Origin of the sequence: Agrobacterium sp. CMT1 (assembly GCF_037203725.1) — a bacterium.
GTDB lineage: Bacteria > Pseudomonadota > Alphaproteobacteria > Rhizobiales > Rhizobiaceae > Agrobacterium > Agrobacterium pusense.
The window spans coordinates 386,988-502,330 of the sequence record NZ_JBBCAR010000001.1 but is presented as its reverse complement, the minus strand read 5'-3'; the positions used below and the strand labels follow the sequence as shown (position 1 = coordinate 502,330).

Annotated in this window: 101 protein-coding genes and 1 tRNA gene (2 of these 102 cut by a window edge); 69 read left to right on the top strand and 33 right to left on the bottom strand. The window is 59.5% G+C overall.

Going from position 1 to position 115,343, the window contains the following annotated elements; translation table 11 throughout:
- The 3 genes in view from fliI to WA845_RS02580 are tightly spaced (at most 11 nt apart) and all read right to left on the bottom strand, a layout consistent with a single transcriptional unit that may run on beyond the window.
- Positions 1 to 815, bottom strand: partial view of a flagellar protein export ATPase FliI gene (fliI, locus tag WA845_RS02590; RefSeq protein ID WP_006698198.1) — the 5' portion only. 592 nt of this gene lie to the left of the window's left edge; only the first 815 of its 1,407 coding nucleotides appear in the window; the start codon lies at positions 813 to 815; the stop codon falls past the left edge of the window.
- An 11-nt stretch (positions 816 to 826) separates the two neighbouring features.
- The gene (gene flgF / locus WA845_RS02585) at positions 827 to 1,561 is read right to left on the bottom strand and encodes a flagellar basal-body rod protein FlgF (RefSeq protein WP_004439975.1); all 735 of its coding nucleotides are present in this window, start codon (positions 1,559 to 1,561) and stop codon (positions 827 to 829) included.
- A 1-nt stretch (position 1,562) separates the two neighbouring features.
- Positions 1,563 to 2,342 carry a DUF1217 domain-containing protein gene (locus WA845_RS02580; protein WP_006698197.1) on the bottom strand — a complete coding sequence of 260 codons (780 nt, stop codon included), beginning with the start codon at positions 2,340 to 2,342 and terminating at the stop codon, positions 1,563 to 1,565.
- 185 nt (positions 2,343 to 2,527) lie between these two features.
- Here WA845_RS02580 and motA point away from each other — a divergent pair, with 185 nt between their 5' ends.
- From motA to WA845_RS02435, 29 genes are all read left to right on the top strand, one after another.
- Positions 2,528 to 3,400: a flagellar motor stator protein MotA gene (motA, locus tag WA845_RS02575; RefSeq protein WP_004439982.1), complete on the top strand. Its 873-nt coding sequence runs from the start codon at positions 2,528 to 2,530 to the stop codon at positions 3,398 to 3,400.
- The gene (locus WA845_RS02570) at positions 3,397 to 4,356 is read left to right on the top strand and encodes a FliM/FliN family flagellar motor switch protein (protein WP_022555618.1); all 960 of its coding nucleotides are present in this window, start codon (positions 3,397 to 3,399) and stop codon (positions 4,354 to 4,356) included. Before motA ends, WA845_RS02570 begins: the two co-directional genes overlap by 4 nt.
- Positions 4,357 to 4,420: 64 nt before the next feature.
- Positions 4,421 to 4,954: a flagellar motor switch protein FliN gene (gene fliN / locus WA845_RS02565; RefSeq protein WP_112555838.1), complete on the top strand. Its 534-nt coding sequence runs from the start codon at positions 4,421 to 4,423 to the stop codon at positions 4,952 to 4,954.
- 27 nt (positions 4,955 to 4,981) lie between these two features.
- The gene (gene fliG / locus WA845_RS02560) at positions 4,982 to 6,025 is read left to right on the top strand and encodes a flagellar motor switch protein FliG (protein ID WP_004439994.1); all 1,044 of its coding nucleotides are present in this window, start codon (positions 4,982 to 4,984) and stop codon (positions 6,023 to 6,025) included.
- Positions 6,026 to 6,151: 126 nt separating this feature from the next.
- A complete protein-coding gene (gene flhB, locus WA845_RS02555) occupies positions 6,152 to 7,234 on the top strand; it encodes a flagellar biosynthesis protein FlhB (protein WP_112555836.1) in 1,083 nt (360 codons plus the stop codon).
- Between the two features lie 5 nt (positions 7,235 to 7,239).
- On the top strand, positions 7,240 to 7,677 hold the full coding sequence (locus WA845_RS02550) for a hypothetical protein (protein WP_004439999.1): 438 nt from the start codon (positions 7,240 to 7,242) through the stop codon (positions 7,675 to 7,677).
- Between the two features lie 305 nt (positions 7,678 to 7,982).
- Complete coding sequence (locus tag WA845_RS02545; RefSeq protein WP_112555834.1) at positions 7,983 to 9,299, top strand: flagellin N-terminal helical domain-containing protein; 1,317 nt, start codon at positions 7,983 to 7,985, stop codon at positions 9,297 to 9,299.
- 302 nt (positions 9,300 to 9,601) lie between these two features.
- Complete coding sequence (locus tag WA845_RS02540; protein ID WP_035209056.1) at positions 9,602 to 10,252, top strand: hypothetical protein; 651 nt, start codon at positions 9,602 to 9,604, stop codon at positions 10,250 to 10,252.
- Positions 10,249 to 11,547 carry a MotB family protein gene (locus tag WA845_RS02535; protein ID WP_112555829.1) on the top strand — a complete coding sequence of 433 codons (1,299 nt, stop codon included), beginning with the start codon at positions 10,249 to 10,251 and terminating at the stop codon, positions 11,545 to 11,547. The genes WA845_RS02540 and WA845_RS02535 overlap by 4 nt, the downstream gene beginning before the upstream one ends.
- Positions 11,544 to 12,815 (top strand): chemotaxis protein MotC, encoded by a 1,272-nt coding sequence (gene motC / locus WA845_RS02530; RefSeq protein ID WP_112555828.1) that lies wholly within the window; start codon positions 11,544 to 11,546, stop codon positions 12,813 to 12,815. The genes WA845_RS02535 and motC overlap by 4 nt, the downstream gene beginning before the upstream one ends.
- Entirely contained in the window at positions 12,812 to 14,170 is a 1,359-nt protein-coding gene (gene fliK / locus WA845_RS02525; RefSeq protein ID WP_112555826.1) for a flagellar hook-length control protein FliK, read from the top strand. Before motC ends, fliK begins: the two co-directional genes overlap by 4 nt.
- On the top strand, positions 14,154 to 14,684 hold the full coding sequence (locus tag WA845_RS02520) for a lytic transglycosylase domain-containing protein (protein WP_374709461.1): 531 nt from the start codon (positions 14,154 to 14,156) through the stop codon (positions 14,682 to 14,684). Before fliK ends, WA845_RS02520 begins: the two co-directional genes overlap by 17 nt.
- Positions 14,685 to 14,966: 282 nt before the next feature.
- Positions 14,967 to 15,638 carry a response regulator transcription factor gene (locus WA845_RS02515; protein ID WP_006698188.1) on the top strand — a complete coding sequence of 224 codons (672 nt, stop codon included), beginning with the start codon at positions 14,967 to 14,969 and terminating at the stop codon, positions 15,636 to 15,638.
- Positions 15,639 to 15,743: 105 nt separating this feature from the next.
- Positions 15,744 to 17,024, top strand: a complete 1,281-nt coding sequence (locus WA845_RS02510) for a flagellar hook protein FlgE (RefSeq protein WP_004440014.1) — start codon at positions 15,744 to 15,746, stop codon at positions 17,022 to 17,024.
- Between the two features lie 22 nt (positions 17,025 to 17,046).
- Positions 17,047 to 18,540, top strand: a complete 1,494-nt coding sequence (flgK, locus tag WA845_RS02505; protein ID WP_004440016.1) for a flagellar hook-associated protein FlgK — start codon at positions 17,047 to 17,049, stop codon at positions 18,538 to 18,540.
- Between the two features lie 3 nt (positions 18,541 to 18,543).
- Positions 18,544 to 19,647 carry a flagellar hook-associated family protein gene (locus WA845_RS02500; protein ID WP_006698186.1) on the top strand — a complete coding sequence of 368 codons (1,104 nt, stop codon included), beginning with the start codon at positions 18,544 to 18,546 and terminating at the stop codon, positions 19,645 to 19,647.
- A gap of 34 nt (positions 19,648 to 19,681) precedes the next feature.
- A complete protein-coding gene (gene flaF / locus WA845_RS02495) occupies positions 19,682 to 20,026 on the top strand; it encodes a flagellar biosynthesis regulator FlaF (protein WP_004440020.1) in 345 nt (114 codons plus the stop codon).
- Positions 20,023 to 20,472, top strand: a complete 450-nt coding sequence (gene flbT, locus WA845_RS02490; protein ID WP_004432543.1) for a flagellar biosynthesis repressor FlbT — start codon at positions 20,023 to 20,025, stop codon at positions 20,470 to 20,472. The genes flaF and flbT overlap by 4 nt, the downstream gene beginning before the upstream one ends.
- Positions 20,463 to 20,933, top strand: a complete 471-nt coding sequence (gene flgD, locus WA845_RS02485) for a flagellar hook assembly protein FlgD (RefSeq protein ID WP_004440022.1) — start codon at positions 20,463 to 20,465, stop codon at positions 20,931 to 20,933. The genes flbT and flgD overlap by 10 nt, the downstream gene beginning before the upstream one ends.
- A gap of 49 nt (positions 20,934 to 20,982) precedes the next feature.
- Entirely contained in the window at positions 20,983 to 21,249 is a 267-nt protein-coding gene (locus tag WA845_RS02480) for a flagellar biosynthetic protein FliQ (RefSeq protein ID WP_003515115.1), read from the top strand.
- Positions 21,250 to 21,408: 159 nt separating this feature from the next.
- Entirely contained in the window at positions 21,409 to 23,496 is a 2,088-nt protein-coding gene (flhA, locus tag WA845_RS02475; protein ID WP_004440025.1) for a flagellar biosynthesis protein FlhA, read from the top strand.
- On the top strand, positions 23,493 to 24,248 hold the full coding sequence (gene fliR / locus WA845_RS02470) for a flagellar biosynthetic protein FliR (RefSeq protein WP_004440028.1): 756 nt from the start codon (positions 23,493 to 23,495) through the stop codon (positions 24,246 to 24,248). The genes flhA and fliR overlap by 4 nt, the downstream gene beginning before the upstream one ends.
- A 14-nt stretch (positions 24,249 to 24,262) precedes the next feature.
- A complete protein-coding gene (locus WA845_RS02465) occupies positions 24,263 to 24,682 on the top strand; it encodes a hypothetical protein (protein ID WP_004440029.1) in 420 nt (139 codons plus the stop codon).
- A 114-nt stretch (positions 24,683 to 24,796) separates the two neighbouring features.
- Positions 24,797 to 25,354 (top strand): rod-binding protein, encoded by a 558-nt coding sequence (locus tag WA845_RS02460; RefSeq protein WP_006698183.1) that lies wholly within the window; start codon positions 24,797 to 24,799, stop codon positions 25,352 to 25,354.
- Between the two features lie 29 nt (positions 25,355 to 25,383).
- Positions 25,384 to 25,752, top strand: a complete 369-nt coding sequence (locus WA845_RS02455) for a hypothetical protein (RefSeq protein WP_112556126.1) — start codon at positions 25,384 to 25,386, stop codon at positions 25,750 to 25,752.
- The gene (locus WA845_RS02450) at positions 25,752 to 26,291 is read left to right on the top strand and encodes a flagellar basal body-associated FliL family protein (protein WP_004440034.1); all 540 of its coding nucleotides are present in this window, start codon (positions 25,752 to 25,754) and stop codon (positions 26,289 to 26,291) included. Before WA845_RS02455 ends, WA845_RS02450 begins: the two co-directional genes overlap by 1 nt.
- Before the next feature lie 208 nt (positions 26,292 to 26,499).
- A complete protein-coding gene (locus WA845_RS02445; protein ID WP_112555824.1) occupies positions 26,500 to 27,174 on the top strand; it encodes a WecB/TagA/CpsF family glycosyltransferase in 675 nt (224 codons plus the stop codon).
- Between the two features lie 114 nt (positions 27,175 to 27,288).
- Positions 27,289 to 29,061 carry a hypothetical protein gene (locus WA845_RS02440; protein WP_112555822.1) on the top strand — a complete coding sequence of 591 codons (1,773 nt, stop codon included), beginning with the start codon at positions 27,289 to 27,291 and terminating at the stop codon, positions 29,059 to 29,061.
- A 77-nt stretch (positions 29,062 to 29,138) separates the two neighbouring features.
- Positions 29,139 to 30,038, top strand: coding sequence for a bifunctional methylenetetrahydrofolate dehydrogenase/methenyltetrahydrofolate cyclohydrolase (locus tag WA845_RS02435; RefSeq protein ID WP_107340481.1), 900 nt, complete (start codon positions 29,139 to 29,141; stop codon positions 30,036 to 30,038).
- Positions 30,039 to 30,056: 18 nt separating this feature from the next.
- Here the strand turns inward: WA845_RS02435 and WA845_RS02430 are convergent, their stop codons facing one another.
- Entirely contained in the window at positions 30,057 to 31,082 is a 1,026-nt protein-coding gene (locus tag WA845_RS02430; protein WP_112555820.1) for a LacI family DNA-binding transcriptional regulator, read from the bottom strand.
- A 274-nt stretch (positions 31,083 to 31,356) separates the two neighbouring features.
- On the opposite strand from WA845_RS02430, the gene WA845_RS02425 reads away from it, so the two are divergent.
- The 6 genes from WA845_RS02425 (at position 31,357) to WA845_RS02400 (ending at position 38,394) form a co-directional block, all read left to right on the top strand.
- Entirely contained in the window at positions 31,357 to 32,718 is a 1,362-nt protein-coding gene (locus WA845_RS02425) for an extracellular solute-binding protein (protein ID WP_112555818.1), read from the top strand.
- Positions 32,719 to 32,823: 105 nt separating this feature from the next.
- A complete protein-coding gene (locus WA845_RS02420; RefSeq protein WP_112555816.1) occupies positions 32,824 to 33,837 on the top strand; it encodes an ABC transporter permease subunit in 1,014 nt (337 codons plus the stop codon).
- Between the two features lies 1 nt (position 33,838).
- On the top strand, positions 33,839 to 34,999 hold the full coding sequence (locus WA845_RS02415; RefSeq protein ID WP_112555814.1) for a carbohydrate ABC transporter permease: 1,161 nt from the start codon (positions 33,839 to 33,841) through the stop codon (positions 34,997 to 34,999).
- Between the two features lie 37 nt (positions 35,000 to 35,036).
- The gene (bglA, locus tag WA845_RS02410; protein WP_045532802.1) at positions 35,037 to 36,692 is read left to right on the top strand and encodes a beta-galactosidase BglA; all 1,656 of its coding nucleotides are present in this window, start codon (positions 35,037 to 35,039) and stop codon (positions 36,690 to 36,692) included.
- A 20-nt stretch (positions 36,693 to 36,712) separates the two neighbouring features.
- Positions 36,713 to 37,801 carry an ABC transporter ATP-binding protein gene (locus tag WA845_RS02405; protein ID WP_112555812.1) on the top strand — a complete coding sequence of 363 codons (1,089 nt, stop codon included), beginning with the start codon at positions 36,713 to 36,715 and terminating at the stop codon, positions 37,799 to 37,801.
- A 236-nt stretch (positions 37,802 to 38,037) separates the two neighbouring features.
- A complete protein-coding gene (locus WA845_RS02400) occupies positions 38,038 to 38,394 on the top strand; it encodes a hypothetical protein (RefSeq protein WP_034496014.1) in 357 nt (118 codons plus the stop codon).
- Between the two features lie 20 nt (positions 38,395 to 38,414).
- Here WA845_RS02400 and WA845_RS02395 read toward each other — a convergent pair whose 3' ends face one another.
- From WA845_RS02395 to WA845_RS02370, 6 genes are all read right to left on the bottom strand, one after another.
- Positions 38,415 to 39,779: a metallophosphoesterase gene (locus WA845_RS02395; protein WP_337322164.1), complete on the bottom strand. Its 1,365-nt coding sequence runs from the start codon at positions 39,777 to 39,779 to the stop codon at positions 38,415 to 38,417.
- Between the two features lie 218 nt (positions 39,780 to 39,997).
- Positions 39,998 to 41,818 (bottom strand): phosphogluconate dehydratase, encoded by a 1,821-nt coding sequence (gene edd / locus WA845_RS02390; protein WP_337322163.1) that lies wholly within the window; start codon positions 41,816 to 41,818, stop codon positions 39,998 to 40,000.
- A gap of 124 nt (positions 41,819 to 41,942) precedes the next feature.
- Complete coding sequence (gene pgl / locus WA845_RS02385) at positions 41,943 to 42,641, bottom strand: 6-phosphogluconolactonase (protein ID WP_006698174.1); 699 nt, start codon at positions 42,639 to 42,641, stop codon at positions 41,943 to 41,945.
- Positions 42,642 to 42,651: 10 nt separating this feature from the next.
- On the bottom strand, positions 42,652 to 44,127 hold the full coding sequence (zwf, locus tag WA845_RS02380) for a glucose-6-phosphate dehydrogenase (protein WP_004440062.1): 1,476 nt from the start codon (positions 44,125 to 44,127) through the stop codon (positions 42,652 to 42,654).
- Between the two features lie 136 nt (positions 44,128 to 44,263).
- Positions 44,264 to 45,550: an FAD-dependent oxidoreductase gene (locus tag WA845_RS02375; RefSeq protein ID WP_112555810.1), complete on the bottom strand. Its 1,287-nt coding sequence runs from the start codon at positions 45,548 to 45,550 to the stop codon at positions 44,264 to 44,266.
- 12 nt (positions 45,551 to 45,562) lie between these two features.
- On the bottom strand, positions 45,563 to 47,002 hold the full coding sequence (locus tag WA845_RS02370) for a glutamine synthetase family protein (RefSeq protein WP_022555640.1): 1,440 nt from the start codon (positions 47,000 to 47,002) through the stop codon (positions 45,563 to 45,565).
- Positions 47,003 to 47,125: 123 nt separating this feature from the next.
- Between WA845_RS02370 and WA845_RS02365 the strand changes: the two genes are divergently transcribed.
- A complete protein-coding gene (locus WA845_RS02365) occupies positions 47,126 to 48,310 on the top strand; it encodes an NAD(P)/FAD-dependent oxidoreductase (RefSeq protein WP_045532721.1) in 1,185 nt (394 codons plus the stop codon).
- Between the two features lie 312 nt (positions 48,311 to 48,622).
- Here WA845_RS02365 and WA845_RS02360 read toward each other — a convergent pair whose 3' ends face one another.
- On the bottom strand, positions 48,623 to 48,970 hold the full coding sequence (locus WA845_RS02360; protein ID WP_004440069.1) for a hypothetical protein: 348 nt from the start codon (positions 48,968 to 48,970) through the stop codon (positions 48,623 to 48,625).
- Between the two features lie 87 nt (positions 48,971 to 49,057).
- Here WA845_RS02360 and WA845_RS02355 point away from each other — a divergent pair, with 87 nt between their 5' ends.
- Positions 49,058 to 49,930 (top strand): LysR family transcriptional regulator, encoded by an 873-nt coding sequence (locus WA845_RS02355; protein ID WP_045532720.1) that lies wholly within the window; start codon positions 49,058 to 49,060, stop codon positions 49,928 to 49,930.
- 142 nt (positions 49,931 to 50,072) lie between these two features.
- Positions 50,073 to 50,396, top strand: coding sequence for a hypothetical protein (locus WA845_RS02350; RefSeq protein WP_006698168.1), 324 nt, complete (start codon positions 50,073 to 50,075; stop codon positions 50,394 to 50,396).
- 65 nt (positions 50,397 to 50,461) lie between these two features.
- On the opposite strand, the gene WA845_RS02345 is transcribed toward WA845_RS02350, so the two are convergent.
- Positions 50,462 to 50,719, bottom strand: a complete 258-nt coding sequence (locus WA845_RS02345) for an SMc00767 family acetate metabolism repressor (RefSeq protein ID WP_004432604.1) — start codon at positions 50,717 to 50,719, stop codon at positions 50,462 to 50,464.
- An 84-nt stretch (positions 50,720 to 50,803) separates the two neighbouring features.
- Positions 50,804 to 52,093 (bottom strand): isocitrate lyase, encoded by a 1,290-nt coding sequence (gene aceA / locus WA845_RS02340; RefSeq protein WP_337322162.1) that lies wholly within the window; start codon positions 52,091 to 52,093, stop codon positions 50,804 to 50,806.
- A gap of 254 nt (positions 52,094 to 52,347) precedes the next feature.
- Here aceA and WA845_RS02335 point away from each other — a divergent pair, with 254 nt between their 5' ends.
- The 5 genes from WA845_RS02335 to WA845_RS02315 all read left to right on the top strand — a co-directional run bounded on the left by WA845_RS02335 (position 52,348) and on the right by WA845_RS02315 (position 58,042).
- Positions 52,348 to 53,763 (top strand): helix-turn-helix domain-containing protein, encoded by a 1,416-nt coding sequence (locus tag WA845_RS02335; RefSeq protein WP_112555808.1) that lies wholly within the window; start codon positions 52,348 to 52,350, stop codon positions 53,761 to 53,763.
- A 152-nt stretch (positions 53,764 to 53,915) separates the two neighbouring features.
- The gene (locus tag WA845_RS02330; RefSeq protein WP_037090882.1) at positions 53,916 to 55,013 is read left to right on the top strand and encodes a polyamine ABC transporter substrate-binding protein; all 1,098 of its coding nucleotides are present in this window, start codon (positions 53,916 to 53,918) and stop codon (positions 55,011 to 55,013) included.
- 134 nt (positions 55,014 to 55,147) lie between these two features.
- The gene (locus WA845_RS02325; RefSeq protein ID WP_022555646.1) at positions 55,148 to 56,305 is read left to right on the top strand and encodes an ABC transporter ATP-binding protein; all 1,158 of its coding nucleotides are present in this window, start codon (positions 55,148 to 55,150) and stop codon (positions 56,303 to 56,305) included.
- A gap of 11 nt (positions 56,306 to 56,316) precedes the next feature.
- Complete coding sequence (locus WA845_RS02320) at positions 56,317 to 57,225, top strand: ABC transporter permease subunit (protein WP_004440081.1); 909 nt, start codon at positions 56,317 to 56,319, stop codon at positions 57,223 to 57,225.
- 4 nt (positions 57,226 to 57,229) lie between these two features.
- Complete coding sequence (locus tag WA845_RS02315; protein WP_004440083.1) at positions 57,230 to 58,042, top strand: ABC transporter permease; 813 nt, start codon at positions 57,230 to 57,232, stop codon at positions 58,040 to 58,042.
- 309 nt (positions 58,043 to 58,351) lie between these two features.
- Here the strand turns inward: WA845_RS02315 and WA845_RS02310 are convergent, their stop codons facing one another.
- Both WA845_RS02310 and WA845_RS02305 read right to left on the bottom strand, forming a co-directional pair.
- A complete protein-coding gene (locus WA845_RS02310; RefSeq protein WP_162719249.1) occupies positions 58,352 to 60,016 on the bottom strand; it encodes an ABC transporter permease subunit in 1,665 nt (554 codons plus the stop codon).
- Positions 60,017 to 60,095: 79 nt separating this feature from the next.
- Positions 60,096 to 63,839, bottom strand: coding sequence for an ATP-binding protein (locus tag WA845_RS02305; protein WP_112555806.1), 3,744 nt, complete (start codon positions 63,837 to 63,839; stop codon positions 60,096 to 60,098).
- Between the two features lie 314 nt (positions 63,840 to 64,153).
- On the opposite strand from WA845_RS02305, the gene WA845_RS02300 reads away from it, so the two are divergent.
- From WA845_RS02300 to WA845_RS02290, 3 genes are all read left to right on the top strand, one after another.
- Positions 64,154 to 64,230, top strand: a tRNA-His gene (locus WA845_RS02300).
- Between the two features lie 210 nt (positions 64,231 to 64,440).
- Positions 64,441 to 66,072, top strand: coding sequence for a Ppx/GppA phosphatase family protein (locus tag WA845_RS02295; RefSeq protein WP_162719248.1), 1,632 nt, complete (start codon positions 64,441 to 64,443; stop codon positions 66,070 to 66,072).
- Positions 66,069 to 66,809 carry an RlmE family RNA methyltransferase gene (locus WA845_RS02290; protein WP_112555802.1) on the top strand — a complete coding sequence of 247 codons (741 nt, stop codon included), beginning with the start codon at positions 66,069 to 66,071 and terminating at the stop codon, positions 66,807 to 66,809. Before WA845_RS02295 ends, WA845_RS02290 begins: the two co-directional genes overlap by 4 nt.
- Here WA845_RS02290 and WA845_RS02285 read toward each other — a convergent pair whose 3' ends face one another.
- Positions 66,810 to 68,207 (bottom strand): MDR family MFS transporter, encoded by a 1,398-nt coding sequence (locus WA845_RS02285; RefSeq protein ID WP_022555651.1) that lies wholly within the window; start codon positions 68,205 to 68,207, stop codon positions 66,810 to 66,812.
- Between the two features lie 209 nt (positions 68,208 to 68,416).
- Here WA845_RS02285 and WA845_RS02280 point away from each other — a divergent pair, with 209 nt between their 5' ends.
- The 5 genes from WA845_RS02280 (at position 68,417) to WA845_RS02260 (ending at position 73,790) form a co-directional block, all read left to right on the top strand.
- Entirely contained in the window at positions 68,417 to 69,418 is a 1,002-nt protein-coding gene (locus tag WA845_RS02280; protein WP_162719247.1) for an MBL fold metallo-hydrolase, read from the top strand.
- A gap of 179 nt (positions 69,419 to 69,597) precedes the next feature.
- Positions 69,598 to 71,103, top strand: a complete 1,506-nt coding sequence (gene guaB / locus WA845_RS02275; RefSeq protein ID WP_112555798.1) for an IMP dehydrogenase — start codon at positions 69,598 to 69,600, stop codon at positions 71,101 to 71,103.
- A gap of 112 nt (positions 71,104 to 71,215) precedes the next feature.
- Positions 71,216 to 71,617 carry an MAPEG family protein gene (locus WA845_RS02270; protein ID WP_034496309.1) on the top strand — a complete coding sequence of 134 codons (402 nt, stop codon included), beginning with the start codon at positions 71,216 to 71,218 and terminating at the stop codon, positions 71,615 to 71,617.
- Positions 71,618 to 71,767: 150 nt separating this feature from the next.
- Positions 71,768 to 72,796 (top strand): alcohol dehydrogenase AdhP, encoded by a 1,029-nt coding sequence (adhP, locus tag WA845_RS02265; protein WP_004440101.1) that lies wholly within the window; start codon positions 71,768 to 71,770, stop codon positions 72,794 to 72,796.
- Positions 72,797 to 72,914: 118 nt separating this feature from the next.
- Positions 72,915 to 73,790, top strand: coding sequence for a dienelactone hydrolase family protein (locus tag WA845_RS02260; protein ID WP_112555796.1), 876 nt, complete (start codon positions 72,915 to 72,917; stop codon positions 73,788 to 73,790).
- Between the two features lie 285 nt (positions 73,791 to 74,075).
- On the opposite strand, the gene moaB is transcribed toward WA845_RS02260, so the two are convergent.
- From moaB to WA845_RS02240, 4 genes are all read right to left on the bottom strand, one after another.
- A complete protein-coding gene (moaB, locus tag WA845_RS02255) occupies positions 74,076 to 74,621 on the bottom strand; it encodes a molybdenum cofactor biosynthesis protein B (protein WP_035209067.1) in 546 nt (181 codons plus the stop codon).
- 26 nt (positions 74,622 to 74,647) lie between these two features.
- A complete protein-coding gene (locus WA845_RS02250; RefSeq protein ID WP_337322161.1) occupies positions 74,648 to 75,547 on the bottom strand; it encodes a 4-(cytidine 5'-diphospho)-2-C-methyl-D-erythritol kinase in 900 nt (299 codons plus the stop codon).
- Between the two features lie 6 nt (positions 75,548 to 75,553).
- A complete protein-coding gene (locus WA845_RS02245; RefSeq protein WP_037090857.1) occupies positions 75,554 to 77,446 on the bottom strand; it encodes a tetratricopeptide repeat protein in 1,893 nt (630 codons plus the stop codon).
- A 142-nt stretch (positions 77,447 to 77,588) separates the two neighbouring features.
- On the bottom strand, positions 77,589 to 78,605 hold the full coding sequence (locus WA845_RS02240; RefSeq protein WP_004440110.1) for a polyprenyl synthetase family protein: 1,017 nt from the start codon (positions 78,603 to 78,605) through the stop codon (positions 77,589 to 77,591).
- Positions 78,606 to 78,716: 111 nt separating this feature from the next.
- Here WA845_RS02240 and WA845_RS02235 point away from each other — a divergent pair, with 111 nt between their 5' ends.
- The 11 genes from WA845_RS02235 to WA845_RS02185 all read left to right on the top strand — a co-directional run bounded on the left by WA845_RS02235 (position 78,717) and on the right by WA845_RS02185 (position 90,255).
- Positions 78,717 to 78,947: a putative signal transducing protein gene (locus WA845_RS02235; RefSeq protein ID WP_035208944.1), complete on the top strand. Its 231-nt coding sequence runs from the start codon at positions 78,717 to 78,719 to the stop codon at positions 78,945 to 78,947.
- 6 nt (positions 78,948 to 78,953) lie between these two features.
- Positions 78,954 to 79,754, top strand: coding sequence for a methyltransferase (locus WA845_RS02230; protein ID WP_112555791.1), 801 nt, complete (start codon positions 78,954 to 78,956; stop codon positions 79,752 to 79,754).
- A gap of 90 nt (positions 79,755 to 79,844) precedes the next feature.
- Positions 79,845 to 80,711, top strand: a complete 867-nt coding sequence (locus tag WA845_RS02225) for a S49 family peptidase (RefSeq protein ID WP_006699473.1) — start codon at positions 79,845 to 79,847, stop codon at positions 80,709 to 80,711.
- A gap of 20 nt (positions 80,712 to 80,731) precedes the next feature.
- Positions 80,732 to 80,926, top strand: coding sequence for an NfeD family protein (locus tag WA845_RS02220; protein ID WP_004440115.1), 195 nt, complete (start codon positions 80,732 to 80,734; stop codon positions 80,924 to 80,926).
- Between the two features lie 205 nt (positions 80,927 to 81,131).
- A complete protein-coding gene (locus tag WA845_RS02215) occupies positions 81,132 to 82,112 on the top strand; it encodes an acyltransferase family protein (protein WP_112555790.1) in 981 nt (326 codons plus the stop codon).
- A 96-nt stretch (positions 82,113 to 82,208) separates the two neighbouring features.
- Positions 82,209 to 83,171: a glycine--tRNA ligase subunit alpha gene (locus WA845_RS02210; protein WP_020813609.1), complete on the top strand. Its 963-nt coding sequence runs from the start codon at positions 82,209 to 82,211 to the stop codon at positions 83,169 to 83,171.
- A gap of 78 nt (positions 83,172 to 83,249) precedes the next feature.
- Positions 83,250 to 83,801: a LemA family protein gene (locus WA845_RS02205; RefSeq protein WP_006699477.1), complete on the top strand. Its 552-nt coding sequence runs from the start codon at positions 83,250 to 83,252 to the stop codon at positions 83,799 to 83,801.
- A gap of 74 nt (positions 83,802 to 83,875) precedes the next feature.
- Complete coding sequence (gene aroA, locus WA845_RS02200; RefSeq protein ID WP_112555788.1) at positions 83,876 to 85,153, top strand: 3-phosphoshikimate 1-carboxyvinyltransferase; 1,278 nt, start codon at positions 83,876 to 83,878, stop codon at positions 85,151 to 85,153.
- A gap of 188 nt (positions 85,154 to 85,341) precedes the next feature.
- Positions 85,342 to 87,279, top strand: a complete 1,938-nt coding sequence (locus WA845_RS02195) for a DUF2207 domain-containing protein (protein ID WP_337322160.1) — start codon at positions 85,342 to 85,344, stop codon at positions 87,277 to 87,279.
- A 97-nt stretch (positions 87,280 to 87,376) separates the two neighbouring features.
- Positions 87,377 to 89,530, top strand: coding sequence for a glycine--tRNA ligase subunit beta (gene glyS / locus WA845_RS02190; RefSeq protein ID WP_112553292.1), 2,154 nt, complete (start codon positions 87,377 to 87,379; stop codon positions 89,528 to 89,530).
- 230 nt (positions 89,531 to 89,760) lie between these two features.
- The gene (locus WA845_RS02185) at positions 89,761 to 90,255 is read left to right on the top strand and encodes a DUF523 domain-containing protein (protein ID WP_004440127.1); all 495 of its coding nucleotides are present in this window, start codon (positions 89,761 to 89,763) and stop codon (positions 90,253 to 90,255) included.
- A 55-nt stretch (positions 90,256 to 90,310) separates the two neighbouring features.
- Here WA845_RS02185 and WA845_RS02180 read toward each other — a convergent pair whose 3' ends face one another.
- The 3 genes from WA845_RS02180 to purD form a co-directional block, all read right to left on the bottom strand.
- On the bottom strand, positions 90,311 to 92,134 hold the full coding sequence (locus WA845_RS02180) for a methyl-accepting chemotaxis protein (protein WP_004440129.1): 1,824 nt from the start codon (positions 92,132 to 92,134) through the stop codon (positions 90,311 to 90,313).
- Positions 92,135 to 92,450: 316 nt separating this feature from the next.
- The gene (locus WA845_RS02175) at positions 92,451 to 92,966 is read right to left on the bottom strand and encodes a plant virulence effector HPE1-like domain-containing protein (protein WP_004440131.1); all 516 of its coding nucleotides are present in this window, start codon (positions 92,964 to 92,966) and stop codon (positions 92,451 to 92,453) included.
- Positions 92,967 to 93,122: 156 nt separating this feature from the next.
- The gene (gene purD / locus WA845_RS02170; RefSeq protein ID WP_112553294.1) at positions 93,123 to 94,394 is read right to left on the bottom strand and encodes a phosphoribosylamine--glycine ligase; all 1,272 of its coding nucleotides are present in this window, start codon (positions 94,392 to 94,394) and stop codon (positions 93,123 to 93,125) included.
- Positions 94,395 to 94,817: 423 nt separating this feature from the next.
- Here purD and WA845_RS02165 point away from each other — a divergent pair, with 423 nt between their 5' ends.
- The 4 genes from WA845_RS02165 to ubiA all read left to right on the top strand — a co-directional run bounded on the left by WA845_RS02165 (position 94,818) and on the right by ubiA (position 100,724).
- Positions 94,818 to 97,142 (top strand): Tex-like N-terminal domain-containing protein, encoded by a 2,325-nt coding sequence (locus WA845_RS02165; protein WP_112553296.1) that lies wholly within the window; start codon positions 94,818 to 94,820, stop codon positions 97,140 to 97,142.
- Between the two features lie 168 nt (positions 97,143 to 97,310).
- The gene (locus tag WA845_RS02160; RefSeq protein WP_037090848.1) at positions 97,311 to 98,567 is read left to right on the top strand and encodes an SAM-dependent methyltransferase; all 1,257 of its coding nucleotides are present in this window, start codon (positions 97,311 to 97,313) and stop codon (positions 98,565 to 98,567) included.
- Positions 98,568 to 98,850: 283 nt separating this feature from the next.
- The gene (locus WA845_RS02155) at positions 98,851 to 99,651 is read left to right on the top strand and encodes a MipA/OmpV family protein (RefSeq protein WP_112553586.1); all 801 of its coding nucleotides are present in this window, start codon (positions 98,851 to 98,853) and stop codon (positions 99,649 to 99,651) included.
- Positions 99,652 to 99,770: 119 nt separating this feature from the next.
- Positions 99,771 to 100,724: a 4-hydroxybenzoate octaprenyltransferase gene (ubiA, locus tag WA845_RS02150; protein WP_112553298.1), complete on the top strand. Its 954-nt coding sequence runs from the start codon at positions 99,771 to 99,773 to the stop codon at positions 100,722 to 100,724.
- Between the two features lie 76 nt (positions 100,725 to 100,800).
- Here the strand turns inward: ubiA and WA845_RS02145 are convergent, their stop codons facing one another.
- The gene (locus WA845_RS02145; RefSeq protein WP_004440141.1) at positions 100,801 to 101,367 is read right to left on the bottom strand and encodes a DUF6101 family protein; all 567 of its coding nucleotides are present in this window, start codon (positions 101,365 to 101,367) and stop codon (positions 100,801 to 100,803) included.
- A gap of 365 nt (positions 101,368 to 101,732) precedes the next feature.
- Here WA845_RS02145 and WA845_RS02140 point away from each other — a divergent pair, with 365 nt between their 5' ends.
- On the top strand, positions 101,733 to 104,171 hold the full coding sequence (locus tag WA845_RS02140; protein WP_337322159.1) for a DUF1217 domain-containing protein: 2,439 nt from the start codon (positions 101,733 to 101,735) through the stop codon (positions 104,169 to 104,171).
- 52 nt (positions 104,172 to 104,223) lie between these two features.
- Here WA845_RS02140 and WA845_RS02135 read toward each other — a convergent pair whose 3' ends face one another.
- Positions 104,224 to 105,174, bottom strand: coding sequence for a LysR substrate-binding domain-containing protein (locus WA845_RS02135; protein WP_004440144.1), 951 nt, complete (start codon positions 105,172 to 105,174; stop codon positions 104,224 to 104,226).
- 203 nt (positions 105,175 to 105,377) lie between these two features.
- Here WA845_RS02135 and WA845_RS02130 point away from each other — a divergent pair, with 203 nt between their 5' ends.
- Complete coding sequence (locus tag WA845_RS02130; RefSeq protein ID WP_004440146.1) at positions 105,378 to 105,659, top strand: DUF1127 domain-containing protein; 282 nt, start codon at positions 105,378 to 105,380, stop codon at positions 105,657 to 105,659.
- Between the two features lie 179 nt (positions 105,660 to 105,838).
- On the opposite strand, the gene WA845_RS02125 is transcribed toward WA845_RS02130, so the two are convergent.
- The 7 genes from WA845_RS02125 to WA845_RS02095 all read right to left on the bottom strand — a co-directional run bounded on the left by WA845_RS02125 (position 105,839) and on the right by WA845_RS02095 (position 113,443).
- Positions 105,839 to 107,212 carry a glutamate--cysteine ligase gene (locus WA845_RS02125; protein ID WP_022555671.1) on the bottom strand — a complete coding sequence of 458 codons (1,374 nt, stop codon included), beginning with the start codon at positions 107,210 to 107,212 and terminating at the stop codon, positions 105,839 to 105,841.
- Positions 107,213 to 107,329: 117 nt separating this feature from the next.
- On the bottom strand, positions 107,330 to 108,067 hold the full coding sequence (locus tag WA845_RS02120) for a 16S rRNA (uracil(1498)-N(3))-methyltransferase (RefSeq protein WP_162719105.1): 738 nt from the start codon (positions 108,065 to 108,067) through the stop codon (positions 107,330 to 107,332).
- A 14-nt stretch (positions 108,068 to 108,081) separates the two neighbouring features.
- Positions 108,082 to 109,587, bottom strand: coding sequence for an inorganic phosphate transporter (locus WA845_RS02115; protein WP_112553305.1), 1,506 nt, complete (start codon positions 109,585 to 109,587; stop codon positions 108,082 to 108,084).
- A 161-nt stretch (positions 109,588 to 109,748) separates the two neighbouring features.
- Positions 109,749 to 110,189, bottom strand: a complete 441-nt coding sequence (locus WA845_RS02110) for an NUDIX hydrolase (protein WP_034495984.1) — start codon at positions 110,187 to 110,189, stop codon at positions 109,749 to 109,751.
- A gap of 287 nt (positions 110,190 to 110,476) precedes the next feature.
- The gene (locus tag WA845_RS02105) at positions 110,477 to 111,223 is read right to left on the bottom strand and encodes an HAD-IIB family hydrolase (RefSeq protein ID WP_112553307.1); all 747 of its coding nucleotides are present in this window, start codon (positions 111,221 to 111,223) and stop codon (positions 110,477 to 110,479) included.
- Positions 111,220 to 112,566 carry a glycosyltransferase family 4 protein gene (locus WA845_RS02100; protein ID WP_004440158.1) on the bottom strand — a complete coding sequence of 449 codons (1,347 nt, stop codon included), beginning with the start codon at positions 112,564 to 112,566 and terminating at the stop codon, positions 111,220 to 111,222. Before WA845_RS02100 ends, WA845_RS02105 begins: the two co-directional genes overlap by 4 nt.
- A gap of 103 nt (positions 112,567 to 112,669) precedes the next feature.
- Entirely contained in the window at positions 112,670 to 113,443 is a 774-nt protein-coding gene (locus tag WA845_RS02095) for an FCD domain-containing protein (RefSeq protein ID WP_112553309.1), read from the bottom strand.
- Between the two features lie 288 nt (positions 113,444 to 113,731).
- On the opposite strand from WA845_RS02095, the gene WA845_RS02090 reads away from it, so the two are divergent.
- The gene (locus WA845_RS02090; protein ID WP_004440163.1) at positions 113,732 to 115,006 is read left to right on the top strand and encodes a DUF3422 family protein; all 1,275 of its coding nucleotides are present in this window, start codon (positions 113,732 to 113,734) and stop codon (positions 115,004 to 115,006) included.
- A gap of 3 nt (positions 115,007 to 115,009) precedes the next feature.
- On the opposite strand, the gene WA845_RS02085 is transcribed toward WA845_RS02090, so the two are convergent.
- Positions 115,010 to 115,343, bottom strand: the 3' portion of a protein-coding gene (locus tag WA845_RS02085; RefSeq protein ID WP_004440165.1) for a LysR family transcriptional regulator. Its footprint extends 566 nt past the window's final position; only the last 334 of its 900 coding nucleotides appear in the window; its start codon lies off the right edge, out of view; the stop codon is at positions 115,010 to 115,012.

The window sequence follows — 115,343 nt, the reverse complement described above, 5'->3', positions numbered from 1 at the left end:
CTGTCAATGATGAGGAGGACATTGTCGCCCTGATCGCGGAAATGCTCTGCAATGGTGACGGCGGAAAGTGGCGCCATCTTGCGCAGCATCGGGCTTTCATCGCTCGTCGCGACAACGGCGATGGACTTGCTCATGTTCTCGCCCATCGTGTCTTCGATGAATTCGCGCACTTCACGTCCGCGCTCGCCGACCAGTGCAATCACCACCTTGTCGAAGGCGTCAGCCTTTGCAAGCATGGACAGCAGCGTGGATTTGCCGACGCCCGAGCCGGCGAAAATGCCAAGGCGCTGGCCGAGACACAGCGGCGAAAAAATATCGATTGCCCGCACCCCGGTCTTGAACGGGGTCTCCACCCTCTTGCGGGTCATTGAGGGTGGCGCATTGTTGGAAATCGAACGGCGTTCAATGCCCGCGGCAAGCGGTCCCTGGCCGTCGATAGGTTCACCAAGCGCATTGATGGTGCGTCCGCACCAGCTATCATCAGGCGCGACACGGAAGGCGCCCTTGCGGATGACGGTATCGTGAATGCCGATCGGTTCGCCCGGCTCGATAGGGCACACGTAGCAGATATCCGGCTCAACGCGCACCACTTCGCCGAGATGGATGCCGGTCGGGCTGCGATGGGCAACAAACTCGCCAAGCCGCACATGCCGGGACAGGCCGGACACGGTATAGTGCCCGGCGGCGATGGTGCGAACGTGGCCGCCCGGCGCCACCGAAAATTCCGGATCGGCATAATGTCCGGCAAGGCCGGCAAGTTGGGCGAGCTTCGGTGAAATGGCTTCAGCCGAAAGCATGGATACCGGCATTGTCATCGGTCAGCTCCTCAGCGCGCGCCACCAAGCGTCTTGATGCCCTCGCCGAACGTCGATTCGGTATCGCGCATCAGAGAGGAGATGCTTTCGAAGGCACGGTTGACCTGGATGAGCTGCGTCATCTGGGAAATCCCGTTGACGTTCGACTGTTCGAGATAACCCTGAACGACGCCGACCTCGTGATTGTTGACGACGGGGACCGGCTGAGCCACGGGCTTCACGCCGCTATTGGGGTGGCGCAGGAAACCTTGCGAAAAATCCGCCTGGAAGATGCCAAGCGTGGCGACGATGTTTTCGTTCTGCCTGATGGCTCCGTCAAGACCCACGGTAATCGGGCCGCCATTCGGATTGAGCTGGATCGGGCCGCCGCCGGCGTCGAGGACCGGGTAACCGCTGGAGGAAATGAGCGCGCCGTCCGGCCGCATGGTGAAGCGGCCGTCACGGGTCAGAATCTGACCGTCGGGCGTATCCAGCGAGAACCAGGCATCGCCCTTGATGGCGAAATCGAAGGAATTGCCGGTCTGCTCGAAAGCGCCCTGGCGCGTGGAGAGATAGTCGTTGCCCTGGGACACGAAGGCGATCTTGGCATTCATGTCATTATGGTTCTTGGCGACCATTTCGTCGAATTTCACTTCGGAACCGCGGAAGCCGACGGTGTTCACATTCGCCATATTGTCGGAAATGGTGGTGAGACGGCGCTCCAGCGCGATCTGCGAGGACAGGGCGACGTATAGTCCGGATTGCATATCATTTGCCTCCGAGTTTCAGGGAGTTGATGGATATCAGCAGGTCGGCGGAGATACCGTAGCCGCTGGAGGAGCCGAAGACGGCGAGGGGATCGTAGGTCGTCGAGGGGTTTTGCATTTCCCACATGATGGTGAAACGCTCGAGCAGCTTGCCGACCTTTTCAGGATCCTGCAGGTCCTTGACATCGATGGTTTTTTCGATGAGGGCAGCCTGTTTCTCGACATCTGCCCCGGCGAATTCGTCGGGCAGGTTATATGCCGTGCGAAACACCTGCGCGAGCGCATCGTCGGCCAGAAAGTCGAGGCCGGATTTGATCGTCGGCGCCTTGCGCTCGAAATAAAGGGCGAGACGAACACCGTTATTGTCGTCGCCCGCTTCCTGTTCCAGCGTCTGCCGGGTGTATTTGGTAATAACGCCCGACTGGGCTGCATCGACCGAAGTCGCCGCCGCACCCAGATCCGCGAAATTCAGCGATTTCGCGAAATCCGCGTAACGGCTGTCGGACAGCTTGTTGGCGAAGGCATTCTTGTCGGTCGCGCCTTCTGTCAGGACCTTGCGGATGAAGGCTTTCGCATAGGCCATGTCCTCGAGCCCGTGCGCCTTGAGCGCGTAATTGTAAAGGCGGGTATCCGCCATGAAATCGTCTATGGATTTCACGTCGCCGATCTTTGCGCGGTAATATTCGGTCTCACGCGCCACGTCCGGCTGCTTCGACACCCGCTCAAGCGACTTGCCGATATCCTGACTGATCAGTCTGTAGCTGGTGTAGGTGGAAGTCACTGAACCGCCGCTCTCGTTTGATCCCGATCTCAAGGCGCACGTCCGCCTTTGCCGGCATAGTGCCGCGGCTTGCTTGTGCGAAACTGGCTGGAGGCTGAAGCGCGGAGAGGCTTTGCGGACAGGTTCACGCAAGCCACATTTTTTAGACATGGCGGCATGGAACACTGTTCGGGCGTGGTCGATCAATGAATATTGTAATTGGACTTATAATCACCTTCGGCTGCATCATCGGCGGCTACATGGCGATGGGCGGTCATCTGGACGTGCTGATTCAGCCGTTCGAATTGATGATCATCGGCGGCGCCGGTCTCGGCGGCTTCATCATGGCGAACCCGATGAAGGTCGTGAAGGATTCGGGCAAGGCGCTCGGCGAGGCCTTCAAGCACTCGGTTCCGAAGGAGCGCAACTATCTCGACGTGCTCGGCGTGCTTTATTCGCTGATGCGAGACCTGCGCACGAAATCGCGCAACGAGATCGAGGCCCATATCGACAATCCCGAGGAATCCTCGATCTTCCAGAGCGCGCCATCGGTTCTGAAGAACAAGGAACTGACCTCGTTCATTTGTGACTATGTCCGCCTCATCATCATCGGCAATGCCCGCAGCCACGAAATCGAGGCGCTGATGGATGAAGAAATCGAGACCATCCTTCACGACAAGCTGAAGCCTTACCACGCGATCACCACCATGGGCGATTCCTTCCCTGCCATCGGTATCGTCGCAGCGGTTCTCGGCGTCATCAAGGCGATGGGCAAGATCAATGAATCGCCTGAAGTGCTGGGCGGCCTCATCGGCGCCGCGCTGGTCGGCACCATGCTCGGTATCATCCTGTCCTATTCGATCTGCAATCCGCTCGCCTCGCAGGTCAAGATCGTCCGCACCAAGCAGCATCGCCTCTACATCATCGTCAAGCAGACGCTGATCGCCTACATGAACGGTTCGGTGCCGCAGGTCGCGCTTGAATATGGCCGCAAGACCATCTCCAACTACGAGCGGCCGTCCATCGACGCCGTCGAGCAGGAGATGATGAATCCCGGCGGCGAAAACAAGGCGGCATGACCATGGCAAAAGCTGCAGCGCAAAAAGCTCCCGCCATCGACACCGCCTTGCTCGCGAAACTCACCGGCGGGCTTTCCGACCGCAGGACGATCGCGAAGATCGGTTCCGATATCGGCCACCTCTACAGCGAATTCCTGCCGGATATTTTTCACAGCGAGACCGGCATTGCGATAGACGTCGAATATATCGGCTCCGAATCGGGGCTCATGACCGACCTGATCGCCAATGTCGGGCAGAATGTCGCGGTGGCCGATTGTTCCCTGCGCAACTGGTGCCCGAACTTCATGATGACGGTCGGTAATGGCTTCGTCATCGCGCTCATGGAGCGCATGCTCGGTGCAGCACCGGACAGCATCGGCGAACCCGATGAGCGCAGTCTTTCCCATATCGAGCTCGATCTGGCTGCCATGGTCCTTGGACGTATCGGCGGCGTGCTCCGTTCCGGAGTCAACGCGCCGGGCGGTTTTGAAGCGGCTATCGAGCCGCCGTTCAATTCCAATGGCAAAAGTGCCTTCGACGAGATGATTGCGGGCCTCTACGGCGTTAACATCCGCATGAAAATCGACATTGGCAAAGTGTCGTCGGAATTCTCGCTGATCATACCGCAGCGTCCATTGCTCAAGACATCCATCGTCGCTCCCAAGGCTTCGGCGCAGGCGCTGAAGAAGCAGGAAGAGTGGATGGAGATGATCTCGGAACAGGTGAAGAGATCGCAGGTCACGCTTGAGGCGCGCATCAAGCTCGAAACGCTGACACTCCGTACGATTTCGAAGCTGGTGGCCGGCGATGTCATTCCGTTTCAGGCCCTCAACCAGGACGATATCGGCGTTGAGGTCAGTGCTAACGGTTCCAAGCTCTATAATTGCGAATTCGGCAAGTCAGGCGACCGCTACATGGTTCGGGTAAAGAACAATGTCAGCACGGACGACGAGATCTTACGACATTTGATGGGTTAAAATCCTGCCCGACCTTTTTGGGTTTGGGCAGGCTGACGCAAGTTTCAAAGGGAATAATCAGCGCATGGCTACGAAGAAAACACCTGTGACCGATGATGCGGCGTTGCCGTCGTTTGAAGACGGCGGCGACCTCGACCAGGCTATCGGCGATCTGCGTGGCGTCCTCAAGACGGATGCGGAAGGCTCGCTCTCCGATTTTGGCGACTTCGGCGATAGTACGGACGAGGTTTCTACGGATACCGACCTTTCCGCCTTCGGTGGCGGAACGGCCGATTTTGCGATGGACGATTTTGCCGCCGCCCCGCAGGTTGCGGGCGTAAAGGCACCGCTGGGCAGCGGCCTGTCCGAAAACATCGACCTGATCATGGATATCCCGATCGATGTCCAGATCGTTCTCGGCACCAGCCGAATGCTCGTCTCGGGGCTGATGAGCCTGGAGGAGGGCGCGACGATCGCACTCGACCGCAAGATCGGCGAGCCGGTCGAGATCATGGTGAATGGCCGCCGTATTGCGCGCGGTGAAATAACGGTTCTGGAAGACGACGATACGCGCTTCGGCGTAAAATTGATTGAAGTACTGAGTACGAAGAAAGCCTGATCCCTGTGGGGACGGAGAGGAAAGACCATGATGGACTTTGAAGATTTCGGTAACCCAATTGCGGGCAAGCCGTTGTCTCAGGCCGACAAGGCGGCCGCGGTGCTTCTTGCCATGGGCAAGGGCGTCGCCGGCAAGCTGCTGAAGTTTTTCACGCAGCACGAATTGCAGATGATCATTTCCTCGGCCCAGACCCTTCGCGTCATTCCTCCCGATGAACTTGCGCAGATCGTGGCCGAGTTCGAGGACCTGTTCACCGAAGGAACGGGTCTGATGGACAATGCCAAGGCAATCGAGAGCATTCTCGAAGAAGGTCTGACCCCTGAAGAAGTGGACAGCCTTCTCGGCCGCCGCGCAGCGTTCCAGGCCTATGAAGCATCGATCTGGGACCGCCTGCAGGAAGCAGAGCCGGAATTCGTCGGCAAGTTCCTGCTGCGCGAACATCCGCAGACCATTGCCTATATTCTCTCCATGCTGCCCTCGTCCTTCGGTGCCAAGGTTCTTTTGACCATTCCGGAAGAGCAGCGCGCCGATATCATGAACCGCACGGTGAACATGAAGGAGGTGAGCCCGACGGCCGCCCAGATCATCGAGAAGCGTGTGGTCAACCTCATCAACGAAATCGAAGCCGAGCGCAATGCCGGCGGTTCCACGAAGGTTGCCGACCTGATGAACGAACTGGACAAGCCGCAGGTCGATACGTTGCTCAGCTCGCTCGAGACGCTCAGCAAGGAAGCCGCAAACAAGGTCAAGCCGAAGATCTTCCTCTTCGACGACCTCATGTTCATGCCGCAGCGCAGCCGTGTCATGCTGCTGAACGATGTGTCGGCCGATGTTCTGACGATGGCGCTGCGCGGCGCCACGATGGAAATCAAGGAATGTGTGCTTTCCAGCATCAGTCCGCGCCAGCGCCGCATGATCGAATCGGACCTTGCGGTGCCGCAGGCCTCGATCAACACCCGCGAAGTGGCGATTGCCCGCCGTGCCGTTGCGCAGGAGGCGATCCGGCTGGCCAATTCCGGCCAGATCCAGCTGAAGGACGCTGCCGCGGAAGAACAATCGGCTGCGGCCTGAGTGGAAGCCGGTTGATAACCGGCCCATCTGCTGCAGGCGGCCATTGCGGTGGCCAGCCCCCGGCGCTAGTTTCGGGACGACGGCCTGCCGGGATCGGCGGGCCTTTTTTTATCCCGGGAACGTGCCTTGGCAGACGATCAGGACAAGGACAGTAAAACAGAAGCCCCAACGGAGAAAAAACTCCGTGATGCGGCGGAAAAGGGCAATCTGCCCTTTTCCCGTGAAGTGCCGATCTTTGCGTCGTCACTGGCCTTTTACTGTTATCTCGTTTTCTTTCTGCCCGACGGTGCCGGCCGCATCGGCGAGACGCTGAAGGACCTGTTCGGCCAGCCCGAACAATGGGACCTCAGCACCAGGCCAGACGCCCTGTCGCTTTTGTACTTCCTCGGCACGTCCATGGCCTATCTGCTCATGCCGGCCATGATCATGTTCATCGTCTTCGGCCTCGCCTCTTCGTTTTTCCAGAACCTGCCGTCGCCGGTGCTGGAACGGGTGCGCCCGCAATGGTCCCGCGTATCGCCCGCCAGGGGTTTCACGCGCATCTATAGCAAGCAGGGTTTCGTGGAATTCGGAAAGTCCGTTTTCAAGATCATGATCGTCTCGACCATCATGTTCTTCGCTCTGCGCGGCGAGTTCTACAGCCTCATCGATCTGATGTTTTCCGATCCGCAGGTTATTTTTGTCCGGGTCGTCGAGATCGTCAAAAAGATGATGATCGTAATCCTGCTTTCGACCGCATTGCTCGCCGCCGTGGACGTTTTATGGACGCGCCATCACTGGTTCACCCAGCTGAAAATGACGAAGCATGAGGTGAAGGAAGAATACAAGCAGTCGCAGGGCGACCCGGTTGTCAAATCCCGTCAGCGATCGATTGCCCGCGACCGTGCCCGCCGCCGTATGATCAACAACGTGCCTCGCGCGACCCTCGTCATCGCCAACCCGACACACTTTGCGGTGGCGTTGCGTTACGTGCGTGAAGAAAGCGACGCGCCTGTTGTCGTTGCCAAGGGCCAGGACCTTATCGCATTGAAAATCCGCGAGATTGCGGAAGAAAATAATATCCCCGTTTTTGAGGACCCGCCGCTTGCGCGCTCCATGTTTGCGCAAGTCTCGATCGATAGTGTGATTCCACCAGCCTTTTATAAGGCTGTGGCTGAGCTTGTTCATCGGGTTTACGCCATGAAGTCATCGAAAATACGGGTTCAATAAGACCAATGAAAAAATCCGCCTATTCTGAACAGCGGGAAATGATCGTCGCAGAGGCGATCAACCCGATCGCTACAGAACTACGATTGCTAGACCCGGCCGACCTGATTTCGCTGCTCAGATTCGAGTGCTACGGCAGCATTGCCGATCTCGTGTCATCGGCTGCGGAGCTTTATTATCATCCCGGTACGATCAATTTCGGCGCCGGCGGCGAATATAAACTCGAATGGGAAGGCGCGCCGGAGATCGTTCTCGATCTCGAAATCAAACCGATCGGCGCCACGGTCTATGCACAATTGATCTTGGCCAATGAACATGCGGCGGTCGAAATCAATCATGTGTCGTTTCAGAACCCTTCGGAAAATCCGGACGAAAACACCGAGTTCCTCCGCCATAGCCTGATGGCCGCCCGATTCGTTTCGACCCACCAGGGCGAAGCGGCCTGAACCATCCGCCGAATATCCAGCCGATGACCGGTTGCGACTGCCGAAACGGCGGTCGCGACGGTTTTGCCTGATCGCTTTTTCACCCGACCTTGCCCGAAGCCTGCCACCGCGCGCAAAACCGTTATGGGAAAGCGAGGAACGCCTTGCAAATCAGCGTTGTTGTTTGGTACCTATCGAATTAACGATTTGTTAACGAACGGCAGGTCGCGGTGGATCATTTCAACCACCGCCGATGCGCATGATGCCTCTGCTCGTTTCCGGCGCAGCGCCGGATTATTTCTTACATTTTGAATTGGGTGGAACCCATGACCAGCATTATGACCAATGCGGCGGCAATGGCCGCGCTGCAAACCTTGCGCATGATCGACAAGAACCTCGAGACCACGCAGGCACGCGTCTCCTCCGGTTACCGCGTCGAGACGGCAGCGGATAACGCGGCCTATTGGTCTATCTCCACGACCATGCGCTCGGACAATGCGGCGCTTTCGGCCGTTCAGGACGCACTTGGTCTCGGCGCCGCCAAGGTCGACACCGCCTTCGAAGCCGTGGAAAGTGCTATTGAGACGGTCAAATCGCTGAAGGCGAAGCTGGTTGCCGCTTATGGTGTGGGCAGCAACCGCACGAAGATCCAGGAAGAAATCAAGCAGCTTCAGGATCAGCTGAAGAGCATCTCCGAATCGGCGTCTTTCTCCGGCGAAAACTGGCTCCAGGCGAAGATCGGCGACGGCAAGACGCCGCCCGCGGAAGAGCCGGTCATCAAGAAGATCGTCGCTTCATTTACCCGCACCGCCGCAGGCGCAGTCGGGGTGACGACGGTCGATTATTCACTCGATTCGAGCACGGTGCTTTTCGATCTGAGCGGCGGCAAGTTCGGCATTCTCGACACCGAAGCGCGATTCCTGCGCAAGAACGAGACGATCGTGACGATGCGCACGACCGATACGCCCGCGGCACCCGCCGCTCCCACCGTCACCGACAAGGATTATGTCGTTCCGACGCTGAAAGATAGCGAATTGGCGGCACTGGCAGGTTTTTCCGTCAAGGCGACCGGCATCTATACCAATGCCGCCAATACGGAGGGTTATTTGAAGATCGGTGATGGTGTGTGGGTAAAGCTCACCTCCACCGACCCGGCAGCGGCGGGCGCTCCGGCGACCGACAGCACGACCCCCGTCGCGACCACGACATCGCCGAGCACTAACTGGTATTACGATGTCACAGCGGCAATTGACCCCGACAGTCGTAAACTCGGAATCTCCGTCTCCACGCTCGACATCAACAAGCTCACCGATCTCGCCCAGAAAATGGGAACCATGACGGGAGAGCAATATACCGAAGCCGACGTGCTGGATGCGATGATGTCCTTTGTCGACGGCCAGCTCGAAGCGATGACCAGCGCGGCGTCCAGCCTGGGCTCGCTGCAGAGCCGTATCGACATGCAGGAGAACTTCGTGTCGAGCCTGATGGACGTGATCGACAAGGGCATCGGTCGTCTTGTCGACGCTGACATGAACGAGGAATCGACCAAGCTGAAGGCGCTCCAGACACAGCAGCAGCTCGGTATCCAGTCACTCTCCATCGCCAACGCCAACGCGGAAAATATTCTCCAGCTCTTCAAGTAATGGAGCTTCCTCGCATGGGCATGCGCGGAAACGTGGCGCAGACGTGCTGAACAGTTCCGCCTTCATCCTCGCACAAGTTTGAACACCTAACGTCGGGGCAATATGGGGCGGATCGCATGGCGCGGTCCTCCGGCAATCATGGAAGAGACGGGCAGGGTAGCAAGGATGACGGTGGTGCCGCCAAACGGCTTAGAGCATTTCCAGGAAAAGCGGACCCCGGTTTTCCGCTCGGAAATGCGACAGAACGTTCCAGATCGCAGGCAGCGAAACATGTCTCGTCCCCTGTTTTGCCGGGGGCGTGCATGACCACCTCCATCGCAAGATATCTGAAGGACTTCGGTGACGCTCAGCCGGCAGGACTGGCCTTCGGCGATCCCCTGGCGGATACCGATGGCGTTTCGCCATTTGCCGACGCTGCATCCGGTTTCGATGAATTCGAATCCGTCGACGTGGAGAGTGAAAGGCAGGCCGCTTACGCCCGTGGCCATGAGGATGCGACACGCGAAATCACCGAAAAGATGCAGGCGGAACGCGACGAGCTGCTGGCCGCCCATTCGGCTGAGCTGGAGGCGCTGCGATCCGCCTATCTCGAGGAAATCGCGGTCTTTCTGTCGCGCGGGCTGCGAGAGGGCATTGATGCGATTGCCGCCACCCTCAGCGAACAGACCGCCGCAATCCTTGCTCCGGTTTTGACGGAAGAACTGTCGCTTAAAGCAGTCTCGGCGCTGGCGGATGTGGTGCGCGCTTCCATGCCGGATGGTGACGCCGTCACGCTTGTCGTGAAAGGTCCGAAGGATTTGTTCGAGCAGTTGAAGACCCAGCCCGGCTTTGAAGAAGAGACGATGAAGTTTACCGAGACCGCCGATATCGATCTTTCAGTCGAGCTGGGTGAGAGCGTCTTCGTGACGCGCATGTCCGCCTGGGCCTCCAGTCTTCGCAAGGTGATGAAATGAGTGAAGGCGAAAACCATCACCACGGCAAAAACGAGATCATCATCGTCAAACGCCATAAAGGTGGCCATGACGGTGCGCATGGTGGTGCGTGGAAGATCGCCTACGCCGACTTCATGACGGCGATGATGGCGTTCTTCCTCGTCATGTGGCTGGTCAATGCCGCCAATGAGGAAACCAAGGCCTCGGTCGCGAGCTATTTCAATCCGATAAAACTGTCCGATGAGAAACCCTCGTCCAAGGGGCTGGAAAAGCCCGTGGACAAGGAAGAGGGCGTCCAGAAAAAGGACCAGTCCAACATTCAGGCAGAGAAAGTGACCAAGGGATCCGCCGCGGCGACGGGCGAAGACCTGACGTCCCAGACAGGTGAACAGTCGAATTTCTCCGAAGCGGACTTTTTCGAAAATCCCTATTCCGTGCTGGCGGAAATCGCCCAGCAGGTCGGGCAGCAGGCCAATGTCAGCGCCAAGGGCGAGGGCGGTGCTGCCGATTCCGGCCCTGCAACCGGCGCAAGCGGCGGCGAGGCCTATCGCGATCCCTTCGATCCTGATTTCTGGACGCAGCAGGTGAAAATCACCCGCGCCGATCAGCAACAAAAACCGGTTGAGCAGCAGGCCGCCGAAAACAAGCAGGAGAATGCTGCCGACAGCGCTCAGGCCGTTGCGGTTACATCGTCTCAGGCGCCGGAAGACAAGGCGCAAGACGCCATGGACGTCGCCGCGGTTGTGCCGCAGCAACGGCCGGATGCCGCCGAGCAGGCAGCGCTTGTACGGCCCAGGCCCGACCAGCAGCAAGAGGCGAAGGATGTTCAGCAAAAGGCGAGCGATGCTGAATGGGAAAAGGCCGATACGCTGCGCGAAGAAATCGAGAAACAGATATCCGGCATAACCGGCAGGCTCTCGGAAGGGCTGGTCGTGACGCCTGCGGAAGGCGGATTGCTGCTGACCATTTCCGACCAGACGGAAACACCGATGTTCAATATCGGATCGGCCGTTCCCCGGCGCGAAATGGTTCTCGCCATGGAAAAGATCGGCAAACTGCTTCAGGAGCGCGGTGGCAGCGTGGTAATTCGCGGCCATACGGATGGGCGGCAGTTCAAGGGCGAGGCCAACGACAATTGGCGGCTCTCCATGGACCGCGCGCACAGCGCCTATTACATGCTGGTGCGCGGCGGCCTGTCGGAAGAGCGGGTAAAGCAGGTTTCTGGGTTTGCGGACCGCAGATTGCAGGTCCCGGCAGATCCCCTGGCGGATGCCAACCGCCGTATCGAAATCCTGCTTGAGGCTGATCGGGGGTGAGTGTGACGAAAACCTCGAAACGCTGGCTTCTTCTTGCGGCGACGCTTTGTGGTCTCGGTGCCGGACCATTCAAGGCGTTTTCGCAGTCGCAAGACAATCTCATGCCCTATTCCATGCTGCGCTCCCTGCAATTCGTGCAGGATTCGGTTGCCAAGGGAGACCATTCGGCAACGGAAATGCAGCGGTTCCTGCTCCAGACCATAGATGAGCGGCTGAAAAGCGCGCCTTCGGCGATCTTCAAGGATCCACGCAATGTCGATGCGGCGCTGATTTATGCGATGAGCGGCGGCAATCCCGCCACGCTTGAATTGCTGGTCGCGCGCGATGTGGACGGCAATTTCGACAGCCGCGTCGCCGATATCCTGCGCAAGTATCTGTCGGGCAAGGGGACGCTGGTGGCGCAGAGCATCGCGGCGATGGTGCCTGAATATCGCGGCACGCGGATAGGCGCCTATCTGGCGCTGATCGGTGGCAATGTCACGATCCCGCGCGATCCTCTGGCCGCGCTCGGCTTTTACGACATTGCCCGGCTTGAAGCGCCAGGGACAATCGTTGAGGAGGCGGCATTGCGCCGCTCGCTCGCCATTGCGGTTGAAGACGGCGATGCAAAACGCGGCGTCGAATACGCACAGCGTTACGCGCGGCGGTTCCTGCATTCGCCCTATGCAAGCCAGTTCGCGGATCTTCTGGTCTCGCTGGTGGTCAAACGCTCTGATTCCCTCGGCGAAGACGCGATAGTGGAGACCTTCGCGATGATGGATGCGGAAAGGCAGAAGGAGGCCTATCTGCGTCTTTCGCGTCTTGCGGCGATCAGCGGCAAGGATTCGCTGGCCCGCATGGCTGCGCTTAAAGCGAAGACGCTGTCGTCCGCCGCGCCGGACAAACCGGAAGCGCAGGCCAATCTCTACGAAAGCCTTTCCAACATTGGAACACCCGATGTGGTGAGCGCGATCGAGACGATCGGACAAATTCCCGAAACGCAGCTTTCGGACCGGGACAGGGCCCTCAGAGATGCCGCAAGGGCGATCGCCGAACAGGTGGTTCGTCCTCCCTCGCTATCAGGTGCTGGTGTCGACGCGGCGGCGCAGGGCGCCAGACAGAACGCAGCCAAAAATGATGCGGTGGCTGGCGGGGAAAAAAGCATATGGCGGGTTGAAACCCACAAGGCCGACGATGGCGGTGAGAATGTCCGGCAGCTCGTGACAAGCGGCCGCAGCAAGCTCGATGAAATCGACAGCCTGTTGAAGAAAGGCGAGGGGGCACCATGATCGACGCAACCATCAATGCGCTAACGAATGCGCCACCGTCAGATCCGCGCGCAGGCAGTGCTGCCGCACGTGACGAGGCGAGAGGCGGCAGCTTTGGCGATGCCCTTTCCACGGTTCGTGACGAGCGACCGCCGCAGGCGCCGCATTCGCGGTCGGACGATTCTGGTTCAGCCGGGCAACAGCACGGACAGGCCGACGGCGAGGGGGAAAAGATGGATGTCCCGGTCAAACGGCCTGCAGCCTTCCTGAATGTCATCGTCAACGAGCATGCCGGGGACGGTCGAGTTCACGACACAGCTGCCGAGTTCCAGAACGCGGTCAAATCCTCGCGGGCACAATTGGGGGACGGCAAGCCTGGCAAGAAGCTTAAAGATGAGGCGGATAAGGATGCCGAGGCGATAACGGATACTCTCGATCCGAAGCTCGCCGAACTGCAGCTGGTTACGGCCAGCGCCGGGGCAATGGCCACGGCCAAGACGCCGCTGGAAGAAATTGCGCAGGCAATTGCCGGCAAGACCGACACGGTCAAGTCCGACAGGGCTGAACCTGTCCGCAGCAAGGCTGAACATCCGGCCAAGGACATGCCGACTGGGGTTGCAGCTGCCAATGATGCGGCGGGTTCGGCTTCGGAAAACGAAGGCGATGCCTCGTCATTCCGCTTCGCGTCTCCGCGTTCGGGTGCAGCCCGCGCTCTTGATATGAGCACGGTTCAGCGCGAAGGCCGCGTGGAGTTCGACACGCGGGAAAGCAGCGGCAAGGCGGCCGATACCATAACGGTTCTCGATTCCCGGCGCTTCATCGGTCTGGCGCCCTCCTCCAATGCCTCGGCTCTGACCGGCCTGATCGCCAATGATCCGGAATGGGTCAGCGCCATGCAGCCCGGTTCAGCGCTGTCCAACGCAGCCGCCCAGACCAGCACCGGCAAGGTCGTGCATACGCTGAAGCTGCATATGACGCCGATCGAGCTTGGATCGGTGACGATGTCACTGCGTCTTGCCGGTGACGAACTCGCCGTGCACATGACTGTGGAGAGCGTCGCGGCCTATAAAAAGCTCCAGGAAGACAGCAAGAGCATCCTTGATGGCCTCAAGGCGCAGGGTCTGACGGTCGATAACATCACGATCAGCATCGCTTCTTCCGATAAGAGTGACCAAACGGGCACACAAGCCAACAATCAGCAAAATCAGCAGGCGCAGCAACAGGGCCAGCAGGCGGCTGCGGGCCGCAACCGTGACGAGTCCGGTGCACGAGGCGGCCGGCAAGGCAATGGCGATAATTTGGGGGTGCATAATGAAGGCATGGACGGCGCTCTTGGCTCTGCCCGCACTTCTGCTGACAATGGCGTCTATCTCTGAAAACGCATCGGCCTCGGCAACGTCAGGCGTGTGTGAAAGAGAGATCCAGTCTGCGGCACGCAAGTACGGCGTGCCGGAGGGAATTCTCTATTCAGTGGGCCTGACGGAGACTGGCCGCAAGGGGCGGCTCGACCCCAACGCCATGAATATCGAAGGAAAACCGGTATTTGCGGCCTCTACCGAAGAGGCCTTGATGACTTTTGAGGCTGCCAAACGCAATGGCGCCAAGCTGATCGACCTTGGATGCATGCAGATAAATCATTATTTCCACGGCGAAAATTTCACATCTGCGCGCGAAATGTTCGATCCGCGTCGCAATGTCGAATATGCCGCCATGTTCCTGCGTAACCTCCACAACAGACACGAGACTTGGACGATGGCGGTTGCCCGCTATCACGCAGGGCCCAATAATGACCCGGCCCAGAAGAAATATGTCTGCCGGGTCATCGCCAATCTGGTGGCGACTGGCTACGGGAAATGGACGCCCAACGCTAAAAATTTCTGCGAAGGATAACAACCTGAAATTGCTTTATCAGGGGTTGGGACTCGTTATCGGAAATGTGGCGAGACAAAGCCCGAAAAAAGGCGTTTCAAGCGTTTTTTAGCGATTTCGGAAATTTTTACACAAAAATTTTGTGCCATATATGGTTAATACCCACTATATATAGATCAAATCGGCACAAAATGGTTAATCAATTATTAATAACTATCGATGATTTCCTACAGTTGTCGCTGAATCCCCCGATTCGTACCAATGCCTCATTGGAAAACACCACACTGATTCGGAGGCGGACGAATGATCGTAGTGGTTGATGAGCGCGAGCTCGTTAAAGACGGCTATACATCTCTATTTGGGCGTGAGGGCATTCCCTCGACCGGGTTCGATCCGGTCGAATTCGGGGAATGGGTCTCGACGGCGGCGGAAAGCGATCTTGCGGCTGTGGAAGCCTTCCTGATCGGCCAGGGCGACCGGAGCTTCTCCTTGCCAAAGGCGATCAGGGATCGCACGACGGCGCCTGTCATCGCGGTGAGCGACCAGCCCTCGCTGGAAGCGACACTCGCGCTGTTCGACAGCGGCGTTGATGATGTCGTGCGCAAGCCCGTTCACCCTCGGGAAATCCTCGCACGTGCGGCGGCTATTCGCCGCCGGCTGCAGGTCATTTCGAATTTCACCGACGCCGGTCCGATCCGGGTCTTCTCCGATGGACGCGACCCGGAAGTGGGCGGCGAGGTATTTCCCCTGCCGCGCCGCGAGCGCCGCATTCTTGAATATTTGATCGCCAATCGCGGACGCCGCGTTTCCAAGGCGCAGATTTTCAATGCCATCTACGGCATCTTCGATGATGACGTCGAAGAAAACGTCGTCGAAAGCCACATCAGCAAGCTGCGCAAGAAGCTGCGCAAGAAACTTGGCTACGACCCGGTCGATTCCAAGCGGTTCCTCGGCTACAGCATTGATTGGCAATGATTTTCATTGACCCGCGTGGTCTTTTTCAAACGCGGTATTTCAGACAGCTTCACGCAAGCCAAACGCTTTACCTTCTCCTTGAAAGATGACCACGAGGGTTTTTGAATGAGTATTTTCGGCACTATGCGAACCGGCGTGTCCGGCATGAATGCACAGGCGAACAAGCTGGGCACCGTTGGCGACAACATCGCCAACGCAAGCACCACCGGTTACAAGCGTGCATCGACGTCGTTCTCGTCGCTCGTTCTGCCCTCCTCGTCGGGCAGCTACGCTTCCGGCGGTGTGCAGTCCAACGTTCGCTACAGCATTTCGGAGCAGGGCAACCTCTCCTACACCACCTCGGGTACTGACCTTGCCATTCAGGGCAACGGTTTCTTCGTTGTCCAGGATGGTGCAGGCACGCCTTATCTCACCCGTGCCGGCTCTTTCGTGAAAAACTCGGAAGGCTATCTGGAAAACGCCGCTGGCTTCCAGCTGATGGGTTACCCCTACGGTTCCAACCCGCCGGCTGCCGTCGTTAACGGCTTCACAGGTCTTGAAGCCATTAACGTCAACAATTTCGGCCTGACGGCATCGCCCTCCACGCAGGGCAGCTTCCCGGCCAACCTCAATCGTGACGATACGGCCGTAGCGGCGGCGTCGCTCCCCAGCACCAACTCCGCAACGGCGAAGTTCGGCAACAAGACTTCGCTGACCGCATTCGATAGCGGCGGCGCGAAGGTACTCTACGACTTCTATTACACCAAGACTGGTGACAACACCTGGGAAGTGGCGGTCTACCGTCAGGATCAGTCGACCAATGGTGGCTTCCCCTATACGGCGACTGCGCCGGCATCCCTTGTGCAGGAAAGCGTCACGCTGACCTTCGATCCTGCGACCAACAAGCTGACGACTACGTCTCCCAAATCCATCACCATCGACGACAACAACAGCGGCGTGGCGCAGGCGATCAACATCGACCTGTCCGACATGACCCAGTTTTCGTCGAAGTTCACGCCCGGCACGGCGATCCTGAACGGTAACGGTCCGAGCCAGATCAAGGATGTCGAAATCGGCAAGGATGGCGTAGTGACGGCAGTTTACCAGGATGGCGGCCGCCGCAACATTTACCAGCTGGCGCTGGCCACCGTGCCGAGCGTCGACAACCTGAGCCCGCAGAACGGCAACGTTTATCTTCCGAGCAACGAGTCCGGTGTCGTTACCATCGGCTTCCCGCAATCGGGCAGCTTTGGTTACGTCCAGAAGGGCGCGCTGGAAGGCTCGAACGTCGATATCGCCAGCGAACTCACCGACATGATTGAATCCCAGCGCATCTATACCGCGAATTCGAAGGTCTTCCAGACTGGATCGGATTTGATGGACGTCCTGATCAATCTGAAGAGATAGTAATTCCTACGGGGACAGATGAATGTCGCTCACGTCAGCAATGAATACTGCGCAGTCGATTTTCAATAATACAGGTAAGCAGACGGACGTTACCTCGAAAAACATTGCCAATGTCGGCAATGCGAACTACGTCAAGCGAACCGCCATTCTCGGCACGACCATGGCCGGAGCGAGTATCGTCTCCAATGGCCGTGCCCAGAATGAAAGTCTTCTCAGGCAGACGATTTCCAGCGCCTCGCTGGCCACCGGGCAGAACACTGTTCTGACCGGTCTCGAGGAGATGAAGAGCATTTTCGGCGGCAACGACTACGAAAGCGCGCCGTCCACCTACATGAAGGAACTGCTCAAGAGCCTTAGCGGCTATGCCGCCAAGCCGAGCAATGCTGCTCTTGCCGCAACGGCCGTGACTTCCGCCGCGGATGTCGCCAGCTCATTGAACAAGGCGTCTGCCGAATTGCAGGCGATGCGTCTGCGTGCCGACAAAGAAATCTCCCTTCAGGTCGACAAGCTGAACGGCCTGCTCGCGAAATTCGAGGAAGCCAATAACGAGGTCAAGGCGCAGACGGCGATCGGCGGCGATCCGAGTGACGCACTCGATCAGCGCGAGACCTTGCTGAAGGACATCTCGTCCATCATCGGCATCAATGTCGTCAACCGCCCGAATAATGACGTCGCGCTTTACACGACCGACGGCGCGACGCTGTTCGAGATCGTACCGCGTCCGGTAACCTTCAAGGCGCAGCCGGGCTACGACGCGACGACCACCGGCAACGCGATTTATGTGGACGGTGTGGCGCTTAAGGCCGGCAGCGGCAGCAACACGACGGCGGAAGGATCGCTTCAGGGTTTGATGCAGGTTCGCGATGAACTTGCGCCGACCATGCAGAGCCAGCTCGACGAAATCGCGCGCGGCCTGATCACGATGTTTGCGGAAAAGCCGATTACCCAGCCGGCGCCGCCTGCGACGCCCCTGACGGCGAAGCCCGGCCTTTTCACCTGGTCGACGGCAACCGCAACGAGCGAGATTCCTCCCGCCGGCGTCGTCGTCCCGGGGCTCGCTGCGACCATTACCGTCAACTCCGCGTTAATTATTTCGCAAGGTGGCAATCCGGAATTGTTGCGCGACGGCGGCATCAACGGTACCGCTTATATAGTCAATCCCGCAGCTACGGGCGGAACCGGGTTTTCCGCTCTGATCGACAGCTATGTGACCGCATTCGACGCGCCCATGAATTTCGCCGCGTCGACACGTATCGATACGAATACCAGCATCCTGAAATACGGCACCAACTCGATGGGTTGGCTCGAACAGGAACGGTCCGGTGCGACTTCGGCAAACGAAGCGAAAAGCGCGCTTTATGAGCGCTCTGCGACATCCTATTCGAACAATACGGCGGTTAGCCTGGACGAGGAGCTGTCGCTGCTCATGGATATCGAGCAGTCTTACAAGGCGGCCACGAAACTGGTGACGACCGTTGATGAAATGCTCAAGTCCTTGATGGACATGGTGAGGTAAAGGATGAAAACGTCATTCATTTCATCGCTGGCGATGCAGAACAGCATGCGCAGCACCATCCTCAAGGCTCAGCTTGAGATGACGAATCTCAATACCGAGCTGACCACGGGCAAGCACGCGGATCTTGGTGTGACGCTGGGTGCCAATACGGCCCGCAGCCTCGATCTCAACAGGGACGTGGAGCGGATTTCCTCGCTCGTCACGGTCAACTCCTTCGCCACACAGCGTCTTGAATCGTCGCAGACCGCGTTGGACGGCATGGCAAAGGCCGCCCAGGAAATCCTCAATGTTCTGGTGCCGAATACGAGCAGCGAGCAGCCCACGCTTGCCACCGTCAACCAGAAAATCACGATCGCCTTCAACAATTTCACCAGCTTTGCCAACACGGCCGTGGATGGTGAGTATCTGTTTTCCGGTACGAATACGGATGTGAAGCCGGTCCAGGACTATTTCGCCGATGGTTCGCCGTTGAAAGCCGCCTATGACGCCGAACTGAACCATTTCATGGCGACACAGACGCCGGCCGTGGGGAGTATCTCGGACCTGTCCAAAGATCAGGTCAACGCCTTCATGACGCATATGGAAGGCGTATTCAACGGTACGACGACTGTAACCAACCCGCCGCACAGCAGTCTCGCTGTGGGACAGAATGTCGATTTCTGGACGAGGTTCGGTTCCAACGCCAGCGATACCAACATGACGAGCCGGATCAGCCAGAACGAAGTGGTCGAAACGTCGACCAACAGCAATTCGCAGGGCATGCGTTACTTCGCGATGACGGCAATCACGGCGATGACCTTCCTCAAGGACAATGTTTCGAGCACGGTCCGCGAGGCGGTCGCCACCCAGTCGGTGACGACTATCGGCAAGGCGATCAGTGGGCTGAACCAGCAGGCAAGCAGTCTTGGCCTTTCGCAGGAGCGCGTCAAAAAGTCGAATGACTCTCTGGCTGCCCAGAAGAAGATCATCGAAACACATCTGTTGGATATCGAGGGGATCGATACCTACGAGGCGAAGACCCGTCTCGATCTGCTGCAGCAGCAGATTGAGATCGCATACAGCCTCACGTCGCGTCTGCAAAAAATGAGTCTGGTGAACTACCTCTGATGAACAGGGGTGGCGGCAGATAAAGGATACATGAATGTACCAGTTTTCCTACGCCGAAATCATGGAGGATGGTGTCGCCAACGCGAAAGACCGCGAGCGACAGGCGTTGACCAAATCGATCGAACTGCTTGCGGAGGCGAAGGACTCCTCTTCTCAGCGGCACACGATCGAAGCGCTTTTTTACACTCGACGGGTCTGGATCCGCTTCATTGAGGATCTCAAGCAGCCGGATAATCAACTGGCCATGGAACTGAGGGCCAATCTGATTTCGATCGCGATCTGGATACTGAAAGAGTGCGAACTGATCCGGAAACGTCAGTCGACGAATTTCCAGGGCATAATTGACGTGACAACCATCATCAGGGATGGACTGAAATGAAAAGTACACTTCGAATTTCGCTGAAGTCGGGCGAAAAGATTTTCATCAACGGCGCAGTTCTGCGTGTGGATCGCAAAGTGGCGCTGGAATTCCTGAACGATGTCACGTTCCTGCTCGAGAACCACGTATTGCAGCCCGACCAGGCTACCACCCCGCTGAGACAGCTTTATTTCATCGCGCAGATGATCCTTATCAATCCGGAGGGGCGGGAACAGTCCACCAACATGTTCCGCAAGTCCGTGAGCATGCTCTTGAATTGCTTCCAGCATGACGAGGTCCTTGCGGAGCTCAAGCGCATCGACGGGCTGGTTGCCTCCGGCAAGGCTTTCGAAGCGCTGAAGGCCATCCGCGGCCTTTACCCGATCGAGGAGAAAATCCTCAACAATCAGGAAATGACCCCTGCAACGATCGAACAGATTCGCAAGGAGATCGCACCATGGCGGTAGATGCAGTCAATGCGGCGGCGGCAAACCCCTGGGCGAATGCCGGGGCGAGCAGCAACGACAAGAACGCGGCCTCGCTGAACTATGACAGCTTCCTGAAGCTCCTCATCGCCCAGATGAAGAACCAGGATCCGACCAGCCCGATGGATGCTGGTCAGCAGATGTCGCAGCTTGCAAGCTTTTCGCAGGTCGAGCAGACCATCAAGACGAACACCCATCTGAAGAGCATGCTGCAGGCCGAAGCACTGACCCGTGCGTCGGATCTGGTCGGCAAGACGGTAAAGAGTGCCGACGATACCGTCACGGGCGTGGTGAAGGAAGTCGAAGTCTATTCAGACGGCGTCGTTGCCATCACCGAAGCTGGTGACAAGGTGCTGCTGCAGGCCGGTGTGACCTTCTCCAACGGCCCGATCACGGATAAATCTGATAGTGGAACCGATTCGGATACGCCAGCTGGTTCCTGATATTGATAAGGCGGTATAATGCCGCCTTTCTGGAACGAGGGATGCGACGATGAACGAGGCCGATGCGCTTGATATCATGCAGGCGGCAGTGTGGACGGTTCTCGTCGCGGCCGGTCCTGCGGTTCTCGCCGCCATGATCGTCGGTGTCGCCATCGCCTTCATTCAGGCCCTGACGCAGGTTCAGGAAATGACGCTGACCTTTGTTCCCAAGATCGTCACGATCATGATTGTCCTCGGCGTTGCCGCCCCCTTTGTGGGCGCGCAGATAGCGCTTTTTTCCAATCTCGTCTTTTCACGCGTGCAATCGGGCTTCTGATATCGATCCGGCCAGGATGCCATCCTCGCGCAAGCTTCGGTGGCTAGGGATAGGTTGAAGCATCGGGCCGAATTGCGTGAGCGATTTCGCGAAACGATGCCGCGGAACCGTGCGGCGGCTTTTCCGTCGCCCTTCTCATGAAGAGACAGGACGAAATTTATGGCGCAACCACCAGTCATTTCCTTGCCCAAGGTCAGTCCGAGCACGCGTGACATCGGCTTCGCACTGGGCATCGTGGCGATCCTCTGCGTTCTGTTCCTGCCCATTCCGGTCGTTCTGGTGGATATCGGCCTGGCGTTTTCCATCGCGCTTTCGGTCCTCATCCTCATGGTGGCGCTATGGATACAACGGCCGCTGGATTTCTCGTCATTCCCGACGGTGCTGCTGATCGCGACCATGATCCGCCTGTCGCTGAACATCGCGACGACGCGCGTCATCCTCTCCCACGGCAATGAGGGTCCGACGGCGGCCGGCGGTGTAATCGCCGGCTTTTCCAGTCTCGTCATGTCAGGCGATTTCGTTATCGGTCTGATCGTCTTCCTGATCCTGATCACCGTCAACTTCATTGTCATCACCAAGGGTGCGACGCGTATCGCTGAAGTCGGCGCACGCTTTACCCTCGACGCCATTCCCGGCAAGCAGATGTCGATCGATGCGGACTTGTCCGCCGGCATCATCGATGAGAAGGAGGCGCAGCGCCGCCGCCGCGAGCTGGAAGAGGAAAGCTCTTTCTTCGGCTCGATGGACGGCGCCTCGAAATTCGTCCGCGGCGATGCGATTGCGGGCCTCATCATCACCGCCATCAACATTTTCGGTGGCATCATCATCGGTTATTTCCGGCACGGCATGCCGATCGGCGAAGCGGCCGATGTTTTCGTCAAGCTTTCCGTCGGTGACGGTATCGTCTCGCAGATTCCGGCCCTCATCGTATCGCTGGCAGCCGGCCTGCTCGTGTCGCGTGGCGGCACGGCGGGGTCCACGGATCAGGCGGTCGTCAATCAGCTCAGCGGTTATCCGCGCGCATTGATGGTTTCCGCCATGTTGATGGGCCTGCTTGCCATTATTCCGGGCCTGCCCTTCCTGCCTTTCATGTTCCTCGGTGGCATCATGGCGTTCGGCAGCTGGTATATTCCGCGCCAGGCTGAAGCCGAAAGCGCGCTTCGTCGCCAGGAGGAGGAGAGCAAGATTCTCCAGACGACAGAGGCGGAAAAAGACTCGGTCAAGCAGGTTCTGAAAACCGCCGAGATCGAGCTGGCGCTCGGCAAACAGGTTTCGACCCGCCTTCTCGGCGCGCATCAGGAACTGGCTTTCCGCGTCGGCAAGATGCGCAAGAAATTCGCAACGCAATACGGTTTCGTCGTGCCGGAGATCAAGGTTTCCGACGACATCATGATCCCGGAGAAGGCCTATCAGATCCGCGTTCACGGCACGACCATCGCATCGAGCAATCTGCGCGTCGGAGATGTTCTCGTCGTGACAGGGGCAGGGCGCAAGCCGAGCATCCCGGGCGACGAAATCCGCGAACCCGCTTTCGGCATGCCGGCCGTATCGATCCTCGAAACCTTCACCGAGGATCTCAAGCGCGAAGGCTTTCATCCGATCGATAACGTCTCCGTTGTACTGACGCATCTGAGCGAAGTCATTCGCAACAATCTGCCGCAGCTTCTGTCCTACAAGGACGTCAAGATACTCATCGACAGGCTGGATCCCGAATATAAGAAGCTCGCCGACGAGATTTGTTCGTCGCACATGTCCTATTCCGGCCTGCAAGCCGTGCTGAAACTGCTGCTTGCCGAACGTGTGTCAATCCGCAACCTGCATCTCATTCTCGAAGCCGTCGCCGAACTTGCGCCGCATGTGCGCAAGACGGAACAGATCGTCGAACATGTGCGGGTGCGCATGTCGCAGCAGCTCTGCGGTGATCTGGCCGACAATGGCGTACTCCGCGTCCTGCGTCTCGGCAACAAGTGGGACATGGTCTTCCATCAGGCGCTGAAGCGCGACCAGAAGGGCGAAATCGTCGAATTCGATATCGATCCCCGCCATCTCGAGGAGTTTTCCGAACAGGCGTCGAAAGTTATCCGTGAATTCATGGATCGCGGCCTGCCCTTTGTGCTTGTAACCTCACCGGAAACGCGGTCCTATGTGCGCATGATTATCGAGCGACTCTTCGCGACCCTGCCGGTTCTCTCGCATGTGGAACTTGCCAAGGGGCTGGAGATCAAGATCCTGGGCGCCATTTCATGATAACCGACCCGCAGGGAACCATTATCGCGTTGTTCCTTGCCATCTGCCGTATCGGCGCCTGTTTCATGACCATGCCGGGCTTTTCCAGCTCGCGCATTTCGCCGCAGATTCGCATGTTGCTGTGTGTGGCTGTGTCCATGGCCCTGTTGCCGGTGTTGTGGGATACGATCTATCCGAAAATTTCCGGCGCGAATCAGGGCACTGTCGTCGGCCTCATCGCCACGGAGATCGCGATCGGTGCGATGTACGGGCTGATCGCGCGCTTTTACACGCTTGGTTTTCAGTTCACCGGCGCCCTTATCGGCGCATCGGTCGGCCTCAGTGCGCCCGGCGGCGCCGATGTCATCGAAGACGCCCAGGAAAACCAGATATCCAACTTCATCACCTTCGGCGGACTGCTGGTACTGTTCATGCTGGATTTTCACCACATCGTCCTCAAGGCCCTTGTGGATTCCTATACCGCCACGCCGGTCGGCGCGCTCATCAGCGGCCAGAAGATGCTGATTACGCTGACCGACACGCTGAGGGCGTCGTTTTCGATCATGCTTCGGCTTGCTAGCCCCTTCGTGATCTATGGTCTGATGTTCAACGTCGCGGTCGGCCTCATCAACAAGCTTGCACCGCAAATCCCCGTCTACTTCATATCGACGCCCTTTGTTCTCGCCGGCGGCATCTTCATGCTCTATCTGTCGGTCGCGGCCCTCATCCGCCAGTTCGTGGATGGCTTCGGCCCGGTCTTCATCGGCTTTTGATCGGGAGAAACGCGGTGGCCTCAGACAAGCGGTCGGAGAAACTCAAGCGTCTGGTCACGGTCCAGCGCCACATGGAAAAAATGGCCGAGGTCGAACTGGCCGACACCACCCGCACGCGAAGCGAGGTGGCGCAATCGATGGACAGCGTGCTGGAAGCCATGAGTTCGATGGAGCCGGTGCATCAGACATTCTCGAGGCATTATTCGGATCGTTACGGCCGTCTGGTCGTCAAGGACCGCCAGCTCTCCGGCGTGCAGCAATTGCAGGAAAACAGGGTGCTCAAAGAAAAAACCAAGGCCGACAGGCTGGAGGACAGGATGCACCTGGCCCGTGATCTCGAGGATCGTGAGGCCGACGACAATGCAATCTATGATTTGTTAGAAATTACGAATGCTTCCCGGACACCAGCCTCCAGCAAGGTTGGCGATTCATAGTCTGCTCCATTGTTGCATCGCGGGCGTTTTTTTGAGGACGCCTAAAGCGATGTTTCTTGATTGGGTGAACGTGCCGGTTCGTGCCGCGCGTTCGTCAGCTCGGGAGATCGGGACGTGGCGATATCGGTTATAAGTGATCTGGTGATGGATGTGGTGCGTGCTGCGGACCCCCAGGAAGTCCAGGTTGCCCAGGAGAAACTCAAGGCCAATAAGGCGGCTTTTGCCGCAACCAGCCTTGCAGATGCCGGCAAGGGCTTTGGCGCCGCGGTGGATATGCTGGATGGCGCCTCCTCGAAGGCGGGCCTTGGCAATACGAATATTCGCGCGGCTCGCACCGAAATTCCTGAAACATATCGCAAATATGAGGCCTCTGTCCTCCAGACCTTCGTAGCCAACATGCTGCCGAAAGACAGCGAGGAAGTTTACGGCAAAGGTAATGCCGGCGAGATCTGGAAGAGCATGATGGCCGAACAGTTTGCCGACACGATCTCCAGAAATGGCGGTGTCGGCATTGCAGAGCAGGCATACAAGGATGCGCTTCGGAAGGCCGAAAGCAAAGGCATAACCGACGTATCGATGAATGAAAAAGACCATAATGCTGCAATTCGGATGGTGGCGGAGTTCGAGCGGCAGGTCCTCGGCGTTTCCAATGAGAAAACGGACGAGGCTTGAGAATGAAAAACCCTAACGAGGAGACAAGCATGGACCTTATGTCGAACGACCACCGTATCCAATCCGTTCTCGGCCGCCTTGAAATGATCATCGACCATGAGAACGACAATATCGGTAAGGACCCGCGGTTCGACTTCAAGGTCTCCAATGCCCATAAGAGCCGGTGCCTTTATGAGCTGACGATGCTGTTAAGGGATACCCCGCGCGAGGAAATCGCTGCCGGTTACATGGAGCAGGTCAAGGGCATCAAGTCCAAGCTCGCCACCAATGCCAGCCGCGTCGAGGCACATCTGAATGCAGTTCGTGCGGTCGCCGACCTCCTGAAGAACGCAATCCAGGAAGCCGACACGGATGGTACCTACTCCCAGGAACAGTTCATGTACGGCGCAGCCTCCTGATGTTGAAGCTTCTTCTCACCGGCGTCTGGGTTTGCGCCGTCACGCTCGGCGCGGTGTATTTCTCCGTCCAGATGGCGACGGCGCCCGCGCCGGATGAGGCGGGCGCAAAAAAGGCCAGCTTGCAACTGGTCAAGGGCGAAAGCATCACCATTCCCGTCATCAATGATGGCGGGGTAAACGGTTATTTCCTAAGCCGTATTTCGCTGCGCGTCGACAAGGACAAGATGGCGAAAATAGAGTTGCCGGCAACCCAGTTGATGACCGATGAGCTGTTCACGCTCCTGGCGGGTTCTTCCATGGTCAACATCGCCAATATCTCTACCTTCGATCCCGACGCCTTCAAGCAGCGCATCCGCGAGGGGCTGAACAAGAGGCTTGATGACGAGGTGGTCGAGGACGTGCTGATCGAGCAACTCGATTATCTGTCCAAAGCCGACATTCGTGAGCAGAACGGGAATGGGACACCCCGTTCCATCAAGATCGTCGAAGGTGAAAAAGCCGACGCCGGCAAGGAAGCGGCCGCCGCGCCAGGCCACTGATAGCGCCGCCCCGCTTCGTGCCTTCGGCATGGCGAGAGGCAAGGGACGGTCGCGTGATCCACGTGGTTAATCATTCCTTTGCGTCGGCCTTGGAATTCTATTGATTGCTTTCAGCGTAAATTCAACCAGCACATGTATAAACGGTCCATGAACCGCGAACCCGCAGAAACCTGCGCGTGACGGGCGGGGCTTGCATCGGGGGCTGGGTATGAACGTAACGACGGGTTTTGCACGACCGGGACAGCAGCGGGACATTTACGGGCTGCACTTCTGCGACCTCGACTGGAACGCAGCGCTGGAACATGTGAGCGACAGGGCTTCCGCCTCTGAGGGCCACACGTCGCTCTCATTTCTCACCCTTGAAAAGGCAAAGCTTTCACTCAAGGACATCGGCTATCGGCAGGTCCTCGAAAGCTGCCTGCTTTTCCCGCAGGGCAAGGCGTTGAACGCTGCCGCGCGGCGCGCACATGGGGAGCCTCTGCCGGTCGTGATCGATGGCGTTGCCTTTGTCATGGCGCTCCTCACCTATATGGCAGTACCGAAACGGATCGGCGTTGCGGGTGACGATGCAGCCCAGCTCGGTGTCGTTCTTACGAAGCTGCGTAGCCATGCGCCCTGGCACGACTTCGTCATGCTGAGCGGCGAGACGTCCGGCGTGAAAGTGGATATGCTGCTGGCGGGAATGACGAAGGAAAATCAGGAGATGTGGCTGCATCGCACCGTCAACCGCGAGGACGCGCGAGTCGCCATCGCAGTCGGGCCGCTTTTCAAGATATTATCGTCCGAAGTGGCAGGCATGCCTGAAATCTTCCGCAGGCTGCATATGAGCTGGCTTTACAGCCTTTGCGCCGAACCCTGGCATATCGCCCTCGGCAAGGGCTGAGGCGAGTTCGGCGAAGGTCCGTTAACCATTTGTTTGCCACGATCCTTTAACCTCTCGTAAGGTTTTGACAGCTGTCCGTCCGCGGGCGGCGGCGAAGGTGGCAGACGGCTTCAGATGGTTGATCACAGTCCAGATATGACGGCGACCCGCCCGGAAGGGGATGAGATTGCCGCGCCCGCGTCGCAGTGGCGCAGGCATTGTCTTCGGCTTTTGACCGCCGGATGCGTCGCGGCCGCCACGGTAACCGGCGCAGCCCTGCCGCTGCTGCTCGTTGATTCCGGTTTTCGCGGCTATGTTTCGCAGGCGCAGATCGAGGTATCACAGACCGCTTATGATGCACCAGATGCGACCCGCTTTCTGGCGATGGCGCGGCGCACCCTGCTTTCACCTGGCGGGCTGGACCGGATCAGCAGCGATCTCAAGCTGAAGCCTGCCGATCTGGTCGGCGTTCGCAAGCAGGGTGAATTTCACCTGCTTGTCGATCTTCTGACCGGCGCGGATGCGCGTCCGCTCTCCCCGCGTGAGGCGCTTAACAGCGCGGTCGGAGATGGGATAGGGCTTGAACTGTCGCCCGACGAGACGACGCTGATCGTGACTTCAAGGGCTGCGACGCCAGAAGCGGCCATGCGGCTTACCGACTATCTTTCGATGCGTATCATGGCGGACGGCAAGGCCGGTACCATGACGCCCGCCATGCGGGAGATGGAGCGGGCGCGGACAAGGATGGACGAGGCCGAGGCGGCGCTAAGCGGTTTCCAGATGCGCCATGGCGATGCGGTGACCGAGGTGCAGCAGCTCGAGCAGCAATTGCGTGACGTGAACGACAGAATCACCGCGGCGACCCGACAACAGCAGTCGCTGCAGGCGGATCTGGCGGCGGCTTCGGCCCTGAAACCCAACGATCTGTTCTCCAAACCGCTTCCCTCCGGCATCGCCTTTTCTGCACTCGAGGATATCAGGCAGAAACATGCCGCCGCCAGTATGGCGCTTTCCAGCATCTCGGTCGATTACGGCCCGAAACATCCCCGACACATCGCCGCGCGGAACGCGGTGGATGCCGTACAGGCACTCGCTGCTCCAGCATTGCGCCAACTGCTCGACGCACTGCGAGCGGACGAGAAGCGCCTCGCTGAGGAGATCGCCGATGCTGAAGCCGAGCAGAAAAAGAACCTTGATCGCCTGAATGGTCTCGGTGTTGCTCCGGGAGAGTTCTCCAGACTGCAGGGGGAGCTCGAAACGGCGAGAAACATCTATCTGGAGGCGAGCGAACGCCGCGATCTCTCCTCTGCTGCGACGCCTGCCCTTGAGACCCGCCTCGCGAAAAAGGCAGGTCCGGGAGAACTATCGCGTGATCTCGCCCAGGCCGCCATGATGGCGGGCGGCGGCGGCCTGATCGGATTGCTGGGCAGTCTCTATCTTCTGACGTACCGTCGCCATGACGAGGAAGAGCAGGATGCCTCCGCCTTCGAACCGGAAGCGGCAATCCGGCTCCCCGAGGAGGAACCCGCGCAATTTTCGGAATTCGAGCCAATCGAACCGGCTGTGTTCGAAGATCTGCAATCTCCTGATGCCGAAACGGCCGGCTTGGATGCTGGCCACGACGAGGAGAGCTTCGCCGATTATTACGGCGGTGCGGTTAACGACGATGAGCGCATGCCGCTCGACGAGCGTGTAAGGCAGGTTCTGATGGGCAACCGCACGGTTGGGATCGCCGGTCAGGCACCGTCCGCGCTGCCGCCGCTGCTGGCTGATGCGCTTGCCGGCCATGCCGATCATGCCCAGGCGGAAGCGGAGGAGCTGATGGAATTGCGACGGGAATTGGCGCTCCTGAGGGAGCGTCTCGTCGATTATGCCGACCACCAAGAAGACTACCGCAAAACCGCCTGAAAACGCCGCATTTTAGCTTGCATTCCTGCGACGGGGGCACCATACGGAGCCTACGTAACCCATGAGGAGCAGGACGCATGGCAGTTGTGATTGACGGGAAGGCGAAGGCGGCCTCGGTAACGGAGGCGGTCCGCGCATCGGCAGAAGCGCTTGAGGCGAAAAAGGGCGTCAAGCCCGGTCTCGCGGTCGTCATCGTCGGTAATGATCCGGCCAGCCACGCTTATGTGAACTCCAAGAGCAAGATGGCCAAGCAATGCGGGTTCAACTCCATCCAGCACACGCTGCCGGAGGAGACCACACAGGCTGACCTCCTGAAGCTGGTCGGTGAACTGAATGCCGACACCTCCATCCACGGCATTCTGGTTCAGCTGCCGCTGCCGAAACATTTCAATTCCGATGAAATCATCCAGTCGATCCTGCCCGAGAAGGATGTCGACGGCCTCAGCGTGCTAAATGCCGGCAAGCTCGCGACCGGCGATCTTGCCACCGGTCTCATTTCCTGCACGCCCGCAGGCGCCATGCTTCTGGTGCGCGGCATTCACGGAGACGACCTTTCCGGCCTGAACGCCGTTGTCATCGGCCGCTCCAACCTGTTCGGCAAGCCCATGGGCCAGCTCCTGCTCAATGCCAACGCCACTGTGACGATGGCGCATTCGCGCACCAAGGATCTGGCCGGCATCTGCAAGACGGCGGATATTCTGGTGGCGGCGGTTGGCCGCGCGGCGATGGTGAAGGGTGACTGGGTGAAATCCGGCGCGACCGTCATCGACGTCGGCATCAACCGCATTCCCGCACCCGAAAAGGGTGAAGGCAAGACGAAGCTGGTGGGCGACGTCGCCTATGATGAAGCAAGCGCCGTTGCCGCGGCCATCACCCCTGTTCCCGGTGGTGTCGGCCCGATGACGATCGCGATGCTGATGGCCAACACCGTCATCGCCGCTCATCGCGCCGAAGGCCTGGCGGCACCGAAGTTCTAGGCGGTTGAAACCGGCCGGCTACGCTTTCGGAGCCGGCCCCGTCGAGGCACGCACCACCAGTTCCGCCTTCCAGAGTTCCTGATAGGGCTCCGTCTGGTCGTTCTTGATGTGATTGATCAGGCGCTGGCCCACGCGGACGCCTGCCGCTCTCAGCGACGAGCGCGTGGTGGTGAGCGGCACGGAAAAATTATCGGGTTTCAAAAGCGGCAGCACATCGTCATGGGCGATGAGGGAAATATCCTTGCCGGGTTTCAGGCCTCGCTGGTTGAGCGAGCGGATCGCGCCGAGTGCGAGCGCGGTACTGGCACAGAGAATGGCGGTCGGTTTCTCCGGGCGTGAAAGCAGGGCCTCCATGCCGAGATAACCTTCCTCGTCGGTCATGCTGCCGTGTCTCTTATTGCTTGCATGCAAGGCCAGGCCGTTTGCCGCCAGCGCCTTTTCCACCCCAAGACAGCGCCGGTAGGTGAAATCATAGCCTTCCGGACCGTTCAGCAGCCCGATGCGCGTATGGCCAAGCTGAAGCAGAAGCTGGGTCGCATCACGGAAGGCGCCTTCATTGTCCACGTCGAGATAGGGATAATCCTCCTCCACGCCGATGGAGCGGCCATGCACGAGGAAGGGCAGGGAAAGCGACTGCATCATGGCGATGCGTGGATCGTTATTCTTCATATAAGCGAGATAGATGCCGTCGACGCTGCCGCTAGCGGCGAGCCCGCGAAGGGCTTCGCGTTCCTTTTCCGGCTCGGTGGGCATGATGACGAGATGAAAGCCGCTACGCGAGGCTTCCTCACCAAGACCGCTCAGGAATTCGCCGAAATGCACATCCGAACGGTGATGTTCGCCAATCGGCATCACGAGCCCAATGGAGCCGACCTTGCCGGTTGCCAGCCGCTGTGCCGCGGCATTGGGGCGATATCCCGTCTTCTCCGCGGCTTCCATGACGCGGCGGCGCGTTTCCGCGCTGACCTCGGGATAGCCGTTCAGCGCCCTGCTGATGGTCGTCTGCGAAATGCCCAGCAGTTGCGACAGCTGTTTCAGGTTCATGTCTGTCATTCCTCCATGCGCGCGCCCGGAAAAGGCCAAAAGCCACTCCTCATTTTCCCAAAGCGCTTTAGATTTTTAACAGCCCCATCCGCTTTTCTCAATCGAAAATGATAGCCGCCTTCCTAAATCGATATGACTATTTCGAAGGTTAGGCAGCGTTTCCGAATAAAGAGCCTCTTGACTCCATCTTGATGACAATGAGATGAATAGGCAGCCAAAGCGCTTTGATTGGAGAGGACGCTTTGAGCCTTTTATGTGATGGGAGGTAAATCACATGCGGAAGACCCTTTTGGCGACGGCTGCTTCAATCGTGCTGCTGTCGGGTTCGGCCTTTGCCGCCGATCTGAAATTCGCGCCGGGCCAGGACGCCAAGTTCAACTGGAAAAGCTACGAAGACTTCAAGGCGGCCCATGCTGACCTTAAAGGCCAGACGCTGACGATTTTCGGCCCGTGGCGTGGTGAGGACGAGGCTTTGTTCCAGTCCGTACTCGCCTATTTTGCTGACGCGACGGGCGTGAATGTCCGTTATTCCTCGTCGGAAAACTACGAGCAGCAGATCGTCATCGACACACAGGCCGGCTCGCCGCCCAATATTGCCATTTTGCCGCAGCCTGGCCTTCTCGCCGATCTCGCCGCCAAGGGTTTTCTTGTGCCGCTCGGCGACGACACGGCCAAATGGGTCGAGGAAAATTACGGCGCGGGTAAATCCTGGGTCGATCTCGGCAGTTATAAGGGCAAGGACGGCAACAAGGCCTATTTCGCTTTCCCCTTCAAGGCCGACGTGAAGTCGCTCGTCTGGTATGTTCCCGAGAATTTCGAGGAAGCGGGATATAAAGTTCCCGAGAGCTTGGAAGACCTGCTCAAGCTCACCGATCAGATCGTCGCTGATGGCGGCACGCCCTGGTGCATTGGTCTTGGCTCCGGTGGTGCGACCGGCTGGCCTGCAACCGACTGGGTGGAAGACCTGATGCTGCGGACGCAGCCGCTGGATGTCTACCAGAAGTGGACGACCAACGAGGTAAAATTCACCGATCCGGCCGTGGTTGCCGCGATCAACGAATTCGGCAAATTCGCCAAGAACGAAAAATATGTGAGTGGCGGCGTTGCGGCCGTAGCCTCCACCGACTTCCGCGACAGCCCCAAGGGCCTCTTCGACATTCCGCCGAAGTGCTACCTGCACCATCAGGCATCGTTCATTCCCTCCTTCTTCCCTGAGGGCACCAAGGTCGGAACGGATGCGGATTTCTTTTACATGCCGACCTATGCCTCAAAGCCTGACCTCGGCAAGCCGGTTCTCGGTGCCGGCACGCTCGTCACCATCACTAAGGAAGCGCCCGCTGCCAAGGCATTCGTACAATTCCTGCAGACGCCGATCGCCCATGAAGTGTGGATGGCGCAGTCCAGCTTCCTGACGCCGTACAAGGGTGTGAACGTCGAAACCTATGCCAATGAGCAGATGAAGCGTCAGGGTGAAATCCTGACCACCGCGACGACCTTCGGTTTTGACGGTTCCGACCTGATGCCTGGCAAGATCGGCGCCGGCGCTTTCTGGACCGGCATGATCGATTTCGTCGGTGGCAAGTCTGCCGATCAGGTCGCCGCCGATATCCAGAAGGCCTGGGACGGCCTGAAGTAACACGGATTAAGACGAGGCCTGGCGGCTCGCTGCCGGGCCTCTTCCGCAGGAACGGCCCGACAGCCGCATAAATCAACGCGGCGCGGAGAGGATCAGGGAGGGAACATGGCTCAACAACTGGTGTCCGCCATCGGCGTCATGGTAGCGGGCGTTTTTGCCTGTGCTGCCTATTACTGGCTATCCGACAAGGCGTTGCAGGCAATCTTTCCAGTCCGCTCGGGAGACGTCATTCACGCATCCCGCAATCTCAATCGCCGTGCCGCCGTCCGGCCTTGGCTGTTCATCGGCCCGGCGCTGATCCTGTTGCTCGTCTATCTTGTGTATCCCGTCATAGCGACGCTGATCCTCTCCTTTTACGACCGGACGGGCAGTGAATTCGTCGGTCTCGCCAATTATCGCTGGGCGTTTTTCGACGCCGGTTTCCGCCAGTCGATCTTTAACAACATTCTCTGGCTCGCCGTCGTGCCGGCCGCCTGCACCTTCTTTGGCCTCGTCATCGCCGTCATGACGGACCGCATCTGGTGGGGCAACATCGCCAAGTCCATCGTCTTCATGCCGATGGCGATCTCCTTCGTCGGCGCTTCCGTCATCTGGAAGTTCATCTATGAATACCGCGCCGAAGGTCAGGTGCAGATCGGCCTGCTGAACGCCATCGTCGAGTTTTTCGGTGGCAATCCGCAGGTCTGGATTTCCATGCCCTTCTGGAACAACTTCTTCCTGATGGTCATCCTCATCTGGATACAGACCGGTTTCGCCATGGTCATCCTGTCGGCGGCGTTGCGCGGTATTCCGGAAGAAACCATCGAGGCGGCTGTCATCGATGGCGCCAATGGCTGGCAGATCTTCTGGAAGATCATGGTTCCGCAGATCTGGGGCACTATCGCCGTCGTCTGGACGACCATCACCATTCTCGTGCTGAAGGTCTTCGATATCGTGCTGACCATGACCAACGGGCAATGGAACACCATGGTTCTCGCCAATCTCATGTTCGACTGGATGTTCCGCGGCGGCGGTGATAGCGGCCGAAGTGCTGTTATCGCGCTCATCATCATGGGGGCCGTCACCCCGATCATGGTCTGGAACATCCGCCAGGCAAACCGCGAGATGGAGGGCCGCTGAGATGGATATTGTCAAACGCCTCCGCCGCGTCGGCCTGCCGCGGCTCATCGTTCACGCCAGCGTTCTGATCGTCGTGCTGCTCTGGCTCTTGCCAACGCTCGGCATTCTCGTGAGTTCGCTGCGCGACAAGGATCAGATCACGGTGTCGGGCTGGTGGACCGCTTTTTCGAGCTCCGAACAAACGCAAGCCGTTCGTCTGGCCGATGCCTCGGCTCAGAAGCAGAATGGCAGCCGCTACGTCATATCAGGCAATGTCTTCGAAAACGGTCAGGGCGGAAAGGTTGCGGCCTTCGGTGTGCGCGTGCAGGAGCCGACAGCTTTCAAGGCAGGTGAAGCCGCTGACATCGGCGATGGCGAGACGCTGCTTATCAATGAAGATGGCACTTACGAATATAGCAAAGCCGCAAGCTTCGAGGGTTCGCGCGGCAAGCGCGTCTACATCTCTGTCGCAACGCCGCCCGTCTTCACCCTCGACAACTACCGTACGGTTCTAACATCGGAAGGCATCGGCCAGTCCTTCGTCAACTCGCTGACGGTCGCCGTACCTGCAACCGTCATCCCTATACTCATCGCCGCCTTTGCCGCCTATGCCCTGTCATGGATGAGCTTTTCCGGCCGCAATCTGCTGATCGCCATGGTGGTGGGCCTGATCGTCGTGCCGTTGCAGATGTCGCTGATCCCGCTTCTGAGACTGTACAATGAAATTGGCACCATCTTCGGCGTGCCATCCAAGACCTATGCCGGTATCTGGCTGGCGCACACCGCCTTCGGACTGCCGCTCGCCATCTATCTGCTGCGCAACTACATTTCCGGCCTGCCGAAAGAGATCATCGAAAGCGCCCGTGTCGATGGCGCCAGCGATTTCGAAATCTTCGTCAAGATCATCCTGCCGCTCTCTTTCCCGGCACTCGCTTCCTTCGCCATCTTCCAGTTCCTGTGGACCTGGAACGACCTGCTTGTCGCCATGGTGTTCCTCGGCACACAGAAGGATGAGCTGGTGCTGACGGGCGCGCTTAACGCGCTGCTCGGCTCGCGCGGCGGCAACTGGGAGATTCTTACCGCCTCGGCCTTCGTCACCATCGTCGTGCCGCTCGGCGTCTTCTTCGCTCTTCAACGTTATCTCGTGCGTGGCCTGCTGGCAGGCTCCGTCAAGGGAGGCTGATCATTCCATGAACGCCCATACCACACAGGACACTTCCATGACCGCTTCGGTGACTTCCGCTTTGACGCCCAACAAGGACTGGTGGCGCGGCGCTGTTATCTATCAGATCTATCCGCGCTCCTATCAGGACTCCAATGGCGACGGCATCGGCGATCTCAAGGGTATTACCGATCGCCTCCATCACATCGCAGGCCTCGGTGCCGATGCGATCTGGATTTCGCCCTTCTTCACCTCGCCGATGAAGGATTTTGGATACGACGTCTCGAATTATGTCGATGTCGACCCGATGTTCGGCACGCTAGCCGATTTCGACGGGCTGATCGCCGAAGCCCACCGTCTCGGCATCCGCGTCATGATCGATCTCGTTCTGTCGCACACCTCGGACCAGCATCCCTGGTTCGTGGAAAGCCGCGCCAGCCGCAACAATGCAAAATCCGACTGGTATGTCTGGTCGGACAGCAAGCCGGATGGCACGCCGCCCAATAACTGGCTGTCGATTTTCGGCGGCTCGGGCTGGCAGTGGGATCCGACCCGCATGCAATATTACATGCACAACTTTCTGACCTCGCAGCCGGACCTCAACCTGCATAATCCGGAGGTTCAGGAAGAGCTGCTGAATATCACACGCTTCTGGCTGAAGCGCGGCGTCGATGGTTTCCGCCTCGACACCATCAACTTCTATTTCCACGACCTTGAGCTGCGCGATAATCCGGCGCTGGCGCCGGAGCGCCGCAATGCCTCCACCGCGCCTGCGGTCAATCCCTATAACTTCCAGGAGCATCTCTACGACAAGAACCGCCCGGAAAACATCGCCTTCCTGAAGCGCTTCCGCGCCGTACTGGACGAATTCCCTGATATCGCCGCCGTCGGCGAAGTGGGCGACAGCCAGCGTGGCCTCGAAATCGTCGGCGAATACACCTCCGGCGATGACAAGATGCAGATGTGCTACGCCTTTGAATTCCTCGCGCCCGATGCGCTGACCCCGCAGCGTGTTGCCGATGTACAGGCGGATTTTGCGAGAGCTGCACCGGAAGGCTGGGCCTGCTGGGCTTTCTCCAACCATGATGTCGTGCGCCATGTCAGCCGCTGGGGCGAACATGTCGAGGACAAGGATGCTTTCGCGAAGGTGCTGTCGGCACTTCTCATGACCCAGCGCGGTTCCGTCTGCATCTATGAGGGCGAAGAACTCGGCCTCACCGAAGCCGATATCGCTTTCGAAGATTTGCAGGATCCTTACGGCATTCAGTTCTGGCCTGAATTCAAGGGCCGCGACGGTTGCCGTACGCCGATGGTATGGGACGCCGGCCATGCGCAGGCCGGGTTCTCGACGGCCGACAAGACGTGGCTGCCGATTCCCACCGAGCACAAGCAGCGCGCCGTGAGCGCCCAGCAGGGCAATGAGGCTTCGGTGCTGGAGCATTACCGCCGCTTCCTCGCGTTCCGCAGGCAGCATCCGGCTTTCGCAAAGGGCGGCATCGAATTTCAGCCCGTGCAGGGTGAGGTGTTGAGCTATACCCGCAAGCTGGGCAACGAAACCGTTCTTTGCGTCTTTAACTTGTCAGCGACGCCAGCAGAGGCCACGCTGCCGGAAGGGAACTGGGAGGTTCTTGAAGGCCATGGCTTTGCAAGCGGACTGAAGGGCAGAAGCGTCGAACTTCCGGCATGGGGCGCTTTCTTCGCCCGTTACGCCTGACAGATGAGGGAGGAACACCCATGACAAGTCTCGTTCTCAAGGATATCCGTAAATCATACGGACAGGTGAAGGTGCTGCACGGCATCGATCTCGATATCGAACAGGGCGAATTCATCGTTTTTGTTGGCCCCTCCGGCTGCGGAAAATCGACCCTGCTGCGCATGATCGCCGGGCTGGAGGAAATCACCGGCGGCGAGATGTATATTGACGGCCAGCTTGTCAACGAAATCCCGCCTTCGCGTCGGGGCATCGCCATGGTGTTCCAGTCCTATGCCCTTTATCCGCACATGACTGTCTACGACAACATGGCCTTCGGCATGAAGATTGCCAGGGAAAGCAAGCAGGAGATCGACCGCCGCGTTCGCGCCGCCGCCGAAATCCTGCAGCTCACGCAATATCTGGAGCGATTGCCAAAGGCGCTGTCCGGCGGCCAGCGTCAGCGTGTCGCCATCGGTCGCGCGATCTGCCGCAACCCCAAGGTCTTCCTGTTCGATGAGCCGCTCTCGAACCTCGATGCGGCTCTGCGTGTCGCCACGCGCATCGAAATCGCCAAGCTCAACGAGCAGATGGCCGATACAACGATGATCTACGTTACCCACGACCAGGTGGAGGCGATGACGCTCGCTGACCGCATCGTCGTTTTGAACGCGGGGCGGGTGGAGCAGGTCGGCGCGCCGCTCGAGCTTTATGAGAGGCCGGCCAATCTTTTCGTGGCGCGTTTCATCGGCTCGCCCGCCATGAATATTATCGGTGCGAAAGTGACCGGCACGGGTGAACGGACCTCCATCGAACTTGCCGGCGGCAAGACATTGGTCGTCGATGTTCCCACATCCGCATCTGAGCAGGGCAAGGCCGCAAGCTTTGGCGTTCGGCCGGAAGACCTGAGCATCGCGACGGGCGACGACTATCTATTCGAGGGAAAAGTCGCGATCGTGGAGGCCCTGGGTGAGGTGACCCTGCTTTATCTCGAAGCGCCCAAGGGCCAGGAGCCGATCATCGTAAAGGTGCCGGGCATTGTTTCCGTGGGTAAGGGTGAAACCCTGCGCTTTTCCGCCCTACAGGAGAAGCTTCATCTTTTCGATGCGGAAGGCAAAGCCTACCGCAAGTAAACGGTGGCGATACTGAAACAAGCCCCGGAACTGTCCGTTCCGGGGCTTTTTACTGCTTATCAGCCGTGTGGAAAAACGTCGGAAATGTTCCGCTTCGTCCTGTTTAAGCTGACGCTGATATGAATTGTTAAAGACTATGGCCTAGTCTCGTCCTATTGGTAAGCATTGGGAGTTCGGGCGTGCAGAGCGGTGCGGGTGTCATCAGAAATCATTATCTGAGCAAGGAAGAGTCCTTCATGTATGACCGCGAAAGCCGGTTCCGCATGGAAGACACCATGAACGCGGCGCGCATCGAATATACCGAAAAGGCCGTGATGCACATGGCGGCACGCCGCTGCGACGTCATTCGCATCTCCCAGACAGAGGCCGTGCTGGCGCTACTGACCAAATACAACCTGCCGAACCAGTTCTATCTCGATATCCCCGATGCCCGCATCACCAAGATCGGCTGCGTGATGTTGCGCGTCAACGCCAACAACACCATCCATGTCCGCTTCCTGCGGATGCTGACGCAGAAGGAGCTGGATCGAATTTTCGTGTTCAGCACGCACCCGGCCCACAAGGACCGCAAGCTGGATATCCGGTCGTTCTAAGACCTCGACGATTTGCGGCTTTAGGAAAGCCCGCCCAGAACGGTCTGCTTCAGCTTCACATCCGGCACTTCGATGAAGGCGAGATCGCTGCGGCCGAAATAGGATTTCTGGTTGGTAGCGGACCAGTCGTTGCAGACCAGTTTGTAACGGCCTTTCTTCTCCGGCTTTTCCGGCATGGCGTAGAGATAGTCGCCCGTGCGTGCGGCGAGCGGAATGTTGCTGTCCTGATTGCATCGCTTGAGGATTTGGACGAGCGTTTCGCTGTCCACTTCGGTCACCATCAGCTTGCCGTCGAAGCGCAGCGAGGCGTTGAAATCATAACGGCGGATATCGCCTGCAGGCAGGCCTGCGCCGAAAGAGGTGTGGCCGATGAAACCGACATCGGCGCCGGTCTTCGCGGCGATCAGATGCGCCACATGGCGCCCTGCTTCGTCGACGGTCATCGCCTTGGCGGCCTTGCCGACAACTTCCCGTTCTTCTGCGGTCAGGTGCTTTTCAAGCGTCTGTTCGATGAGGGTCTTGAGAGCCGGCGAGGCGGGAGCATCACGATGGATGGTGACCGTCTCAATGGCGGCGGCCTTGCCGGGACCGGTAATTGTCGCGACCGTCATGGAGGTGCACCAGGAGCCGGTGTGGACATAACGCGTCGCACCCTCTTCGTGCACGAAATTAAGGTGATCATGGCCGCCCACCACCAGCGTGCCGTCAGGCAGCACCGGCAGAATATCGAGGTCGGCGACAACGCCGGCGTGGCTCAGAACAATATTGATCGCATCCGCTTTGACGATTTCGGGCAGATTGGCCTTCGCCCATTCCACCGGCTGCGGAATGTCCAGCATCTCGCGCGTCGCCTTCGGATAGGTATTGATCGCATTGGTCGCGAGGCCCGCGACAATGACCTCCCGTTCGCCGGCCTTCACCGCGGCACTGGACGGCGCATAGGGGTTGCCACTTCGCTTGTCGATGATGTTGGAAAGCACGGTGATGCCGAGGGCTTGAGCACGGCTGACGAAATTGGCGAGGTCATTGTCAATATCGGGCTCATGATTGCCGATATTGATGACTGTGGGGGCAAGCTTGGCGAGCGCCGCAAGGAAGGTCCATTCGATTTCGCCGGCCGAACGTGTGGCCACCGCGTTGCCGAGTTCGAAAAGGTCGCCATTTAGCAGGATGATGTGGGGCGCCTTGTCGGCCGCGATACGCGTTTCGATGGCCGCGAGAAGCTGGCCGATACGCTCATAGGCCGAATGCAGATCGGAGATGACGATGGCACGCAGGGCTACATCCTGCGCCGTTGCCGGCATGGCCGCTGCCATCAGCGGCAGCATGGCGGTGCCCGCCATAAGCTTCAGCACATCGCGGCGGTTGCTTGAAAAAATCGTCATGTCATGCCCCATTATTCGAAACTGCGCCGTCATCCCACGGCTGGTCGGGAACGCCTTAAGAGGCGATCATCACAGCCGCATGACAAGTTTGGCGTTTAAGGCATGGGAAATAAAGCTGTTTCTGCGTCCGCCCGTCCCGGGCGTGAAAGTGCGGTGGGACGATGCCGCAGAGCGGGGTTTAAAGACGAAAGCCGCATCCAGCCTTCGCCTTTTGGAAATCAATGAAACAGGACGCTGGCACCTTGATCGGCAGGACCGGCATTACGGCGGAAGGGGGCGAAAAGTTCGCGGCCCATGCCCCATTCATTGCCGGAGAGATCGGCGCGCGCCGGTTCGCGTTTTGACAGTTCGGCGGCGGACACCAGCACTTCGAGCGATCCGGAAACGGCGTCGAGACGGATGATATCGCCATCGCGGATGAGCGAGATCGGCCCGCAATCGGAAGCCTCAGGCGTAACATGGATCGCGGCCGGCACCTTGCCGGATGCGCCGGACATGCGCCCGTCCGTCACAAGCGCCACCTTGAAGCCGCGGTCCTGCAGCACGCTGAGCGGCGGTGTCAGGCGGTGTAGCTCAGGCATGCCATTCGCCTTCGGCCCCTGGAAGCGGACGACCGCAATGAAGTCGCGGTTAAGCTTGCCTTCCTTGAAGGCGTCCTGAAGCTCCTGCTGGTCGTGGAAAACAATCGCGGGCGCTTCGATGATATGGCGCTCCGGCTTGACGGCGGAAATCTTGATGACGGATTTGCCGAGATTACCGGTCAGCATCTTGAGACCGCCGGTGGGCTGGAACGGTGTTTCGATGCTGGAAAGCACCTTCGGATCGTGGCTCTGCTCGGGGGAGGGCTGGCGGGTGACCGCGCCCTTCTCGTCCAGTAGTGCATCCACGGTGTAGGCGGCCAGACCCTGTCCGAAGACGGTGCGCACATCGTCATGCACGAAGCCCTGTTTCAGGAGCTGCTTGATGAGGAAGCCCATGCCGCCTGCAGCGTGGAAATGGTTCACATCGGCCAGCCCGTTGGGATAAACGCGGGCCAGCAGCGGCACGATGTCAGAGAGATCGGAAATATCCTGCCATGTGAGGATGATGCCTGCGGCGCGCGCCATGGCGATCAGATGCATGGTGTGATTGGTGGAACCACCGGTCGCATGCAGACCCACGACGCCGTTGACGATGGATCGTTCGTCGATCATCTCGCCAGCGGGAGTGAATTCGTTGCCCTGCGCGGTGATGGCGAGCGCTCTCTTGGTAGCCTCGCGGGTCAGCGCGTCACGCAATGGCGTGCCGGGATTGATGAAGGAGGAGCCAGGCATATGAAAGCCCATGATCTCCATCAGCATCTGGTTGGAATTGGCGGTGCCGTAGAAGGTGCAGGTTCCGGGACCGTGGTAAGATTTGGATTCCGCTTCCAGCAGCTCCGCGCGACCGACCTTGCCTTCGGCGTAAAGCTGGCGAATACGTGACTTCTCGTCATTCGGCAGGCCTGATGTCATCGGACCGGCAGGAATGAAGACCGCGGGCAGGTGACCGAAGGCGAGTGCGGCGATCACGAGGCCGGGCACGATCTTGTCGCACACGCCGAGATAGAGGGCCGCATCGAACATGTTGTGCGAGAGGCCGATCCCCGCAGCCATGGCGATGGCATCGCGGGAAAACAGCGAAAGCTCCATGCCGGGCTGCCCTTGGGTGACGCCGTCACACATGGCAGGCACAGCGCCGGCAACCTGAGCGATACCGCCCGCTTCCTTGGCTGCATCGCGGATGATGGCCGGGAAGGTCTCATAGGGCTGGTGCGCCGAGAGCATGTCGTTATAGGCGGTGATGATGCCGAGATTGGGAACCCGGTCGCCGGCAAGGATGTCCTTGTCGGCGGGGGAACAGACCGCAAACCCGTGTGCAAGATTGCCGCAGGAAAGCACGGAACGGTGAACGCCTTTTGAGACCTGCAGCCGCAGCCGCTCGAGATAGGTCTCGCGATAGGGCTTGGAACGTTCGACGATGCGGGCGGTGATGGCCTGAATGCGGGAATCGGCGGACATGGGCGTTCATCCTGTTCGTTGGTCGACAGCCGGCGTTCCGGGAGGCGAATGCCGGTTGTCGTGTTTCAGTCTTCATGTCTTCGGGGCGCTTGTCGCGGACCGCAGGAGCGGCCGTCGCGTCGGCTTATGGCGCCCAGTAAATATCCACTGGCGTTTCTGCCCGGTTCAGCACGGCACGGACGGGCATTTCTTCCTCATCCTCGCCCGACTGCGCCTTCTCCAGCGTCGCCTTCTTGGCGGCGCCTTCGATATGCAGCACCAGGAAACCGGCATCGTGCAGGCTGGAGAAGTTGAAGGTCAACCGCTCCTCGCCGGCATTCTCGGCCGCCATGGTCAAAACGCCGCGCGGCTCATCGAGATCAAGCGCTTCGTAGAGATTGTCTCCACCGGGAAAGAACGAGGCCGTGTGGCCATCCGTTCCCATACCGAGAATGACAACATCGAAGGGATCGCAGATCGCTTCGGTCTTGACGGTCGCAAGCGTTGCCGCATCCTCCGGCGAGGCCGCCGGCTGGAACAGCGGCACGAAATAAGCCGCCTTCGCCTTGTTTTGCAGAAGATTCTCGGCGACGAGACGATGATTGGAGCGATCGCTTTCCGGCGGCACGAAGCGCTCGTCCACCAGCGTCACGCTGATATTGGGCCAATCGAGATCGTGCTGGGAAAGCGCCTGAAAGAACAGCTTCGGTGTAGAGCCGCCAGAGACCGCGATGCTTGCGGTCCCCCGTTCCTTGGTTGCCGCGTCGAGCCGCTGGGCGACATCAGCCGCAAGCGTATTGGCAAGATCGGAGGCGCTATCGAAGGCGTGGATTGTTTCGCTCATCCGCGCGCCCTCAGTCGGCATCGTGCCAGGTACGACCGTCACGCTCGATCAGTGCGATCGAGCCGCTCGGCCCCCAGGTTCCTGCCGTGTAACCCTGCACGCCCTGACCAAGCTCTTCCCAGCTCTTGAGAATTGGGTCGATCCAGTCCCATGCGGCCTCGACCTCGTCGCGGCGCATGAACAGCGTCTGGTTGGACCGGATGGTATCCATCAGCAGGCGCTCATAGGCGTCGGGGCTGCGCACGTTGAAGGCTTCGGCAAAGCTCATGTCCAGCGACACCTGGCGCAGGCGCATGCCGCCCGGGCCTGGGTCCTTGATGAGGAGCGACTGCTTGACGCCTTCATCCGGCTGCAGGCGAATGACCAGCTTGTTGGCCTCGATCTTGCCTGCCGCGTCGTCGAAGATCGAATGCGGGATCTGCTTGAAGGTGACGACGATTTCCGAAACGCGGGTCGCGAGGCGTTTACCGGTGCGGATGTAGAAGGGAACGCCCGCCCAGCGCCAGTTTGCAATTTCAGCCTTGATGGCGACGAAGGTTTCGGTGTTGGAAACGCCGCCTTCGAGCTCTTCCAGATAGCCCTTGACCGGGCCACCTGCGGAAGCGCCGGCGCGGTACTGGCCCCGAACCGTCAGCTTTTCGACGTTGCTGGTGTCGATCGGCTTCAGCGAACGCAGAACCTTCAACTTTTCGTCGCGCACGGCTTCGGCGTTCATGGAAGCCGGCGGCTCCATGGCGACGAGGCAGAGCAGCTGGAGAATATGGTTCTGCACCATGTCGCGCAACGCGCCGGCCTTGTCGTAATAACCGGCGCGACCTTCGAGACCGACTGCCTCGGCAACCGTGATTTGCACGTGGTCGATATGCGCGGAATTCCACAGCGGCTCGTAAAGCGCGTTGGCGAAACGCAGCGCCATCAGGTTCTGCACCGTCTCCTTGCCGAGATAGTGGTCGATGCGGAAGATCTGCTCTTCCTTGAAGACATGGCCGATGGTGTCGTTGAGTTCCTGCGCCGAGGCGAGGTCGCGGCCGATCGGCTTTTCAACGACGATGCGGGTCGAGCGGGTGATGAGCTTGTGTTCGCGGATCTTGTCGGCGATATCGCCGAAAATTCCGGGCGCGACAGCGAGATAGAAAGCGCGCACGCGCTCTTTACCTTCGTCCAGCAGCTTCTTCAGCACGTCCCAGCCATTGTTGCCCTTGGCGTCAACGGGCACGTAGAAAAGCCTGTTCAGGAACACGGCAACCTGCGCGTCGTCATACTCGCCGGCCTTCAGATGCTCCTTCAGGGCGTCCTGTGCGAATTTGCGATATTCCTCATGGGTCATGACCGAACGCGACGCACCGATGATGCGGGTCGGCTCCGTGAACTGCCCTTCGATCTGCCGGTGATAAAGGGCCGGCAGAAGCTTGCGCTCGGCAAGATCGCCCGTGCCGCCGAAAACGACACAATCAAAAGGTTCAACAGGAATGATCTGACTGCTCATATCGATTCTCTCGATCTTCAAGGGTTGGGGCATCAATAATCTAATCGATTTAAAAATGCCAGACTCAGTTATGTGAAATTATGAATTTTGCTTTTGCCGGCGTGCTTGCCGCCGGTAATGGACTGTAAACATTGGACTAAAACCTGTCTCGCAATGCAAACCACGAAAGCGCCAGGAAAAGCAGCGGCGCGCGCAGTGACGTTCCGCCCGGAAAGGCCGGCACTTTCAGCCGCGCGAATGGCGCCAGCATGTCCTTTTTGCCGAGCACCAGATCGGCATAAAGCTTGCCGCAATAATTCGACAGCATCACGCCGTGGCCTGAATATCCGCCGATGGAGGTGACACCTGGCATGACCTCACGCACGAAGACCTTGCGCGGTAGAGTGATGCCGACGGAGCCGCCCCAGGAATGGGTGATGTCGATATCCTTCAGCTCGGGATAGATTTCCGCGATCTGCCGGCGTATGTGGCTGGAAATATCCCGCGGCGTATCTGCCGTGTAAGCTTCGCGGCCGCCGAACAACAGCCGGTTATCGGCCGTCTTGCGGAAGTAACGCACCACAAACCGTGAATCCGCCACGGCCTCCCGGTCTGGAATGATGCCGGGGAAGGCGTCCAGCGGTGCGGTTGCGCCGATGAAGGAGCGGATCGGCATGATATGGGCTGCCGTTATCGGTTCCAGATTGCCGATATAGGCATTGGTCGCAATCAACACCCGTGGCGCAGTGATGGTGCCGAAAGGGGTTTCGATGATGGTCTTGCCGCCCACTTGCCGGATGGATTTCGCAGGCGTCATCTCGTAAATCTGAGCACCCGCATCTTTCGCGGCTTTCGCAAGCCCGACCAGCAGCTTAAGCGGGTGTATATGGCCGGTGCCGGTGTCGCGGGTGCCGCCGAAATAATGAGTGGAGCCGACGCGTTTGCGCGCTTCGCCACGCTCCATGTAGGAAATATGCGGATAGCCGTAGCGGTTGTTCATCGCATCGACGCTGCGGCGATAGTCGTCCTCGTAACCTGCCTTGTGCGCCACATAGAGTTGGCCCGGCAGATAATCCATGTCGATGCCGCGGCTGCTTGCGAAATCGCGCACATAATTTTTGGCGTTCTCGGCGATGTCGAAGAGCAGCTTCGATTGCTCGAAGCCAATCTCTTCCTCAAGTTCATCGGGGAAAGAGCGCTGGCCGGTGCCGAACTGGCCGCCATTTCGGCCGGAAGCGCCATCGCCAAAACGATGCGCTTCGATGAGGGCGACCGAGACGCCGTTTTCAGCGAGATTACAGGCGGCCTGAAGACCGGTGTAACCACCGCCGATGATCGCGACATCCACCTGCTTCGACCCATCGAGCGCGGGATAGTCCGGCCGCTCACGGACGGTTGCCTGATACCAGGATAGTCCCGGCGCAATCGGGCTTTGCCATGTCATGCTCGGGATTCCTCACACGTTGAGAAGCAGGAACTCGCGCTCCCAGGGGCTGATGACCTGCATGAAGGTCTCGAATTCCCCCCGCTTCAGACCGGCATAAAGGCCGACAAATTCGTGACCGAAGATCCGGTCGAACTGTGCTTCGCCCTCCAGCAAGGCGACCGCTTCAAGCAGGCCACGCGGCAGGTCGATAGAGCCCTCATTGGCCGTATCGGCGGTGGGTTCGGTCGGCTCGATGCTGTTGACGATACCGAGCCAGCCGCAGCCGAGCGAGGCCGCGAGCGCCAGATAGGGGTTGGCGTCCGAGCTCGGCAGGCGGTTTTCGACGCGCCGCGCCTGCGGGCCGGAAATCGGCACGCGGAAGGCCGTCGTGCGGTTGTCGTAACCCCAGGCATTGTTCACCGGGCAGGCCATGTCAGGTGTCAGGCGGCGATAGGAATTCACATAGGGCGCCAGCATGACCAGCGCATTCGGAACGTAACGCTGCATGCCGCCGACAAAGGAGAAGAATTCTTTCGAGGGGCTGCCATCCTCATTGGAAAAGATGTTGCGGCCGCTATCGATTTCTACCACCGACTGGTGGATGTGCATGGCTGAACCCGGCTGGCCCTGCATCGGCTTGGCCATGAAGGTGGCGTAGATGCCGTGCTTCAGCGCGGCTTCGCGAATGGTGCGCTTGAAAAGGAACACCTGGTCGGCAAGCTCGATCGGATCGCCATGGCGCAGGTTGATTTCCAGCTGTGCCGGCCCTTCCTCATGGATGAGCGTATCGATCTCCAGACCCTGCTTTTCGGAGAAGTGATAGATATCGTCGATCAGTTCGTCGAACTCGTTGATGCCGGCGATGGAATAGCTTTGACCTCCAACGATGGAGCGTCCCGACCGACCCTTTGGCGGATGCAGCGGATAGTCCGGATCGTCATTCATGGCGACGAGGTAGAATTCGATCTCCGGTGCGACAACCGGCTTCCAGCCCTTTTCGGTATAGAGCGAAAGCACGTTCTTCAAAACGTTGCGCGGCGTGTAGGGCACGAAATTGCCTTCCGCATCCACCACGTCACAGATCACCTGCGCGGTCGGGTCGGTTTCCCAGGGCACGACGGAGAGGGTGGAAAGATCCGGCACCAGCTTCAGATCGCTGTCGCGCGGCTCGTAGCGGAAATTGGCGGTCTCATCGGGATATTCGCCCGATATTGTGTGGCGATAGAGCGCCGAGGGTAGAGCAAGCGAGGTATCGCCCGTGAATTTCGCCGTCGGCATCATTTTGCCGCGCGGTACGCCGGCAAGGTCGGGCGTGATGCATTCTATGTCTTCTATCCCACGCGCCCTCAGCCATTGCGCGGCTTCGCGCCAGGAGGAAACGCCACGGGTGGAGGAAAGGTCGAGGGGAGGGGTCTTCTTTGCCATGGTTGCCTGTTTTTTCGGGCGGAGCATGGTTTTCTTGGCGGGCATGTATCACCGGGTCTGTGTTTCGACTGTCGCCATCATAACCGTAGTTTGGCAATTGGCGAGGGGGAAAGCGCCATTGACAAGCGGCGGCACTTGGAAAAGAGGAAAGGAAACGAAACGGATGGAATGATGGCAGACAAATGTGACGTGCTGATTTTGGGGGCGGGCGCCGCCGGCATGATGTGCGCCATCCGCGCCGGCCAGCGCGGCCGCTCCGTCGTCGTTCTCGACCATGCGAAAGCGCCGGGCGAAAAGATCCGCATCTCCGGCGGCGGTCGCTGTAACTTTACCAATATCCACGCCGGGCCGAGGAATTATCTCTCTGCCAACCCGCATTTCGCCAAATCCGCGCTTGCCCGATATACGCCGCGCGATTTCATCGCCCTTGTCGAAAAACACCGTATCTCCTGGCACGAAAAGACGCTCGGCCAGCTTTTCTGTGATGACAGCGCCAAGGATATCATCCGCATGCTGCTGGCTGAAATGCAGGCGGTGAATGCGAAGCTTCGGCTCGAAACGTCAGTCTCCGCCGTGACCCATGACGGCGGCCGTTTTCGGGTGTCGACCTCGGGCGGCGTCATCGAGGCGGAGAGCCTCGTCGTCGCGACAGGCGGCAAGTCTATCCCGAAGATGGGCGCGACCAGTTTTGCCTACCAGATCGCCGAACAGTTCGGCCTCAAGCTCATTGAAACCCGCCCCGGCCTCGTTCCGCTGACGCTTGATCCCGGTCTTCTGGAGAAGCTGAGCCCGCTTGCCGGTGTCGCTGTTCCGGCTGAGGTTTCCCATGGCAAAACCTCGTTTGAGGAAGCGCTATTGTTCACCCATCGCGGTTTGAGCGGTCCTTCCATATTGCAAATCTCCTCATACTGGCGCGAGGGCAATCCCATCCGCCTGAAGCTTGAGCCGCATCGCGATTTGGCCGCGGTGTTGAAGCAGGCCAAACAGAAAAACGGCCGTCAGTCCGCCCAGACCGCCCTGTCGGAGATCCTTCCGAAGCGGCTCGCCCAGCATGTCGTCGAACAATCCGGCCTCACCGGCCATCTCGCCGATATGTCCGACAAGGCTCTGGCGAAGCTGGCGGCAGAGGTGCAGGACTGGCAGATCAAGCCCGCCGGTTCGGAAGGTTATCGCACCGCGGAGGTCACGCTCGGCGGCGTGGACACCACCGGCCTCGATTCCCGCAGCATGGCGGCGAAATCCGTGCCCGGCCTCTATTTCATCGGCGAATGTGTCGATGTGACCGGCTGGCTCGGCGGTTATAATTTCCAGTGGGCCTGGGCGTCCGGGCAGGCGGCCGGCGAATTCGCGTGATCGTCTCTGGCCGTGGAAAAGATCGGACCTCTCTCCTTCGTCAAGCGGGACTTGATCCGGCGTCCAGCCATGGCGCTTCTGGGCCGTAAAGAGTCTTCTCGATCAAGGACTTGATCGCGCCCGACCCCGGAACTAGTCCGGGGTGACGGAGCTGATAAGACCTGTTCGCCAACCCAGTTTCAGTTGGTAAAGTTGTGACCCTTCCTCGCTTTTTTAATAATCTGTTAACGGGGGAGGAGTCATCCTGACCGAATGCCAGCAAGGCCGGATCGCTCAATGATCCCGCTGCACATGATGTCACGCTGGAAGCCCTTAACAGGGCATGGGTCGGTTGAGTTTTTCGTCTGGAGCCCGCGCATGAACAGATCTGCACATCGCCGCCCTCGCGCCATTGCCATCGCCCGCACTGACAACGAGAGCCGGCAGTTGGCCTTTCGGCTGAGCCTCATCGCAGCCGGTGCTTTCGCAGCCCTTATCGCCCTCTTCCATTGATCGACGGCTTCTCGCCTTCACAAAGTTGATAAGCGCGCTGAAAAACCGTGACATCCGTGATGCCTCGGCCATATCCCTGTAAAACTTTTCTTCCTGCAGAATGGCTTCACGCCGTGTGCGCGGTCGCTGATTTTCAATAATGGCCCGTGCGGCAAAAATCGCGTGCATGTTCGCTCTCCTTCTTACTGCGGAGGGCCATGATGCACGCCGTTTTTTGATTTATCTGCGCAAGAAAATGCGCTACGTTTTTCAATTATGAAAAACGTCACCTGGGATTCCTACCAGCTTTTCCTCGACGTGTCACGCAGCGGTGGCCTGACGGGTGCCGCCGCGCTGACGGGCTTAAGCCCCGCGACCATAGGGCGGCGCATGGTCGAGCTGGAGGAGCGGATCGGCAAGGCGCTGTTCCAGCGCAGCCAGACGGGATACGCCCTCACAGTGGACGGCCGTGCGTTGTTCGACAGACTTCAGGCTATGGAGAATGCGGCCAGGGATATCGAGGGGTGGCAGAAGGCGTCATCGGCCTCGTCCATCGTGCGGATTGCCGTGGGCACCTGGAATGCCTGGCTCTTGACCAGCAACTTCTCCGCCATCTGCACGGATCGCGATGATTTCCGCATCGACCTTTTTATTGCCGAGCAGAGGGCGTCTCTGGCGCATCGCGAAAACGATATCGGTATCCGCGCTTTCGAGCCGCAGGAGCGCAATCTTGCTGCCATCAAGACGGGGGAGGTTGCCTACGCTCCCTACAGGCTGCGCAATGCCGCCGCCACTGTCGCTGACCGCTGGCTGTCGGTAGCCGAGGAAAACGCCATTTCAACCTATCTTCGCTGGCCGCATGAAAACCGGAGCAACGAGATCGTCGTAACGGTGAACCGGCCAACGGCGCTTCTCGATCTTGTCCTGTCAGGGGCGGGGATCGCGGTGCTTCCCTGTTTCGTGGGCGATGCGGATGCGCGCCTCGTCCGGGAGGGCGGCGAAATCGAACCGCTGCGCCACAATCAATGGATCGTCATGAATAATGACGATCGCCACCGACCCGATATCAGGACAGTGGCGGATCGGATGACCCGTCTGATCAAGAGCCATTCCGATCTCTACGCCGGACGCAAGAGCCGCCCGGCATAGATGAAATTACGTTCAGTTGTATAAATAAATTTTAATAATTTATAGTTGCGCGCGCATCAAAATATCCATAGGTTGCCTTTTGTAAGTTTAACCCTTTCAGGTTGAGGCCGCCATGATAGTTTCAGCATCATACGTAAATGCGATGTCCGCAGCAGGAACGCCGGAAGAAGCAGCAAAGCTCTTTTATGCAGCAGTCAGTAAGGGGCTCGCGGCAGTTGTTGCCGATGCTCTTTCGCAATCCGTCACGGCAATTGCGCCGGCAGCCTCAGGCACCAAGATCGCAGGCTGGGAAAAGCTCGTGGGAGGCGTGGCGATGCATCTGGCGTGGGAATCGCCGGCCGTTCTGAACCCGATTCCCCTGACGCAACTTGCCTGCTTCGCTCCCTATGCGCCCCAACTCCAGGGTAACGTGGAGGCGATGGGCGTCAATGTAAGCATCGGCGTTTCCGTGTCGGCGAGCTTCTGAGGCGGCCACTTCTGACGTTTGCACTGAAGGCCGGAACATCGATTATGATGTTCCGGTCTTTCGTTTCACGCGGCGTCACGCCCCTGCGCAACGATGACGGGGATAAGCAGATCACCCCAGTTGCCGCCGCCGCCATGGTGGCGGGCCGAGCGGACCAGCTCGACGGAAACGCCGGCCTCGACGGCTTTCATGACGGCCTGGTTGAGGCGGTGCAGGTCATTGGCCAGCATGCGGATGGCAGCCTGCTGATCCTGCGTCATGGCGGAGGATTGCTCCTCGGCGCGTTCCTTGACGTGCGTCTTGATGGGATTGTGGGCGTTCATGGCATTTCTCCTCTCGTTATTGTCAGGGGTTTTTGATCTGCTTTGCAAGCCCTTCCCGCGATGGGGAAGGGCGGTTTTCTTGATTTATTCGGCCGCCGGGCGGAACTGGTCGTGCTCGGTGGATTCCTTCATGGCTGTGGTGGACGACGCGCCGCCAGAGATCGCCAGAGACACGGCGTCGAAATAGCCGGTACCGACTTCGCGCTGATGCTTGGTGGCGGTGTAACCATTGGCCTCTGCTGCGAATTCCGCCTCCTGAAGCTCGGAATAAGCCGCCATCTGCCGGTCCCTGTAGCCGCGCGCCAGTTCGAACATCCCGTAGTTGAGCTGGTGGAAGCCAGCGAGCGTGATGAACTGGAACTTGTAGCCCATCGCGCCTAGCTCGCGCTGGAACTTCACAATCGTCGCGTCGTCGAGGTTCTTTTTCCAGTTGAACGACGGCGAGCAATTGTAGGCGAGCTTCTTGCCCGGATGCACCTTGTGCACGCCTTCAGCAAACCTGCGCGCCTGTTCCAGATCCGGCTTTGATGTTTCGCACCAGATCAGGTCGCAATAGGGCGCATAAGCCACCGCGCGGGCAATGCAGGGCTCCAGACCGTTCTTGACCTGATAAAAGCCCTCAACGGTGCGCCCGGCATCGTAATCCACGAAGGGACGGTCGCGCTCGTCGATGTCAGAGGTCAGAAGCTTGGCGGCCTCCGCGTCCGTGCGGGCGATGACCAGCGTTGGTACACCCATAACGTCGGCCGCAAGCCGTGCTGCCGTCAGGTTGCGGATGTGCGCCGCCGTCGGGATCAGAACCTTGCCGCCGAGATGGCCGCACTTCTTTTCCGATGCCAGCTGATCCTCATAGTGAACACCTGCTGCACCTGCCTCGATGAAGGCCTTCATGATCTCGAAGGCGTTGAGCGGCCCGCCGAAACCGGCCTCCGCATCGGCAACGATCGGCGCGAACCAGGTGTCGACAGAAAGGCCCTTGCCCTCCGCGGTCTCGATCTGGTCGGCGCGTTGCAGGGTGCGGTTTATGCGCTTGGCCAGCTCCGGCGCTGCATTGGCGGGATAGAGCGACTGGTCCGGATACATGGCCGAGGCCGTGTTCGCATCCGCTGCAACCTGCCATCCCGAGAGATAAATCGCCTTCAGCCCGGCGCGAACCATCTGCATGGCCTGGTTGCCCGAGAGCGCACCCAGCGCATTGACGAAATTCTCCTCGTTGATCAGCTTCCACAGCCGGTTCGCACCCATTTCGGCCAGCGAATGGCGGATTTCGACAGAGCCGCGCAGCCGCTCTACGTCGGCGGCGGTATAGGTGCGCTCGATGCCGTCGAAACGTCCCTGCGGTGCGCCCGGAACAAGTTTGTAAAAATCCGTCATACTTCTCTCTCCCATGATAAATTCGGTTTTCGTAGCGGGCCGTCTTGAATATCTATGGCGCCGTTTGATGTGACTACATTTACATTTTTCGAGATTTGATCGCCAGAACAAACATAAAAACAGTGACTTGAAAGAGGTCATCCTGTAGTGTGCATGACAGAGTGACGCTGTAAAAATGTAAATTTTGTAAAAGGGTATGATCCGTCGATTTTGTAATAGACTTGTATGAGTTGACGGGGTGGAGGGGAGACGCTGTGTCGGAAAACAAGATTTTTGCGGGCCCGCGCGTGCGCCGCATTCGCAACGGTCTCGCGCTGACGCAGACGGCCATGGCCGAGGCGCTGGCGATTTCGCCGTCCTATCTCAATCTCATCGAGCGCAACCAGCGGCCGCTGACGGTGCAGCTGCTTTTGAAGCTCGCCTCTGTGTACAAGGTCGATCTGGATGACCTGCAGGGCGAAAGCGCCGGTTCCGCCGGGCAGCTGCGCGAGGTCTTCGCCGATCCGCTGCTGGTCGGCGAAGTGCCGTCGCCGCAGGAACTGATCGAGGTCGCCGATGCCGCGCCCAATGCGGCAAGTGGTGTTCTCAAGCTATACCGGGCTTACCGGGAACAGGCGCAGCGCCTCTCCGATCTCTCCGATCTTCTGGCGCGGGAGGGTCATGAAACGATGCTTTCCTCCACCCGCCTGCCGATCGACGAGGTGCGACACGTCTTTGAAAACCGCCCGGCCTACTTCCATTCCATCGATGCGGCTGCGGAAGACCTCCACAAACATTTGTCGACGGGCGATGATCTCGCCTCCGGCGTTCGCGCATGGCTCCAGAAAAACCACGGCATCGTGGTCCGCACCCTGCCGGTTCACGCTATGCCGAACCTCCGGCGACGTTACGACCGGCATTCCATGCGGCTCTTTTTATCCGAGCGCCTGTCGCAGCCGGATCAGCTGAGGGAAATGGCGATGGAGACCTGCCTTCTGGCGCTGCGCGAAGAAATCGGTACGGAGCTTGAAGGGCTTGGCCTGAAAGGGGAAGAGGCGAGACGCATTGCCCGCTTCGAACTGGCGCGTTACGCCGCTCATGCGTTGATGATGCCCTATGGCGCATTCCTCGGCGCCGCCCAGCGGGCGAAGTACGATCTCGAAGTCTTGCGGTCGCGCTTCAACGTATCGTTCGAACAGGCGGCCAATCGCATCGTCAGCCTGCAGCGGCCGTCAGCCGCGGCGATCCCGTTTTTCCTGATGGAAATCGACAATGCCGGTAACCGTTTTCGCCTTGCGGGGGCCGGCGGTTTTCCAAGGGCGCGTTTTGGCGGCCTCTGTCCGCGTCTCAATATTCATGCGGCTTTCGCCCAGCCGGGACAAGTGCTCGTGGAAGCGGTCGAGATGCCCGACGGGGATGCTTTCCTCACGGTGTCGCGCACGCTGGAAGGTCCGCAGGCTGGTTTCGGCGAGAGGGTGCGGCGAACGGCGGTGCTTCTGGGCTGCGATTTCGCTCAGGCGGCAGAGACCGTCTATGGCCCGGCCGCTTCGGGCGCTGCGCCCGTCGCCGTCGGTCCTTCGTGCCGGCTGTGCGAAAGACAGGGCTGTCTTTCGCGGGCGGAAGCGCCGCTCACGCGGCCGCTGGGGCTGGATGAAATGGTCACCGGCCTCAGTGTTTTCGACTTCCAGTAGGTGTTTTCATTCGCTTTTTTGCGACCGGAACACATTTGGTTGAAAATGCTGTGCTGCACATTTCCCCCTTGCTCCCTTCTGTTTTCCTTTCTAGTCTCTCCGAAAAAAGGGGATCACGCTCCCGTCGTGAGGATGCGTTAACAGGAGACATCATGAAAAACCGTTCTCTCCGCCTGACCTTGGCTCTCACCACCGCGCTCGTTGCAGCAGGCTCGGCAATGGCCCAGGAAAAGGTCGTCCACGTCTATAACTGGTCGGATTATATCGACGAATCGATCCTCGCCGATTTCACCAAGGAAACCGGCATCAAGGTCGTCTATGACGTTTTCGACAGCAATGAACTTGTGGAAACCAAGCTGCTGGCCGGCAGCTCCGGATATGATGTCGTCGTGCCCACCGGCCCCTTTCTCGCCCGCCAGATCAATGCCGGCGTGTTCCAGAAACTTGACAAGTCCAAGTTGCCGAATCTGAAAAACATGTGGCCCGAGGTTTCCGAGCGTCTGGCGAAATACGACCCCGGCAACGAATATGCCGTGAACTACATGTGGGGCACCACCGGCATCGGTTATAACGTCGCCAAGGTGAAGGCTGCGCTGGGCGATGTTCCGGTCGATAGCTGGGATATTCTGTTCAAGCCGGAAAATGCTGAAAAGCTGAAATCCTGCGGCATCAATATTCTCGATGCCTCGGACGAGACCTTCGCCATTGCCATGAATTATCTCGGAAAGAACCCGGACAGCAAAGAAACCGCCGATCTCGAGGCGGGCGGCGATGTCTACATGAAGATCCGCCCCTATGTGAAGACCTTCAACTCCTCCGCCTATATCGATGAACTGGCGAATGGCGACAGCTGCATCACCATCGGCTGGTCGGGCGACATCCTCCAGGCGAAGAGCCGCGCCGAGGAAGCCAAAAATGGCGTCGAGGTGAATTACGTCATCCCGAAGGAAGGCACCTACATGTGGTTCGACAACCTTGCCATCCCGGCGGATGCCAAGAATGTCGAAGAAGCGCACGCCTTCATCAACTATCTGATGCGGCCGGAAGTCATTGCCAAGGCGTCGAACTACGTTCAGTACGCCAATGGCAACCTTGCTTCGCAGGCGCTGATGGATGAGTCTGTTGCCAAGAACCCGGCAGTCTATCCCGATGCCGAGACGATGAAGAAGCTCTTCACGATCTCGCCTTACGGACCGAAGGAACAGCGCGTGCTGAACCGCGTCTGGACGCAGATAAAGACCGGCAGCTGACACCTCCGCCCGCTGGTTGAGGAACGGCCGGCGGGCCTGTTCCTCTGATACTTTGCCGGCAGGTCCGTTACCTGCCGGTATTGCCCGCCCCGAAGCATCGATCGACAGACCAACGGGATTTGAGGGTAGGGTGAATGGCGAAAACTCTAGGGCCGGTCAAACGCAAATTTAGCCCGTGGGACAATCCCGATGCGGTGCCCTTCATCCGCTTTGAAAACGTCACCAAACGTTTTGGCGATTTCGTCGCCGTCAACAATCTGACGCTCGATATTTACGAGCGTGAGTTCTTCTCGCTGCTCGGCCCCTCCGGTTGCGGCAAGACCACGCTGATGCGCATGTTGGCTGGTTTCGAGGAGCCGACCGAGGGCCGCATCCTGCTGCAGGGCAAGGATATTTCCGGCGTTCCGCCCTATAAGCGGCCCACCAACATGATGTTCCAGTCCTATGCGCTTTTCCCGCATATGTCGGTGGAAAAGAACGTCGCTTTCGGTCTGGAGCAGGATGGCCTGCCCAAGGCGGACATCGTCGCCCGGGTCGAGGAAATGCTGCGCCTCGTCAAGCTCACGGAATTCGCCAAACGCAAGCCGAGCCAGCTTTCCGGCGGGCAGCGGCAGCGCGTGGCGCTTGCCCGATCGCTTGCCAAGCGGCCGAAGGTGCTTCTCCTCGATGAGCCGCTCGGCGCGCTCGACAAGAAGCTGCGTGAGGAAACGCAATTCGAACTGATGGATATCCAGACCAATCTCGGTCTCACCTTCCTCATCGTCACCCACGATCAGGAAGAGGCGATGACGGTGTCGGACCGCATCGCCGTCATGGACAAGGGCATTGTCGTGCAGGTGGCGACGCCCGCCGAGATATATGAAGCGCCGAACAGCCGCTACGTGGCCGATTTTATCGGTGACATCAATATTTTCGACGCCAATGTCGTCGCCAATGCTTCCGATATCGGCAGGCCCGGCCTCGTGACACTGGATTGCGACGGGCTGAAGGTGGCGGTTGAGCAGGAATGCGCCGCTGCCGCCGGTAGCCAGGTGGCTTTCGCCATCCGGCCGGAGAAGGTGCGCATCTCGCTCGATCAGCCTGCCGATAGCAGCATCAACTCCGCCTATGGCGAGGTATGGGATATCGGCTATCTGGGCGACTTCTCGGTCTTCATCGTCAAGCTTGCCGATGGCCGCGTCATCCGCGCCGCACAGGCAAATGTCTCGCGTCTCGTGGATCGCCCGATTACCTTCGGCGATATGGTGTGGCTGAACTGGAAGCCGGACTCCGGCCTCGTCCTGACGCGCTGAGGGAGGCTTCGATGGCGATCACCACTCCCGAAAACCGGCAAAGCCCCTGGCGCTGGCTGGTCGTCGCGGTTCCCTATTTCTGGCTGCTGCTGTTTTTTGCGGCCCCCTTTTTCATCATCTTCAAAATCTCGCTGTCGGATACGGCGATCTCCATGCCGCCCTATACCCCTGTCTTCGAAGGCTTCTCGAGGCTCGGTGATTTCTTTTCGCAGCTGGATTTTGAAAATTACCTCTTCCTGACGGAAGACCCGCTCTACATCGACGCCTATCTGTCGTCGTTGCGCATCGCCTTCATTTCCACCTTCCTGCTTTTGCTGATCGGTTATCCCATGGCGCTGGCCATGGCCCGCGCGCCGTCTTCCGTGCGGCCGACGCTGGTTATGCTGGTGATCCTGCCGTTCTGGACTTCGTTCCTGATCCGCGTTTACGCCTGGATCGGGATTCTGAAGCCGGAAGGCCTGCTGACGGTGCTGTTCCAGTGGCTCGGATTGCTCGGGCCGGACCAGCAGGTAAACATCTTCCGCACCGAAACCGCGATCTTCATCGGTATCGTTTATTCCTACTTGCCCTTCATGGTACTGCCGCTTTACTCCGCGCTGGAAAAGCTGGATAATACGCTGCTGGAAGCGGCCGCCGATCTGGGGTGCCCGCCTTGGAAAGCCTTCTGGAAGATTACGTTCCCGCTCTCCCTGCCGGGTGTCGTGGCCGGCTCGATGATCTGCTTCATCCCGATAACAGGTGAATTCGTCATCCCCGATCTCCTCGGCGGCGCACAGACGCTGATGATCGGCAAGACGCTCTGGACGGAATTCTTCGGCAACCGCGACTGGCCGCTGGCATCAGCCGTTGCCGTGCTGCTTCTGCTGTTGCTGGTCGTGCCCATCGCCATCTTCCAGAACCAGCAAAAGAAGGTGGGGTGAGGCCATGAAGCGCGGAAAATTTGACATCACCGTCCTCACACTCGGTTTTGCCTTTCTTTATATCCCGATCATCATCCTGATCGTTTATTCCTTCAATGCTTCCAAGCTTGTCACCGTCTGGGGCGGCTTCTCGCTGCAATGGTACAGGTCCATGTGGTCGAATGAAGGGTTGATGGATGCCGCCTGGGTGACGTTGCGCGTGGGTATCCTCAGCGCCACCATCGGCACCATCCTCGGGACACTCGCGGCGCTGTCGTTGACGCGCTTTGCGCGTTTTCCGGGCCGGGTGCTGTTTTCCGGCATGATCTATGCCCCGCTCGTCATGCCGGAGGTGATTACCGGCCTGTCGCTGCTGCTGCTCTTCGTGGCCGTCGGCGTGGATCGCGGTTTCTGGACGGTGGTCATTGCGCACACCACCTTTACCATGTGTTATGTGGCGATTGTGGTGCAGTCGCGTCTTTTGACTTTTGATCGAAGTCTCGAGGAAGCCGCGCTTGATCTTGGCTGCCCACCGGTCAAGACCTTCTTCCGTATCACCCTGCCGCTGATCTTTCCCGCCGTTATTGCCGGCTGGATGCTGGCCTTTACCCTGTCGCTCGATGATCTCGTCATTGCCAGCTTCGCCACCGGACCGGGTGCGACGACGCTGCCGATCAAGATCTATTCGCAGGTTCGCCTCGGCGTGACCCCGGAAATCAATGCCATCTGCACCATCCTGATCGGGCTTGTGACCGTCGGCGTCATCGTCGCCTCAATCGCCTCGAAGCGCACGGAGTTGCAGCGGATGCGCGATGAACACGCCGCGGCGCGAAACTGACCGGAGAGAACTCTACGATTTTTTCGCGTTACTGTTGAAACGCCAATAAAATCAGAAACCTGTAATTTAGTTTCGGGGCTTTACGGTTCCAGAATAGGAATTTTCGTCGGTGATTGATCGATTTTGGTTTTAACTGCTTGTTAATGGGAGTTGGCGGAAAGTAAACCCAACGCAGGGTCGTCATATGACTGATGGCCGGGATTGATAATTTCCATCTGGCGAGATTGTCCCCCTTTCTCTCGTTGAAAAGCACACCTTATCCAGGCGGCCGCAAGGCCGCCTTTCTTTTTTGTCTCATTGGCGGGACGCTCATCGGTTTTCAGGATGATCCATCGACCTGGAAACGAGAAGGACGGGGACAAGCCCGGCGATGATGATGATGATCGCCGGTACGGCGGCATCCTGCACCTTGGAGCGTGAGGCATTCTCGTAAACAAGCGTGGCAAGCGTATTGAAGCCGAAGGGTCTCAGCAGGATGGTTGCCGGCAACTCCTTCATGGATTCGATCAGGACCAAAAGGAAAGCGGTCAACGCCGCGGGCCGCATATTGGGCAACAGCACCCTGAACAGCGTCTGCGCCCGGTTCCGCCCAAGCGTTCGTGAAGCCATGTCAATATGCGGCGAAAGCTTCTGGAAACCGGCGTCCAGCGTGCCTTCCGCCATGGTCATGAAACGCACGGCGTGCGCATAGATGATGGCAAAGGCGGTGCCGGAGAGCAGCAGGCCGGTGGAAAAGCCGAAATGTGTACGGAAGAACCCGTCCACCCCGTTGTCGAGAGCCGCGAGTGGAATGAGCACGCCGATGGCGAGCACCGTTCCCGGCACCCCATATCCCATGGAGCCGAAGCGGGCGGCAAACTTCGATGTTCGTGACCGCCCCGTGCGGATGGCGTATGAAAAGACGAAAGCCGCAACCAGCGTGACCAGGGCCGCGGCAAAGGAAACTTCGAGGCTGTGCCCGAGTGCCTTGAGAAGTTTCGGCGCAAGCAGCGCATCGAACCGTTTGGCCGCGTAACCACCCAGCACGATGACGGGAATGAGAAAGCCACTCGTCACGGGCAGGAAGCAGAAAACAGTTGCCGCGCCGCGCCGCCAGCCGGTCAGCGACTTCAGCCGATGGCGCTGCGTCATGTTTGTCGCCTTGGGTGCGCCGAAGCGCTGTTTTTCCCGGGCGTTGCGTTCGATTACGATGAGCGCGCCGACGATGATGAGGATGACGGCGGCGATCTGCGTTGCATTGGCGAGATTGCCGCGGTTGAGCCAGGTCTCGTAAATGGTGAAGGTCAGCGTTTGTACGCCGAGATATTCGACCGCGCCGATATCGTTGAGGGTCTCCATCAAGACCAGAGAAAGCCCGATGGCAATCGCCGGTCGCGCCATCGGCAATTGTACGGAGAAGAACACGTCGAGAGGCTTTGCGCCGAGCGTGCGTGCGGCTTCGGCTGCAAAACGCCCCTGCATGGAAAAGGCGGCACGGGCCGAGAGATAGACATAGGGATAGAGCACCGAGCTCAGGACGATGACCGCACCGCCGAGGGAACGGATATCAGGAAACCAGTAGTCGCGTATGCTGTGATAGCTGAAAGCAGCACGCAATAAGCTCTGCACGGGCCCGGTAAAGTCGAGAAACTCACCGAACGCATAAGCGGCGAGATAAGATGGAATGGCGAGCGGCAGGACGAGCGCCGCCGACAGCAGCCGCCGCAGCGGAAACTCGAACGTGGTGACAAGCCAGGCGCAGACAATGCCGAAGAAAGCGGTCGTCGCTGCCGTTGCTCCGAGCAGTATGAACGTACGAAATCCGGCTCGCGGCAGGACGTTGACGAGAAGATGTCGCCACCCCTCCGTGCTGCCGGTCAGCGCCAGCCAGAAGATCGCCAGAACTGGCATGGCGGCGATGGCCGAAACAATGATGGCCGCAATCGGCAATAGAGAAACGCGTTTTGTCGCGGGAAGGGGAACCGTCATGGGCATGCGAGCCTGCTGTCCTGCATAGGCCTTGACCGGCTGGTTCTCCAGCCGGCGGCTTTCGCATTGCTACGCCCGCATGACCTCAGTTGGCAAGGACCCGCTGTGACGGAAAGGTGATTTCCACCAGCGTGCCTTCGTTGGGTGTCGAGGTGATGGAGAAATTCGCCCGGTTGGCGTCCACCATGGCCTTGGTCAACGGCAGGCCGAGCCCGGTGCCGTCACCGCGTACACGTTTGCCGGAAGAAGCCACCTGCCGGAACGGCTTCATCGCCTGTTCCAGTTCCGCCCGCGTCATGCCGATACCGGTGTCGCGGATGCGAAGCGACACGCTGCCATTGGCCTCATAGGCGGTGGATACAACGATCTGCCCGCCTGACGGGGTGAAGCGAATGGCGTTCGACAGGATGTTGAGCACGATCTGCTTGATCGATCGCAGGTCGGCGACGATCTGCGGCACGGATTGCGCAAGCGCCGTGCGGATGATGACGCGCTGGTTGTTTGCCTGCGGCTGCACCAGCGAGACCGCTTCGGCCACCGTTTCGTTGAGCGGGACGGCGATGAAGTCGACATCCATCTGCCCCGCCTCGATCTTGGATATATCGAGGAGATCATTGACGATATCGAGCACATGCCGGCCGGAACGGCCGATATCATTGGCGTATTCAACATAACGCGGATGGCCGATCGGCCCGAAACGTTCGGTCGCCATCATGTCCGCAAAGCCGATGATGGCGTTGAGCGGCGTGCGGATTTCGTGGCTCACGCGCGCCAGGAAGTCGGTCTTGTGCGCATTGGCGGTTTCCGCCGCGCGCTTGGCGTTGCGCAGTTCTTCTTCGGTGCGCTTCCACTGGGTGATGTCGCGGATCACGGCGCAATAGCCATGCGAGGATTTGAGCCGCCCGATGGTCATGAATAGCGGCAGGAAACCGCCGGATGCTTCGCGGCCGATCACTTCGCGGCCATCGTTCAGCACGCTCGCAACACCGTTATTGGCGAGGCCGGAGAGATAGTCCAGCACGGCGCGCTGGCTCTCATGGGCAAAGAGCGTGACAAAAGGCTTGCCGGCAATTTCGCCATTGTCATAGTTGAACAGCGCGCTGGCCGAGCGGTTGAGGGAGCGGATTTCGCCTTCGTCGCCCAAAAGCACCACGCCGTCGGTGGCCGTTTCAAGAATGGAGTGCAGTTCCTCGACTTCGCCCTGAAGCAGGGAGATGCTGCCGGCTTGCGCGCTCTGCGCCGCGGTGTTTTCGTTGGCGGCGGCAACCGGCGCTGCCTTTTCTTCCAGCGGAACGAGAGAAAGCATCAGCGCCTTCGTCTCTTCCCAGCGGATGGATTGCAGCCGCGCTTTGACAGGAATGATATCGTTTTCGGCGCTGACAACCACCATGCCGCCTTCATTGTCAGGCATGTCTTCGAGCTCCTGCCTCTGCAGCAGGGCTTCCAGCCCACCCACTTCTTCGAGTTCGGCGAGAGAGTCATAGCCCGTCAGCCGCAGGAAATCCGGATTGGCGTGGATCAGCCTGTCGCCGGCATGCACGAGAAGGGCAACGGGCATCTGGTCCAGCGTCTCGGCCGTCAGCGCGTCGGCGGGGCGAGGTACAGGACTGACCATTGCTGCTGCGACTTCGGCAACCGGCCGCTCTTCGGCGATGGCCTGCTGCTGCATTTCGTCCGAACCGCTTTCCGCTACGGGTTCGCTGACGGCCCCAGGCTGTTCACCCCGAACATAGTCGGCAAAAAGATCGTCGTCCTGCGCTGGCGCCGTGGCCTTGAGGTCAGTCTCGGAAGGTGCGCTGTCAGGCGCATCCGCATCCACGTCCTGTTGGATATCATGCATGTCCAAATCGATGGAAACGGTTTCCGCATCCGTTTCCCGGCCGTCTTCGAAAGCAGTATCCGCTGGCGCCAGGGCACGGCCGATCTCGCGGAAGGCGGCCTGCTCACCGGCGGTCAGGCCTTCGCGGGAGCGCGAACGGCGCTCTTCCAGACGAACGATCTTGTCGGAGGAAGACGGTTCCGGTGCAGTTGCCGGGGCTTCGAATTCGGGCGGGGTATAATCATGATGCTGTTCGTCGGTCGAAACGTCGTCCGCTGCATCGTCTGCCGCTCCGACCTCCGCGGCCGGGATTTCATCGTCAGTAGCCGATCCGGGAGTGTCCTCCGCATCGTCATCCTCATCGATGAAGGCCAGCAATTCATGGCTCGTGCTGTCGACGGTTGGCTCCGGAGAAGCCTCCGCCGGATCAGACTCTTCGCCCTTCAAGAAGGTAAGGCCGATGGCGTGCGGGTCCTCTGTGGCGTCGGCCAGGCGCACGATGCCGAAACCGCGAAAACCGTCAAATTCCCGTGAGCGGGTATAGGTAGGCAGGGCGGCGAGATCGATCGGCACCATCAGCGATGTGCCTTCCACCGGCCAATGGATTGTCTTGCCCGACCACGTGTCGCGGCGGCCTAGAAGCTCACGGATCTTGCCGTCGGGATCGAGATTGAACAGGGCCGCAACGTCGGCAAAGCCCATGCCTTCCACCGCAGCCGCCCTGGCACCCACGGCCTCGGCAAATTCATGAGAGATGGAGCTGAACCGTCCTTCAGCGTCGATTTTCCAGACGAAACGGGATGCGCGGGCGCCGGCGTTGAAGGCAAAAGGCTGGGCCTGTTCGACTGCTGCGGTCTCGATTGCAGCATCCTCGTCCGCCGGTGGCGCAACCGGGGATGCCGCGTTTTCGGTTATCTCGTCCTTTGCGACGAAACTCTCCGCATCGAGAGCCTCTTCGGCGGGTTCGTCGTCCGTCTTCTTGGTGAAGGGCGCCTCCGCCTCATCCTCATCCAGTTCAAAAAGATCGGCAATGTCGTCAGTCATCGCCACGTCCGCAGCCGCATCGGCGTCCTGCGTGAAAAGCGCTGCGGGGGCCTCCGGCTTCTCTTCCGCAAAGGGCATAAGCCTGTCTTCATCCTGTCCGGATACCGCTTCTTCCTCCGCGTCGGACGGCTGCTCCTGCGGGTCTTCCACCTCTTCGATGTCTGCAACAGCATCGAGAACGGCGTCGAAAGAGGCAGCCGTTGCGACAACAGGCGCCGTCTCTGCAACCGGCGACGCAGGTTCGGCGACCGGGACGTCCTGCGGCTTGTCCTCGGCAAAACCATCGGGGTCGAGTGTGCCCAGTGCGGTTTCGACGACGAAGATCAGGTTGAGTTCGGGCGTGGTGGTGATTTGGCCGGCGGCTGCGGGCAGATAACCCTTTCCGGTGGGTACCGGGCGTTTGACGAGATGCCCCGATTGGCGCGCCGCCATTCCGACCAGTGTTCTGGCCGTATGCGGGGTGATGCCGAGTGTAGAGAAGCCGGGCGAGGCGGCAACGATCCGGTTGTCGCCATCGGTGACTGCCATATGGATATCGGGGTCGTCGAAACCTTCGATCATGCGCCGGGCGCATTCCACCATGTCGGGCTCGGCCTGATCGGCGCGGGCAGAAAAGAGTATCGCGGTTTGGCCGGGCTCGGCCTCAATGATCTCCGCGCGCGCAGTCGCGGCAATGCTGCGGAAACCGGAGGTGATGCGGATCGTGAAGGGCAGGCTGTCGCCGGTCTTTGAAAGCCGCGCCGCCGTGGCCGCCAGTTGGCGGAATGTCACATCCTGCCGCTTCGGCCCCTGTTCCAGAAAGTCATAAACCATCGGCGTGCCAAACAGGGCAGCGCCGCGTCCATTGGCCCATAGAACATGTCCAAGATCGAGCGAGAACAAAGCCATCGCTTCACCGCGCCCGAAACCTTCACGCACCCGTTCATGCACTGCGATATCGATAAAGGGATACTGGACGGCGGGCATGTCGAAACCTATTCTGGCACTACCGGACCTTGCGGGCTCCCGGCTTCCTCATGAAACCGAAACGTAAACCCGCCGAGGCATCACGTTAACAGAATTTTAAATAACTTCACAGGGTCGCCGGGTCCACCGCCCGGCTTATGAATCGCCAAATAGAGTTAACATCAACAGCCTCAATGCCGGCTTTCCGGTGTCAGCCCGCGCTGGAAAAGCGCTTGCCTTTCGCTGCCTTTTTTCGCAAAATTCGGATAGGGACTTGCAAATGGGAAAAACACCTTTTATGTGACCCCCCGTGGCGCCGCTTTGGCGTTTGATGTGCGGTTGTAGCTCAGTTGGTTAGAGCGCAGGTTTGTGGCACCTGAGGTCGGTGGTTCGACCCCACTCAACCGTACCATTCCCCTCTCCCAGTAAGTTTATATGTCACAAGGACTTACCGGGAGAGGGGAAAGTCTCTTCCACCGCTGGTCAGATATCCCGTTTTCCCGGAAAATAATCTTTGCGGTCACACGGCGCGCGGTCGTGTCAGTGGCCCTGCGGTTTCAGTCCGGCAAAAACCATTTGGCTAAAATCTCTTGCGCTGGTATTGTCTGCCCAACGAAACCTTATGAAAGCCTGCAGCATAGCGTCTACGCTTGTGCGCGGCGAAATGGACAATACAGTGATCGACCCCGGAAACGGCCCAAAGCCGTCGGAACAAGGGGCGTCGGTGGCAAACAAAGGGAAAGCGAAGCGTTCCCGTCGTGGCAAGAAACACAAGCGTGACGGTAAGCCCCGTGACGCCTCTGTGTTGTTGCATGATGTTGCCGCGGATGTTCCGGCCGGTTCCTCCTATGTATCGGCGCTCGAGCCGGATGCTGAGCCGCGCAAGAGAAAACGTCGCAGGCGTTCTCGAGGCAAGGGTGCGTCTCAGCCTGCATCTGCGGCTTCCCCTGTACAGGTGCAGGCTTCAGCTGCAATTGACCCGGCCAATCCATCCTCCGTACCACCCGGTGGCGGGCGAAAGTCGCGTAACCGCAAACGCGGGCATCGCGATCCGCGCGGACGTGATCCGCAGGGCCGCCCGCTTGTCCCCAGCCATGCACCGAAACACGTTGGCAAGCAGAACGGTCGCGCCGGCGGCTCCGTTCAGGACCAGCATCGGCAGCAATCGGAAACATCAGCCCGTCACCCAGGGCGGCAGCACGAGCATGGCCCGGACGCGCCGGCGGATATGTATGCCGCGCTTGATCTCGGCACCAACAATTGCCGCCTGCTGATTGCGCAGCCGACGCGGCCCGGCCAGTTCCGGGTGGTCGATGCGTTTTCGCGCATCGTGCGGCTGGGTGAAGGGCTGGTATCGAGCGGCCGGCTTTCCGATGATGCGATGGACCGCGCGGTTGAAGCACTCAAGGTCTGCGCCGCAAAACTCTCCGGCCGCCCGATCCGGCGCATGCGGCTCATCGCCACCGAGGCTTGCCGCGCTGCGTCGAATGGCGAGGAGTTTCTGGCGCGTGTTACGCGGGAAACGGGGCTTAAACTCGAAATCATCAGCCGCGAGACGGAAGCCCGCCTTGCGGTTTCGGGCTGCGCCTCCCTCGTCGGCCGTGAAGCGCGTTCCGTCGTGCTGTTCGATATCGGCGGCGGATCGTCGGAGATCGCCGTCATCAAGGTCGGGGAGAATCGCTCGAACCGGCTTGCCAACCACATCACCCACTGGACCTCGCTGCCCGTCGGCGTTGTCACGCTTTCCGAACGCCATGGCGGCCGTGATGTGACGCCCGACGTTTTTGCTGCGATGGTGCGGGAAGTCGAAGGTCTGCTCGACGCCTTCCATTGCCCGCCGCTCGCGCCGCAAACGCATCACGAGGATTTTCACCTCATCGGCACATCAGGCACGGTGACGACACTTGCGGGCGTTCATCTCGATCTGCCGCGATATGATCGCCGCAAGGTGGATGGTCTCTGGCTTTCCGATGCCGAGGTGACGGCGATGCAGGACAAGTTGCTGGCATGGGATTTCGCCGGCCGCGCCGCCAATGCCTGCATCGGGCCTGACCGGGCCGATCTGGTTCTCGCCGGCTGCGCGATTCTCGAGGCCATTCGCCGCCGCTGGCCGGCGCGCCGAATGCGCGTGGCGGATCGCGGTCTGCGCGAAGGCCTGCTGACGGATATGATGGCGGATGACGGCGCATGGCGGCGCAACCGCATAAGGCGCATGCAGATGGTACGGCAGGACAGGACGGAAGGTTTGACATGAGCAAGGCGCCAACAAGCACCAATCGCACCGGCCGCAAGATCGGCCAGAAGGTCAAGAAGACCAAGCTCAAGGCCTCGTCGCGCCGCTGGCTCGAACGTCATATCAATGACCCCTATGTGCAGCGCGCCAAGCTGGAAGGCTATCGCGCCCGCGCCGCCTTCAAGCTGTTGGAAATCAACGACAAGCACCAGATCTTGAAAGGGGCAACCCGCATCATCGACCTTGGCGCCGCCCCCGGAAGCTGGTCGCAGATCGCCGCCAAGGTGACGGATTCGACCGAGGACGATATCCGCGTTGCAGCGATCGATTTCCTCGAGATCGATCCCATTCCCGGCGTGAAAATTCTGCAGCTCGACTTCCTCGACCCGAGCGCGCCGGAAAAGCTGATGGAGGCCGTTGGTGGCACGCCCGATCTTGTTTTGTCGGACATGGCAGCACCCACCACCGGGCACCAGAAAACCGACCACATCCGCACCATGCATCTGTGCGAAGTCGCGGCCGATTTTGCCGTTCAGGTGCTTGCGGAAGGTGGCCATTTCCTTGCCAAGACCTTCCAGGGCGGCACGGAAAAGCAGCTGCTGGATATGCTGAAGAAGAACTTCAAGCAGGTTCTCCACATCAAGCCGGCGTCGTCACGCTCGGAATCGGTGGAAATGTTCCTGCTTGCCAAACACTTCAAGGGCCGCAAGACCGAGGCGGCGGGTGCATCTGAAGCCGAAGAGGCCTCGAAAGACTGATTACTCCGCCGGTTGCGAGACCTTGCCGCGGTGGCCGGAAACGGCCGCACCCGCCTGTGCGTCCATGCGGATGATCGGCACGATGGCGAAGAGCGATACGAGCGCGACGATGGTGAAGGCGATGTGGAAATCGGCGAGCTGCAGATGCGTGCCCGACATCATGCTGCTGACTTCCAGAATGGAAGCGGCGAATGCAACGCCGAGCGCCAGGCTGATTTGTTGCAGCACGGAGGCCATGGACGTTGCCTGGCTCGCCTGACTGTCCTCGATATCGGAATAGCTGAGCGCGTTCGATCCGGTAAAGAAGAAGGACCGGGCAAATCCGGCCGTCACAAGAAAGATCATGATCAACGGGTATGGCGTTTCCGGCGTGAAGAAACTGTTGGCGAGCGTCGTGAACGCGCCGACGATGCCCGCGCCGATCAGCGTCGAGCGAAATCCGGTTGCCGCAAACACCCGCTTGGCCATGAACTTGGTGGTGATCGCCCCGATGGCGCCGGCGAAAGTTATCATGCCCGACTGGAACGGGTTCAATCCGAAACCGATCTGCAGCATCAGCGGCATCAGGAAGGGAATGGCGCCCGTGGAGATGCGGAAGATGGTGCCGCCGACGGAGGCGGCCCGGAAGGTCGCATTCTGGAAAATTCGAAAGTCCAGAATGGGGGCGGGGTGGCGCGCAGCGTGGCGCATATAAAGAAAACCGCAGATGAAACCGATGATGGTCGACGCGATGCCGATGGCTGGCGGGAGCGCAGGCAGGCTGACGACGGAGAGGCCGAACACCACGCCGGAGGCGGCGATGCCGGACAGCACGAAACCCTTTCCGTCCATTGGCGGCGGGTTGGTGGTTTCGATTTCCGGCAGGAAGATCGTCGAAAGCCAGATGCCGATGATGCCGATCGGCACATTGATCAGGAAGATCCAGTGCCATGAAAAATAGGTGGTGATGAAACCGCCGATGGGTGGACCGGTCAGCGGCCCCACGAGCCCCGGTATTGTCAGCAGCGCCATGGCGGAGACGAGTTCGCTGCGCTTCGTCGTGCGCAAGAGCACGAGGCGGCCCACGGGTGTCATCATCGCTCCGCCCATACCCTGCAGGAAACGCGAGAGTACGAATTCGAACACCGAAGACGAGACCGCGCAGCAGATCGACCCCACGACGAAGACGCCAATGGCGAAACGGAAGATTTTCTTCGCGCCGTATTTGTCGGCCATCCAGCCGCTGATCGGAATGAAAATCGCCAGAGCCACCATGTAGGCCGTTAAAGCCAGCTTGAGCGTAATCGGGCCGACATGAAGGTCTGCGGCAATTGCCGGAAGCGAGGTGGCGATGACGGTGGAGTCCATCTGCTCCATAAAGAGAGCGACTGCCAGGATGAGGGGAATGATGCGGTTCATGAGGCTGCCTGCGGCTTTCCGCTGCGACAAGGGATATCGCCGTCCGTCCTACGCCTGATAGGCGGGCTTGCCAACACGTTAATTACCAATTTCTGATGTTCCGATCAAACCTGCGTGAGGCCGGTTTCCTTGCAACTATCTCGCTCTATTGTCCGTTGGGTGAGTTCAGTTGGCAATCACGGCCAGTTGGCGATATCGGAGACAAGATGATGACCCAATCCTTGAACATGAGCAGACGCGGCCTCATCGGTGCGGCCGGCGCAAGCGTTCTCGGCGCGCCGTTTTTGATGGCGCGCAGCGCAAATGCCCAGACCAACCAGCCGCAGACCTCGATGGAGATAGAGCACGCCATGCCGCCCGAAACCAACCGCTTCAAGCTCGGTAATTTCGAAGTGCTGGTGGTGAAGGATGGCGCGCGCGCGGCCCCCAATCCCGGCGAGACATTCGGCACAAACCAGTCGGCTGAGACGGTCGGTAAATTGCTGGAAGACAATTTTCTGCCGACGGACCAGTTCGTCAATTCCTTCTCCCCCGTCCTCGTCAATACAGGGTCCGACCTCGTGCTGTTCGACACCGGTTTCGGTGAGGCCGGGCGCGGTGCGGGCAATGGTCGCCTGATCGAGGGCATGGCAGCCGCCGGTTACGCACCTGAAGATGTGACAGTGGTGGTGCTGACCCACATGCATGGCGACCATATCGGCGGCCTGATGGAGAAGGGCGCACCGGCCTTTTCCAAGGCACGTTATGTTTTCGGCCAGACGGAATATGATTTCTGGACGGATGAAAAGCGCGTCGGCACGCCGGCAGAGGGCGGTCACAAGGGTGTTCTCGCCAACGTGAAGCCGCTGGCCGAAAAGGCGACCTTCATCGGCGACGGTCAAGATGTGGTGTCTGGCATCACAGGCATCGCAGCCTTCGGCCATTCGCCGGGGCACATGATTTTCCGTGTCGAATCGGAAGGCAAGCAGCTGATCCTGACGGCGGATACGGCCAATCATTTCGTCCTGTCGCTGCAGAGACCTGACTGGGAGGTTAAGTTCGACATGGACAAAACGGCAGCCGCTGCGACCCGCAAGAAGGTCTTCGACATGATTGCCACCGACCGGCTGCCCTTCCTCGGCTACCATATGCCTTTCCCGTCTGTCGGTTACGCAGAGAAGCTGGATACGGGCTATCGTTTCGTGCCGAAATCTTACCAGTTTGATATCTGATATCTGCTGCAATGCAGCAACAGGAAAAGCCCGGAAGCCGATTCCGGGTTTTTTCTATTCCCTTCCTGTCATGAACGTGTTACCAGCCCTCGCCAACTTCCAAGCAATCCTTGCACGGCGCCGGGGTGAACTTTTCGTTCCGGAGCGGCCACGCATTTTCAGTATGAAGGAATTTGGTCATGGCACGCATCATTCAAACACCAACTGGTTTGGACGCTCTCACATTTGACGATGTGTTGCTGCAGCCCGGACATTCCGAAGTCATGCCGGGACAGACGAATATCGCCACCCGCATCGCCCGCGATATCGATCTCAACCTGCCTATCCTCTCCTCCGCCATGGATACGGTCACCGAAGGTCGCCTCGCCATTGCCATGGCCCAGGCCGGCGGCATCGGCGTCATCCACCGCAACCTGACCCCCATCGAACAGGCCGAAGAAGTCCGGCAGGTGAAGAAGTTCGAAAGCGGCATGGTCGTCAACCCCGTCACCATCGGCCCGGATGCGACGCTTGCAGAAGCACAGGCGTTGATGAAGGCGCATGGCATTTCGGGTATTCCGGTGGTTGAAAACGGCGGTTCCGGCGGCCACAAGAACGGCCGTCTGGTCGGCATTCTGACCAACCGCGACGTGCGCTTCGCCTCCGATCCGCAGCAGAAGATTTACGAACTGATGACCCGCGAAAACCTGGTCACGGTCAAGGAAAGCAGCGTCGATCAGCAGGAAGCACGCCGCCTCTTGCACAAGCACCGCATTGAAAAGCTGCTCGTGGTGGACGCCAAGGGCAATTGCGTCGGCCTCATCACCGTCAAGGACATTGAGAAGTCGCAGCTGAACCCCAATGCCACCAAGGATGCGCAGGGCCGCCTTCGCGCCGCTGCCGCCATCAGCGTTGGTGCTGACGCCATCGAGCGCGCCGAGCGCCTCATAGATGCCGGCGTCGACCTTCTGGTTGTCGATACCGCGCACGGCCATTCGCAGCGCGTGCTGGATGCCGTCTCTCAGGTCAAGAAGATGTCGAACTCGGTTCGCATCATCGCCGGTAATGTCGCCACTGCCGACGGCACCAAGGCTCTGATCGATGCCGGCGCGGACGCCGTCAAGGTCGGTATCGGCCCCGGCTCCATCTGCACTACCCGCATCGTCGCCGGCGTCGGCGTGCCGCAGCTTGCCGCGATCATGTCGTCGGTTGAAGTCGCCAACGCGGCTGATATCCCCGTCATCGCCGATGGCGGCATCAAGTTTTCGGGCGATCTGGCCAAGGCGATCGCCGCCGGCGCCTCGGCTGTCATGATCGGCTCGCTGCTTGCCGGCACGGATGAAAGCCCGGGCGAAGTATTCCTGTATCAGGGCCGGTCTTTCAAGGCTTATCGCGGCATGGGTTCCGTTGGCGCCATGGCGCGTGGTTCTGCCGACCGTTATTTCCAGGCTGAAGTGCGCGACACACTGAAGCTCGTGCCTGAAGGCATTGAAGGCCAGGTTCCCTATAAGGGCCCGGTCTCCGGCGTTCTGCACCAGCTGGCCGGCGGCCTGAAGGCTGCCATGGGTTATGTTGGCGGCAGCAACATCAAGGACTTCCAGGAACGCGCCACTTTCGTGCGCATTTCCAGCGCTGGCCTGCGCGAAAGCCACGCCCATGACGTGACAATCACCCGCGAAAGCCCGAACTACCCCGGCGCGGTTTGATCTTTCGAGCCGAATCCGTAAAAAGATACGCTAGTTATTTGGCGCTCCCCGATTCATGCCGGATCGGGGAGCGTTTTCATGATTGGAGAAAAGCATGTCACCCACGACCGCAATGTTCTGGCCGATGATCGCCCATGTCGTTCTGGTCTTCTGGCTTTACGCGCTTCTGATCGTTCGGCGCAACAAATATGCATTCAAGGATCGCGAATCGGCGATCCGCCTCCGGGATCACGGCGAGGAGGCACGCGAAAGCCGTCTGGTGAACCGCAACATCGCCAACCAGTTCGAAGTGCCGGTCCTGTTCCACATCGCCTGCCTGCTGCTCTACATCACGGATGCGGACAATATCGTGACCGTTGTCCTGGCATGGCTTTTTGTGCTTTCGCGTTATGCTCATTCCTATGTCCACGTCACCAGCAACCGCCTGCGTCAGCGCGGCGCATTGTTTGGTATTGGTTTTGCGCTGGTCGTCTGCCTGTGGGGATGGCTCGCCATATGGTTGGCGCTGGAGTAAATCAGCACCGTGAGGTTGCTTCATAAGTGAGACAATCCCGGCCTGCAAAATGGTGCGATTTGCGATGGGTCAATTCCATGATGCCCCATCCCCGTTAATCTCTGCCTCGCCGTCGAGGATTTCGGGCGAGCAGAGATTAGGGAGTATGTCATGGCTAAGACAATGAAAGCGGCAGTCGTCCGCGCATTTGGAAAACCGCTGACCATCGAGGAAGTGGCGATACCGGATCCCGGCCCCGGTGAAATTCTCATCAACTACAAGGCGACGGGCATTTGCCACACCGACCTGCACGCCGCGACCGGCGACTGGCCGGTCAAACCCAACCCGCCTTTCATCCCCGGCCACGAAGGTGTCGGTTATGTCGCAAAGATCGGCGCTGGCGTCACGGGCATCAAGGAAGGTGATCGCGCCGGCACGCCCTGGCTTTATACGGCCTGCGGATGCTGCATCCCCTGCCGTACGGGCTGGGAAACGCTATGCCCGAGCCAGAAGAATTCCGGTTATTCCGTCAACGGCAGCTTCGCAGAATATGGCCTCGCCGATCCGAAATTCGTCGGCCGCCTGCCGGATAATCTCGATTTCGGCCCCGCCGCACCTGTCCTTTGCGCCGGCGTCACCGTCTACAAGGGTCTGAAGGAAACCGAAGTCAGGCCCGGTGAATGGGTGGTCATCTCGGGCATTGGCGGGCTTGGCCATATGGCCGTGCAATATGCCAAGGCCATGGGCATGCATGTTGTTGCCGCCGATATCTTCGATGACAAGCTGGCGCTTGCCAAAAAACTCGGCGCCGATGTCGTCGTCAACGGCCGTGCGCCAGACGCCGTGGAGCAGGTGCAGAAGGCGACCGGCGGTGTCCATGGTGCGCTGGTGACGGCGGTATCGCCGAAGGCCATGGAACAGGCCTATGGCTTCCTGCGCTCCAAGGGCACCATGGCGCTTGTCGGCCTGCCGCCGGGCTTCATCTCCATTCCGGTATTCGACACGGTGCTGAAGCGCATCACCGTGCGCGGCTCCATCGTCGGCACACGACAGGATCTGGAGGAGGCGCTGACCTTTGCCGGCGAAGGCAAGGTGGCGGCTCACTTCTCGTGGGATAAGCTCGAAAACATCAACGATATCTTCCACCGCATGGAAGAGGGCAAGATCGACGGCCGTATCGTCGTGGACCTCGCCGCCTGATGTGAAAATCCGGAAGCGGCGCTCACGCAAATGTGTGGCGCCCCTTCCGACTGCCTTATTCCCCGCCCTTAGATCTGCGTTATCCTCCCGCATCCGTGCGTCCAAGGAGGATAGAGCGGTGGACAAGCCCAAGATTACGCAGGCCATGATCGACGCTTATGATGAGTATACCCATCTCAGCCTTGATCGCCGCAAATTCATGGAAAAGCTCACCGTGCTGGCCGGCTCCGGCGCGGCGGCGGCGGCAATTGCGCCCCTTCTTTCCGCCAACAGCGCCCGCGCCGCCATCGTCGCGCCTGACGATGCTGGCATTGTTGCGGAAGACGTGACCTATCCGGCGCCCGGCGGCGAGATGAAGGGTTATCTCGTCACGCCGAAATCGGCGTCCGGCCCCATCGGTTCCGTCATCGTCATTCACGAGAACCGCGGCCTCAACGACCATATCCGTGATGTGGCCAGACGCGTGGCGCTCGCCGGATTTCGGGCGCTCGCGGTCGATTTCCTCTCGCCGCAGGGTGGTACGCCCGCTGATGAGGAGAAGGCGCGGCAGATGTTCAGTGGTCTCGACATGGATGCAACTGTCGCCAATGCCGAAGCGGGGCGGGTCTGGCTTGCGGCAAGGCAAGGGGCGAATGGCAAGGTCGGCGCCATCGGTTTCTGCTGGGGCGGCGGGCTGGTCAACCGTTTCGCCACCAAGTCGGAAGGTCTGAATGCCGGCGTCGCCTATTACGGTCAGCAGGTCCCGGCGGCCGATGTGCCGGCCATAAAGGCACCGCTGCTTTTGCATTATGCCGGTCTCGACGAGCGCATCAATGCCGGCATCGATGCTTACAAGAAGGCGCTGGAGGAAAACGGCAAGACCTTCGAGATTTTCGTCTATGACGGCGTCAACCATGCCTTTAACAACGATACCTCCGCGGCGCGCTATGACAAGGCGGCTGCTGATCTCGCCTGGGGGCGGACGGTGGAGTTTTTCAGGAAGTATCTGGGGTGATGGGTTTTGAGCGGGCAGCTGTTCTTCTCGCCGGTGGGGGAGGCGGACAGGTTTGGCAACTGACAATGGACCGAAGGTGCGTAGGGTTCACCCCCCTCTGCCCTGCCGGGCATCTCCCCCACAGGTGGGGAGATCGATCTGCGGCGATGTCTCGGCCATCTCGATGTTTGAGGATTGAGCTGCGAAAGCGCTCCTTGCCGATCTCCCCACCTGTGGGGGAGATGCCCGGCAGGGCAGAGGGGGGTGAACCCCACGCATCTCGGTCCAACAACCCTGAATCCGACCCTAAACCCCACCAGCTCCACGCTTCAAATGCTCATCCAGCCGCGGCATGATTTCCACGAAATTACACGGCAGATGACGATAATCGAGTTGCGCCTTGAGGATGCCATCCCACGCATCCTTGCAAGCCCCCGGTGATCCCGGCAGCACGAAGATGAAGGTCGCATTCGTCACACCACCGGTCGCGCGTGACTGGATGGTGGCGGTGCCGATCTTGTCGTAGGAAATGCGATGGAACAGCGCCGAAAACCCGTCCATGCGCTTTTCGAACAGCGGTTCCAGCGCCTCGGGTGTCACATCGCGGCCGGTAAAGCCGGTGCCGCCTGTCGTGATGACCACATCCACGCCGTCAGTGAGCGTCCATTCGCACACCGTGTCTGCGATCGCCGCCTTGTCGTCAGGCACGATGGCGCGGGCGGCGAGCCTGTGGCCTGCCTCCTCCAGCCTTGCGACCAGCGTATCGCCGGACTTGTCATTCTCCAGCGTGCGGCTGTCCGAAACGGTCAGAACCGCAATGCCAAGGGGAATGAAGGGTCTATCGCCTGCCATGGCTTTGTCCTCGAAATATCCGGCCCTCAAATGGTCCGCGTTGCCTGAAAATACCAGCCTGGGCGCTTCTTCCGAAGCGATGTTTCCGCGTTTTGGGCGGCATCGAAGGAATGAAAAATCCCGAAACAGGTTGCCCCCGAACCGGACATGCGCACAAGGGTGGCGCCCTGCTCAGACAGCAACCCGATGATCTCGCCGATGTCAGGCAGAAGCGCCTGGGCCGGCGGTTGCAGATCGTTGCGACTTCCCGCGAGAAAATCCATCCAGCCGATTGTCACCTCGCCAACCTTGGCTGGCGTCGGCAAAGGCGGGTTGGCCTTGTTCTGCAATCGCCGGAAAATCTCCGGCGTCGAGACCGCTTTCAGCGGGTTGGCCAGCACCAGAAACAGTTCCGGCAGGTCATTGACCGGTTCGATGTCCTCGCCGATGCCGCGCGCGATCAGCGATCGGCTTTCAAGACACATAGGCACATCCGCACCGAGCCTCAGCGCTATCGACGAAATCCTATCCGCTGTCATCCCGGCACGCCAGTGGCGCAGAAGCGCCCGCAGCGTTGCCGCCGCATCCGCCGAGCCGCCCCCTATACCTGATGCAACGGGCAGATTCTTTTCAAGATGAATGGCGACCGGGGGCGCTGGTTGACCCATTGATGCGAGCGCGTTGCGCAGCAAATCTCTGGCCCGGGTAACGAGGTTATCGCCGCCATCGCCGGCGTGTAGAAGATCGCCAAACGGTCCTGAGATGGAGAAGCTGTCGACATCGGCGTCTTGGATATGGATCGTGTCGCCGGCTTCGGTAAACACCACCAGCGATTCAAGCAGATGGTAGCCATCCGCCCGCTGCCCGGTAACGTGGAGTGCCAGATTAACCTTGGCCGGGGCCGCCTCGACTGTCTCGGCCGCCCCGGAAATTCCCTGCATCGCCATGTGGCGTCAGGATTTCTTGTCCGGAGCAGGGGTCGCCGGGGCCGGAGGAGCCGGCGGCTGCGGCGCGACGTCCTTCTTGGCCGTATTCTCGGCATCCTTCTCGACTGGCGGCAGGCCGTTGGCGATCTTTTCCTTCACCTTGGCCTTGTCCACGTCGTCGCTGTCGCCGATCAATGCGCGGTTCCACTGATAGACCGCCTCGATCTTGCGGCCGACGCGCCAATAGGCATCGCCCAGATGGTCGTTGATGGTGGGATCACCGGCCTTGAGTTCGATTGCCCGCTCCAGTTCGGTCACGGCATCGTCGAAATCGCCGAGGCGATAATGCGCCCAGCCGAGCGAATCGACGATATAGCCGTCATTCGGACGAAGCTCGACGGCACGACTGATCATCTTCATGCCTTCATCGAGATTGATGCCCTTGTCCACCCAGGAATAACCCAGATAGTTCAGTACCTGCGGCTGCTCGGGGTTCAGCTCCAGCGCCCGCTTGAAATTCGGTTCGGCCTTGTCCCATTGCTTCAGGCGCTCGTAGGCGATGCCGCGCTGGAAAAACACCGTCCAGTCGGATTTCTGCGGCACGGCGCCGATCACTTCAACGGCCTTGTCGTAATTCTCCGCCATGGCCTTGTAGTCCTTGGCATCGGACAGCACGCTGCCATAGGCGAGGTAGGAACGAATATCCTTGGGGTCGGATTCGAGGAGCGACTTGAGGTGTTTGCGTGCCTCTTCCACCTTTTCGGTCTGCGCCAGCGTCAGTCCGAGCTGCAGCTCGGAGATGCGATACATCGGCGAGTCCTTCGGCACTTCGCGATAGAAGGCGATGGCACGTTCCGGCTTCTTCATGGCTTCTGCAAGTCCGCCGAGAAGAATGAGCGTATCCGGGCTCTTCGGATCGAGCGCGCGCGACGTCTGCAGATAAAGCGTGACGATCTCTTCGGCGCCTTCGCGGTTCAACGCACCGGCGATGGAGAACATGACGCTGGCGGCGCCCTCCACGGCATTGGTGATCTGCTGCTCCGGCTTCTCACCCTTTTCGATGGACTGGCGGAGCGCTTTCAGCGGTGCGTAATTCGGCGCGAAAGTGTCGCCGACCGCGATCGCATCCAGCGCTTTCTGCTTGTTGCCGGCGGAAGCCTCCAACCTTGCGAGCGCCATCACTGCGCGCATATAGGTATCGGAGGCGGTTGCTCCGCCTTCGCGGTCGGTTACCGCTTCGTTCAGGCTCTTGCGGGCGGCCTCGGTGTTGCCGGAAACAAGCGCGATGGCTGCCGCATTGTATTTCTGGAAGATCGAAATCCAGCCCGGACCCTTCATGTTGTTGACGAGCGCCAGAGCCTCCTTCGGCTTGCCGGAACCCGCGCGCGCCCAGGCGGTCAGAAGCGTGTTGACCATGCGGTCCAGATCGTTCGGGCCGGAATATTTCAGGATTTTCTCGGCCTTGGCGAATTCCTTGTCCTTGATGGCGTCGAGGCCACGCACGATGGTCGTGACGCGTTCCACCGAGGTATCGTCCTTCATCGAATCGGCAATCTTGGCGCCGGCTTCGAAGTTGCCGCTCAGAAGTTCGGCGATCATCAGCCGCTGGCGGATTTCCGAGTTGGCAGGGTCGAATTCCAGCGCCTTCTTGTAGAGCGAAATTGCGGTGGGATAATCCTGATCGACATCGGCATTGCGTCCGGCGAGGAAGGCGCCGGAGAAGGTGTTGACCTTGCCGGGGTCGAACGTAACGGCCTTGTCTTCCGGTGTCGCCTTCGTCTCCGCAAAGCCGGGGCTTGCACCCGCGCCGATTGCGAGAGCGGCGGCAAGAGCCGCGCTGCAGAGAAGACGGAGTGCTGGTTTACGCCGCATGAGGGAACCTTTGCCTTTGTGCAGAAGCACGGAAAAATCAGTTTCCATTGTTTGGTCACTACAGAATGGCTTTTTTGAAGCAACCCCGCAAGAAATTATGGCCCCGGCCACAATCACGCCTCGCGGAGAGTCAGGCCCGCAACCTCGGGCGGATGCTGTGTTCCATCCGCCTTTCGCCTGGCCTGCGGCGTCAGTTCAGACGCTCGATGCAGAAGTCGATCACTTCCAGAAGCGCATTTTTCCAGGGGCTCTGCGGCAACGGTGCAAGCGCATCGCGGGCAATGGTGCCATAATGCGTTGCACGGCCTATCGTATCGCCGAGGCCGTTATATTTTGTGATCAGGCCGAGCGCCTTTTCGAGGTTCTCGTCGCTGCTCTCGCCATTTTCGATGGCATTGCGCCAGAAAGCGCGCTCATCCTGCGTGCCGCGGCGATAGGACAGGATGACCGGCAGAGTGATCTTGCCTTCGCGGAAATCGTCGCCCGTGTTCTTGCCGAGATCAGCCGACTTGCCGCCATAGTCCAAGACGTCATCGACCAGCTGGAAGGCGAGGCCGAGATTCATGCCATAGGACTTCAGTGCACTGCGGGTCGCCTTGTCGGTCTTGGCGACGATGGGGCCGACTTCGGCGGCGGCGGCGAAGAGGGCAGCCGTCTTGGCGCGAATCACCTGAAGATAATCGTCCTCGGTCGTTTCCATGTTCTTGGCGACCGAAAGCTGCAGCACCTCACCCTCGGCGATGACCGAGGCGGCGGTGGAGAGCACGTCGAGGGCATCGAGAGAGCCGACATCCACCATCATGCGGAAAGCCTGGCCAAGCAGGAAGTCGCCGACGAGAACGCTTGCCTGGTTACCCCAGATGGTGCGTGCGGTGGATTTTCCGCGACGCAGATCGCTTTCATCCACCACGTCGTCATGCAGAAGCGTCGCCGTGTGCATGAACTCCACGCTGGTGGCGAGCTTGATGTGGTTGTCGCCCTCGTAACCGAACATCGAGGCCGAGGCGAGCGTCAGCATCGGCCGCAGGCGCTTGCCGCCGGACGAGATGAGGTGGTTGGCCACCTCGGGTATCATCTGCACGTCGGAACCGGCCTTGGAAAGGATAAGCTGGTTCACCCGTTCCATGTCGGGGCGGGTCAGGTCGACAAGCGGCTTGACGGATGCGAGTTTGTTTTTGCTTTCTTCAAGCGGTATGACGACGCCCAAGGGACAGGACTCCAGTTCGAATTTGAATTCGACAATAAAAACTGACGCCTTGCGCGGCAAGGGGCGAATTGCCGCTAGCCATTCAAAAAGATGGGAATTTAAGGTCTATCCATGCGTGAACTGATCCGTACCAACGATGCCGTGCTGCTCTCCTTCGCCGAAAGCCTGATGAAGGACGCCGGCATCCATTGCCTCATTGCCGATCAGGCAATGAGCATTCTGGAGGGATCTCTCGGCCTTTTGCCCCGCCGGTTTCTGGTAGAGGAAGATCGGGCGGCTCAGGCCCGCCGTATCCTCACCGATGCCGGGCTCGGCGACGAGTTGCGCAACGAAGAGGCTTGAACGACGATGGACGACGGCATTTCCGAAACGATCGATGCCTTTCATCGGGGCCGGTTTCATATCATCCAGCCGAAGGGCAGGGGGCATCGGGCCGGCATGGACGCCATGCTTCTGGCTTCGCTGGTGGCGGATGACCGCCCCTGCCGGATTGCCGATCTGGGTGCCGGTGCCGGTGCCGCCGGCATGGCGGTTGCGGCGCGGCTCGAAAAGGCCAGGGTGACGCTCTATGAGCGCTCGCCGGAAATGGCGCAATTTGCCCGCCGCAGTCTGGAACTGCTTGACAATGCAGTCTTTTCGGCCCGCGTCGAGGTGCGCGAAGCGGATGTGACGCTGCGCGCGAAAGCCCGTGTGGAAGCGGGTTTGCCCGACGATCATTTCCATCACGTCATCATGAACCCGCCCTATAATGATGTGGGCGACCGCCGCACGCCGGATGCTCTGAAGGCCGAGGCCCACGCGATGACGGACGGCCTGTTCGAAGACTGGATCAGGACCGCGGGTGCGATCATGATCCCGGGCGGGCAGCTTTCCCTGATTTCGAGGCCGCAATCAGTGGCGGAGATCATTGCTGCCTGCGGCAGCCGGTTCGGCGGTATCGAAATCACCCTCATCCATCCGCGTCCCGGCGAGGATGCGGTACGTATGCTCGTAACCGCCATCAAGGGATCGCGCGCACGGCTGTCCTTCCGCGCACCGCTCATCATGCATGAGACCGGCAGCCACGCCTTCACCCCCTTTGTTGATGACCTCAACAATGGTCGTGCGGCCTATTCCCGTAATGTAAGGGCAATCAGACCCGGCTTATAAAATCACCGTGACGCTAGCCGCATGCCATTGTGTTTTGCCCGGCGATACATACATCCGTGTCGATGAAGTCATTGCTGTGAGGATTGATTGGTGGGTTTGCTGAAGCTTCTTGTGCCGAAACGCTTTCGTAAAAAAGAGCTCGTCATTCCCGTGGTGCGCATGCATGGCGCGATCATGGCCGGCGGCAACCAGTTCCGCCCCGCCCTCAATCTCGCTTCCTATGCGCCGCTTCTCGAAAAGGCCTTCGCCGTCAAGGATGCTCCGGCCGTCGCCATTTCGCTCAATTCGCCCGGTGGTTCGCCGGTGCAGGCGCGGATGATCTATAACCGTATCCGCCAGCTTGCCGAGGAAAAGGACAAGAAAGTCCTCATCTTCGTGGAGGACGTCGCGGCCTCGGGCGGCTATATGATCGCTCTTGCCGGCGACGAGATCATCGCCGACCCCACCTCAATCGTCGGTTCGATCGGCGTCGTCTCCGGCGGCTTCGGTTTTCCGGAAATGTTGAAGAAGATCGGTGTGGAGCGGCGCGTTTATACGGCCGGCGAGAACAAGGTCATTCTCGATCCCTTCCAGCCGGAAAAGGAAGGCGACATCGATTACCTGAAGTCGCTTCAGGTCGAAATCCACAATGTTTTCATTGATATGGTCAAGATGCGCCGCGGCTCCAAGCTAAAGGGCGACGAGGCGATCTTCTCCGGTCTGTTCTGGACCGGCATGCGTGGCCTCGACCTTGGCTTGATCGATGGGCTGGGTGACATGCGCGAGGTTCTGCGCCGCCGTTATGGTGAAAAGGTCAAGCTCCAGCTCGTCAGCGGCGGGCGCACTTTGTTCGGTAAAAAAGTACCTGGTGTGAATGCTGCGTTTGGCCTCGACACGCCAAAGCTGGCGGCGGGCGCCGTCGCGGGTCTTGCGGAGGTCGCCGAAGAAAAGGCATTGTGGTCGCGTTTCGGTCTATGATGTCGCGGGAATAAAGCCTTATGGCGCAGCTTATTACAATCATTCTTCTGGTGGTGGGGGCCATCATCCTCTACCGCCGCTTCGTTCGCGATGCGGAAAAGCTCTCGGCAAAATCGAAACAGCGCGAGAAGGAACGAGAGACCGGAGCGATCGGCACGCTGATCAAGGATCCCGAGACGGGGGAGTACCGCGTGAAGCGTGAGGATGAGGCGTAAGGCGCAGTCATCCCGGACAATCTCGTTTGCCAGTCCTGAAGGATTGGGGGTTAACCCAAAAATCAGCTTTTCGGGACAGCCCTGAAATTCGCCGAGTATTTTCGTTCCGATTGTGCGATTAGTGATCCACAAATTTTAGGGTGATCTGCTTTGCTTCGGCCTAAGCCGGCTGAAGTCTCGCATTGCGCAGCCGGACGGAGTAGTTTTGCGAAAAGTTCATTCCATTCAGTTTTTGCGGGCGGTCGCCGCGCTTTCCGTCATGTTTTTTCACATTGTCGGGGCTCCTCTGACGATAGGCGCCGCCGGGGTGGATGTGTTTTTCGTAATATCGGGATTTGTGATGGGCATGGTCGGCGATAAGGCGACACCCACCAAATTCCTGCGTCATCGGCTTTTCCGTATCGTGCCGCTCTACTGGGCCGTTACATTGCTCATGTGCCTTGGCGCGCTGGCAGGCGTGTTTTCCACATTCACCTTTACCATGGACCATCTCTGGAAATCTTTGCTGTTCATCCCTTATGCGGATGCTTCGGGCCAGGTCACGCCTCTCGTGATGGTGGGCTGGACGTTGAATATGGAGATGTTCTTTTATCTCGTTTTTGCGTTGGGTCTTGCACTGCGCGCGCCCATTTCCGTGACGATCATTGTCCTGACGGGCATGGTCTGCCTGGGGCAACTGGCGGACTGGCAGTCTCCCTTCATGCAGATCTGGGCCTCGCCGCTGCTGCTGGAATTCCTCGCCGGTCTTGTCCTGTCGCAGATTGCCTTTGCGGGCGTGCGCAGCGGCGCTGCGGCCCTCGTGCTTTCTTTTGTCGGCTTCGCTTTCGCGGCCGGTATCGGTGAGCAATCCGGCCTTCTGCGCATCGCGAGCTGGGGCGTGCCAGCCGTTCTGCTGGTGGCGGGCTGTGTGTGGATCGAAAGAGCGGGTGGCTGGCCCATCGCGTGGCTGAAGCCCTTTGAAATCATCGGGGACGCCTCCTATGCGCTTTATCTCCTTCACGGGCTGGTTATTTCCGTGGTCTACAAGATCATCGCGCCGGGCCCCGCGGCGGGGATCGTGGTCGCTTTTGCTGCATTGGCTGTCTCGGTTGCAGCACATCTCCTGTTTGAAAAACCGGTGATCAGGCTTCTCAGGAAATTCGCAGACCGTGGCATCGGTGGTCAACGTGCCGAGGCCGTGGGCTGATCGCCGCTTCGCATAAAACCTTGACCCTCAGGCCATGCCGTGGCACCAGTCCGCATCCGAAGTAAGTCAATGCTTACTTATCCTCCTAACGCCGCGATGACTGCAATGACCGATGTTCCCGACCATATGAACCCGAAGCGTTCCTTTCAGGCACTGATCCTGACGCTCCATAATTACTGGGCCGACAAGGGCTGCGCGGTGCTGCAGCCTTACGACATGGAAGTGGGCGCGGGTACGTTCCATCCGGCAACCACGCTGCGCGCACTTGGGCCGAAGCCGTGGAAGGCCGCTTATGTGCAGCCCTCGCGCCGCCCGTCGGACGGCCGTTATGGGGAAAACCCCAACCGTCTGCAGCATTATTACCAGTATCAGGTCATCCTGAAGCCCAACCCTTCAAACCTGCAGGAACTCTATCTCGGTTCGCTGAAGGCCATCGGCCTCGATCCGCTGCTGCACGATGTGCGTTTCGTCGAAGACGACTGGGAAAGCCCGACGCTCGGTGCCTGGGGCCTTGGCTGGGAATGCTGGTGCGATGGCATGGAAGTCTCGCAGTTCACCTACTTCCAGCAGGTCTGCGGCATCGAATGCTCGCCGGTCGCGGGCGAACTGACCTATGGTCTGGAACGCCTCGCCATGTATGTCCAGGGCGTCGACAATGTCTACGACCTGAACTTCAACGGCCGCGAGGGCGAAGAGAAGATTTCCTATGGCGACGTCTTCCTGCAGGCCGAGCAGGAATATTCCCGCCACAACTTCGAATTCGCCGATACGGCCATGCTGCATCGCCATTTCATCGACGCCGAAAAGGAATGCCAGGCGCTTCTCGCTGCCGGTGCGCCCGGTGACAACGATAATCAGCGCCTGCACAAATGCGTGTTCCCGGCCTATGACCAGTGCATCAAGGCCAGCCACGTCTTCAACCTTCTGGATGCGCGCGGCGTGATTTCGGTAACGGAACGTCAAAGCTATATCCTGCGCGTGCGCACGCTGGCAAAAGCCTGCGGCGAAGCCTTCCTGCTGACGGATGCAGGCGGGCTGAACTGGAACAGGGCCGCCTGAACCTTTATGTAAGGCGGGGCAACAGTCTAACGTGCGGACACCGTTCTGGTGTCCGCACCTCTTGAGGAGGGGTAGGGAATGTTCATCACGCTGGCAATCATCGCGGCGATCGCGCTTTATGTCGTCTTCATCTATAACGGTCTCGTCAAGGCGCGGCAGATGAAGGAAGAGGCGTGGTCGGGCATCGACGTGCAGCTGAAGCGCCGCGCTGATCTCATCCCCAACCTCATCGAGACCGTGAAGGGTTACGCGGCCCATGAAAAGAGCACCTTCGAGGAGGTGATCAACCTGCGCAACCGCGCGCAGGCCGTACCGGCGGGAGACGTTGAAGGTCGCGCCCAGGCGGAAGGACTGCTGTCACAGGCGCTCGGCAAGCTCTTTGCGCTCGCCGAAGCCTATCCCGATCTGAAAGCCAATACGAACTTTCTGGAATTGCAGCGCTCGCTCGAAACCATCGAAAGCGAGATCCAGATGTCGCGCCGTTATTACAATGGCGCTGCGCGCGATCTTAACGTCAAGGTGGAGAGCTTCCCGTCCAATCTCGTGGCGGGGCAGTTCGGTTTTGCCAAGGCGCCCTATTTCGAGATCGACAACCCGGCCGACCGCGCCGTGCCGACGGTGAAGTTCTAAGCACCGGCTCACAAATTCCCGCCGATATTCCGATAGCCCGGCTTTGCGCCGCATTCTTTGACAAGACGACGATCATGATCGAACTGACCATCACCCCGCCCGGCCACCCGCTTTCCGGCAAGGTGGAGCCGCCCGGTTCCAAATCCATTACCAACCGTGCACTTCTGCTGGCCGGGCTCGCCAAGGGCAAAAGCCGTCTCACGGGCGCGCTGAAAAGCGACGATACGCTTTACATGGCAGAAGCGCTGCGTGAGATGGGTGTCAAGGTAACCGAGCCTGACGCCACCACCTTCGTGGCGGAGAGTTCAGGTGTGTTGCATCAGCCGGAAAAGCCGCTTTTCCTCGGCAATGCCGGCACCGCCACCCGCTTTCTCACCGCCGCTGCCGCCCTTGTGGATGGCGCCGTCATCATCGATGGCGACGAGCATATGCGCAAACGCCCGATCATGCCGCTGGTGGAAGCCCTGCGCTCCCTCGGCGTTGAGGCGGAGGCGCCGACCGGCTGCCCGCCCGTCACCGTCTGCGGTAAGGGTACTGGCTTCCCGAAGGGCAGCGTCACGATCGACGCCAACCTTTCCAGCCAGTATGTGTCCGCACTTCTGATGGCCGCCGCCTGCGGCGACAAGCCTGTCGATATCATCCTCAAAGGTGAGGATATCGGCGCGAAGGGCTATATCGATCTCACCACATCGGCCATGGAAGCCTTCGGCGCAAAGGTGGAGCGGGTCAGCAACGCCATCTGGCGCGTGCATCCGACCGGCTACACGGCGACCGATTTCCATATCGAGCCGGATGCCTCGGCCGCCACCTATCTCTGGGGCGCTGAGCTTTTGACCGGCGGCGCCATCGATATCGGTACGCCGGCCGACAAGTTCACCCAGCCGGATGCCAAGGCCCATGAGGTCATGGCGCAATTTCCGCATCTGCCCGCCGAAATCGACGGTTCGCAGATGCAGGATGCCATTCCCACCATTGCGGTTCTCGCCGCCTTTAATGAAACGCCGGTGCGTTTCGTCGGCATCGCCAATCTGCGCGTCAAGGAATGCGACCGAATCCGCGCCGTCTCACTCGGCCTCAACGAAATCCGCGATGGTCTGGCGCATGAGGAAGGCGACGACTTGATTGTGCATTCCGATCCCTCGCTTGCGGGCCAGACGGTCAAGGCCTCCATCGATACTTTCGCCGACCACCGCATCGCCATGAGCTTTGCGCTGGCCGCACTGAAGATCGGCGGCATTGCCATCCAGAATCCGGCCTGCGTGGCCAAGACCTATCCCGGTTACTGGAAGGCGCTCGCCTCGCTCGGCGTCGAATACTCGGAAAAGGAAACCGCTGCCGAGCCGCAGCATTAGAAGAAAGGTATTGGTTTTCCGTCATTCCGGCCCTGAGCCGGAATCCAGTGCGATCAAGTCCTTGATCGCGAAAGACTCTTCAAGCCGCGCAGACGCGCGGCTGCTGGATACCGGGTCTAGCCCGGTATGACGGCAATGACTGTATTCTGAAACCGGAAACGCTCCATTCCCTTAAGGAGAAATCACCCGTGAAGACCATCGCCGCAAGATTTCTCGCGCTGTTCGTCTTCCTGGGCGCGGCCTTCCCGGCTTTCGCGGAAGAGTTCATCCGTTCGTATCATTCCGTCATCGAGGTTGCGCGAGACGGAAAGCTGACGGTGACGGAGACCATCACCGCCCGCGCCGAAGGCCAGAACATCAAGCGCGGCATTTTCCGCGATTTTCCGCTTTATGCGCTGGATGCGAATAACCGCCGCACCAAGGTAGATTTCAGCGTCGTTTCGGTGGAGCGCGATGGTGCGCCGGAGAACTGGCGCACCGAAACCATCGATGGCGGCATCCGCATCTATACCGGCAGCGCCGACAGGATGTTGCCGACGGGCGAGCATATCTTCCAAATCACCTACACCACCGCGAGGCAGATCCGTTATTTCGGCGACTATGACGAGCTGACCTGGAATGTTACCGGCAATGGCTGGCAATTTCCCATGGGCGAGATTTCCGCCACCATCACGTTGCCTGATGGTATCAAGGCGACGGATACCGCCGTCTTCACCGGTCCGCTTGGCGCAAAAGGCAAGGACGCCCGCATCCTCAGTGAGGGCAACGAGGTTTTCTTCGCCTCCACTCGCCCCTTTTCGGTGGGCGAGGGCATGACGGTTGCGGTGAAACTGCCCAAGGGGGCTATCACGGCTCCTGACACCACGCAGGAGGCGGGGTGGTGGCTGCGGGATAATCTCGCCATCCTCCTTTCGGGCGGCGGTCTATTCGTCGTGCTCCTCTATTATCTGCGAGCCTGGTTCGCCGTGGGCCGCGATCCGGCAAAAGGCGTCGTCGTGCCGCGCTGGGACGCGCCGGATGGACTTTCCCCGGCGCTGGTCAATTACGTCGATAACCGCGGTTTTTCCGGCGCGGGCTGGACGGCGCTTTCCGCTTCGGCACTTGATCTGGCCGTAAAAGGTTATGTGGTTCTGGAGGACCTGAAGAACGCCATCGTCATCCGCCGCACGCAAAAGGCGACGGCCGACAACCTGCCGACGGGACAGAAGACGCTGCTTTCCTCCATCGGTGGGCCGGGGGAGACACTAACCATCGACAAGGCCCATGGGGCGGAGGTCGAGAAGGTCGGCAAACAGTTTCGCGCAGCTATAGAGAAAGAACATCGCGGCAAGTATTACCGCAGCAATGCCGGCTACACCGTCTTCGGTATCTTCCTCAGCCTCGCCCTCATCGTTGCAACGCTGGTCTTCGGCGATCTGGATGAGAGCGCCATCGCCGCTGTGCTGGTCTTTGGCTTTTTTGCTTTCTTTTTCAGCATCCTTTCGATTGGCATCGGCCGGCAGTTTTCGCGCGGCGCGCCGCTGCGCAAGCGGATCGGTGGCATCGTCATGCTCGCCTTTGCCGGTTTCGTGGCCTTTTCGGCCATTGGCGGCATCGCCACGCAAATCCTGCTTGACGTTACACATGACACCAAGTCACTGGCGCTCGCTGCCATCGGCGGAATCGTGCTCACCAATGCGCTGTTCCTGTTTCTGATGGGCGCACCGACGCCGCTCGGTCGCAAGCTGATGGATGGCATCGAAGGCCTGCGGACCTATCTGACGCTGGCCGAAAAGGACCGGATGAACATGGCGGGCGCGCCGGCCATGTCGCCGCAACATTTCGAAACGCTGCTGCCCTATGCCGTGGCGCTTGGCGTCGAAAAGCCCTGGAGCCGTACGTTCGAGACCTGGCTCGCGACCGCCGCCGCCGGTGCCGCCGCGGCAAGTTATGCGCCGGGCTGGTACCTGGGCAGCAATTACGGCAGCTTTGGCGACAGGATCGGCGGGTTCTCAACCTCTATGGCAAGCACAATCGCCTCCACCATTCCGCAGCCTGTCAGCTCTTCCGGCTCCAGCTTCTCAGGCGGGGGCGGGGGCGGTTTTTCCGGCTCTGGCGGCGGCGGTGGCGGTGGCGGCGGCTGGTGATGCCTGCCGCGGTAATTTAACCGATAGCTGGTGACTTTTGCCGCTGGTCTTGCTAAGTCCGCGACACTCTTTTGCAACAGATTAAAGTCCTTATCCCATGCCCGATCTTCTGCTTGAACTTCGCTCCGAGGAAATCCCTGCCCGCATGCAGCGCAAGGCGGCGGGCGATCTGAAGAAACTCGTCACCGATGCCTTGGTGGAGAGAGGGCTGACCTATGAAGGTGCGCGTGAATATTGGACACCGCGTCGCCTGACGCTGGATATTCGTGGCCTCAACGCCCGCTCGGCCGATGTGCGTGAGGAAAAGAAGGGTCCGCGCACCGATGCCAATGAAAAGGCCATCGAAGGCTTTCTGCGTGGCGCGGGCCTCAACGATATCTCGGAAGCGCAGGTTGTTTCCGATCCGAAGAAGGGTGATTTCTACATCGCCATCATCAACAAGCCGGGCCGTCCGGCGGAAGAGATCATCGCCGAGGTGATGCCCGGCATCATCCGCTCTTTCCCCTGGCCGAAATCCATGCGCTCCGGCCCGGCCTCCATGCCCAAGGGCTCCAGCTATGCCGGTATCGAAGGCAAAGGTTCGGAAAGCCTGCGCTGGGTGCGGCCGCTGCAATCCATCGTCTGCCTGTTCGGCCCCGAACACGATGAAACGCAGGTCATCCCGTTTGCCATCGATGGTATCGTTGCCGGTAACGTCACCTATGGCCATCGTTTCCATGCGCCGGGTCCGATCACCGTGCGCCGTTTCGAGGATTATGTCTCGAGCCTCGAAAAGGCGAAGGTCATTCTCGATGCCGAGCGCCGCAAGGACATCATCCTGCACGACGCCAAGGACCTCGCTTTCGCCAACGGCCTCGACCTTGTGGAAGACGAAGGCCTGCTGGAAGAAGTTTCCGGCCTGGTCGAATGGCCGCAGGTGCTGATGGGCACTTTCGAAGAGGACTATCTGCAAATTCCCGCAGAAATCATCCGCCTCACCATCAAGACCAACCAGAAGTGTTTCGTCACCCGCAACCAGGGTGCGGAAGAGGGCCTTTCCAACCGCTTCATCCTTGTCTCGAACATCGAGGCGAGTGATGGCGGCGAGGAAATCATCCACGGCAATGGCAAGGTCGTGCGCGCGCGCCTGTCCGATGCCCGCCATTTCTGGACCCGTGACCAGGGTGATCTGCCCGATCTTGAGATGCTGAAGGACTCGGCTGCAAAATTCAGCCTCGATCTTAAAAAGCCGCTCGACCAGCGCATGGCGAAGCTCGATGCGCTCAACGTCACCTTTCACGCCAAGCTCGGAACGCAGGGCGAGCGCGTATCCCGCATCCGCGACCTGGCGAAGACGCTGGCCCCGATCGTCGGCGCCGATGCCGCGCTGGTGGACCGCGCCGTTGTGCTGGCCAAGGCCGACCTGCGCACCGAAGCCGTCGGCGAATTCCCCGAGCTTCAGGGCTTGATGGGCCGCAAATATGCGGCGCTTCAGGGCGAAAACGAAAGCGTCGCCGCCGCCATCGAAGATCACTACAAACCGCAAGGCCCTTCCGACCGCCTGCCGGCCGATAAGGTGGCGATCACGGTCGCTCTTGCCGACAAGCTCGACACCCTCATCGGCTTCTGGGCCATCGATGAGAAGCCCACCGGCTCGAAGGACCCCTTCGCGCTACGCCGTGCGGCGCTGGGTGTGGTGCGTATTCTGCTTGAGAAGAACGTGCGGCTGCCACTGCTGAGCGTTGCCAAGGATCCGGACCTTCTCTCCTTCTTCCACGACCGTCTGAAGGTCTATCTCCGCGATCTCGGCGCGCGTTACGATCTGATCGACGCCGTCCTGACGCCGGAATCCGACGACCTGCTGATGATCGCCCGCCGTGTCGAAGCGCTCACCGCCTTCATCACCGGCGAGGATGGCCGCAACCTTCTGGCAGGCGCCAAGCGCGCCACCCAGCTTCTGGCCGCGGAGGAGAAGAAGGGGACTGTGGTGGCGGATGGCGTTTCGGAAGAGTTGTTGAAGCTCGATGCCGAAAAGGCGCTTTATGCGGCGATCAAGACCGCGTCTGCCGATGCCGCGAAGGCTGTTGCCGGCGAAGATTTCCGCTCTGCCATGCAGGCGCTTTCGACGCTTCGCGCGCCCGTCGATAAATTCTTCGAAGATGTGCTCGTCAACGACGAGGACGCGGCCATCCGCGCAAACCGTCTGGCGTTGCTGAAGGCCATTCGCGAGGCAACTGGCACGGTTGCGGATTTCTCGAAGATAACGGGCTGATGGGGTTGGGGTAGCCGTACATGTCAGTGTGCGCGGTTCACCCCCCCTCTGTCCTGCCGGACATCTCCCCCTCAAGGGGGGAGATAGACCTGTGGCGAGCTCTCAACCACATTGAACGTTTCGGGAAGAGGGGGAGCATGCCTCTCGCCGATCTCCCCCCTTGAGGGGGAGATGCCCGGCAGGGCAGAGGGGTTAAGCCACAGCCTCAACTCCCGCAGGATAACTTCCCATTGACCCACCCCACCTCCAAAATCCTCATCAGCGCCTGCCTCCTCGGCCAACCTGTCCGTTACGACGGCAGAGGCAAGCCCTTCTTCCACCCGGCGATCGACCGCTGGCGCAGCGAAGGCAGGCTGGTGGCGATCTGTCCGGAGATGGCGGGCGGTATGCCCGTGCCGCGCCCGCCGGCGGAAATCGAAGATCGTGCCTCCGGTTTCGATGTGCTGGAGGGCCGCGCCCGCGTGCTAGAGGTGACCGGCGGCGATGTCACGGCGCAATTCATTGCCGGCGCAGAAAGGGCGCTGGCCTTTGCGAGGGCCAATGCCTGCACATACGCGCTTCTGATCGACGGCAGCCCGTCCTGTGGATCGGTTGCGATCTATGACGGTTCGTTTTCTGGCGTCAAACATGCGGGCAATGGGGTGACGGCGGCGCTGCTCGAAAAAGCCGGTATTGCCGTTTTTTCACCTGCCGATATCGACCGGCTGGATGTGCTGACCCGTTAAAAGAAAAGCGCCGGAGTTCCCCGGCGCCTTTGTTCATCGATAGTCTTGCGGCGTATCACCCCGCCATGCGCAGCTCATGCGCCATGGCATGAAGCTGGTGACCGGACGACACGCGGAAGCCGCGGATGAGGTTCAGCAGTTCCTCGGTGTCCACGGCAAGCGCTTCCGCCGAAGCCGTGGTTTCTTCCGCCATGGCCGCATTGTGCTGGGTGGCGACGTCGAGCTGGTTGAGCGATGAGGAGATCGAGCGCAGCGTCGTATCCTGCTCGGCTGCCGAATGGGCGATCTTGCTGACGATCTCGTTAGCGGATTTGATCTGGTCCGAGATACGCTTCAGTGCATCGCCGGCCTCGCCCACAAGCCGCACGCCATTTTCCACCTGGGCGGAAGAGCGGGCGATCTGGTCCTTGATCTCTTTGGCGGCAGCCGCGGATTTCTGTGCGAGTTCGCGCACTTCCTGCGCTACCACGGCAAAGCCCTTGCCAGCCTCACCCGCGCGAGCAGCTTCGACGCCGGCATTCAGTGCCAGAAGGTTGGTCTGGAAGGCGATATCGTCGATCACGCCGATGATGTTGGAAATCTGGTCGGAAGACTGCTCGATGCCGCTCATCGCCATGATCGCTTCTTCCACCACACGGTCGCTGCGCATGGCTTCCGAGCTGACGGTGGTGACACGCTTGGCGGCGTCAGCTGCCCCTTCCGCCGTCTGGCGCACCGCAACGGTCAGTTCGTCAAGTGCTGCGGAGGTCTCTTCCAGATTGGCAGCCTGCCGTTCGGTACGCTGCGATAGCTCGTTGGAGGCCTTGCGGATTTCTTCCTTTGAGCCGCCAATGTCGATGCTCTTGGAATTTACCTTGGCCATGGCGGCATCGAGATGGGTCAGGGCCTCGTTGAAATTGTCGCGCAGCGTTGCGTAACGGTTGCCGAGGTCGCCGCAGCGCACGGTCAGATCGCCGCCGGCCAGCTTTTCCAGCGCCTCGCCGATGGTGGCGACCACACGCGCCTGCAATTCTGCTTCGTCGCGCTGCATGTCGAGGTTGTTCTGGCGCTCGGCATTGAGCTGTTGCTGCTGTTCTTCCTCACGGCGCTGCATGGCATGGCGCTCGCGTACCTTGTCCTGAAGCGAGGCAGTAGCCTTCGCCATCATGCCCACTTCGTTGGTGAGGCCAGTATGGGGAATGGCGAGCGAGACGTTTTCATTGGCGACTTCGCCAAGCGCGCGGTGAATATCGCCGAGGGGCTTCGAGATACCACGGATGACATAGAAAGCGGCTGCAAGCGCCAGCACGAAGATCAACGCGCCGATGGATAGCGCCTTCATCACCTCGCCGCGCACCTGTGCGTTCAGATCATCGATGTAAACGCCGGTCACGACCACCACCTGCCAGGGTTCGAAGGCAAGTGCATAGGAGCTCTTGGCGTAGTCATTGCCTTCCATGCCGGGCTTCGGGCCGTAGAAATCCGTCTGGCCGCCGCCATTGCGACCAAGCCGCACCAGCTCGTCACGATAAGCGAAACCCTTGCTGTCAGGCTTGCCCTTGAAGTTCTCGCCGACGCGCTTGGCATCGGGATGGAACTTCATCGTCACATCGTAATCATAACCGAAGAGGTAGCCATCCGGGGTGAAGCGTATGGCGCTGACGGTCGCATAAGCCTGCTTCATGGCCTCGTCGCGCGAAAGGGTGCCGGCCTTTTCCTTGTCGTGGAAGGATTGCAGGATGGAGATGGCCGACTGCACCTGAGTCCGCAGCATTCCGTAGCGTTCCTCATAGATCGCGTCGGTGGCGGACTTGAGCTGGTAGAAGGTTGCCACGGCGAAGGCGGCCATCAGGGCCACTACGAGAACGATCAACTGACGGGAAATGGAAAGGTTCTTCATGGGCGCTCACAAGCGTTTGGCCTCGCGCGCCTCGCTTTGCCGCGCGCTGCCGGTGTTTCGGAAAAGGGAGAAGCGCATGATGCGCCGGGAAAGGCCCGAAGAGCGGTATCCGCCCAAGGCCTTATGCTGTGCTGCATTGCACCATGAGATGACTTAGCAGCCAAAAATTTGAAGATATATTTAATTAGTGGAAGCTTTATCACGCCAGCCGGCGGAATAACCCCTGGAGGATTTTTAATTCCCCAAATGGTTGCTGACGGCCTTTAAAAATACAGCGCGGACGCGATTGTTTGACATTTGTCATCCAATCCGCAGGTCAGTTGCCGCGCAATTGGAAGTCCGGGAAGTTGCTCGGAGCGGGCAAGGCAGACGCGCGTGAGGAGGCCGCCGCATCGGTACTCGAAATTTCCCTCGTAGCCGCAGTGGTGGTCGTCATGTCTATGCCGGCGGGCGTCGCAGCGGTTTCCTGCGTGTGCGCCGTTGGCTCCACGTCGTCATAGGTGGCGATTGCGGTGCCAGACGCTTCCTTCGGCATCCATGCCGGATTGGTGCTGACAAAAGTCACGGGCGCGCCGCCGAGCCATGCTTCCGTGCGCACCAGCGTCTGCTTGCCATCCACTTCCCGCATTTCCGTGTGCTGGGTCCCGGGTTTTATGGAGGGAATACTGTAAACCTGCGCCGCGGTTTTCTCCTTGACCTGCTGGCAACCCGTGCAGTCGCGACGGATGAAGCTGCCATTGGTGGTATGAACACCGTTGATATATTCGATGGAAGACGCCATGGCAGACCCGCCGGTCAGCACGACAATCGCTGTCAGAAGAAGACGCCGCATCGAAAAAGCCCCCAAATAACGGCGCCGCCTCGTGATACGGGCAAAGTGCGCCATTCCATGTTCGGGCAAGTATTACCGGCGTTTCGTTTCCATCGGGTCAGCAAACTTGGTAAAAATTGAACGAAATATTCGTTGACGGCCCGTTTGATCTAAAAATCAGGCCTTTTCGCGCGCCACAGCCTGCCAGCCGATATCGCGCCGGCAAAAGCCGTTTTCCCACTCCACCCTGTCCGCCAGCGCATAGGCGTGGGCCTGCGCCTCCGTCACGGTCTTTCCAAGGGCGGTAACGTTCAGCACGCGGCCACCCGTAGCCACCAGCCTGTCGTCCTTCAACGCAGTCCCGGCATGGAACACCTTCGCTTCTTCGCTCGCTTCAGGAATATGCGCGATCGGCGTGTTCTTGTCGTATGCGCCGGGGTAACCCTTGGAAGCCAGGACGACGGTCAGCGCAGCCTCGTCGCGCCATTCCGCGTCAACCCTGTCCAGTGTGCCAGTGGCCGTGGCGTAGAGGATGGGCAGCAGATCACTTTTCAGGCGCATCATCAGCACCTGGCATTCTGGATCGCCGAAGCGCACGTTGTATTCAATGAGTTCCGGGCCCTTGCCGGTGATCATCAGTCCAGCAAAGAACACGCCGGAGAAGGGATTACCGTCTTTCGCCATGCCCGAGATCGTCGGCTCGATGATTTCCTTCATGGTGCGCTCCACCATGGTCGCGGTCATTACGGGGGCGGGCGAATAGGCGCCCATGCCGCCGGTGTTCGGGCCGGTATCGCCATCGCCGACGCGCTTGTGATCCTGCGCGGTGGCGAGCGCCAGCGCGGTCTTGCCGTCGGAAAGGCAGAAGAAGCTCGCTTCCTCGCCATCGAGGAAGGCCTCCACCACCACTTCGGCGCCGGCCGCGCCGAAAGCGCCGTCGAAGCAGTCGTCAATCGCGGCAAGCGCTTCCGCTTCCGTCATGGCCACGGTCACGCCCTTGCCGGCGGCAAGCCCGTCGGCCTTGATGACGATGGGCGCACCCTGTGCGCGGACATAGTCCTTGGCCGGCTCTGCGGATTTGAAACGCTGGTAAGCGCCGGTCGGAATATCGTAGCGCGCGCAGAGATCCTTCGTGAAACCCTTGGAACCCTCCAGCTGCGCTGCCGCTTTCGATGGCCCGAAAGTGGCGATGCCGGCAGCACGCAGGTCATCCGCCAGACCGGCGACCAGCGGTGCTTCTGGGCCGATGACGACGAAGTCGATTGCCTTTTCTTTTGCAAAGGCGATGACGGCCGCGTGATCTTCCACGTTCAGCTCCACTAGCGTCGCATGGTCGGCGATGCCGGGATTGCCGGGGGCGGCGTAGAGCGCATCAAGCAGGGGAGACTGGGCGATTTTCCACGCCAGCGCATGTTCGCGTCCGCCGGAACCGATCAACAGAACTTTCATGGTCAATACCCCTGCAAATTCGCCAGTAACCTTGTGTCAGCGGCGTTAAGGGCAGGGGGGCGAAAGGTCAAGACGAATATGTGGCGATTGCCGCGCATGGAGCCTGCGAATAGAGGCTGCAAATCCCTCCTCCGTCATGCCGGACTTGATCCGGCATCCAGCCACGGCGCGTCTGCGCCGTGAAAGAGTCTTAAGCGATCAAGGACTTGATCGCACTGGACCCCGGATCAAGTCCGGGGTGACGGTGTGCGGATGGTGCCGTTCTGCATCAGAAATCGCTTTTCGAGACGCCGCGGTCACTACGATGAATTGCCTGTCTTTCCCCTGAAGTCAGCCTTTCCTGTGGAATCGTTGTCGCCTCTTGTTGTCACGCCACAATCAGACATTATGGTCGCCGCTTCAGATATGACAGCAGAGACCCATATGACCGCAGACAACGCCCGCCTCGCCACGCTCATCGCCTCCGAAATCAACGCCCGCCCCGATCAGGTAAAGGCGGCGGTGACCCTGCTGGACGAGGGCGCGACCGTTCCCTTCATCGCCAGATACCGCAAGGAAGTGACGGGAGGGCTTGACGATACCCAGCTGCGCACGCTTTCCGAACGCCTTGTCTATCTGCGCGAACTCAATGCACGTCGCTCTTCCATCGTCGATTCCATCAGCGGGCAGGGAAAGATGACCGATGAGCTGATGGTCAAGATCATGCAGGCGGGCACCAAGGCCGAGCTGGAAGACCTCTACCTGCCCTATAAGCCGAAGCGCCGCACCCGTGCCGAAATCGCCCGCGAAAGGGGTCTGGGGCCGCTTGCCGAAGCCATATGGGAAAACCGCGCCGCCGATCCGGCGAAACTGGCGGAGGCCTATGTGCAGGGAGAGGTGGCCGATGTGAAGGCGGCGCTCGAGGGCGCGCGCGACATCGTGGCTGAAACCATGACGGAAAATGCCGATCTGCTTGGCCGCCTGCGCGATTACATGCGCCAGAACGCCACCTTCCGCGCCAAGGTGGTGGATGGCAAACAGGCGGCGGGCGAGAAGTTTTCCGATTATTTCGACCATTCCGAACGCTGGGCGGCGGTGCCGGGCCACCGGGCGCTTGCCATGCTGCGCGGCTGGAACGAGGAAATTCTGACATTGACGATCGATGTCGATGCAGACGATCCCGCACCGGTGAAGCCGGCGCAGCGCACCATCGCCGCCGCCTTCGATATCCGCAATGCTGGCCCCGCCGATCAATGGCTGATGGAGGTCGCCGGCTGGACCTGGCGCGTGAAACTCTCCATGTCGCTATCGCTCGACCTGATGCGCGAGTTGCGTGAGCGGGCGGAAGAAGAGGCGATCAATGTCTTCGCACGGAACCTCAAGGATCTCCTGCTGGCCGCCCCCGCCGGATCGCGCGCTACCATGGGTCTCGATCCGGGCATCCGCACCGGCGTCAAGGTGGCCGTGGTCGATGGCACCGGCAAGCTGCTGGACACCTCGACGGTTTCCCCCTTCCAGCCGAAGAACGACGTGCGCGGCGCGCAGGCGGAACTCGCCTTGCTCATTCGCAAGCACAATGTCGAGCTGATCGCCATCGGCAATGGCACCGGCAGCCGCGAGACGGAAAAGCTGGTGGCCGATCTTCTGGCCCAGATGCCGGCTTCCGCTTCAGGTACAAAGCCCACCAAGGTAATCGTGTCGGAGGCGGGCGCATCCGTCTATTCCGCTTCGGAACGGGCGGCGGCTGAATTCCCCAATCTCGATGTATCGCTGCGCGGCGCGGTCTCGATCGCCCGCCGCCTTCAGGACCCGCTGGCGGAACTGGTGAAGATCGAGCCGAAATCTATCGGCGTCGGTCAATACCAGCACGATGTCGATCAGGGCCGCCTCAGCCGCTCGCTCGATGCTGTCGTGGAAGATGCCGTGAATGCCGTCGGCGTAGACCTCAACACGGCCTCGTCGCCGCTTCTGGCGCGGGTTTCCGGTCTCGGTGCCTCGATTGCCGATGCCATCGTTGCCCATCGCGATCAGACCGGTCCATTCGCGAGCCGCAAGGAATTGCTCAAAGTGCCGCGCCTCGGCCAGCGCACCTTCGAACAATGCGCGGGCTTCCTGCGCATTCCAAACGGCAAGGAGCCGCTGGATGCTTCGTCCGTTCACCCGGAAGCCTATGGCGTGGCGAAGAAGATCGTCGCCGCCTGCGGCCGCGATCTGCGCTCGCTGATGGGCGATAGCGCCACCTTGAAGTCGCTGGACCCTAAGAAGTTCATCGATGAGCAGTTCGGCCTGCCGACCGTCAAGGACATCATCGCCGAACTGGAAAAGCCCGGCCGTGACCCGCGCCCGAGCTTCAAGACCGCGACCTTTGCCGAAGGTGTGGACGAGATCACCGATCTGAAACCCGGCATGTTGCTGGAAGGCACCGTTACCAATGTGGCTGCCTTCGGCGCTTTCGTGGATATCGGCGTGCATCAGGACGGGCTGGTGCATGTCTCGCAGCTCGCCGACCGTTTCGTCAAAGACCCGCATGAGGTCGTCAAGGCGGGTGATGTCGTCAAGGTGCGAGTCGTTGAAGTGGATGTGAAGCGCAAGCGCATCGGGCTGACCATGCGTAAGGATGGTGGTGAGGCTGCGCCGCAGCCGATGCGGGAGAAGGGCAATACCAACGCCATGCGCCACGCGACATCCAAGCCCAAAGATCGCAACGAGGGGTCGCAATCCGGTGGTGCACTGGCAGCTGCCCTGGCTGAAGCCATGAAGCGGCGCTGACCTGCGGTTGAAATGATTTTTCTGAGTAAAGCCCTGCCATACACCTCGGCAGGGCTTTTTGCTTGATGAAATCGTTCAATTTTTTTGAAATAAGACTATCTTGCAACTTATGCCGAAAGGAATACGGTCAGCAAAATTGATAAGTGAGACTTAGCAATTGGGGGTGCCATGGCGTCGTCTCTGCATGTTCTTCTCGAAAAGATAATCAAGAACGGTGATCTGACCGTCAACAGCCCCGGCGGCAGCCGCACATTCGGCAATGGTGCCGGAAAGAAGGTGGTTCTCAACTTCACCGACGAAGCCGCCATGCAGGAGATTGCCGCCGATCCGGCGCTCAAGCTTGCTGAAATGTACATGGAAGGCCGTGTGAAGGTCGCGGAAGGCGACATTTATGATTTTCTGGCGCTGGTCAAAAGCAATACGCTGAGCGAAGCCCTGTCCTTCGGCATGATCTGGCGTGGCATGGCTCGCATCATCGCCGCCCGCATCAAGATGCATCTGCCGGTCAATCACAACAAGAGCAACGTCGCCCACCATTATGATCTGAGCGCAAAGCTGTTTGACCTCTTTCTCGATGAGGACTGGCAATATTCCTGCGCCTATTTCAATCCGCCCGGCATCAGCCTCTATGAGGCGCAGGTCGCGAAAAAGCGGCACATCGCCGCCAAGCTGATGACCGAGCCGGGCCAGAGTGTTCTGGAAATAGGCTCCGGCTGGGGCGGCATGGCCATGTATATCGCCGAGAGCGCCGGAGCCGATGTCACCGGCATCACGCTTAGCGAGGAACAGCTGCGCGTTTCCCGCGACCGAGCCGCAAAACGCGGTCTTGCCGGCAATGTCCGCTTCGAGTTGCAGGATTACCGTTATCTGCCTGCCTCGAAAAAATACGACCGCATCGTCTCCGTCGGCATGTTCGAACATGTCGGGCCGACCCATTATCGCGACTATTTCGAGAAGGTGGCGGAGGTGCTTGATGACAAGGGCGTGATGGTGCTGCATTCCATCGGTCAGCCCTATCCGGCACTGGCGACCAACCCCTTCATCGAAAAATATATTTTCCCCGGCGGCTATATCCCATCGCTCGCGGAAGTGTTGCCGGCCCTCGAGAAGTCGCGGCTGCTGGTAAAGGATATCGAAATTCTGCCCATGCATTATGCCCATACGCTTCGCCACTGGCGGGAACGTTTCGTGGCACGCAGGGCAGAAGCGATCGCGCTTTACGATGAGCGCTTCTTCCGCATGTGGGAGTTTTATCTGGCGGGGTCGGAAATGGCCTTCACCCATGAAAACTTCCACATCTTCCAGATCCAGATCGCCAAGGACCGCGATGCCGTGCCGCATAATCGCGACTACATTGCGCAGAACGAGGCAAAGCTGCTGGAGTTTGAGAAGACCCGGGCGCCGCTGGAGAAAGTGACATTCTGACGACGGTGTGGGCGACGAGTGACCGAATTGCGGAGAGTATTGACAAGCGTCTCCGCAATCTCGGCGTCACCCTCGGGCTTGTTCCGAAGATCTATCCACGTTGCGTAAAGTCCTTCGGTCGCAGATGCTCGGGACAGGCCCGAGCATGACGAACGAGAGGTTTGGCGCCGTGTCGTGAGCCTCGCAGTGGTGTCTGCTTCTTAACGCACTGGTTAATCGAATGGAAAGACAATCCCTCTAATTCTACGGACACCTGTCTGTATTGCGTTTCTGGGGTTCTTTCATGTTCAAGCCATCAGCGGCCGTTGCCGCCTGTGTTGTATCGCTTTTTGCCGTGGGCAATGCCCATGCGGATGGCTGGTTTTCCGGCGACTGGTATCTGAAACTCGGCGGCGCGGGTTTCACTGCGCCGAAATATCAGGGCGATAACAAGAATGAATTCGGCTTTTCGCCCATCATTTCCCTCGGCCGTCAGGGGCAGGGCGCCCGTTTCACCTCCCGGAACGACAGCGCCTCGATCTCGCTTCTGGATAACGGCCCGATCAGCATGGGTCTCGCCGGCCGCCTGATTTCTCCACGTGATGAGGGTGATTCTGCCGATCTGAAGGGCATGACGCGTATCAAGCGCGGCGGCGAGCTTGGTGGTTTTGCCGAGGCTTATCCGACCGACTGGCTGCGCGTTCGCGGCGAAGTTCGTCAGGGCATCCGCAGCCACAGCGGCGTGGTCGGCGATGTCGCTGTCGATGCCTTCACCGATATCGCCCCCGGCATCCAGATTTCGGCCGGCCCGCGCGCCACGTGGGTGAGCAGCAAATACAATGAACGTTATTACGGTGTGAGTGCGGCACAGGCGGCCGCCGGCGCGCCATCGCCCTATAGCCCGGGCGGCGGCCTGCATTCGGCCGGTATCGGCGCCGCCATCACCTGGAAAGTCACCGAAAATGCCGAAGTCGGCTCCTTTGCGGAATATCGCCGCCTGACCGGCGATGCCGCGGACAGTTCGCTCGTGCGCGAGCGCGGTTCGAAGAACCAGTTCATCATCGGGGTTCAGGCGAGCTACAAATTCAATTTCTCCCTGCCCTGACACGAGTGGAGATATGCTCCTGAAAAGCCCCGCCGCGAACCGCTGCGGGGCTTTTCTGCGTGTACGGTCGGCTGCTGAAATCCATTCCGATTTTACGGCTGATGCTGTAGAACCATCCCATGGTTCACCACAGCGATTTGTCAGACCGCGTCTCCGACGCGCCATCCAATAACTGGGTCTATCGGATTTTGCCGAGGCCCCTCTGGCCCTATGCGCAGCTGGCCCGGTGGGATCGACCCATCGGCTGGCAATTGCTGATGTGGCCATGCTTCTGGTCCGCAGCCCTCGCGGCCAACGCGGCGGTGGCGACCGGCGGCTTTTCCTGGGGCACGCTGCTCTGGCATCTAGTGCTGTTCTTCATCGGATCGGTGGCGATGCGCGGCGCGGGCTGCACCTATAATGATCTGGCCGACCACAAGATCGACACGGCAGTGGCGCGCACCCGCTCGCGACCGCTGCCGTCGGGCCGGGTGAGCCGCGGACAGGCCAAGGTCTTCATCGTCCTGCAGGCGCTTGCCGGGCTGGTCGTCCTCCTGCAGTTCAACAGTTTCGCAATCGCGACCGGTATGTTCTCGCTGTTCTTCGTGGCGATCTATCCCTTCGCCAAGCGCTTCACCAACTGGCCGCAATTTTTCCTCGGTCTTGCCTTTTCCTGGGGCGCGCTGATGGGCTGGGCGGGGCAGTTCGGATCAATTGCCTGGCCGGCTGTCCTGCTTTATGTCGGCTCCATCGCCTGGACGATCGGTTATGATACAATCTACGCCCATCAGGACAAGGAAGATGACACGGCGGTGGGCATCGGTTCTACCGCCCTCCTGTTTGGAGAAAACACACATCGCTGGCTGGTTTTCCTTTATGGCACAGCCCTTGCCATGATGTTCCTGTCGTTCTGGACGGCGGGTGTTAACGTCATTGCCTATAGCGGACTTGCCGCCGCGGCTCTCATGCTGTTCCGGCAGGTATGGGTGCTTGATATCGATGACGTTGACCAGTGTCTCGTGCTGTTCAAATCCAACAACCGCGTCGGCGTGCTGATTTTCGCAGGGCTCATTCTGCCGCTGCTGCTGGTGTAAGCTGCTGGAATAGCGAATACGAAAAAGCCCGGTCGCGTCATCCGCGCCGGGCTTTTGTGTTCTGGATTGAAGAAGATCAGTTGCGGGCGATGATTTCCTTGCCCTCGATCTTCATGCTCATGCCGAGCGAACCGGTGGAACGGCGAACGAGGAAGCGCGGGCGGCGCTCCGCGAAATAGGAATGGCGGCGGCGCGGACGGGTATTCTGGGTGCGCACCTTGCCGAGGTGTTCTTCCAGCGGACGGGCGACGCCATCGGCTTCCACCATCAGCATGGGAATGCGGTAGGCCTCGGACCAGCTGCGCCAGTCGGCGGCGATATCGCACAGATCGTGGGCGACGAGAAGCGGAACGCAAAGATCCGGATCGTCGTGATGCAGCTCGAGAGTCACCGTCACCTGCCCGTCACCATGGTCGATGGCGCGGGCGGCAACACCCTTGAAGGCGCGGGCAGGCAGGGCGAAGGACAGAGGCAGGCCGGAAGAGGACAGAACCTTTCTCAGAACGGCGCCCCGTTCATCGAGGGTGACGGCGACATCGGTCGCGCCATTGCCTTTTCCATAGGTGACCTGTTGCGGAAAACGTGCCGGGTCTAACCTGAGAGTGGCGACGGCCCAGTCGGGCTTCAGAACGGTCTTGGTCATGTTTATTCTACCCTTGTTTTACCTGAGAGCCGGTTTCCGGTCTTCTCATCGGGACTTTTCGTCCTCTGATGTCAGGAGAATATCCGCCGCCTGTTCGAGACTGCTTAAAAATCGCGGTTAAGAAAACTTTGCATTCCCAAATGGTTAGCAAAACACACTGTGGCATGGTTTCGCTTGGGTAAAGGAGATCGGGACAATGCGGTTTTTATCCCGGTCGAAATTGTGCTCTTTCAAGCTCCGGGCAAGGCGCGTCCTGCATAGTCGCGTCGGGCCCTGCCGCGCTTCCGGATGGAGGCATGGCAGGGCGGATTCAAGCGGAGTTTCGACGTCCCACGGGGACGAGCGAGGCTCCAGGGGGCATTCGGATGGTATCGACTTATCTCAGCTACGACCTCATCAACCGCGATATGAAGACAAGCATTTCGCGCGTGTCGCAGCAGGCAATCACCGAGCGTCAGACGAAATATTACAAGGAAAACATCGGCAATGTGAAAAGCGTCGATGAATTCCTCGATAACTATCAGCTCTATTCCTATGCCATGGATGCCTTCGGCCTCGGCGAGATGACCTATGCCAAGGCTTTCATGAAAAAGGTGCTGGAGAGCGACCTGAACGACCAGAACAGCTTCGCCAACAAGCTGACCGACGAGCGGTATCGGGAGTTCGCCGCTGCCTTCAATTTCACGGCGTCGACAAAGACGGTTCAGACGGAGGCACAGCTCGACAAGATGATCGGGCTCTACGGGACGTCGATCACCGACATGGATGACAGCCTTGCCGAAGAGACCCGCTATTACAAGGCGATCATCGGCACGGTCACCAACGTTGATCAGCTGCTCCAGAACGACAGGGCCCGCGCCTATATATTTCAGGTCTTCAGCATCGATGAGAAGACCTATACCTATTCCCATATCCGGGGATTGATGACGAGCGACATCGCCGATCCCGACAGCTACCTCAATCAGAAATTTGGCGCTGCTTATAATGATGCGGTCGAAAAGCTGACCATGAAAGGTAATATCGAACTGCACGCGGAGGTCACGGCGCGGATCGCCGCAATCGACACTTCGCTCGCGGGAACGGAACTGACAGACGAGCAGCGCAAGGCGCTCGAAGCGGAAAAAGTTACCAGGCAGGACCAGCTGACGCAGCTCGAAGCCGTGTTGCCACCCAAGAGCGAGTGGGAAGCGAAGCTTGCCGCGATCACCGCAGAACAGACGACGCTTTCAAATGCCGTTACCCAATATAACAAGATGGCACAGCTCGCCGCCGCCTTCGAATTCAAAAACGATGGCACCGTTGCCGCCGGCGGAGCGCAGAAAGCTGACAATATCAAGGTGATGACGGATGCCTACATCAGCAGCGCACCGCGCGTGACGCCGACGGTCGCCACGCTGAACCGCGACTATTTCGAATCGAAGATCGGTTCGATCAAGACCGTGGACGAACTGCTCTCGGATACGCGTCTCCTCAACTATATCAAGGTTGCCTTTGACCTTAACGACCTGACGATCGTGACGGCGACGATCGAGAACATCCTGACCAGCGACCTGAACGACCCGAACAATTACATCGCGACTTTCGGCAAGAACGACAAGCGCTACCTCGCCATGAGGAACGCGTTCAATTTCAAGACGGACGGAACGCTTGCCGACGGCACGACGCCGCAGACGACGCTGCAGACCGCGACCACGACAAGCGGCTACATGACCCATTACGGCGAAAAGGATGACGCCGCCGACGAGAAGGCGCTGACCTTATTCAAGAGTGACATTAGAAGCGTCACGTCCGTCAAGGATTTCCTCGACAGCAGCGCAGTCTATAATTATGCGCTGAAGGCCGTCGGCCTCGATCCTGCCAAGGTGAATGCGGCGGATATCCGCAAGGTCCTCACCAGCGACCTTCAGGACAAAAAGAGCTACGTCTATACGCTGAAAGACGAGCGCTATGTCAAACTGGCGGAGCTTTTCAACTTCGCACCGGACGGAAGCCTGGGCTCCCCGGTGCTGGCACAGTCGGAAATCGAGATGCAGACCATGTCGGCTGACTACATCAAGAAGAAGTCGGCTTTCGGCACTGAGAAAGACAAGGAAACCGCCAAGAAGGAGGCGGAATATTTCACGAGCGAGATGCAGAAGATCAAGACGCTCAAGGATTTTCTGAGCAATGATCGTCTTACGGAATTCGCGATGGAATCGCTTGGCATCGATCCCAAAACTGTGACGAAGGAACAGCTGCAGAAGATGTTCTCGTCGAAACTGGATGATGGCGAAAGCTATCTCAACAAGGAAATGGATCCGGTCTTCCGCCGTCTCGTCACCGCCTTCAACTTCGATTCTGACGGCAATATCCTTCACGAAGACCGCAGCCTGATCCAGACACGGCGCGGTCTCTACGAGACACTGGACAATTATCTGACCCAGACCCTGGAGACGCAGGCGGGCGAAGAGAATGCCGGCGTCCGTCTGGCGCTTTATTTCAAGCGCATCGCGGCAGGCACGACGTCCTATTATTCCATTCTTGCCGATACCGCGATCCAGAGTTTCATCAACACCACCTTCGGCATTCCTGACGAACTCGGCAATGCCCCGGTCGATACGCAGGTGGCGATGATGAAGAAATATTTCGACATCAAGGATTTTCAGGACCCGGAAAAGGTAAAGAAGCTCGTCGCGCGTTTTACCGTCATGTATGACAACGCGCAGAACACCACAGATCCCATCATGATGCTGTTCAATGGCAGCGGCTCTGCGGGAATCAGCGGCGATACGCTGCTGGCGGTAGCGACGCTGCGCGCGCGATAGGCGCGTTCAGACCGGCTTGTCAGCAGGGCGCGCTCGGCGATCCGCCGCCGGATTACCAGCCCGGCAGCATATGCCCGGCGCGCAGGCGCGGCATCTTCGGATAGGTCTTCACATCGCTGTCCATCTCGTCGACCACGCTCATCGGTGAGATATTGTCGAGGCAGGCGGTGATATGGTCGGTGATGGCATTCACCAGCGATGGGGAAAGGCCCGGTCGTTTCATCAGGCCGATCTGCACCGGCGGCAGCGGCGGGAAGCCGTCTGCGGCGGTCAGAACCTTCATGCCGGTGCGCAGCGCCGATTCCGGCAGCACCGAAACAGCCATGCCCGCCAGCACGGCGGCGGCAACGACGGTTGAAGACCAGCTGGTGAACAGCACCTGGTAATCGCGCCCATCGGCATCGAGCGCCGAACAGGCGAGCTGGCGCCAGTGGCAGTCACGTCGTCCGACGGCGAGGGGCACCGGGGCATCGTCCTTCAGCGGATGGTTGGCGGAAGCGACCCAGCACAGCGGTTCGGTGCGCACCACATCCGACGAGCGGGCCCGCGGATTGTGGGTGACGAGAGCGATATCCAGTTCGCCGCGCGCCATTTTCTCCGCAAGGCTAACCGACGGCTCGCAGACGATGTAAAGCTCGACATTCGGATGAGTCTTCGCGAAACGCCCGATGATCTCGGGCATGTAACGGTCGGCATAGTCATCTGGCGTGCCGATGCGCAGCGTGCCCTCCAGCCGGTTGTCATCGAAGGCGGCGATCGCCTCGTTATTGAGGCGGATGATGCGGCGGGCATAGTTCATCAGCTTTTCGCCTTCCGCCGTCAGGCGGTTGCCCCGCCCGTCCTTGGCGAAGAGCTGTTTGCCGATGCGTTCTTCCAGCCGTCGCATCTGCATCGAGACGGCGGACTGTGTCTTGAAAACGCGATCTGCGGCCTTGGTGAAGCTGCCCGTATCGACGATGGCGATGAAGGTGTGCAGCTGGTCTATGTCGAGAGGTGCGGACATGGATGGTCATCCATCAGAATGATTGATGTCTTACATTAGAAACATTCGTTGGACTGATCAATAGTCTTGCGACATTTTGACACCAAGCAAATCAATCTCAACCCCGGGCCGGCGAAACGTCAGGCCCCCAACCCGAGGCAGCTTCTCGCGCGTGGTGCGCCGGGGGCGGTGCCGCATCGTGCCGTTACGAAAGGATAAGTGTCATGCGCACGGCAGAACGGAGAATGGAACTGGAACTTGCAACAGCACGGCCGAACGATACGTTCCGCCGCGTCGCTTTCCGCGTCAAGACCTTCGTGCAGCGCATCTACAATCGTATCGTGGCGAATGGCCTGACCGAGCTGGATGATCGTCTTCTCGCCGATATCGGCCTGGCAAGATCGGACGTCAGCGACGCCCTCAACACGGGCCTGCTGGAAGATCCCACCGCTCATCTGACCCGCGCGGCACGTCGACGGGCAGTAACACGGTTCAAGACCCTTTGAAATAGTGCCATCCGGCGGGCCTCCAGCTGCCGGAGAGGCCCTCCAGCCGAAAGGTTTCCCCGCAGGGTGATTTGCCAATAGCCCTGCCTTTGCCCGGTGTCAGGCCCCCTCGGCCGCACCGGGCTTTTTTTATGTCTGCGATTGGCGCTCTCGCGAAACCCGAAGCGGTTCTGCTGGTTTTAATACTGGTATTCCTCAAACACAGGAAGAACCGAGCCGTCCCAGCGGCCATTGTAAAGCGCCAGCAAGTCTTCGGCGAGTGTCGTTTTCTTCGCCAATACCTCGTCCAGCGAGGACAGGAATACGGTCTCGTCCTGACCTTCGCCATTCAGCCGGTTGCGGTTTTTCAGTCCGGTGCGGGAAATATCGAGCACTTCGCGCGCGATACCGAGAAGTGGCTTGCCGGCGATTTCGGCATTCAGTCCCTTGGCCGGAACCGCATCACGAAGGGCGATAACCTCGTCGAAGCTCCAGGCCGCCGTCAGTGCGTCGGCAGCGTCCAGCGCTTGCCGATCGTAGAGAAGGCCGACCCAGAAGGCTGGCAGGGCGCAGATGCGTCTCCACGGGCCGCCGTCGGCGCCGCGCATTTCCAGAAAACGCTTCAGGCGCACATCGGGGAACAGGGTGGAGAGATGGTTCGTCCAGTCGCCCATGGTCGGTTCCCATGCGGCGATTTCGCCCTTGAGCGCACCATTCATGAACTGACGGAAGGTGACATGGGTGCAATCATGGTATTTGCCGTCGCGCACGATGAAATACATCGGCACGTCGAGCGCCCATTCCACATAGTCCTTGAACCCGAAATCCTCGTTGAAGGTGAAGGGCAAGACGCCCGAGCGGCGATTGTCAGTATCGCGCCAGATATCGCCGCGCCACGAGAGAAGACCGTTCGGCTTGCCCTCCGTAAAGGGCGACGAGGCGAAAAGCGCCGTTGCCAGAGACTGCAGCTTCATGGAAACGCGCATCTTCTGACGCATGTCGGCTTCGGATGAAAAGTCGAGATTAACCTGAATGGTGCAGGTGCGGTACATCATGTCGAGACCCTTGGTCCCGACTTTCGGCATGTAGCGCGTCATGATCGCGTAGCGCGATTTCGGCATGCGTGGCGTTTCGTCAAAGGTCCACAGCGGGCTGCCGCCGATGCCGAGGAAACGGATGCCCATCGGCTCCGCCACTTCGCGCAGCGTCGCCAGATGCTGGTTGGATTCCTTGCAGGTCTGGTGCAGGTTCTCAAGCGGCGCGCCCGAAAGTTCGAACTGCCCGCCCGGTTCGATGGAGATGGCACCCATGCCGTGTTGTTCGCCGAGGCCGATGATGTTTTCACCGTCCATTATCGGGTCCCAGCCGAGCTTCTCCTGCATGCCCTTCAAAAGTGCGGAAATGCTGGCATCGCCGAAATAAGGAACCGGCCGGTTGTCCTCGCGGAAAAAGGCGAATTTTTCGTGCTCGGTGCCGATACGGAAATCGGCTTCAGCTTTGTTACCGCCCGCCAGATAATCGGTAAGCTCCGTAACGGAGGAAAGGGGGGTCTGGTCGGTCGTGTCGCGTGCCATGGCTTACCTTGTTATGACGTCTCTGTTGCGGCGAGGCATATGATTGGCAGATAGGGCCGTATCGTAGCTGGAGGCAAATGAATTTCTTTTAAAGATGCATGAAGAGCAACGGAGCATTCAGTTCCAGTCGCCGATCGTGGCCTGAATGACCGCCAGTGCGGCAACCGCAGCCGTATCTGCCCTCAGAATGCGCGGCCCGAGCGGAATGGGGGTGACGAAGTCGAGGCTGCGCAGAAGCTCCCTTTCTTCCTCCGAAAATCCACCTTCCGGACCGACCAGCAATGCGATTTTGCGTTCCTTCACTGCCTGCAGGATCGGCAGCGGATTTTGCCCCGTGTCGCCTTCGTCGCAATAGATGATGCGCCGGTCGTGGGGCCAGGTGTCCAGCATGTCCTTCAGTTTCACCGGCTCGGCCACCTCGGGCAGGGACAGTATGCCGCACTGCTCGGCGGCTTCGATGGCGTTGGCGCGCAATTTTTCGGTGTTGTGGATCTTGCCTTGGACATGCTGTGTCATCACCGGCTGCAACAGGCCAGCCCCCATCTCCACCGCCTTCTGCACCAGGTAATCCATGCGCCCGACTTTCAGCGGCGCGAAAAGATAATGCAGGTCCGCGGGGTTTGGCTGAGGCCGCGTCTGTTCGAGGGGGACGAGCACGATCTTCTTGCGGCTCGGAAAGGCAAGTTGCGCTTTCCACTCGCCGTCGCGACCGTTGAACAGCAGGATTTCCGCACCATCGGTCATGCGCAGCACATTGGCGAGATAGTTGAACTGTTCGGCGGTCGCCTCCAGCGCGACGCCTTCGGCAAGGCTGGCTTCGATATACAGGCGTTGCATCCGGAAATTGGCGCGCATGGGTTTTTTCGGCTTTAGAGAAAGAGGAAGGACATGAACCAGTAGAGCAGCGCCGCGAGCGCTGCACTGGAGGGAACGGTGACCAGCCAGGCGGCGATGATCGTCATGAAGTGGGAGCGGCGGACAAGATATCGGCGGCGTATCTCCGAAGGATTGTCGGCATATTTGTCAGACCGGCGGGGTCGGCCGTCACCAACCTGGACCAGATCCTGTCGCCTGCGGGACGATTGCGTGTACCATTCGCGGAAAAAGCCGACGCCGAACACCGCGCCGATCGCCGTATGGGTGGTGCTGACCGGCAGACCGAAACGCGAGGCGACGAGAACGGTGAGCGCAGTTGCCACCGAAACGCAGAAGGCACGCATCGGGTTGAGCTTGGTGATCTGCTCACCGACGAGGCGGATGAGGCGCGGGCCATAAAGAAGGATACCGCAGGAGAGCCCGAAGGCGCCGACCAGCATCACCCACAGCGGCGCACGTGCAGAGGTGCTCACCGCCTCGTCATGCAGGGCCCGCACGATGGCCACGACTGGGCCAATGGCGTTCGAAACGTCATTAGCCCCATGCGCGAAGGACATCAGGCCGGCGGCGAGAACGAGCGGCCACTGGAACAGGATGCGAAGCGACTGGTTGCGGTTTTCCAGTCCTTCCGACTGCTTGCGGATGATCGGCACGCCAAGCCGCCAGACGACAAGCCCGGTCACCAGCCCAATCAGGCTGGCGTGGCCAAGCGACACATGCATGAGCTGCCGCAACCCGACCCAGATGAGATAAGCCGTAAAAACACCCGCCATCAAACCGATGAGGACCGGCACCCACCGCTGCGCCGCGCCAATCTTGTCCTCGCGGTAAATGATGAATTCCTTGATGAAAGCAAGGATCATGATGGCTATGGCGGCGCTGATGAAAGGCGCGAGGACCCATGCGAAGGCGATGCTGCCGAGCGACAGCCAGTCCACCGCTTTTGCTCCGTAGGCGGCCATGCCCGCGCCCGCGACTCCGCCCACGACCGTATGAGTGGTTGAAATCGGTGCTCTGGTCCAGGTCGAGATATTGACGAGAAGGCCGGCGGCGAGAAGCGCAGACAGCATTGCCCAGGAGAAAACGGTTCTGTCGGGAATGGTCTCGATGTTGATGATGCCGCTGGAAATGGTTTCGACGACATTGCCGCCGGTGATCAGCGCCCCCGCAATCTCGCAGATCGCGGCGATGATGAGCGCGACGGCAAGCGGCATCGCCTTGGCGCCGACCGCGGGCCCGACATTGTTCGTCACGTCATTGGCGCCGATATTGATTGCCATATAGGCGCCGATGGCGACGGCGGCGATGATGATGACGGCGCCCGAAGTGCCTACGACAAAAGCACCGGCGAAGACCGCCGCCAGAACGACGAACATGAAGCCGGCGCCAAGGCCCGCAAGCTGCTGTGTGACATGCAGCGTCGCTTCTTCGACACGGGTAATCTTGTCGAGATCCTTGTCGAGCGTCGGCTTCATGTTTGATGGCGGCTTCAATGCCATTCAGACCTCGTTTGCCAGCATTCCCTTTCGTCCGGCAGTGTCGCAGGTTGAAGGCAATTTACAGAAAGACTGTTACATCTCGTACATCTTTCCAAAAGGAAAGACGATAAAAGCCGTGTTGGAAAAACAAACTGCAAATTGCCACACCTGGGGCGGCCGCACTATTTTGAATGCGTCATCCGTTTGTCGAAAGCGAGCATCAGCGCTTTCAGTTCCGGCTCGTTGACCCGTCTGGTCGCCTCCTGGGGGCTGACCCATTCCAGTCGTCTGGATTCCTTTTCAGGAAAGCTATCCTGCATTTCGGAAACTTCGAGCAGATGCACCTGAACCCTGCATGGCACATTGATGCCGCTGTTCAGTTTTTTCTCGTATTCGTAGTAACCGAAGGGGGCCTTCTCCACCGTGCCCTTGACGCCTGCTTCCTCATAGGCTTCCTGCTCGGCTACCGCATGGGCCTTTTTATGCGCCATGGGCCAGCCTTTGGGAATGACCCATCGTCCCGTGTCCCTGCTTGTCAGCAGCAGCACTTCAGGCCCCGGATTTTTCTTGGAGAACCGATAGCACAGCGCCGCATATTGCTGCCGCGGCGGTCTGCGCAACATCAAGCCAACATCTGTCGCCAATCGATTCAAAATCTTCAATCCGAATAGGTCCTTCTTTGCCTGCCTATGATAATTGCTAATATAGATATCCCGTAAATTCCGCCAATCCCCCAACCTCCATAACCCACTACTGTCTTCACGCTGATGAAGCCTGCGGAAAAGATGATGCGGCAGATTTGCGAACAAAGTTTCGACCGGGTGGTTCCCCGGCCGAACAGCCCGATTGCGGTCTCACGGATGCGTCCTTTCCACACCGTTCGCAACCAAAGCATCGATAACGGAACGCTTCAGGCGGGGCGCAGTCCCCAATGGCGCAGGCCTTCAACCACGCCGTCCGCTTCGGACGCGCCCGAGCGGAAATAACGGCTGTCGAGATCAGCCAGCGATACAAGCTCCGGCAGGGCATTGCCGACAATGACGCCACGAATGTCCGTTAACTCGAACATCGCCCGATCATTGCCAGTATCTCCTGCGACCACTGATTCGTCGAGGCCGATACGCAATTGTCCACATAACCATGCGAGCGCCGCGCCCTTGTCGGCGGCCTTCGGTAATATATCCAGATCGCGCCCGCTGGAATAGACGATCCGGGCTTCGATATCAGCCCCAATCAGCGCAGCCTCGATATCGGCCAGTGTCGCTTCATCTGCGTCATGCAGGAACCAGCTGGACTTGAGGCCATGCTGGTAACGCTCCTCCTGCATCGTCACGCCCGGAACAGCGCTCATTACATCGGCAATTTTCTCCGGGTCGAATCCGGTGCCGAGGGAATGTGTGTAGGCGCTCTCCAGGTCGCTGCGCTCCTTGGCATGCAGCATGGTGCCGACCCCGCCGATGATGTAATCAGGTCGGGGCAGCGGCACTTCTTCCAGAAGGGCGAGCTGGTCATCCACCAGCCTGCCGCTGTTGAACACCAGAACCGGACGGCGATCGTCCGGCAATGACTGCCAGAAATCCCTAAACCGCCGCGTGGCGTCATTATCGCCCACGACGGTGCCGTCGAGATCCGTTGAAAAAAGGCGAAGCGGTCTCAATCGCCGTCATTCCATGGTTCGGCCCAGTCGGCTTCCTCGAGGACCGGCATCATGGTCCTGCCTTCCACCACGGCCAGAAGCTGCTGAGCAATCCCGGTCCATGTGAAGAGGCTGCGCGCCTTATGCGCGCCCATGCGGGAGAGGCGCCCATAGAGTCGCTCGTGCTTGAACGGCTTCATCATGGTGATGCCAAGATCCTCCTTGTCGAAGGGATCGGCGAATAACGCATGGCGACCATAGCTGACGGCTCGGAACAATCCGCCGTGAATGGTAACAACGGTCGGTGTGCCGCTTGCCATCGCCTCGATGGCCGTCATGCCGAAGGGCTCGTAGCGGCTGGACAGCACGAAGAGATCGGCCGCGCGATAGATGTCGGGCAGGTCTTCATCCGCGACATAGCCGGAGAATACCACCTTCTCCTCCAGTCCGAGCGATTTCACCCGCTCCTTGAGCTGGTTGAGGATGGTGGTTTCCTGCTCGTCCATGTTCTCGCCGCCCACGGCAAGATGCAGGCGCGCCTCCGGCTCGCGCTCGGCAAGAACCGAAAAGCCGTCGATCAGCAGGTCATAGCCCTTGTTGGTAGCAAGTCGCCCGAGCGCCAGCACCACCTTGCCTTCAAATCCGAAACGCTGGCGTATCATCTGCCGTGTCGCATCCGATACCGGGAAAAAGCGGTTGTCGTCATAACCCGGCGGAATCATGTGGATGTGCTTGCGCTTTTGCCCGTAGTCTTCAATGAGGACGTCGAGCTGCACCGGCGTGGTGGCGATCACCATGTCGCAGCTGCGGTAGATGATGAGTTCGTGCTGGATGCGTTCCTTGAAATTGAATTCCAGTTCGAATGTATCGGCCTTTTCCGGATAGTCGGTTTCCATCTGGCGTTTTTTCCAGATGCCCAGCGAATGCGGCGTATGCAGATGCGGGATTTTCAGCGCCTCGGAAAGCCGCTGACCGGCGACGCCTGCGTCCCAGTAGTGGCTGTTGATGAAGGAGTAGTTGAGATCGTTTTTCTTGATGAAACGCAGCGCATTTTCGCACCATTCCATCAGGTGTCGGTGCAGATATTCCTTGGGAATGAAGTCACGCCCGCCGCAGGGAATGCGCACCACGCGGACGCGCTCATCGACCTCGTCGAATTCCGGCTGGTCTTCGAAGCGGCGCGTATAAAGATCGACGGTATAACCGAGTTGGCCGAGTTTGCGTGCAAGCTCAAGCACATAAACCACCTGCCCCCCGGTATCAGCCGCGCCCAGTGGCGGATGCGCGGCGACATAGCCATGCGTCGATATGAGAGCTATCCGCGGATAGCGTTCAGTTTCGCTCGTGGTTGTCATGGGTCCCATCTTGGTAAATTTTTCCAATTAACCCGATAAAAAGACGAAAGAGCACAAAAGGTTCCATCAAAACCTGAATAAAATGGATTGCGTATTTCGCCTGAGGGCGTTTTTAACGACTCCGCTGCTGCTGCCGCAAACGGGAAATCCGGTCCCATTCCCGCGCCTGATGCGCCCTGGATGTCGTCTCAACGATGAAGTCGATGTGGGCCTCTGCCGCCGCCCGTGCCGATGCCGGATCGCCGGCGACGATGGCGTCGTAAATGGCGACATGCTGTCTCAGCACCTCGTCATGGGCGCCTGCGATACTGAAGATGATGTGGCGATTATAAAAGATGTCGTCGCTCAACAGCCGGTAGCAGGAGCGAAGCGTGTGCATAAGGACGATGTTGTGCGCCGCTTCGCCGATGGCGTTGTGAAACTCCACATCCCCCGCCAGTTCCTCTTCGAAGCGGCCTGCCTCGTGCGCATCGCGCATCCGCTCGACAATGGCGGCAAGGTTGCGCCTGTCCGGTTCTGTCGCCCGCTGCGCGGCAAGTTCGGCGGTCATGCCTTCAATATAACGGCGATATTCGAGAAAATCCCGCGTCGCCCGGCTGTGGCGGGTGATCAGCGCGCTCAAGGGATCGGAAAAGACCGGCCCGACAATATCGGCGACATAAGTGCCGCCACCATGCCGGCACACGAGAAGGCCTCGGCTTTCGAGTTCTTTCAGCGCTTCGCGCAGGATAGGCCGCGAGACGTCGAGGCGCTGCGCCAGTTCCCGCTCGCCGGGCAGCCGGTCGCCATCGCGCAATATGCCGTCGAGTATCAGTTCTTCGAAACGTAAGATCACCTCCTGCGATGTGCGGCTGTGCTCGATGCGCGCAAAAAGCGTTTCGTCCATCGCAGAAGTCCCCGGCGAAATCCGCCCGTGTTCGATATCGTATAGAGTATCAGGCAAGTCTCGCACTGGTCAAATATTCTGTCCAGTTCTCTCGCTCGCTGTATCAATGCCTGCGGCAACACGGCATCTGCCTTTTTGAATTGGCTTTTGTTAAAGCGGTCCCGACAGGGGCACTACAGCGGATTTTTCTGTCAGGTGGATCAAAACAGTGACATCGGCGTCGATCGTGGTGTTGTCATCACAATCGATGCCTTAGACATCAGCCATAAAAGCGGGGACGATATCGCAATGGCAAAGGGTAGATTTGCATTCGCAAGCGCGCCGGAACGGTCGCTGGCATTGGGCGAGGTGCATGCGCGGCCGACGGTGCTGCTTGCCCCGTCGCGCATCATCATCCAGCTTGCCTTCATGATGGATGGCGGCTCGGCCGTGCACCATTCCGTCATTGCGGAAATGTCGCGCAGCCGCGGTGTTGCGCCGCCGGAACGCGATGCGCGTCACCACGCCATGCCGTGGGGGCAGGGGACATTGCGCTGGGAGCGGCATACCGAATTCTCGACCTGGTTCTGGGATGGCCCTGCGCCGGAAAAATTTGGCGGGGAGATTGCCGGCGATCCCTTCGGTGACGGCTTTTCGCCGCCCGGCTCGCTGATCTCGGGCGTGCGGCTGGAAATTCGCCCGGAGAGTGGTTTTACCTCGCAGGCGGAAACAATCTTCGAGCCGACCAGCCTCTGTCATAGCGACGTGCGCGACGGTCAGGCGGCCATCCTCACCGATTTCCGGCAGGATCGCGACGGGCTGACGCAGATATTGGTGATCGACCGCGGCCTCAGCGATTACAGCCGCGGCGCGCTGGTGCAGCGGCTGCTGGATATTGAAACCTATCGCACGCTTGCCATGCTCGGCCTGCCGATGGCGCAGACGCTCTCGCCGGAAATCCGCCGCATCGAGGATGGCTTGACGGGCATCACCCAACGCATGAAAAACGGCGCGCGTGACGAGGCGGATGCGCTGCTGGCCGAAATGACCCGGCTTGCTGCGGAACTCGAAGCCAATGCCGCCCTCAGCCTCTATCGTTTCGGTGCCAGCCGCGCCTATGACGGCATCGTGCGCGAACGCATACGGGCGCTCGCGGAAACGCCTGTTCACGGCCATGAGACGATGGGCAGCTTTCTGGAACGGCGTATGGCGCCCGCCATGCGCACCTGCCAGTCGGTGGAAGAGCGGCAGGCCAACCTGTCGCGCAAGCTCTATCGCGCCACGGCTCTGGTTCGAAGCTGGATCGATGTGGAGCTGGAACGGCAGAACACCGTGCTGCTCAACACCATGAACAAGCGCGCCGCGATGCAGCTTCGCCTGCAGCAGACGGTGGAAGGCCTGTCTGTCGCCGCCATCTCCTATTATGTCGTCGGGCTTATCGGTTATCTCACCAAGGCAATCAGCCATGATGTGCTGCCGGTCGACCCGGCCGTGGTCACCGGCGTTTCTGTGCCATTCGCCGTGCTTGGCGTCTGGTGGGTGGTGCGCCGCATCCGCCGCTCCCATGCGGAGGGCGGGCACTGAGTGTCAGCCCTGCTCCCAATAGGGCGACGGCCCATAAAGCGCGGCGAGATAATCGATGAACAAGCGCACTTTGGCGGGCAGGAACTGTCGGCTGGGATAAACCGCCGAGAGTGTGACGTTGCGCGACCCTTCATAACCGGGCAGCACCTGCACCAACTTCCCGCTTCGCAATTCATGGCCGATATCCCATGTCGAACGCAGCGCAACACCAAGCCCTGATATCACCGCCTCACGGATCACCTCGCTCGAATTGGTGACCAGCATGCCTTCAGGCCGAATGCTGAGCGCGCCGCCCGGTCCCTCCAGCCGCCAGATGTCATTATTGTGCGCCGGCAGG

Coding starts and splice junctions, on each gene's coding strand:
- flgF (WP_004439975.1), bottom strand. CDS start 1,561: ATGCAATCCGGACTATACGTCGCCCTGTCCTCGCAGATCGCGCTGGAG.
- motA (WP_004439982.1), top strand. CDS start 2,528: ATGAATATTGTAATTGGACTTATAATCACCTTCGGCTGCATCATCGGC.
- WA845_RS02570 (WP_022555618.1), top strand. CDS start 3,397: ATGACCATGGCAAAAGCTGCAGCGCAAAAAGCTCCCGCCATCGACACC.
- fliN (WP_112555838.1), top strand. CDS start 4,421: ATGGCTACGAAGAAAACACCTGTGACCGATGATGCGGCGTTGCCGTCG.
- fliG (WP_004439994.1), top strand. CDS start 4,982: ATGATGGACTTTGAAGATTTCGGTAACCCAATTGCGGGCAAGCCGTTG.
- WA845_RS02550 (WP_004439999.1), top strand. CDS start 7,240: ATGAAAAAATCCGCCTATTCTGAACAGCGGGAAATGATCGTCGCAGAG.
- WA845_RS02545 (WP_112555834.1), top strand. CDS start 7,983: ATGACCAGCATTATGACCAATGCGGCGGCAATGGCCGCGCTGCAAACC.
- WA845_RS02540 (WP_035209056.1), top strand. CDS start 9,602: ATGACCACCTCCATCGCAAGATATCTGAAGGACTTCGGTGACGCTCAG.
- WA845_RS02535 (WP_112555829.1), top strand. CDS start 10,249: ATGAGTGAAGGCGAAAACCATCACCACGGCAAAAACGAGATCATCATC.
- fliK (WP_112555826.1), top strand. CDS start 12,812: ATGATCGACGCAACCATCAATGCGCTAACGAATGCGCCACCGTCAGAT.
- WA845_RS02520 (WP_374709461.1), top strand. CDS start 14,154: ATGGCGTCTATCTCTGAAAACGCATCGGCCTCGGCAACGTCAGGCGTG.
- WA845_RS02515 (WP_006698188.1), top strand. CDS start 14,967: ATGATCGTAGTGGTTGATGAGCGCGAGCTCGTTAAAGACGGCTATACA.
- WA845_RS02510 (WP_004440014.1), top strand. CDS start 15,744: ATGAGTATTTTCGGCACTATGCGAACCGGCGTGTCCGGCATGAATGCA.
- flgK (WP_004440016.1), top strand. CDS start 17,047: ATGTCGCTCACGTCAGCAATGAATACTGCGCAGTCGATTTTCAATAAT.
- WA845_RS02500 (WP_006698186.1), top strand. CDS start 18,544: ATGAAAACGTCATTCATTTCATCGCTGGCGATGCAGAACAGCATGCGC.
- flaF (WP_004440020.1), top strand. CDS start 19,682: ATGTACCAGTTTTCCTACGCCGAAATCATGGAGGATGGTGTCGCCAAC.
- flbT (WP_004432543.1), top strand. CDS start 20,023: ATGAAAAGTACACTTCGAATTTCGCTGAAGTCGGGCGAAAAGATTTTC.
- flgD (WP_004440022.1), top strand. CDS start 20,463: ATGGCGGTAGATGCAGTCAATGCGGCGGCGGCAAACCCCTGGGCGAAT.
- WA845_RS02480 (WP_003515115.1), top strand. CDS start 20,983: ATGAACGAGGCCGATGCGCTTGATATCATGCAGGCGGCAGTGTGGACG.
- flhA (WP_004440025.1), top strand. CDS start 21,409: ATGGCGCAACCACCAGTCATTTCCTTGCCCAAGGTCAGTCCGAGCACG.
- fliR (WP_004440028.1), top strand. CDS start 23,493: ATGATAACCGACCCGCAGGGAACCATTATCGCGTTGTTCCTTGCCATC.
- WA845_RS02455 (WP_112556126.1), top strand. CDS start 25,384: ATGGACCTTATGTCGAACGACCACCGTATCCAATCCGTTCTCGGCCGC.
- WA845_RS02450 (WP_004440034.1), top strand. CDS start 25,752: ATGTTGAAGCTTCTTCTCACCGGCGTCTGGGTTTGCGCCGTCACGCTC.
- WA845_RS02445 (WP_112555824.1), top strand. CDS start 26,500: ATGAACGTAACGACGGGTTTTGCACGACCGGGACAGCAGCGGGACATT.
- WA845_RS02440 (WP_112555822.1), top strand. CDS start 27,289: ATGGTTGATCACAGTCCAGATATGACGGCGACCCGCCCGGAAGGGGAT.
- WA845_RS02435 (WP_107340481.1), top strand. CDS start 29,139: ATGGCAGTTGTGATTGACGGGAAGGCGAAGGCGGCCTCGGTAACGGAG.
- WA845_RS02430 (WP_112555820.1), bottom strand. CDS start 31,082: ATGAACCTGAAACAGCTGTCGCAACTGCTGGGCATTTCGCAGACGACC.
- WA845_RS02425 (WP_112555818.1), top strand. CDS start 31,357: ATGCGGAAGACCCTTTTGGCGACGGCTGCTTCAATCGTGCTGCTGTCG.
- WA845_RS02420 (WP_112555816.1), top strand. CDS start 32,824: ATGGCTCAACAACTGGTGTCCGCCATCGGCGTCATGGTAGCGGGCGTT.
- WA845_RS02415 (WP_112555814.1), top strand. CDS start 33,839: ATGGATATTGTCAAACGCCTCCGCCGCGTCGGCCTGCCGCGGCTCATC.
- bglA (WP_045532802.1), top strand. CDS start 35,037: ATGACCGCTTCGGTGACTTCCGCTTTGACGCCCAACAAGGACTGGTGG.
- WA845_RS02405 (WP_112555812.1), top strand. CDS start 36,713: ATGACAAGTCTCGTTCTCAAGGATATCCGTAAATCATACGGACAGGTG.
- WA845_RS02400 (WP_034496014.1), top strand. CDS start 38,038: ATGTATGACCGCGAAAGCCGGTTCCGCATGGAAGACACCATGAACGCG.
- WA845_RS02395 (WP_337322164.1), bottom strand. CDS start 39,779: ATGACGATTTTTTCAAGCAACCGCCGCGATGTGCTGAAGCTTATGGCG.
- edd (WP_337322163.1), bottom strand. CDS start 41,818: ATGTCCGCCGATTCCCGCATTCAGGCCATCACCGCCCGCATCGTCGAA.
- pgl (WP_006698174.1), bottom strand. CDS start 42,641: ATGAGCGAAACAATCCACGCCTTCGATAGCGCCTCCGATCTTGCCAAT.
- zwf (WP_004440062.1), bottom strand. CDS start 44,127: ATGAGCAGTCAGATCATTCCTGTTGAACCTTTTGATTGTGTCGTTTTC.
- WA845_RS02375 (WP_112555810.1), bottom strand. CDS start 45,550: ATGACATGGCAAAGCCCGATTGCGCCGGGACTATCCTGGTATCAGGCA.
- WA845_RS02370 (WP_022555640.1), bottom strand. CDS start 47,002: ATGCCCGCCAAGAAAACCATGCTCCGCCCGAAAAAACAGGCAACCATG.
- WA845_RS02365 (WP_045532721.1), top strand. CDS start 47,126: ATGATGGCAGACAAATGTGACGTGCTGATTTTGGGGGCGGGCGCCGCC.
- WA845_RS02360 (WP_004440069.1), bottom strand. CDS start 48,970: ATGCACGCGATTTTTGCCGCACGGGCCATTATTGAAAATCAGCGACCG.
- WA845_RS02355 (WP_045532720.1), top strand. CDS start 49,058: ATGAAAAACGTCACCTGGGATTCCTACCAGCTTTTCCTCGACGTGTCA.
- WA845_RS02350 (WP_006698168.1), top strand. CDS start 50,073: ATGTCCGCAGCAGGAACGCCGGAAGAAGCAGCAAAGCTCTTTTATGCA.
- WA845_RS02345 (WP_004432604.1), bottom strand. CDS start 50,719: ATGAACGCCCACAATCCCATCAAGACGCACGTCAAGGAACGCGCCGAG.
- aceA (WP_337322162.1), bottom strand. CDS start 52,093: ATGACGGATTTTTACAAACTTGTTCCGGGCGCACCGCAGGGACGTTTC.
- WA845_RS02330 (WP_037090882.1), top strand. CDS start 53,916: ATGAAAAACCGTTCTCTCCGCCTGACCTTGGCTCTCACCACCGCGCTC.
- WA845_RS02325 (WP_022555646.1), top strand. CDS start 55,148: ATGGCGAAAACTCTAGGGCCGGTCAAACGCAAATTTAGCCCGTGGGAC.
- WA845_RS02320 (WP_004440081.1), top strand. CDS start 56,317: ATGGCGATCACCACTCCCGAAAACCGGCAAAGCCCCTGGCGCTGGCTG.
- WA845_RS02315 (WP_004440083.1), top strand. CDS start 57,230: ATGAAGCGCGGAAAATTTGACATCACCGTCCTCACACTCGGTTTTGCC.
- WA845_RS02310 (WP_162719249.1), bottom strand. CDS start 60,016: ATGCCCATGACGGTTCCCCTTCCCGCGACAAAACGCGTTTCTCTATTG.
- WA845_RS02305 (WP_112555806.1), bottom strand. CDS start 63,839: ATGCCCGCCGTCCAGTATCCCTTTATCGATATCGCAGTGCATGAACGG.
- WA845_RS02295 (WP_162719248.1), top strand. CDS start 64,441: ATGAAAGCCTGCAGCATAGCGTCTACGCTTGTGCGCGGCGAAATGGAC.
- WA845_RS02290 (WP_112555802.1), top strand. CDS start 66,069: ATGAGCAAGGCGCCAACAAGCACCAATCGCACCGGCCGCAAGATCGGC.
- WA845_RS02285 (WP_022555651.1), bottom strand. CDS start 68,207: ATGAACCGCATCATTCCCCTCATCCTGGCAGTCGCTCTCTTTATGGAG.
- WA845_RS02280 (WP_162719247.1), top strand. CDS start 68,417: ATGACCCAATCCTTGAACATGAGCAGACGCGGCCTCATCGGTGCGGCC.
- guaB (WP_112555798.1), top strand. CDS start 69,598: ATGGCACGCATCATTCAAACACCAACTGGTTTGGACGCTCTCACATTT.
- WA845_RS02270 (WP_034496309.1), top strand. CDS start 71,216: ATGTTCTGGCCGATGATCGCCCATGTCGTTCTGGTCTTCTGGCTTTAC.
- adhP (WP_004440101.1), top strand. CDS start 71,768: ATGGCTAAGACAATGAAAGCGGCAGTCGTCCGCGCATTTGGAAAACCG.
- moaB (WP_035209067.1), bottom strand. CDS start 74,621: ATGGCAGGCGATAGACCCTTCATTCCCCTTGGCATTGCGGTTCTGACC.
- WA845_RS02250 (WP_337322161.1), bottom strand. CDS start 75,547: ATGGCGATGCAGGGAATTTCCGGGGCGGCCGAGACAGTCGAGGCGGCC.
- WA845_RS02245 (WP_037090857.1), bottom strand. CDS start 77,446: ATGGAAACTGATTTTTCCGTGCTTCTGCACAAAGGCAAAGGTTCCCTC.
- WA845_RS02235 (WP_035208944.1), top strand. CDS start 78,717: ATGCGTGAACTGATCCGTACCAACGATGCCGTGCTGCTCTCCTTCGCC.
- WA845_RS02230 (WP_112555791.1), top strand. CDS start 78,954: ATGGACGACGGCATTTCCGAAACGATCGATGCCTTTCATCGGGGCCGG.
- WA845_RS02220 (WP_004440115.1), top strand. CDS start 80,732: ATGGCGCAGCTTATTACAATCATTCTTCTGGTGGTGGGGGCCATCATC.
- WA845_RS02210 (WP_020813609.1), top strand. CDS start 82,209: ATGACTGCAATGACCGATGTTCCCGACCATATGAACCCGAAGCGTTCC.
- WA845_RS02205 (WP_006699477.1), top strand. CDS start 83,250: ATGTTCATCACGCTGGCAATCATCGCGGCGATCGCGCTTTATGTCGTC.
- aroA (WP_112555788.1), top strand. CDS start 83,876: ATGATCGAACTGACCATCACCCCGCCCGGCCACCCGCTTTCCGGCAAG.
- glyS (WP_112553292.1), top strand. CDS start 87,377: ATGCCCGATCTTCTGCTTGAACTTCGCTCCGAGGAAATCCCTGCCCGC.
- WA845_RS02180 (WP_004440129.1), bottom strand. CDS start 92,134: ATGAAGAACCTTTCCATTTCCCGTCAGTTGATCGTTCTCGTAGTGGCC.
- WA845_RS02175 (WP_004440131.1), bottom strand. CDS start 92,966: ATGCGGCGTCTTCTTCTGACAGCGATTGTCGTGCTGACCGGCGGGTCT.
- purD (WP_112553294.1), bottom strand. CDS start 94,394: ATGAAAGTTCTGTTGATCGGTTCCGGCGGACGCGAACATGCGCTGGCG.
- WA845_RS02165 (WP_112553296.1), top strand. CDS start 94,818: ATGACCGCAGACAACGCCCGCCTCGCCACGCTCATCGCCTCCGAAATC.
- WA845_RS02160 (WP_037090848.1), top strand. CDS start 97,311: ATGGCGTCGTCTCTGCATGTTCTTCTCGAAAAGATAATCAAGAACGGT.
- WA845_RS02155 (WP_112553586.1), top strand. CDS start 98,851: ATGTTCAAGCCATCAGCGGCCGTTGCCGCCTGTGTTGTATCGCTTTTT.
- ubiA (WP_112553298.1), top strand. CDS start 99,771: ATGGTTCACCACAGCGATTTGTCAGACCGCGTCTCCGACGCGCCATCC.
- WA845_RS02145 (WP_004440141.1), bottom strand. CDS start 101,367: ATGACCAAGACCGTTCTGAAGCCCGACTGGGCCGTCGCCACTCTCAGG.
- WA845_RS02140 (WP_337322159.1), top strand. CDS start 101,733: ATGGTATCGACTTATCTCAGCTACGACCTCATCAACCGCGATATGAAG.
- WA845_RS02135 (WP_004440144.1), bottom strand. CDS start 105,174: ATGTCCGCACCTCTCGACATAGACCAGCTGCACACCTTCATCGCCATC.
- WA845_RS02130 (WP_004440146.1), top strand. CDS start 105,378: ATGCGCACGGCAGAACGGAGAATGGAACTGGAACTTGCAACAGCACGG.
- WA845_RS02125 (WP_022555671.1), bottom strand. CDS start 107,212: ATGGCACGCGACACGACCGACCAGACCCCCCTTTCCTCCGTTACGGAG.
- WA845_RS02120 (WP_162719105.1), bottom strand. CDS start 108,067: ATGCGCGCCAATTTCCGGATGCAACGCCTGTATATCGAAGCCAGCCTT.
- WA845_RS02115 (WP_112553305.1), bottom strand. CDS start 109,587: ATGGCATTGAAGCCGCCATCAAACATGAAGCCGACGCTCGACAAGGAT.
- WA845_RS02110 (WP_034495984.1), bottom strand. CDS start 110,189: ATGTTGCGCAGACCGCCGCGGCAGCAATATGCGGCGCTGTGCTATCGG.
- WA845_RS02100 (WP_004440158.1), bottom strand. CDS start 112,566: ATGGGACCCATGACAACCACGAGCGAAACTGAACGCTATCCGCGGATA.
- WA845_RS02095 (WP_112553309.1), bottom strand. CDS start 113,443: ATGGACGAAACGCTTTTTGCGCGCATCGAGCACAGCCGCACATCGCAG.
- WA845_RS02090 (WP_004440163.1), top strand. CDS start 113,732: ATGGCAAAGGGTAGATTTGCATTCGCAAGCGCGCCGGAACGGTCGCTG.